This is a genomic window from Paenibacillus sp. FSL R5-0517 (assembly GCF_037974355.1).
In the GTDB taxonomy this organism is placed as follows: Bacteria; Bacillota; Bacilli; order Paenibacillales; family Paenibacillaceae; genus Paenibacillus.
On sequence record NZ_CP150235.1, the window covers coordinates 3,921,657 to 4,036,999 of the forward strand.

The 115,343-nt window shown below is 44.1% G+C and carries 111 protein-coding genes and 3 riboswitches (2 of these 114 cut by a window edge); of the genes, 24 read left to right on the forward strand and 87 right to left on the reverse strand.

Annotated elements, in window-relative coordinates:
* The 6 genes in view from MKX40_RS17210 to MKX40_RS17235 are tightly spaced (at most 59 nt apart) and all read right to left on the reverse strand, a layout consistent with a single transcriptional unit that may run on beyond the window.
* On the reverse strand, positions 1-233 hold the beginning of the coding sequence (locus MKX40_RS17210) for a GNAT family protein (RefSeq protein ID WP_339234360.1). 310 nt of this gene lie to the left of the window's left edge; only the first 233 of its 543 coding nucleotides appear in the window; the start codon lies at positions 231-233; the stop codon falls past the left edge of the window.
* A gap of 28 nt (positions 234-261) precedes the next feature.
* Positions 262-1,008, reverse strand: a complete 747-nt coding sequence (locus MKX40_RS17215) for a class I SAM-dependent methyltransferase (RefSeq protein WP_339234363.1) — start codon at positions 1,006-1,008, stop codon at positions 262-264.
* A 36-nt stretch (positions 1,009-1,044) separates the two neighbouring features.
* Positions 1,045-1,467 carry an NUDIX hydrolase gene (locus MKX40_RS17220; protein ID WP_339234365.1) on the reverse strand — a complete coding sequence of 141 codons (423 nt, stop codon included), beginning with the start codon at positions 1,465-1,467 and terminating at the stop codon, positions 1,045-1,047.
* Between the two features lie 24 nt (positions 1,468-1,491).
* Positions 1,492-1,917, reverse strand: coding sequence for an NUDIX hydrolase (locus MKX40_RS17225; RefSeq protein WP_339234368.1), 426 nt, complete (start codon positions 1,915-1,917; stop codon positions 1,492-1,494).
* Positions 1,918-1,976: 59 nt separating this feature from the next.
* Complete coding sequence (locus tag MKX40_RS17230; protein ID WP_339234371.1) at positions 1,977-2,756, reverse strand: phosphotransferase; 780 nt, start codon at positions 2,754-2,756, stop codon at positions 1,977-1,979.
* 59 nt (positions 2,757-2,815) lie between these two features.
* Positions 2,816-4,609 (reverse strand): serine hydrolase domain-containing protein, encoded by a 1,794-nt coding sequence (locus tag MKX40_RS17235; RefSeq protein ID WP_339234373.1) that lies wholly within the window; start codon positions 4,607-4,609, stop codon positions 2,816-2,818.
* A gap of 447 nt (positions 4,610-5,056) precedes the next feature.
* Here MKX40_RS17235 and MKX40_RS17240 point away from each other — a divergent pair, with 447 nt between their 5' ends.
* Positions 5,057-5,902 (forward strand): MBL fold metallo-hydrolase, encoded by an 846-nt coding sequence (locus MKX40_RS17240; protein WP_339234375.1) that lies wholly within the window; start codon positions 5,057-5,059, stop codon positions 5,900-5,902.
* 142 nt (positions 5,903-6,044) lie between these two features.
* Here the strand turns inward: MKX40_RS17240 and MKX40_RS17245 are convergent, their stop codons facing one another.
* Both MKX40_RS17245 and MKX40_RS17250 read right to left on the reverse strand, forming a co-directional pair.
* The gene (locus MKX40_RS17245; protein ID WP_339234377.1) at positions 6,045-6,254 is read right to left on the reverse strand and encodes a hypothetical protein; all 210 of its coding nucleotides are present in this window, start codon (positions 6,252-6,254) and stop codon (positions 6,045-6,047) included.
* 147 nt (positions 6,255-6,401) lie between these two features.
* A complete protein-coding gene (locus MKX40_RS17250) occupies positions 6,402-7,679 on the reverse strand; it encodes a YCF48-related protein (protein WP_339234379.1) in 1,278 nt (425 codons plus the stop codon).
* 335 nt (positions 7,680-8,014) lie between these two features.
* Here MKX40_RS17250 and MKX40_RS17255 point away from each other — a divergent pair, with 335 nt between their 5' ends.
* Entirely contained in the window at positions 8,015-8,944 is a 930-nt protein-coding gene (locus tag MKX40_RS17255; RefSeq protein WP_253437053.1) for an L-lactate dehydrogenase, read from the forward strand.
* A 292-nt stretch (positions 8,945-9,236) separates the two neighbouring features.
* On the opposite strand, the gene MKX40_RS17260 is transcribed toward MKX40_RS17255, so the two are convergent.
* From MKX40_RS17260 to MKX40_RS17280, 5 genes are all read right to left on the reverse strand, one after another.
* Positions 9,237-10,157: a tyrosine-type recombinase/integrase gene (locus MKX40_RS17260; protein WP_339234382.1), complete on the reverse strand. Its 921-nt coding sequence runs from the start codon at positions 10,155-10,157 to the stop codon at positions 9,237-9,239.
* 51 nt (positions 10,158-10,208) lie between these two features.
* Complete coding sequence (locus MKX40_RS17265) at positions 10,209-11,288, reverse strand: hypothetical protein (RefSeq protein ID WP_339234384.1); 1,080 nt, start codon at positions 11,286-11,288, stop codon at positions 10,209-10,211.
* 264 nt (positions 11,289-11,552) lie between these two features.
* Positions 11,553-12,989 (reverse strand): amino acid permease, encoded by a 1,437-nt coding sequence (locus tag MKX40_RS17270; RefSeq protein WP_339234386.1) that lies wholly within the window; start codon positions 12,987-12,989, stop codon positions 11,553-11,555.
* Positions 12,990-13,511: 522 nt separating this feature from the next.
* Positions 13,512-14,888, reverse strand: a complete 1,377-nt coding sequence (locus MKX40_RS17275; RefSeq protein ID WP_339234388.1) for an amidohydrolase family protein — start codon at positions 14,886-14,888, stop codon at positions 13,512-13,514.
* A 111-nt stretch (positions 14,889-14,999) separates the two neighbouring features.
* Entirely contained in the window at positions 15,000-15,551 is a 552-nt protein-coding gene (locus MKX40_RS17280) for a CGNR zinc finger domain-containing protein (RefSeq protein WP_339234390.1), read from the reverse strand.
* Positions 15,552-15,695: 144 nt separating this feature from the next.
* Here MKX40_RS17280 and MKX40_RS17285 point away from each other — a divergent pair, with 144 nt between their 5' ends.
* The 6 genes from MKX40_RS17285 (at position 15,696) to MKX40_RS17310 (ending at position 21,661) form a co-directional block, all read left to right on the forward strand.
* Complete coding sequence (locus MKX40_RS17285) at positions 15,696-16,196, forward strand: DinB family protein (RefSeq protein WP_339234392.1); 501 nt, start codon at positions 15,696-15,698, stop codon at positions 16,194-16,196.
* 84 nt (positions 16,197-16,280) lie between these two features.
* Positions 16,281-16,434: riboswitch (FMN riboswitch) on the forward strand.
* 144 nt (positions 16,435-16,578) lie between these two features.
* Positions 16,579-17,559, forward strand: a complete 981-nt coding sequence (locus tag MKX40_RS17290) for a DMT family transporter (RefSeq protein ID WP_339234395.1) — start codon at positions 16,579-16,581, stop codon at positions 17,557-17,559.
* Positions 17,560-17,891: 332 nt separating this feature from the next.
* A complete protein-coding gene (locus tag MKX40_RS17295; protein ID WP_339234398.1) occupies positions 17,892-19,388 on the forward strand; it encodes an amidase in 1,497 nt (498 codons plus the stop codon).
* A 54-nt stretch (positions 19,389-19,442) separates the two neighbouring features.
* Entirely contained in the window at positions 19,443-20,051 is a 609-nt protein-coding gene (locus tag MKX40_RS17300) for an urea carboxylase-associated family protein (RefSeq protein WP_339234400.1), read from the forward strand.
* A gap of 139 nt (positions 20,052-20,190) precedes the next feature.
* Positions 20,191-20,817 carry a LysE family transporter gene (locus tag MKX40_RS17305; RefSeq protein WP_339234403.1) on the forward strand — a complete coding sequence of 209 codons (627 nt, stop codon included), beginning with the start codon at positions 20,191-20,193 and terminating at the stop codon, positions 20,815-20,817.
* Positions 20,818-20,899: 82 nt separating this feature from the next.
* Positions 20,900-21,661 (forward strand): YqcI/YcgG family protein, encoded by a 762-nt coding sequence (locus MKX40_RS17310; protein WP_339234405.1) that lies wholly within the window; start codon positions 20,900-20,902, stop codon positions 21,659-21,661.
* Positions 21,662-21,714: 53 nt separating this feature from the next.
* On the opposite strand, the gene MKX40_RS17315 is transcribed toward MKX40_RS17310, so the two are convergent.
* From MKX40_RS17315 to MKX40_RS17335, 5 genes are all read right to left on the reverse strand, one after another.
* On the reverse strand, positions 21,715-23,061 hold the full coding sequence (locus MKX40_RS17315) for an amino acid permease (RefSeq protein WP_339234408.1): 1,347 nt from the start codon (positions 23,059-23,061) through the stop codon (positions 21,715-21,717).
* Between the two features lie 254 nt (positions 23,062-23,315).
* A complete protein-coding gene (locus MKX40_RS17320; protein WP_339234410.1) occupies positions 23,316-24,083 on the reverse strand; it encodes an S-layer homology domain-containing protein in 768 nt (255 codons plus the stop codon).
* Positions 24,084-24,651: 568 nt separating this feature from the next.
* Complete coding sequence (locus tag MKX40_RS17325) at positions 24,652-25,542, reverse strand: aldo/keto reductase (RefSeq protein ID WP_339234412.1); 891 nt, start codon at positions 25,540-25,542, stop codon at positions 24,652-24,654.
* 128 nt (positions 25,543-25,670) lie between these two features.
* Positions 25,671-26,444: a glucose 1-dehydrogenase gene (locus MKX40_RS17330; RefSeq protein WP_253437089.1), complete on the reverse strand. Its 774-nt coding sequence runs from the start codon at positions 26,442-26,444 to the stop codon at positions 25,671-25,673.
* Between the two features lie 70 nt (positions 26,445-26,514).
* Positions 26,515-27,003 carry a GNAT family N-acetyltransferase gene (locus MKX40_RS17335; RefSeq protein WP_017688107.1) on the reverse strand — a complete coding sequence of 163 codons (489 nt, stop codon included), beginning with the start codon at positions 27,001-27,003 and terminating at the stop codon, positions 26,515-26,517.
* Between the two features lie 177 nt (positions 27,004-27,180).
* Here MKX40_RS17335 and xerS point away from each other — a divergent pair, with 177 nt between their 5' ends.
* Entirely contained in the window at positions 27,181-28,287 is a 1,107-nt protein-coding gene (gene xerS / locus MKX40_RS17340; protein WP_339234415.1) for a tyrosine recombinase XerS, read from the forward strand.
* Between the two features lie 188 nt (positions 28,288-28,475).
* Here xerS and mobB read toward each other — a convergent pair whose 3' ends face one another.
* Both mobB and glp read right to left on the reverse strand, forming a co-directional pair.
* Positions 28,476-29,009, reverse strand: a complete 534-nt coding sequence (gene mobB / locus MKX40_RS17345) for a molybdopterin-guanine dinucleotide biosynthesis protein B (RefSeq protein WP_339234417.1) — start codon at positions 29,007-29,009, stop codon at positions 28,476-28,478.
* A gap of 7 nt (positions 29,010-29,016) precedes the next feature.
* Positions 29,017-30,285: a gephyrin-like molybdotransferase Glp gene (gene glp, locus MKX40_RS17350; protein WP_339243112.1), complete on the reverse strand. Its 1,269-nt coding sequence runs from the start codon at positions 30,283-30,285 to the stop codon at positions 29,017-29,019.
* Positions 30,286-30,510: 225 nt separating this feature from the next.
* Here glp and MKX40_RS17355 point away from each other — a divergent pair, with 225 nt between their 5' ends.
* Positions 30,511-30,801, forward strand: a complete 291-nt coding sequence (locus MKX40_RS17355) for an HNH endonuclease (RefSeq protein ID WP_339234420.1) — start codon at positions 30,511-30,513, stop codon at positions 30,799-30,801.
* A gap of 117 nt (positions 30,802-30,918) precedes the next feature.
* Here the strand turns inward: MKX40_RS17355 and MKX40_RS17360 are convergent, their stop codons facing one another.
* The 5 genes from MKX40_RS17360 to MKX40_RS17380 form a co-directional block, all read right to left on the reverse strand.
* On the reverse strand, positions 30,919-31,665 hold the full coding sequence (locus tag MKX40_RS17360; protein WP_253437105.1) for a DUF4247 domain-containing protein: 747 nt from the start codon (positions 31,663-31,665) through the stop codon (positions 30,919-30,921).
* Between the two features lie 11 nt (positions 31,666-31,676).
* Positions 31,677-32,183: a DUF4178 domain-containing protein gene (locus MKX40_RS17365; protein WP_076317633.1), complete on the reverse strand. Its 507-nt coding sequence runs from the start codon at positions 32,181-32,183 to the stop codon at positions 31,677-31,679.
* A gap of 23 nt (positions 32,184-32,206) precedes the next feature.
* The gene (locus tag MKX40_RS17370) at positions 32,207-32,608 is read right to left on the reverse strand and encodes a DUF350 domain-containing protein (protein ID WP_017688100.1); all 402 of its coding nucleotides are present in this window, start codon (positions 32,606-32,608) and stop codon (positions 32,207-32,209) included.
* Between the two features lie 95 nt (positions 32,609-32,703).
* Entirely contained in the window at positions 32,704-33,375 is a 672-nt protein-coding gene (locus MKX40_RS17375; protein ID WP_124115240.1) for a PspA/IM30 family protein, read from the reverse strand.
* Between the two features lie 112 nt (positions 33,376-33,487).
* The gene (locus tag MKX40_RS17380) at positions 33,488-33,829 is read right to left on the reverse strand and encodes a hypothetical protein (protein ID WP_339234425.1); all 342 of its coding nucleotides are present in this window, start codon (positions 33,827-33,829) and stop codon (positions 33,488-33,490) included.
* A 154-nt stretch (positions 33,830-33,983) separates the two neighbouring features.
* Here MKX40_RS17380 and MKX40_RS17385 point away from each other — a divergent pair, with 154 nt between their 5' ends.
* Positions 33,984-34,778: a polysaccharide deacetylase family protein gene (locus tag MKX40_RS17385; RefSeq protein WP_339234428.1), complete on the forward strand. Its 795-nt coding sequence runs from the start codon at positions 33,984-33,986 to the stop codon at positions 34,776-34,778.
* A 107-nt stretch (positions 34,779-34,885) separates the two neighbouring features.
* Here MKX40_RS17385 and MKX40_RS17390 read toward each other — a convergent pair whose 3' ends face one another.
* The 3 genes from MKX40_RS17390 to MKX40_RS17400 all read right to left on the reverse strand — a co-directional run bounded on the left by MKX40_RS17390 (position 34,886) and on the right by MKX40_RS17400 (position 38,150).
* Entirely contained in the window at positions 34,886-35,557 is a 672-nt protein-coding gene (locus MKX40_RS17390) for a 3D domain-containing protein (protein WP_339234429.1), read from the reverse strand.
* Between the two features lie 2 nt (positions 35,558-35,559).
* Positions 35,560-35,756, reverse strand: a riboswitch (cyclic di-AMP (ydaO/yuaA leader).
* A gap of 221 nt (positions 35,757-35,977) precedes the next feature.
* Positions 35,978-36,700, reverse strand: coding sequence for an amino acid ABC transporter ATP-binding protein (locus MKX40_RS17395; RefSeq protein ID WP_339234430.1), 723 nt, complete (start codon positions 36,698-36,700; stop codon positions 35,978-35,980).
* Positions 36,687-38,150, reverse strand: coding sequence for an ABC transporter substrate-binding protein/permease (locus tag MKX40_RS17400; protein WP_339234433.1), 1,464 nt, complete (start codon positions 38,148-38,150; stop codon positions 36,687-36,689). Before MKX40_RS17400 ends, MKX40_RS17395 begins: the two co-directional genes overlap by 14 nt.
* 180 nt (positions 38,151-38,330) lie before the next feature.
* Between MKX40_RS17400 and MKX40_RS17405 the strand changes: the two genes are divergently transcribed.
* Entirely contained in the window at positions 38,331-39,506 is a 1,176-nt protein-coding gene (locus MKX40_RS17405; RefSeq protein ID WP_339234434.1) for a M20 family metallopeptidase, read from the forward strand.
* 264 nt (positions 39,507-39,770) lie between these two features.
* The gene (locus MKX40_RS17410; RefSeq protein ID WP_339234435.1) at positions 39,771-41,537 is read left to right on the forward strand and encodes an alpha-glycosidase; all 1,767 of its coding nucleotides are present in this window, start codon (positions 39,771-39,773) and stop codon (positions 41,535-41,537) included.
* Between the two features lie 143 nt (positions 41,538-41,680).
* Here the strand turns inward: MKX40_RS17410 and glgA are convergent, their stop codons facing one another.
* Together glgA and glgB are read right to left on the reverse strand one after the other, a co-directional pair.
* Positions 41,681-43,123: a glycogen synthase GlgA gene (gene glgA, locus MKX40_RS17415; RefSeq protein WP_339234437.1), complete on the reverse strand. Its 1,443-nt coding sequence runs from the start codon at positions 43,121-43,123 to the stop codon at positions 41,681-41,683.
* Entirely contained in the window at positions 43,120-45,126 is a 2,007-nt protein-coding gene (gene glgB, locus MKX40_RS17420) for a 1,4-alpha-glucan branching protein GlgB (RefSeq protein ID WP_339234439.1), read from the reverse strand. The genes glgA and glgB overlap by 4 nt, the downstream gene beginning before the upstream one ends.
* A 193-nt stretch (positions 45,127-45,319) precedes the next feature.
* Between glgB and MKX40_RS17425 the strand changes: the two genes are divergently transcribed.
* Positions 45,320-46,546, forward strand: coding sequence for a glucose-1-phosphate adenylyltransferase (locus tag MKX40_RS17425; protein WP_339234441.1), 1,227 nt, complete (start codon positions 45,320-45,322; stop codon positions 46,544-46,546).
* A gap of 108 nt (positions 46,547-46,654) precedes the next feature.
* Here the strand turns inward: MKX40_RS17425 and MKX40_RS17430 are convergent, their stop codons facing one another.
* The 5 genes from MKX40_RS17430 to MKX40_RS17450 form a co-directional block, all read right to left on the reverse strand.
* Positions 46,655-48,154, reverse strand: a complete 1,500-nt coding sequence (locus MKX40_RS17430) for a HAMP domain-containing sensor histidine kinase (protein WP_339234443.1) — start codon at positions 48,152-48,154, stop codon at positions 46,655-46,657.
* On the reverse strand, positions 48,151-48,849 hold the full coding sequence (locus tag MKX40_RS17435) for a response regulator transcription factor (RefSeq protein ID WP_017688086.1): 699 nt from the start codon (positions 48,847-48,849) through the stop codon (positions 48,151-48,153). Before MKX40_RS17435 ends, MKX40_RS17430 begins: the two co-directional genes overlap by 4 nt.
* A complete protein-coding gene (locus tag MKX40_RS17440) occupies positions 48,842-50,044 on the reverse strand; it encodes a hypothetical protein (RefSeq protein WP_339234445.1) in 1,203 nt (400 codons plus the stop codon). The genes MKX40_RS17435 and MKX40_RS17440 overlap by 8 nt, the downstream gene beginning before the upstream one ends.
* A gap of 139 nt (positions 50,045-50,183) precedes the next feature.
* A complete protein-coding gene (locus MKX40_RS17445; RefSeq protein ID WP_339234447.1) occupies positions 50,184-50,909 on the reverse strand; it encodes an ATP-binding cassette domain-containing protein in 726 nt (241 codons plus the stop codon).
* 83 nt (positions 50,910-50,992) lie between these two features.
* The gene (locus MKX40_RS17450) at positions 50,993-52,183 is read right to left on the reverse strand and encodes an MFS transporter (protein ID WP_339234451.1); all 1,191 of its coding nucleotides are present in this window, start codon (positions 52,181-52,183) and stop codon (positions 50,993-50,995) included.
* Positions 52,184-52,391: 208 nt separating this feature from the next.
* Here MKX40_RS17450 and MKX40_RS17455 point away from each other — a divergent pair, with 208 nt between their 5' ends.
* Positions 52,392-53,312 (forward strand): helix-turn-helix domain-containing protein, encoded by a 921-nt coding sequence (locus MKX40_RS17455; protein ID WP_315935822.1) that lies wholly within the window; start codon positions 52,392-52,394, stop codon positions 53,310-53,312.
* 49 nt (positions 53,313-53,361) lie between these two features.
* Complete coding sequence (locus tag MKX40_RS17460) at positions 53,362-54,126, forward strand: HAD family hydrolase (RefSeq protein WP_339234454.1); 765 nt, start codon at positions 53,362-53,364, stop codon at positions 54,124-54,126.
* Positions 54,127-54,154: 28 nt separating this feature from the next.
* Here MKX40_RS17460 and MKX40_RS17465 read toward each other — a convergent pair whose 3' ends face one another.
* The 9 genes from MKX40_RS17465 to pdhA all read right to left on the reverse strand — a co-directional run bounded on the left by MKX40_RS17465 (position 54,155) and on the right by pdhA (position 66,301).
* Complete coding sequence (locus MKX40_RS17465; RefSeq protein WP_339234456.1) at positions 54,155-56,494, reverse strand: DNA topoisomerase 3; 2,340 nt, start codon at positions 56,492-56,494, stop codon at positions 54,155-54,157.
* A gap of 125 nt (positions 56,495-56,619) precedes the next feature.
* Positions 56,620-57,111 (reverse strand): Fur family transcriptional regulator, encoded by a 492-nt coding sequence (locus MKX40_RS17470; RefSeq protein ID WP_339234458.1) that lies wholly within the window; start codon positions 57,109-57,111, stop codon positions 56,620-56,622.
* 232 nt (positions 57,112-57,343) lie between these two features.
* Positions 57,344-58,831, reverse strand: a complete 1,488-nt coding sequence (locus MKX40_RS17475) for a glutamate synthase subunit beta (RefSeq protein WP_339234460.1) — start codon at positions 58,829-58,831, stop codon at positions 57,344-57,346.
* 614 nt (positions 58,832-59,445) lie between these two features.
* Complete coding sequence (locus tag MKX40_RS17480; RefSeq protein ID WP_339234462.1) at positions 59,446-59,934, reverse strand: dihydrofolate reductase; 489 nt, start codon at positions 59,932-59,934, stop codon at positions 59,446-59,448.
* Between the two features lie 233 nt (positions 59,935-60,167).
* The gene (gene thyA, locus MKX40_RS17485) at positions 60,168-60,962 is read right to left on the reverse strand and encodes a thymidylate synthase (protein WP_076328531.1); all 795 of its coding nucleotides are present in this window, start codon (positions 60,960-60,962) and stop codon (positions 60,168-60,170) included.
* Positions 60,963-61,236: 274 nt separating this feature from the next.
* On the reverse strand, positions 61,237-62,652 hold the full coding sequence (lpdA, locus tag MKX40_RS17490; RefSeq protein ID WP_024630356.1) for a dihydrolipoyl dehydrogenase: 1,416 nt from the start codon (positions 62,650-62,652) through the stop codon (positions 61,237-61,239).
* 3 nt (positions 62,653-62,655) lie between these two features.
* Complete coding sequence (locus MKX40_RS17495; protein WP_339234468.1) at positions 62,656-63,978, reverse strand: dihydrolipoamide acetyltransferase family protein; 1,323 nt, start codon at positions 63,976-63,978, stop codon at positions 62,656-62,658.
* A gap of 176 nt (positions 63,979-64,154) precedes the next feature.
* The gene (locus tag MKX40_RS17500) at positions 64,155-65,132 is read right to left on the reverse strand and encodes an alpha-ketoacid dehydrogenase subunit beta (protein ID WP_339234470.1); all 978 of its coding nucleotides are present in this window, start codon (positions 65,130-65,132) and stop codon (positions 64,155-64,157) included.
* Positions 65,133-65,233: 101 nt separating this feature from the next.
* Positions 65,234-66,301 carry a pyruvate dehydrogenase (acetyl-transferring) E1 component subunit alpha gene (pdhA, locus tag MKX40_RS17505; RefSeq protein WP_017688072.1) on the reverse strand — a complete coding sequence of 356 codons (1,068 nt, stop codon included), beginning with the start codon at positions 66,299-66,301 and terminating at the stop codon, positions 65,234-65,236.
* A gap of 256 nt (positions 66,302-66,557) precedes the next feature.
* Between pdhA and MKX40_RS17510 the strand changes: the two genes are divergently transcribed.
* Complete coding sequence (locus MKX40_RS17510; protein ID WP_253437164.1) at positions 66,558-67,292, forward strand: alpha/beta hydrolase-fold protein; 735 nt, start codon at positions 66,558-66,560, stop codon at positions 67,290-67,292.
* Positions 67,293-67,463: 171 nt separating this feature from the next.
* Here the strand turns inward: MKX40_RS17510 and MKX40_RS17515 are convergent, their stop codons facing one another.
* Together MKX40_RS17515 and MKX40_RS17520 are read right to left on the reverse strand one after the other, a co-directional pair.
* Positions 67,464-67,934 (reverse strand): low molecular weight protein-tyrosine-phosphatase, encoded by a 471-nt coding sequence (locus MKX40_RS17515; protein ID WP_339234473.1) that lies wholly within the window; start codon positions 67,932-67,934, stop codon positions 67,464-67,466.
* 1 nt (position 67,935) lies between these two features.
* Entirely contained in the window at positions 67,936-68,637 is a 702-nt protein-coding gene (locus tag MKX40_RS17520; RefSeq protein ID WP_339234476.1) for a trimeric intracellular cation channel family protein, read from the reverse strand.
* A gap of 182 nt (positions 68,638-68,819) precedes the next feature.
* Here MKX40_RS17520 and MKX40_RS17525 point away from each other — a divergent pair, with 182 nt between their 5' ends.
* Both MKX40_RS17525 and MKX40_RS17530 read left to right on the forward strand, forming a co-directional pair.
* Entirely contained in the window at positions 68,820-69,461 is a 642-nt protein-coding gene (locus MKX40_RS17525; protein ID WP_339234479.1) for a thiamine diphosphokinase, read from the forward strand.
* A gap of 293 nt (positions 69,462-69,754) precedes the next feature.
* Entirely contained in the window at positions 69,755-70,255 is a 501-nt protein-coding gene (locus tag MKX40_RS17530) for a C40 family peptidase (protein ID WP_339234482.1), read from the forward strand.
* A gap of 114 nt (positions 70,256-70,369) precedes the next feature.
* Here the strand turns inward: MKX40_RS17530 and MKX40_RS17535 are convergent, their stop codons facing one another.
* From MKX40_RS17535 to metH, 26 genes are all read right to left on the reverse strand, one after another.
* Complete coding sequence (locus MKX40_RS17535; protein ID WP_339234484.1) at positions 70,370-71,074, reverse strand: response regulator transcription factor; 705 nt, start codon at positions 71,072-71,074, stop codon at positions 70,370-70,372.
* A gap of 119 nt (positions 71,075-71,193) precedes the next feature.
* Positions 71,194-72,249 carry a ThiF family adenylyltransferase gene (locus MKX40_RS17540; protein ID WP_339234487.1) on the reverse strand — a complete coding sequence of 352 codons (1,056 nt, stop codon included), beginning with the start codon at positions 72,247-72,249 and terminating at the stop codon, positions 71,194-71,196.
* Complete coding sequence (locus MKX40_RS17545; protein ID WP_339243113.1) at positions 72,246-73,013, reverse strand: thiazole synthase; 768 nt, start codon at positions 73,011-73,013, stop codon at positions 72,246-72,248. The genes MKX40_RS17540 and MKX40_RS17545 overlap by 4 nt, the downstream gene beginning before the upstream one ends.
* Positions 73,014-73,015: 2 nt before the next feature.
* A complete protein-coding gene (gene thiS, locus MKX40_RS17550) occupies positions 73,016-73,219 on the reverse strand; it encodes a sulfur carrier protein ThiS (protein WP_339234489.1) in 204 nt (67 codons plus the stop codon).
* The gene (thiO, locus tag MKX40_RS17555) at positions 73,216-74,451 is read right to left on the reverse strand and encodes a glycine oxidase ThiO (RefSeq protein ID WP_339234491.1); all 1,236 of its coding nucleotides are present in this window, start codon (positions 74,449-74,451) and stop codon (positions 73,216-73,218) included. The genes thiS and thiO overlap by 4 nt, the downstream gene beginning before the upstream one ends.
* A 14-nt stretch (positions 74,452-74,465) precedes the next feature.
* A complete protein-coding gene (locus tag MKX40_RS17560; RefSeq protein WP_339234493.1) occupies positions 74,466-75,164 on the reverse strand; it encodes a thiamine phosphate synthase in 699 nt (232 codons plus the stop codon).
* Positions 75,165-75,357: 193 nt separating this feature from the next.
* Positions 75,358-75,467, reverse strand: a riboswitch (TPP riboswitch).
* A 75-nt stretch (positions 75,468-75,542) separates the two neighbouring features.
* Positions 75,543-77,093 carry an ABC-F family ATP-binding cassette domain-containing protein gene (locus MKX40_RS17565; protein ID WP_339234495.1) on the reverse strand — a complete coding sequence of 517 codons (1,551 nt, stop codon included), beginning with the start codon at positions 77,091-77,093 and terminating at the stop codon, positions 75,543-75,545.
* Positions 77,094-77,230: 137 nt separating this feature from the next.
* Positions 77,231-78,214, reverse strand: coding sequence for a hypothetical protein (locus MKX40_RS17570; protein WP_339234498.1), 984 nt, complete (start codon positions 78,212-78,214; stop codon positions 77,231-77,233).
* Positions 78,201-78,752 (reverse strand): hypothetical protein, encoded by a 552-nt coding sequence (locus MKX40_RS17575; RefSeq protein WP_339234500.1) that lies wholly within the window; start codon positions 78,750-78,752, stop codon positions 78,201-78,203. The genes MKX40_RS17570 and MKX40_RS17575 overlap by 14 nt, the downstream gene beginning before the upstream one ends.
* Positions 78,749-79,147, reverse strand: a complete 399-nt coding sequence (locus MKX40_RS17580) for a hypothetical protein (RefSeq protein WP_339234501.1) — start codon at positions 79,145-79,147, stop codon at positions 78,749-78,751. The genes MKX40_RS17575 and MKX40_RS17580 overlap by 4 nt, the downstream gene beginning before the upstream one ends.
* Positions 79,148-79,163: 16 nt before the next feature.
* Entirely contained in the window at positions 79,164-79,649 is a 486-nt protein-coding gene (locus tag MKX40_RS17585) for a hypothetical protein (RefSeq protein ID WP_062834890.1), read from the reverse strand.
* A gap of 62 nt (positions 79,650-79,711) precedes the next feature.
* Positions 79,712-81,778 (reverse strand): hypothetical protein, encoded by a 2,067-nt coding sequence (locus tag MKX40_RS17590; RefSeq protein ID WP_339234502.1) that lies wholly within the window; start codon positions 81,776-81,778, stop codon positions 79,712-79,714.
* Entirely contained in the window at positions 81,768-83,594 is a 1,827-nt protein-coding gene (locus MKX40_RS17595; protein ID WP_339234504.1) for an ATPase, T2SS/T4P/T4SS family, read from the reverse strand. Before MKX40_RS17595 ends, MKX40_RS17590 begins: the two co-directional genes overlap by 11 nt.
* Before the next feature lie 7 nt (positions 83,595-83,601).
* Positions 83,602-84,432, reverse strand: coding sequence for a hypothetical protein (locus MKX40_RS17600; protein ID WP_339234506.1), 831 nt, complete (start codon positions 84,430-84,432; stop codon positions 83,602-83,604).
* Positions 84,429-85,142, reverse strand: coding sequence for a hypothetical protein (locus tag MKX40_RS17605; RefSeq protein WP_339234509.1), 714 nt, complete (start codon positions 85,140-85,142; stop codon positions 84,429-84,431). Before MKX40_RS17605 ends, MKX40_RS17600 begins: the two co-directional genes overlap by 4 nt.
* A gap of 84 nt (positions 85,143-85,226) precedes the next feature.
* Complete coding sequence (locus MKX40_RS17610) at positions 85,227-86,246, reverse strand: SAF domain-containing protein (protein WP_339234510.1); 1,020 nt, start codon at positions 86,244-86,246, stop codon at positions 85,227-85,229.
* A gap of 26 nt (positions 86,247-86,272) precedes the next feature.
* Positions 86,273-87,751 (reverse strand): serine/threonine-protein kinase, encoded by a 1,479-nt coding sequence (locus MKX40_RS17615; RefSeq protein ID WP_339234512.1) that lies wholly within the window; start codon positions 87,749-87,751, stop codon positions 86,273-86,275.
* Between the two features lie 226 nt (positions 87,752-87,977).
* Entirely contained in the window at positions 87,978-89,027 is a 1,050-nt protein-coding gene (locus tag MKX40_RS17620) for an SAM-dependent methyltransferase (RefSeq protein WP_339234513.1), read from the reverse strand.
* A gap of 6 nt (positions 89,028-89,033) precedes the next feature.
* Positions 89,034-89,807, reverse strand: coding sequence for an ATP-binding cassette domain-containing protein (locus tag MKX40_RS17625; protein WP_338594986.1), 774 nt, complete (start codon positions 89,805-89,807; stop codon positions 89,034-89,036).
* A 2-nt stretch (positions 89,808-89,809) separates the two neighbouring features.
* Complete coding sequence (locus MKX40_RS17630) at positions 89,810-90,127, reverse strand: thioredoxin family protein (RefSeq protein ID WP_062834898.1); 318 nt, start codon at positions 90,125-90,127, stop codon at positions 89,810-89,812.
* On the reverse strand, positions 90,124-90,465 hold the full coding sequence (locus MKX40_RS17635; protein ID WP_339234516.1) for a cyclic-phosphate processing receiver domain-containing protein: 342 nt from the start codon (positions 90,463-90,465) through the stop codon (positions 90,124-90,126). Before MKX40_RS17635 ends, MKX40_RS17630 begins: the two co-directional genes overlap by 4 nt.
* Before the next feature lie 19 nt (positions 90,466-90,484).
* Entirely contained in the window at positions 90,485-91,333 is an 849-nt protein-coding gene (locus MKX40_RS17640) for a deoxyribonuclease IV (protein ID WP_339243115.1), read from the reverse strand.
* Complete coding sequence (locus tag MKX40_RS17645) at positions 91,323-92,144, reverse strand: DNA-formamidopyrimidine glycosylase family protein (protein WP_339234519.1); 822 nt, start codon at positions 92,142-92,144, stop codon at positions 91,323-91,325. Before MKX40_RS17645 ends, MKX40_RS17640 begins: the two co-directional genes overlap by 11 nt.
* 6 nt (positions 92,145-92,150) lie before the next feature.
* Positions 92,151-92,960 (reverse strand): TIGR01457 family HAD-type hydrolase, encoded by an 810-nt coding sequence (locus MKX40_RS17650; RefSeq protein ID WP_339234521.1) that lies wholly within the window; start codon positions 92,958-92,960, stop codon positions 92,151-92,153.
* A gap of 355 nt (positions 92,961-93,315) precedes the next feature.
* Entirely contained in the window at positions 93,316-94,254 is a 939-nt protein-coding gene (gene rnz / locus MKX40_RS17655) for a ribonuclease Z (protein ID WP_339234523.1), read from the reverse strand.
* A 76-nt stretch (positions 94,255-94,330) separates the two neighbouring features.
* The gene (gene metH / locus MKX40_RS17660; protein WP_339234526.1) at positions 94,331-97,771 is read right to left on the reverse strand and encodes a methionine synthase; all 3,441 of its coding nucleotides are present in this window, start codon (positions 97,769-97,771) and stop codon (positions 94,331-94,333) included.
* 180 nt (positions 97,772-97,951) lie between these two features.
* Between metH and MKX40_RS17665 the strand changes: the two genes are divergently transcribed.
* A complete protein-coding gene (locus MKX40_RS17665) occupies positions 97,952-98,497 on the forward strand; it encodes an acireductone dioxygenase (RefSeq protein WP_339234528.1) in 546 nt (181 codons plus the stop codon).
* Between the two features lie 96 nt (positions 98,498-98,593).
* On the opposite strand, the gene MKX40_RS17670 is transcribed toward MKX40_RS17665, so the two are convergent.
* The 8 genes from MKX40_RS17670 to MKX40_RS17705 all read right to left on the reverse strand — a co-directional run bounded on the left by MKX40_RS17670 (position 98,594) and on the right by MKX40_RS17705 (position 105,650).
* On the reverse strand, positions 98,594-99,268 hold the full coding sequence (locus tag MKX40_RS17670) for a GntR family transcriptional regulator (RefSeq protein WP_339234531.1): 675 nt from the start codon (positions 99,266-99,268) through the stop codon (positions 98,594-98,596).
* 102 nt (positions 99,269-99,370) lie between these two features.
* Positions 99,371-101,005: an extracellular solute-binding protein gene (locus tag MKX40_RS17675; RefSeq protein WP_339234533.1), complete on the reverse strand. Its 1,635-nt coding sequence runs from the start codon at positions 101,003-101,005 to the stop codon at positions 99,371-99,373.
* Between the two features lie 97 nt (positions 101,006-101,102).
* Positions 101,103-101,975: a carbohydrate ABC transporter permease gene (locus MKX40_RS17680; RefSeq protein ID WP_036613592.1), complete on the reverse strand. Its 873-nt coding sequence runs from the start codon at positions 101,973-101,975 to the stop codon at positions 101,103-101,105.
* 12 nt (positions 101,976-101,987) lie between these two features.
* Positions 101,988-102,950, reverse strand: coding sequence for an ABC transporter permease subunit (locus MKX40_RS17685; RefSeq protein WP_339234536.1), 963 nt, complete (start codon positions 102,948-102,950; stop codon positions 101,988-101,990).
* 563 nt (positions 102,951-103,513) lie between these two features.
* Positions 103,514-104,305 carry an HAD family hydrolase gene (locus MKX40_RS17690; RefSeq protein WP_339234538.1) on the reverse strand — a complete coding sequence of 264 codons (792 nt, stop codon included), beginning with the start codon at positions 104,303-104,305 and terminating at the stop codon, positions 103,514-103,516.
* Positions 104,306-104,333: 28 nt separating this feature from the next.
* Entirely contained in the window at positions 104,334-104,843 is a 510-nt protein-coding gene (locus MKX40_RS17695; protein ID WP_339234540.1) for a hypothetical protein, read from the reverse strand.
* Positions 104,844-104,968: 125 nt separating this feature from the next.
* Positions 104,969-105,178, reverse strand: a complete 210-nt coding sequence (locus MKX40_RS17700) for a DUF896 domain-containing protein (RefSeq protein WP_339234543.1) — start codon at positions 105,176-105,178, stop codon at positions 104,969-104,971.
* A 94-nt stretch (positions 105,179-105,272) separates the two neighbouring features.
* Positions 105,273-105,650, reverse strand: coding sequence for a LysM peptidoglycan-binding domain-containing protein (locus tag MKX40_RS17705; protein ID WP_339234545.1), 378 nt, complete (start codon positions 105,648-105,650; stop codon positions 105,273-105,275).
* Positions 105,651-105,946: 296 nt separating this feature from the next.
* Between MKX40_RS17705 and lexA the strand changes: the two genes are divergently transcribed.
* Positions 105,947-106,573, forward strand: a complete 627-nt coding sequence (lexA, locus tag MKX40_RS17710) for a transcriptional repressor LexA (RefSeq protein WP_017688034.1) — start codon at positions 105,947-105,949, stop codon at positions 106,571-106,573.
* A 107-nt stretch (positions 106,574-106,680) separates the two neighbouring features.
* Here lexA and MKX40_RS17715 read toward each other — a convergent pair whose 3' ends face one another.
* The 6 genes from MKX40_RS17715 to MKX40_RS17740 form a co-directional block, all read right to left on the reverse strand.
* Positions 106,681-107,982, reverse strand: a complete 1,302-nt coding sequence (locus MKX40_RS17715; RefSeq protein WP_339234548.1) for an aldehyde dehydrogenase — start codon at positions 107,980-107,982, stop codon at positions 106,681-106,683.
* Positions 107,983-108,933: 951 nt separating this feature from the next.
* Positions 108,934-109,254, reverse strand: a complete 321-nt coding sequence (locus MKX40_RS17720) for a YolD-like family protein (RefSeq protein ID WP_339234551.1) — start codon at positions 109,252-109,254, stop codon at positions 108,934-108,936.
* Positions 109,255-109,267: 13 nt separating this feature from the next.
* Positions 109,268-109,552 carry a hypothetical protein gene (locus MKX40_RS17725; protein ID WP_339234553.1) on the reverse strand — a complete coding sequence of 95 codons (285 nt, stop codon included), beginning with the start codon at positions 109,550-109,552 and terminating at the stop codon, positions 109,268-109,270.
* An 11-nt stretch (positions 109,553-109,563) separates the two neighbouring features.
* Positions 109,564-109,758 (reverse strand): hypothetical protein, encoded by a 195-nt coding sequence (locus tag MKX40_RS17730; protein WP_339234554.1) that lies wholly within the window; start codon positions 109,756-109,758, stop codon positions 109,564-109,566.
* Between the two features lie 176 nt (positions 109,759-109,934).
* Positions 109,935-110,492 (reverse strand): SMI1/KNR4 family protein, encoded by a 558-nt coding sequence (locus MKX40_RS17735; protein WP_339234556.1) that lies wholly within the window; start codon positions 110,490-110,492, stop codon positions 109,935-109,937.
* Positions 110,493-110,510: 18 nt separating this feature from the next.
* Positions 110,511-111,521 (reverse strand): HNH endonuclease signature motif containing protein, encoded by a 1,011-nt coding sequence (locus tag MKX40_RS17740; protein WP_339234558.1) that lies wholly within the window; start codon positions 111,519-111,521, stop codon positions 110,511-110,513.
* A gap of 438 nt (positions 111,522-111,959) precedes the next feature.
* Between MKX40_RS17740 and MKX40_RS17745 the strand changes: the two genes are divergently transcribed.
* The gene (locus MKX40_RS17745) at positions 111,960-112,808 is read left to right on the forward strand and encodes an ATP-dependent DNA ligase (RefSeq protein WP_339234560.1); all 849 of its coding nucleotides are present in this window, start codon (positions 111,960-111,962) and stop codon (positions 112,806-112,808) included.
* A 53-nt stretch (positions 112,809-112,861) separates the two neighbouring features.
* On the opposite strand, the gene MKX40_RS17750 is transcribed toward MKX40_RS17745, so the two are convergent.
* Entirely contained in the window at positions 112,862-113,896 is a 1,035-nt protein-coding gene (locus MKX40_RS17750; protein ID WP_339234562.1) for a fibronectin type III domain-containing protein, read from the reverse strand.
* Positions 113,897-114,102: 206 nt separating this feature from the next.
* On the opposite strand from MKX40_RS17750, the gene MKX40_RS17755 reads away from it, so the two are divergent.
* A complete protein-coding gene (locus MKX40_RS17755; RefSeq protein WP_339234565.1) occupies positions 114,103-114,774 on the forward strand; it encodes an SOS response-associated peptidase in 672 nt (223 codons plus the stop codon).
* Between the two features lie 146 nt (positions 114,775-114,920).
* A protein-coding gene (locus tag MKX40_RS17760; protein WP_339234567.1) for a kelch repeat-containing protein crosses the window boundary here: on the forward strand, positions 114,921-115,343 show its beginning. The gene runs 813 nt beyond the window's last position; only the first 423 of its 1,236 coding nucleotides appear in the window; it begins with the start codon at positions 114,921-114,923; its stop codon lies beyond the right edge, outside the window.

Sequence of the window (115,343 nt, forward strand, 5' to 3'; positions counted from 1 at the left end):
GCAAGCTCGTCTTCACACCAGATTCCTAGCCAATAACCATCATCTTCAGCATATCGTATACGTGTTCTCTTGATGAAGGATCTTGAATCATCTTCTGTTAATGTCATATTGGGGAACTTCAACCATGCTCCTATATGATCCCTGTTACGATCAATCAAATCATATAATTGGGGTGCATCTTTCATTGCCAAAAGCGATACATAGGTAGCTGTATCCATTTGATATTTAAACATAGTCCACTCTCCGATTCATTTCATTTAATTATCGTTTCCTCGCTTTGATCACAAAAGTTACAGGTAACACCTTCGCTCTTTTAAGGAGATTATCGCTATTATCATGTAATTGCATGATATCCTCATCGGATTCCTCGATCATGTGTTCAATGACAAATCCCGCTTTTGCCAACGCATTGATATAGGTTGATATTTGACGATCCGCTAAAGTTAGTTCACCCTGAACAAAGTCAGGAGATACCGCATTCCACGATTCATCAGAATATGGCTTATTGAAGACAAATCTATCGTTTTCTTCAACGACACATCTATGAATTGGATGAGACCAACTGAAAATAAAAATGCCATCTTTCTTTAAATAAGAAGCGATTCTGCTGAAAGTACCTTGAAGATCAGTGGTCCAACCGATGGCATAAATTGAATACACAGCGTCAAAATAATTCGTAGGAATTCCACATTCCTCTTCCATGGGTGAACATATCAATGTTGCCGAAATACCGTGTGTCCTCAAGTGTTGTTGTGTCTTTTCTATCTGTTTCTGTGATATATCCATACCCCACAGTTCACCAGCATTGTGATCCCCATGATACTGCAAGGATTGGCCATCTCCACAGCCCACCTCTAACATTTTTAATCCTGAGACATCCCCAAATAGTTGGTGTTTTTCTTCTGATATGAATGCTCCATAATGCGGAAGCACGATTGCTCTCAAATAGTCATTCCCTCTTGTATCCCAATAGAAGCTGTTTGTTTCATAAACACTGTTCTTGTTCATCTGTTAGCCTCCCATTTATACACTACATCCAGAACATCATTTGTTACCTTCGTTGAAATATGTAATCTCATGGCCATTAAGTAAGCTTTTAAAGCCGCTCTTGTAGTACGGCATGAGCTCATCTGCCTGTGTAATATCCAACCATGCCATCTCAGAGATTTCATCTGGTCTTGATATCCCTTCTCCCCCTCCGACAATTTCTGCTCTGAATGTTATAAAAATCGCATGTTCCTGTATTTTTTCAAATTTACACTCGTTGATTGCTACAATACCGTGCACGCTAACATCAAGTCCCGTTTCTTCTTGGGCTTCCCGGATTGCTGCTTGTTCCCATGATTCACCAGCTTCAACAGCTCCGCCAGGCAGCGACCAGCTTGAACGCCCTACATTCTTTACTGCAAGCACTTTAGACTTGGATGGATTGGTCAGTAGTGAGTAAACTACATCGACTCGTTTCATTGATTGACTTCCTTTCCGAAAACATTAAATATTACTCTTATCACTGAACTCAATGCAAAAAGGTTGCATCTCAGGGTTTAAACAAACCTCTATTCTTTCTCTGAAGTTTTTCCATTCGACTTTTAAAATGGCTTCTTCAATTGGAAAGAAACCAGAGTCTAAACTCTCCGATGATGTCGTTAATTCCCCACCTATTGGTTTGGCTAAAAATAATGTGTTACATATTGAATTTTCGATATTCTGAAAGATGCCGCAGAATTTGATGATTTCAATGTCGATGCCAGATTCTTCTTTCGTCTCTCTAATTGCAGCTTGACTAAGAGATTCTCCTTCCTCCACTTGACCACCCGGCATTTCCCATCCTCTTCGTGGGCCTCTAATAAGTAATAATTCATTTTTGTCGTTGATCACGATTGCAGCGGCAGATACGATATGTTTTGGAGGGCTCATTTGTTTTACTCCTTCTATAGAGATTGATATACGTTGGAATATAATAATATAAAACCAAACTAAAAGAAGTTATATATCCCGTCTTCAAAATAATAGTACTCTTCATCCGTTATTCTTAACTTTCCATAACCGTTATAAAATATTTCTTTATCTCTTTCATTATCAAACGCATTAGGTTTCGGTCTAATGGCTAATGCTACATCATATCTTGGATCGCCATATGCCGCTCCTGCCCAGTCAATAACTCCAACAATATTGCAATCATTAACTAGCACATTATCTATAGTAAAATCTCCATGAATAAAAGTATTATCTATTGGTCTTGGCCGTGCTTCTTTCAACTGTTGAAGTCGTTCTGCTGAGCCGTCTACCGCAAAATGAGTTAGATTATACTCTGCTTTGCTAAGCATTGTATCTAACCAAGGACTGTCATTGCTCAATAATTCAACAGGACAAGAACATTCATGTATTTTCTTTAAACAACGCCCAAAGTTAAAAATCGCTTTTTCTTTACTTTCAAGGTCAGGCATTGTAGAGAGAAATTCTCTTAAACTTATTCCGTCAATATAATCCATCAGAAGCCATCTCGATGTCTCCTCCGTATGAAACGAATATACCTTTGGAACAGGGAGTCCCGAATGATGAAGGTATTGAAGCACCTTATATTCATCGGATAACCATTCATTATAAAGAGCGTTTTCTGTCTTCTTGATGATGTACTTTTGGTCGAACGTATCCAGAATAGCCACAGTAGAAGTATGACCTTGCTTAGGAAAAGTGATTTTCTGAACTTTCCCTATATGTTCTTTTGTTTCAATGGGGAGATCCTGAATATTCATGGTTTCGTCCTTTCTGTTATTTCGTACCCTTTCTGATTGAGTGCACGTTGCATATCGCTCTAAAAGTACAAATCCCATCCCATAATAAAAGTAGCAAACAGGAAAGCAGATATGCCAGACATGATGTATACCGCCTTTTGCTTTTTGCTGTAACTTCTCTTCAGGAGTTTGTAGAACATCAAGACAAGGTACGCTGCTGCTAGAATCACATAAACCAGGTTTAAGATGAGATGTACGCGTAATGAAGAATAGGGGGCAAAGCCTAAGGCTCGCATGAACAATAGGGTCGTATTTAAAATCAATGCTAAACTGGCAATATTAATAGCAATATGATACTTATCAAAGCCTGTACCGGGTCTTTCCCAGTTTTTTAACTTGTATTTGGATAACCTAATAAAATAGCCAATTATCGCTCTCAAACTGAGCAGGATGGCTACTGCAAGCGCAATAAAAGATGCTTTGATCAAGTTTATCGTCAAGTTGGATACGGGCAAAAAGTCATTATAAGGAATGGAGACCTTCTCAATAGTCCCGTTACGCTCAACAACATTTGCAAAGTTACTAAGGTCAAATGTTGTATACTTCTGCAGACTTAACATTGAATATGCCTTCGTAAAACCGGAAACGACCCGTCGCGCAGGCAGATAATATCCTCCACTCTCAGATGTAACCGAATTTGTACTGAAGCTACTTCCAAACACTTTTTGGACAAGACCAACGCTATAAGCCATTTCATTTGACTGGTTTGTCATGACCACTAACCCAAATTTAGACTCCGGGTCAATAACAAATTTACTTGTAAATCCCGCCGTACTTCCAGCGTGTTCAAGTGTAGGCACCCAGTACTCCACTTCAAAGAAGCCATGTGCAATTCGAGGATTAGAAGTTCCATCATAATATAGACTTGGTGACAGCATCTCGTCTAACGTTTCCTTATTCGTGAATAATAAATTACTATGATCCACCGGCATTAAAGCTGCGAGAAATTTAGCTGCATCCTCTGCTGTGCCAATGGCGGCCCCCGCAGGGTATAAGCTTATGTATGCTCTGTTCTTAGGGATGAGTTTCAGACTCGTAGTGTACCCTTGAATCTCATTTCTCTTTTTCAAGACGTTTAGATTATCATGCTGTGACGGGTGCATCGAAGTTTCTTTCATATTCAGCGGTTTAAATATATGTTCATTTACATATTTATAAAAGGGTTGTCCGCTTTGCACTTCAACGATGTAAGCAGCCATAGCCGTACCATAGTTCGAATAAGCAACGACACTCCCAGGTTGATCAATCTGCCTTGGCTCAAATTTTTGTAAAGCTTCACCTAACTCCACAATATCACTCTCGGATGAATACCATAAATCGATCAATCTATCCTCCCACCCTGCGTTATGATGCATTAGGTTCCTTAGGGTGATGGGAGCATCGTATTCAAGCTTCTTAAGAAACCCTTCTGGTAAATATTCCTGAATATCGGTATCCAAATCAAGCTTCCCCTGCTCTACAAGTTGCATAACACTCGTCCAGACCAACAGTTTAGAGGTTGAACCCCATTCAAATACAGTAGAGGTGTCTGCCTGTCTCTTTTGCTCAAAATCTACGTAACCATAGGCCTTATTCACAATCGTCTCACCGTTTTTGATAGCTACAACCGATACGGCAGCGGTTTTCTTTTGATTCGTGGCCACATATGAATCAATCGTTTCCTCTAGTGAAGACAACGCAATTCTGGAGGGTGTTGTCTCCACCTGCTCTACCTCAGCGCGCACAGATCCCGGACATGTCATTATGATGATTACAAGTACAAGAACAGAAGTGATTGCTTTATTAACATAGGAATATTTTTGATTAATCTTCATTCGCTACCCCCTTATTATCTACTATAGTTTTTGTGCCTTTACCACAAAGGCTACAGAGAGCAGATCCCATAATACGAGCTTACTTTCGCAAAGAGTTACTGAATATCCGGATTGATAAAAGTAACATGTTTCAAAAACAAGTCTGTCATCTCTTCAGCAACACATTCAATTCCACATTTTGAGAAAATTACCTTAATTATTTCTATAATAACCCATGCTGCAATATTTGCGAAGTACTTTTAAAAGCGCATACATTTCACTCCAAATAAAAAAATTTAGTTATAGAACGTATCACTTATATCTGGTTTTATTCGCAGAGATTGTGATCTTTTATAATAAGCTTCCTCCCTGTCGTGGGCAGCGGGAGAGGGTACGGAAATCGGATAATTCAAAACTTCTGGGTATACTACAGCAAGTCAATTTAACATCGATAAGGAGGATGAGCTAATGAAAGAAGAATTGAATTACGGTACAGATTATAAGTTTATTCCTGTAACTTCAGTGGGAAGTGGTGTGGGGACTGAAATACGACCTGATTTATTTTGCTACACGATTCAAATTGTAAATATCTGTTTATTAGGTAACCCGAAATCTGACGATTTCGTTTTAGTAGATGCCGGAATGCCAAAGTCAGCAAATGAAATAATTTCTGTCATTGAGGAACGTTTCGGTGCAAACAGCCGGCCCAAAGCAGTAATTTTGACCCATGGACACTTTGATCATGTCGGAGGGGTGATCGAACTCGTAGAACACTGGGGAGTTCCGGTTTATGCACATCCATTGGAGATCCCCTTCCTCACAGGGGTTAAAAGCTACCCGGAACCAGACCCTACGGTTGAAGGTGGTTTGGTAGCAAAGATGTCGCCAGCTTTTCCTAACGAACCAATAAACCTTGGAAGTCATGTACAAACGTTACCCCCGAACGGAAGTGTACCCCATATGCCAGGATTTAGGTGGATTCATACCCCAGGACATTCTCCCGGTCATGTTTCGTTGTTTAGAGAAAGTGACGGAGCGTTAATCGCAGGTGACGCCTTTGCTACTGTAAAACAAGAGTATATGTATAAAGTATTAAATCAGGAATTGGAAATAAGTGGACCCCCTCGCTATTTAACAACAGATTGGGAAGCTGCAAAGCAATCTGTTGTCAAACTTGAGAGTTTAAAGCCATTGGTTGCTGTAACTGGCCATGGACTACCGATGTCTGGTGAATTACTAACAACAAGTCTGAGAAAACTGGTTAATGAATTTGACCGTATTGCCATACCGGATTATGGAAAGTACGTAAACTAATTTTTCCCTTCGAGCATAGTACTGTGAAGTGATATGAGTACGCTGTGGAAATGTGATTTTTTCAGTTGTTTTCAAAAAAAGAAAGCCCCCAGCAGGGGGCAAAACGTTGATATATCAGCCTTTTTTTGATCAGTTTTGATGACTAAGCGTACATCATATCCATAAACCCGCGAGTTACTTCTCCACCTTCGGCTGGTTCGGGCTGGTCTGCCTTTGCGTGTTCTGCCATGCAAGCCTTCACTGCTTCTTCTGTCGTACAACGATTGGCATCATCACATGTGTAGCATAATTGAAGCATATATCTGGTTAAATCATCCGCCTGCGTGAATTGAGTCTGACCGTTGGTTCTCATCTTCATCACTCCTTCTCTTGTTGAGTTAAATATATCACCTTCTAACAACTTTATTTGTGATTTATTTCACAAACTAAACAAAAAAGAAAAGGAACCTTTCGGCTCCTCACTTTCCCTATATTTAATCACATCGATAACACTCTACTTTTAAAGCACTTTCCAATGTACACCGCCGTCCATCGTTTGCAATAACAACGATCTTTTGGCATCTGTATTCTCAACCAATATCCAGCCAAGTTTGGAGGTAATCATCTGAATCTTCACGATCTCCGGATAGTCTTCAAGAATTTTCTCCAGTACACTGCTCGCAGGAAGAGCGCTCCATGTTTTGCCCGCATCCTTGGTGTGGTAGGTTATGCCCTTTTGCATCGCCCAACCTTCTAGAGCGTTCAGAAATACCGGTGAAAGGTTACGATTCGGACCCGTTTGTTTATTCAAAGTAAAATTGGATAGCTTCCAGCTCTTTCCACCATCTGTAGTGAAAAAACCATTAAATGTCGTGCTCTTCCCTTGAGAACAGGACATTGACATCCAGGCTGACTGTGCTTCACGTCCGAAAAATTGGGGTGAACTGACACTAAAATTACCACACCCGTTGAATTTGTTTCGATCAAAGAAAGATGGTCCTTTATCCCAGTTCTCTCCACCGTCTGACGTTACGTACAACTTCGGTGTGCCGAACTCAATCGCCGTCAGGAAACCATGCTTCGGATCGGAGAAGGTCATACCTGTTGTGTATCCACGTTGAGAAATCTCTTCTGCTTCCTTTTTGCCATCTTCATCACTGGAAGACATCCGATTCCAGGTGATTCCACCATCTTCGGTAAAGTACAGTTTCTTGTCCTGCTTACCAATAGCGGTATCCACCGTAGTGAGAATCCATCCTTTTTCAGGAGATACAAAGGAGATCGCAGTCACTTTATCCGTCTTGGACAGCGATGACAGACTCCAACTTACCCCCCCATTGTTGGTACGAAGCACCATGGTGTCTGTTCCACCCATGCCTTCGCGAACAATCCAACCGTGCGTACGATCTACAAAATAAATGCTTTGTCCATATTGAGGGTTAGCCGGAAACTGTACATTTTCCGAAGGTGAAATATTGGTCCAGGTCTTTCCTTGATCCTGTGTATAGTACAGACGCAGCGCATTACGCGTCACCCCCCATGCCAATCCTCCATTGTCATTAAGCAACTGAAAATCGGTCAAACGGGTTTGTATTTGATACTTGGCCATATCCGCAGATTCTGTACTGTTGACAGGGGGAACGACAGTTAATGTCTGCCCTGTATTCCCGGCATCCTCCTGCTGCTGTGGAGGTTCTGCTTCCGGAGGTTGATCTGAGTCGGTGCATGCAGCCAGTAAGGCTGCTATACCTATAGACAGCAATGCTGTCTGCGCGATTTTGATCCATTGCGAACGCAAGTGGGTTCCACCTCTCTCATCCAATATACAGGCGCGCATGCCTGTCCTATGGCGTTATATTTACGATTCATCAGAATCCACTGCTCCTATTCTACCACAAACCTTGCGTAAAAGGCTCATTGCCCCCTCTAGGGCTGCCCACTCCCTTTTTCCAACTGAAGATCTGGGCTAAGTGTTGCACATTAATTACCATTAATTTCATCCTAAACTGTTTTTCGACGGAATAATTGGTAAAAAGACATGTAATGTGAACTATTTTATAGACAACACTCGCTTTCTATTCTGTAATCCCTTAATATGGATGGGAGTATAACCCAAAAGGAGTGGATGTGAACATGACAAATAGTGCAGCATTGAAACCAAGTCGTGTCGTGATTGTAGGCATGGGTGCGGTGGGAACAACAACGGGATACACGCTAATGTTGAGACAGCGTTCGTCCGAGTTGGTATTTGTGGATGTGAATCATGATAAGGCAACCGGCGAAATGCTGGATATGAACCACGGTCTTCCGTTTACGGGAGGCGTGAAAGTATGGGCTGGCGATTATTCCGACTGCAAAGATGCAGATATCATTATTATTACAGCAGGTGCCTCCCAGAAACCAGGCGAAACCCGGATTGATCTGCTGAAGAAAAATGCAAGCATTTTCAAAGAAATTATTGAGCGTATTACTGAAGTGAATTCTCATGGTATTTTGTTAATTGCAACGAATCCTGTAGATATTTTGTCCTATACTTCATGGAAACAAAGCGGATGGCCTGCTTCCCGTGTCATCGGTTCAGGCACATTGCTCGATAGCGCACGTTTCCGTTACCTCATTGGTAAGAATAAAGGGATCGACCCGCGTAGTATTCACGCCCACATTATCGGTGAGCATGGTGATTCCGAAGTACCGGTATGGAGCCTGGCTAACGTTGCAGGAACAGATCTGGAATTGGATGAAGAAACACAGCAGGATATCTTCGACCGTACCAAAAATGCAGCTTATGAGATTATTAATGCCAAAGGGGCCACTTCCTATGCAATCGCCCTTGCTCTGGACCGCATTGTAGCTGCAATTCTCGGCAACGAAGGCTCCGTTCTGAACGTGTCCACGTTGCTTGAAGATTACAATGGCGTATCGGATGTATATCTGGGCGTTCCATGTGTTGTTGATCGCAACGGTGTGCGTGAGATCCTTCCTCTTCCGTTGAATGAAACCGAAAAAGTGGCTTTCCAGGCTTCTGCTAACAAATTAAAAGAACAGATCGCTGGCTTGGAATAATCCGACTGCTTATCATTCATGTCGTGAACGATTAAGCACGTTAACCGTTGTGATTTAACATATCTGTCATACCCAAAGGGACCATTGGAGTCTTCCAGAGAGAAGCTTCAGATGGTCCCCTTTGGTTTGATTTTGATTATAACTATGATTGTGAATGTGATTATAATTATGATTATTTAAATCATAAGTTAACATAATATATATTATGTTATTTATTCTCCTCTCCACATGAAAACAAATAAAAGCCTGTCCATAGGACAGACTTCTCTTCAGATTAAATAAGCGTTATTTATTAATATGTCGGAAGTTTAACGTCAAGCAGAGCCATAGCCTCTTCTTTCTCCCTACTGGTGACATGTGTATAGACAGTTGTCGTTTGAATCGATGCGTGACCGAGCAGCTCCTGCACCGTTCGCAAGTCGGCTCCGCGCCGTAACATCATGGTCGCGAAGGAGTGACGCAGCTTATGACTGGAGTAGTTTTGACGCTGATTGGCTGGTGATTCCTGCTGGAAGCGTTCAAAGGTTTCCGTAGATATGAGCTGAATGCTGCGAATCGACAGTCTCTTTCCTTTTTGCGAGACAAACAATGCTTCCTCTTTCGGTCGCCAAGGTTCCAAACGCTCTGCCATAGCTTGAGACAAGACGTTTGCCACGGTCTCCGGTACAGGTAGCGAGCGCCATTTACGACCTTTACCAAATACATCCAATGTACGCCGCTCCGCATTATAGTCTTTGCAATCCAAAGCATGCACTTCTCCAACCCGTAATCCCATATACCCCATCAGCAGAAAAACAGCCAGATTGCGTGTGCGATACTTGCCTTCTACCGACTCCAGAAAACGTGTCAGCCCACTTTCATCCAGGAAAACGGGCGCACGGTTTTTCTCAGTTTTGGATTTTTTGATCCCAAAAGCCGGATTATTCGTTAACAATTCGAGTTCAATGAGGGACTTGTAAAAGCAGTTCACCGCCGCATGTTTGCGATTTCTCGTGGCATCACTAACCCCACGCTCCCGCGCACGGGACAGAAAAGACAACACATGCAGCTTTTTGACCTGCTCCAGTGACTTTCCTTGAATGGAGACCAGGAATTCCACCACGTCACCCGTGTATGATTTTACCGTATGGCCTGTATAACCGGCGTCCTTCATCCATATGTGAAAAGCTTCTAGCTCGTCCGCATATTTCTCCTGGATCTCCTCAGTCATCATCTGTCTACGTCACCTCGATTCGGTTAAAATTGGCTCTGCTGAACACAAACCCTATGTTTCATCCACTATAACAACGTCCATCAGCGGAAGGATCGCTTCGGGTTTGCCTTGACTGCGCGTAAGTACAAACGATGGCAATGGATTCTCATGCAGCCCATTCACGGATTCACAGATCTGAGTATACAGATCCATATGCAAAGTCTCACCTTCACCTGCCACATCGATAACAGGCCAATCGTTCTGAACACATGCAGGCCAGTAAGCCAGTTCATTCGCCGGCACGATACTTAATTGCTGAATGGACGGGTCCATACAGTAGATCCCTTGCCGTTCAGGTTCATCACCCAGCTTGTCTACAGCTATCATTCGAGCGGACTGCTTGTCTGGTGCAGAATAGAGTGAATAACACCAGGGAGTCACGCCCCAAGCCATCGCCATCAGACCTTCTTCCAATAAAGTATCTGACAGATCCCCTTCCGCAAATTGTTCAATCAGATTATGGTTACCCGGTCCAATCAGTTCTTCTACACGCTTAGCGAGCCGAGGCAGGTCAGCAAGAATGAATCCTCCTCTACCGTAGGAGTCAAAAACATGATGGTTTCTGCTCCATACAGCTTGAGATGGTGAATTCAACGACGCTGCTTCTGCCGGGAAAAGCGATATATATACGGTAATCACCTGCGCGTACTTAACCATGGCAATCTGCTCAGGTTCGAGCGTGCCTTCAGCAATACGGGGTGTTTTAATATGCAGGGAGATTCGAAGTTCGTATTCCCCTTCTGTAAATGCTGACCAACCCAGATGAACAGGCTGTTCAACACCTTCAATTGAAGCAATCGAGATCGTGCTATCTGGTTTCAGGTTAACTGCATATTGTACGTATGCCAGCTCATGACCATAGATGATATGGGCGTCTTGTCGATTGACGGGTGATTCCAACGGTTGTGCAATGACAGATACTTTACGTCCATCCCTCAAAAGGCGCTGTGGATCTATATCCAACTGTAAGGTTTGTGAAGCCTCTGAATCTGAAACAAGCAACTGAGCCTCCGCCAGTACGGTTGAGTCAGCCAAGGCAAATCCAAACGCTGCATTTTGATGCTCTGAATTCGTATGTAATGGTGTGTTCATGATACATCCCCTCTCTTCTGTCTGATGGCATGTCACATCCCCAAATATATTTCATATTTGGCTTAGCCGCAACCCCGGCTCCCTAATTATGTTAATCATGCCCCTTAATACTTACCCATATATGAAGGAAATACCAACCTTCTCCGGCTGTTATCTCTCTTTTTCCTTCTATATAAAAAATCCCCATCCCGTTTCGCCTAAGCGATACAAAATGAGGAAACTAGAAGATATTTCTCGATTTAATCTGTTCTCTGCTTGTCTACTTTACTTATCCTTCGCTCTCATAGCACTGGAGATTCGGCGTGCCGGATTCAGATGACTATAATGGCGTCCATACGCAAAGTAGATAATCAACCCGATGATCAACCACGCAAAAAACGTAATCCATGTCAGAGCCGCAAGGCGTGTCATCAAATATACACAACCCAAGGCACTCAGAATCGGAATCAGCGGCACAAGTGGAACGCGGAAGCCTCGTTTGAGATTCGGGTTATTTTTACGCAACACGATAATACCCAGACTTACGACTGCAAAAGCAAACAACGTTCCGATGTTCGTAAGTTCTGCCAAGTGTCCCAGCGAGATGAACCCGGAGAACAGAGCCACGATAATGCCCGCAACCCAAGTCCCTACGGCTGGTGTCTGACTCTTACCACTAACTTTGGAGAAAACGGGAGACAGCAGTCCATCACGAGACATGGAATAGAGCAGTCGTGTCTGGCCATACATCATGACCAGCAATACCGTCGTAATGCCCGCAATCGCTCCAAGAGATACAATCCAGGATAATCCCTTTAATTGAACAAATTCAAATGCAAACGCCACCGGATCACTAACATTCAACATGTTATACGGCACGATCCCTGTGAGAATCAATGATACAACGATATAGAGAACGGTACAGATCGCCAGTGACGCAATAATTCCAATCGGCAAATCCCGTTGTGGCCGCTTAACCTCTTCTGCAGCTGTGGAGACCGCATCAAATCCGATATAAGCAAAGAATACGGTTGCTGCTCCCGCAGTTACGCCTGAGATACCAAAGGGCAAGAATGGCTGCCAGTTGGTTGGCTCTACATAGAAGACTCCCACACCAATAAAGATTAACACCACGATAATTTTAATCGCAACCATGATGCCGTTCGCACGAGCCGCCTCCTTCACCCCTCGGGTTAGCAGGAAGGTAATAATTAACGTAATGACCGCAGCCGTGATATCAAAATAAGTTCCCTTCTCCGGGCTGAACGCACTCGTCAGTGCATGTGGTAACTCCAATCCAAATCCGGACAATAACGTTTGGAAATATCCCGACCATCCGCTGGCTACCGCCGCACTCGCGAATCCATACTCCAATATCAGATCCCATCCCAGAATCCAGGCAATCACTTCACCAAAAGCCGTATAACTATACGTGTACGCACTACCCGATGCCGGTATGCTTGAGGCAAACTCCGAGTAACACAATGCAGCGAAGGCACATATGATACCTGCCAGCAAGAATGACAGTACAAGACCCGGGCCAGCATACGTTGCGGCAGCTACACCGGTCAGCACAAAAATCCCGGTACCAATAATTGCACCTACCCCAAGTGTGGTTAAGTCCAAAGGGCCGAGCGCCCGTTTTAATGCACTGCTGTTATCTCCCTCCGAAGCAATTGGTTTTTTACGAAATAATGAAGATCGATGTTCGTTCTCACGCATAGTCATGTTCCTCTCGTCATGAATCTTGAATGTGCTATGGATGCAGCAGAGATTAAATGGTTTCCCATCTGTTCTATGAAAAAGTCATTTGTTCTATCTTATCGATCACCTATAAAAACCTATCGAATTCTACACGTTATCGCGTTGCTTGGTTAAATTTATTTTTAAGGATCTCTTATTTTGTTCTTTTTTCGCGAAAATTATCATGAACTGTTGCACGGGATTGAATATGAAAATCGATTTAAAACAAAACTGCGTATAATTTATATTATGCGCAGTTTTTATGAGCCTTATTTTCTAAGTAAATAATCTATAACCCTCTGTTATATGAAGCCAAGAGAATGAGAGCTTTTTTCGTCTTTTTCCGCTGTCCCTTCCTCCGTTATCCTGTCTAATTCGACGATATGCAAGCATGTAAAAGAGCCACATCGCATGATATGGCTCTTCCTTTCCTCTTTATACAGCTAGAGGTGTATATGAAAATACGAAGTAACTATTTCTTGGCTTTTATGAAAAAGCGAATCAGGAAAAAGCAATTCTCTCCGCGTCTGACATCCGGTACTGGGATAACAAATATTCTTGGCTCTGCATCGCGGTATGACGAATGGCGTCCAAATCAACATGGAGCAGCTTACCCTCTCGCTTCACGAGTTTACCTGCTACAAAGACCGTATCCACATTGGAAGGATTGGCGAACTGAACGACAGCGCCGATTGGATCATGGACGGGGAACAGATTCAGATCCGTAGTACGAATCATGATCAGATCTGCTTCCTTTCCTGGGGTCAACGTACCGACCTTCTGCTCCAATCCCAATGCTTGTGCACCAGCCGAAGTTGCAAATCGCAGTACTTGGCTGGACTGCAAGTTCAATTCACCTGGCATCTCACCCTGCTGCAGAAGTTGTTCGTTGGCTCTGGATCGTTCTGCCTGAAGTGCAAACTTCATCTGCGAGAACATATCTCCGCCTGTGGACGTGACAACATCTACACCAAGTGTAGGGGTTCCCCCATGTTCAAGAAAATAGCCGGTGGCCGGGTATCCATGACCCATCATCATTTCAACCTCAGGTGTGACCGACAGGGAAGCACCGCTATCCGCCAACATTTTATATTCATCCATCCCCATGGTGTTACCATGAACAATATTTACTCGAGGACTTAACAACCCCGCTTCATACATGTGACTAACCGAGCGATCTACCGATCCCCAGCTGCCAAATCCGGCGTGCATGGAACAGATGGCATCCAGTTCTTGGGCCAGCTCGATCTCTTTTACCGTTGTATCCCAATGACTGAACTCCGGACCACGAATAGCAAGCCCATAAGTAAGCAATTGATCCCGTGATGAAAAATAACGTTCTTTGACTCTTCGCACATCGTTTGAATATGTCAGTTGACTATCCCGGTTCCAGTAGTTCGTCTCACCAGGAACTCCGTGAGCAAATACTGCCCGAATCCCCGCATCCTGAAGACCACGAATCAGTTCATCCGTATGGTCTGAGGAATACGGCATGCTCCAATCCAACACTGTCGTAACACCTGCATTAAGCGCTTCCAAGGAACCGAGCAGGTTAGCAATATAACTATCCTGTGGGCGGAGCTTGCTTCCCATCGCACCATAATAGAGATTCTGCAAATAAACAGGCAATGACCAATTGGTTCCCGCTGTTTTGACCAGTGATTCCCACATATGCCGATGTGTATCCACCAGCCCAGGCATAATAATCATGGATGAAGCATCGATGACCTCCACATCCGGAATATCTAGGTCGGGTTGAATCGCCATGATTAATGAATCCTGAATTAGAACGTCCGCCCTTTTATACTGTCCAATCCGTGCATCCATCGACAACACGCAGCCATTTTTCAACAGATAACTAGTCTTCACAAGACACATCTCCCATCTATTTTGGTTTGAAAGACGATTACATCCTGCATACGAACCCGTAATGCTTCTGACTATTATTTCGCTAGTATATATACATTATATAGCTGTTGTTAATATTTTTCAATTTTGGGTTTTGCGTTTGGCTCGAAATCTTCTGACCTTCATCAGGTTGCCGCACATCTTATCATCACAGTACTTCTGAGTTCTGCTTCGGGTATCATCATAGAACATCCAGCGGCAATCCGAATTATCACAGATCCGAATTCTGCCCCCTTCTCCCTCCACCAACGTTGTTGCAAAGTCAGCAGCTACCTCAGCCATAACCTGTTGCCAATGAGCTTCTACAGCTATTAGTTGGAGTTTCAGTCCCTGATCAATTGTAGTCAATGTTCTTTTTACATACCCTGCTTCCATAACATCATTCAGCCATTGTTGTTCTTCATCCGTTAATGATGCTCCAGAAGACAAGCGGGCTCCAAGAGCCATCAATTCATTCCTGAAGTCTCTCATCAATAACTCATCTTCTGGAGAAGCAGGAACAGAAGCCTGAAGTTGCCATCGATCCAGAAATTCTTGCTGCCAGTTCGCCTTCCCGAGCCTGTCCTCCGATCGATCTCCCCCACGCCAATCGTGATAATCGCTGTTTACAAAATCAGTCCAAAGTCTGTCCATTGTCTACCTCCGTTTAGTGTAACCATCTTAATTCAATAAAGGTGGTTACACTCTGTCTTTGATGTGTTATATTAAGTGTAACCTCATTAATCAGTTTTAGCTAGTTACGTCATACATCACAATAATACTCAAGGAGGAACGGCAATGACGAAAACAACAGCATTAGATGTGTTACTGATTCAAAAGGATGATACATGGGATCAATGCAATTGGATTGTACCTTTGTCGAAGTCTTTGGAAGGTCTTACAGCAGAGCAAGCAGCCTGGATTCCACCCTCAGGAGGATTAAGCATCTGGCAGTTGGTTAACCATATGTATTATTACAATCATCGCTTATTATGTCGCATGCAAGGTAAAGAACCTACCCTTCCTGCTGTAGACTCCAATGAATACACGTTTGGCAATCCTGGAGATGCAACGGACACAGCCGGATGGAATACACTGATGAAGAGTACAACTCGATTAGCCCAACAATTGCGAGATCAATTGGCTGCACTTGAAGAGTCAGACCTTGAAGCTGCGTATATGGACTCCGAAGAGAAATGGGTACACGAACTTGCCCGCTGGATACTTCATGATGCCTATCACGCAGGACAGATTGTGCTGCTTCGCAGACAGCAAGGAAGCTGGAAAATCGTTTTCTAAAAAAAATGCTTGAACTGCTAGCGCTTACAGGAATAAGATGAACTTATTAATGTTACAGCTTGTTCAACACACTATATAATTGAATAGGATCTTCGGGGTAGGGTGCAATTCCCAACCGGCGGTGATGTTCTTCGGAACCAGCCCGCGACTCGCTATTTGTTCTTAACAAAGGACATTTAGCGACTGACTTGGTGTGAATCCAAGGCCGACGGTACAGTCCGGATGAGAGAAGATCAACACATTGACATGCCGTTCACGGGAAGGCCTCTTTCCTGACGCATGTCCTTGGATGAGCCCCCGTTTATTTGGTATATACCAAAACGAGGGCTTTTGTCGATTTTGCCAACTGAAGATTCCGTGTTCTGACGAAGGAGTCCTGAATATGGAAAAGACATCAGCAGCATCACCTGTTTACCGCAAGGAACGAAGTAATACCGGATTCTGGCTTGTAGTTCTCGGCGCCGCTTTATGGGGTGTCGACCCACTCTTCCGCATTATTTTGCTAAATACGATGACATCCACGCAGATTGTACTGGTGGAACATATCATCGTCAGTTTGATTGCCATTCCTGTGCTGTGGAAATTTCGGGCTGATCTGAAAAACCTGCGTGCTCGCTACTGGATTGCCGTGATCTTTATCTCATGGGGAGGTTCAGCTCTCGCAACGGTGTTGTTCACCATGGCACTTACGCATAATGATCCAAACACGGTTCTTTTATTGCAAAAAATGCAACCACTCTTCGCTATCGTGCTGGCTAAGCTGTTATTGAAAGAGACGTTACCACGTCGCTTCGGTGGATTGTTCTTCATCGCATTAGCAGGAACGTATCTGCTCACATTCGGCTTCACATTGCCATTAGGTAACTGGGACAACTGGATTCATGCTGGAAGCTTGTTATCCCTTGGGGCTGCTGCCTTATGGGGAGGTTCAACCGTTATGGGACGATTGATGCTGGGACAGGCGCGTTACGAAACCGTCACCTCCCTTCGCTTTGTCGTTGCCCTCCCACTCCTGATTTTTATGACGTGGAACGAAGGTGCGGCATGGACGTTTCCATCCGGAACGGGTGAACAGACTGCTGTTATCCTCAATATTCTTGGTCAGGCATTGTTACCAGGTTTGCTAAGTCTTCTGCTGTATTACAAAGGTCTGTCCTCAACCAAAGCTTCTGTTGCAACACTCGCAGAGCTTAGCTTCCCGATGGCAGGTGTGTTGGTGAACTGGATTGCTTTCCGTACACTGATTACATGGGAGCAGTTGCTTGGTTTCATCTTGATCTGGGTTGCCCTCTTTGCCATTTCCAAACAGCAAGAAAGATCATCCACTGTTGCCGATGCCGCACCAAAGCTGCGGACAGAGTAAGGTAAATCCGAGGATCACATCTAAAGCAATAATTATCAAATATTAAAAGAAAGCCATTGTACATCGGATTAGATGAGCAATGGCTTTTTCATTTCCACTCCATTGATATGACTAGATCATTTTTTCAATTAGTAAGACGAGCTACTAACCCCCTGTTTTATTTCGATATCGCAACTGATATCGAAACTCCTCCCCTCTTTTCCCTTCAACCACATATTGAATATGCAAATCATTGCACTACGTCTCTTCTATGTTTTGTCTTTTGTCTAATCCGGTGGTACGATGACATATGGAATAAACAGATGAATTATATTCAGAGAGGAACGATCATCATGTCTTCATTCTCATATACCTCCTACGACGCCTTAGGTTTGGCTGAACTGATCCGATCCCGGGAAGTATCCCCGGTTGAATTGCTGGAAGCGGCGTTTGCACGCCTTGAAGAAGTGAATCCGCAACTCAATGCGGTTATTCGTACATATGAAAATCGCGCACGAGAGGAAGCCAGTTTGGTTCGCCCTGGAGAACAACCTTTTGCCGGTGTGCCCCTGCTCCTGAAAGATATCTCGCAATCCTTGGAAGGTGAATTTCTGACTTCAGGCTCCCGTCTGTTCAGCGAGCATCGGGCATTACGCAATTCCAATTTTGTCACTCGACTCCGAGATGCGGGTTTTATCGTCATAGGACATACGAATACGCCCGAGTTTGGCTTGAAAAATATTACAGAGCCCCGCCTCCATGGTCCAAGTCGCAATCCCTGGAATATCAACCACTCGCCAGGTGGATCAAGCGGTGGTTCCGCCGCGGCTGTAGCTTCGGGTATTGTTCCCCTGGCTGGAGCCAGTGACGGAGGCGGTTCGATTCGTATCCCGGCTTCCTTTAGCGGATTGTTTGGATTGAAGCCAACCCGCGGGCGCACACCTGTAGGACCGGGAGTTGGTCGTCAATGGCAAGGCGCATCGATTGATTTTGCCCTCTCTCGCTCGGTTCGGGACAGTGCTGCATTGCTGGATACTTTACAAGTCATACAGCCTGAAGCTGCGTTTCATGCGCCACTCTTTCCAGGCAGTTACTTGGCAGATATGAGCTATCCACATCAACGCAAACTGAAAATTGCATACACAACCGATTCGCCCGTAGGTACACCCGTCAGTCCAGAAGCCAAGGAGTCTGTATTCAAGCTCGTTCGCTGGTTGGAAGAACAAGGTCATCATGTTGAAGAAAAGCTGAGTCCAGTCAACGGCGTCAGATTAATGGAGAACTATTACATGATGAACAGTGGAGAGATGGCCGCGATGATCTCTTCCATGGAACGCTCCATGGGCCGTGCTCTGACCTCCGATGATATGGAGATTGAATCCTGGGTTCTGGCTGAAGCTGGCAAAAAGGTGTCGGCAGCAGAATTTGTACATAGTTTAGCTGAATGGGATGTAGCCGCAGCTCAGATGTCTATCTTGTTTGAGCGTTATGACTTCTACGTCACACCTGTTAATGCTTTTTCTGCGCCTAAGATTGGAGAATTAACACCTCACGACGAACAGATCCATAATCTGATGCGAATTAGTGAATTGGACAAGACCCAGCAGCAACAACTCATCTATGAAATGTTTGAGCCCAGTCTTACGTATACACCTTTCACCCAGCTTGCGAATCTGACCGGCCAACCTGCGATAAGTGTACCTCTGCATCTCACACCTGAAGGTTTGCCAATGGGTGTTCAAGTGATGGCAACCAAGGGACGTGAAGATTGGTTATTACATCTGGCTGCACAGCTTGAACAATCAGACCTCTGGATCGGGATGAAAGGTAATCCACTTTTTCCAGCATGAAAACTTCATCTGCTCCGCATACTGAAAACAAAAAGTAGCGGAGGAATGTGACGGATGAATACGAATCAGCGCCATAAACAGTCTTATCGTATCCCTGCCAAAACGGGATATGCTCTGAAAGTAAGCAAAGGTTCCTTACTACGCATAACGGATCTTGAGGGACAACAAGTTATTGATTTTGTGGCGTACGATGCTACAGATGCCAACCATCGCTTGGACCCCGGTGTGACCATGGACGTATTGCGTACTTACCGAATTAAACCGGGACAATATTTGTATTCCAATCAATATCAACCAATACTCAAGATTGTCCGTGACACCGTTGGGGTACATGATTTCTTCAACTCCGCTTGTCGTCCAGAGATGTATGAGGTGTTATACGATAAAAAGGATCACGCCAGTTGTTACCACAATCTGAACACGGCACTGGAACCCTTTGGGATCTTACCACCGGATCAACACTATCCCTTTAATTTGTTTATGAAGTCCGTTGTAGACAGTGAAGGCAAGATTGATGTTGTAGCTCCCGATTCTCGTGCGGGGGATTATATCGAGATGGAGGCATTAATGGATCTCACGATTGGGCTCTCCGCTTGTCCTTGTGAAGAAAGCTCTTGCAACGGCTACAACTGCACCCCAATCCAATTGGATGTGGAACTTTAACAGAATAAACAATGCCTTGATACAATACGATAAAAAGCAGCTTGTTCTAATTCACTCCTTGCGGGAATACGATGACTTGTACCCATGTTCTGTGACGACTGGTACAATTCATCGAACCCGTTAAGGAGTGAACGTGTTTATGTCTGTACTGTTCAGTTATATTATTCTGGGAATATCATTGTCCGCTCCAATCGGTCCGATTAACGCCGCCCAACTCGACCGTGGAGCCCGACATGGATTCATGCATGCATGGATTTTGGGGCTCGGTGCCATGTTTGCGGATCTGGTGTATATGCTGCTGATTTACTTTGGGGTTGCCCATTTTCTGGACACGCCGTTCATGCGCTCTTTTCTCTGGTCATTTGGTAGTTTTATTCTAATTTACACGGGAGTGGAAACGCTCTCGAAGCTGAAACAGGGGATTCAAGGTACAACTACTGCAGAGGCCACTGTTCAGAAATCTTTTATATCCGGCTTTTTGATGGCCCTGTCCAATCCACTGAATATTTTGTTTTGGCTCGGGATCTACGGCTCCATTCTTGCGACGACTGTGAAGCATACCGACACGGCCCATTTGCTGCTCTACAGTTCAGGCATATTCATCGGTATCCTGGTGTGGGATGTCATTATGGCTGGCATGGCCAGCCGATTCCACAAACATAGTAATGAGAATGTATTGCGCTGGATCTCCATCATTTCGGGAATCTGCCTGATCGGATTTGGTTTATATTTCGGGTACGAAGCTGTGCGTTCCATTTTTTTCTGACAATAAAATCAGGCTGGACAGTCACCCAACTTCCCCCACATTAATACTGTAACGGTATCATGTGGAATGGAGTTGGGTATTCATGGCGGAGCTGTATAGTGCCGACGAAATAAATAATTTATATGAGCGTCTTCCATCTTGGCAGCAGGACGCTTATTCGCAATTTGCCAAGATGATCGCCGATGAAAATAACACGTATCCGTGTGTACCTGGACGAATGGGATTTCTGTCAGGACATTTGAGATACGGCTTTACGTGTGACCCTCGTTCAGAACAGGCCGCTGTAGATATGGCCGATCTGCTCAGACAGTATGGTCCTATGTCCAGAGATACCGGTCAATACGCTTCGATGGTTGTGATCTGTGATACGCCAAATGATCTGAAAGAGCATACAACGGTAGAGCAATATCAGACGTTATTCTGGCAAATGCTTAATCGGGTAAGTTCACACGATACCGAGCCGTGGCCTGAACATATTTCAACTGATCCTCATGATTCATCATGGGAGTTTTGCTTTGGCGGAGAGCCATATTTTTGTTTCTGTGCGACTCCAGCACATGAACTCCGAGCTAGTCGGCACTTTCCTTATCTCATGTTTGCCTTTCAACCACGATGGGTATTCGAATCCATTAACGACAACACGCCTCTAGGCCGTAAAATGAAAACTTTGATTCGCAAACGTCTCGCTGCGTATGATGCTGTACCTGCTCACCCTTCACTGATGTGGTATGGTCAGCAGGATAATCTGGAATGGAAACAGTATTTCTTGCCTGATGATGAGCAGACACCTTCCAAATGTCCCTTCATGCGGATGAAGCAAGCTTTAGGCAAGTTGACGAAATAATCCTAACATCAATCCATTAATATACTGCTTAACTTAGGTGAAATTGAACTTGCCTATGGTCTGGATGGTGAAGACTGCGGCGATTTGGAGCCACGTATTTTGTGAACGATATACGTGATGATCCCAAGAATTACAACAAGTCCTACACTTGCCAGCAGACCCGTTCTGCTGGCTTTTTCCATCGCTGTTCCTGCCACAGCAGCCACAATTAATATCATGGCAATCCATACTTTGATGCGATTCCATTTCACAGGCTTCAATTTCTTAATGTATGTGATGCAGATAAGTAGCCATGTATACATCAAGACCAGACTACCTGCTGTCGTCACATATTCAAAAAGACTTTTGGGCATCCATAATGCCATCAACGTAGACAAGAGTAATCCAGCCGCTGTGCAACACAATGCCTGAAGTGGCATGTCCTTTTTCCCCCAGGTCTTCGTGAACAGCTTAGGTGCATCTCCATCTTCTGCGAGTTTCACCAACATGGACGTAATGGCATATAACGAAGCCACCATCGTCGAGAATCCGGCAATAATCAGAATTCCGTTGAGAATGTGAACTACTACGGTTAACCCAATGGTTGACATGGCTTTGACCAGAGGACTTTCATCCGGGGTCAATTGAGCAGAAGGCACAATAAATAGGATCAATGCAATGGCAATCACATAGAGTGTACTCACCGATAATAGCATTACTCGGCCTGATTTCACTGCATCTTTTGGTTCTTTCAGGTTGGCTGCCATCAAGCCCATGACCTCGATCCCGGCAAAAGCAAAGAATGCATAGATGAAACCAGTCCATACCCCTTTACCTCCATGAGGGAACCATTCATTCTTTAATTGTTCGGGCGTCACTTTTACAGGTAACCACCCCAGACAAGCTGCTCCTGCTATAACTATAAATGCAACGGTTGCAGCAATTTTAATTACAGCAAGGATATTCTCCGTTTTGGTTAATCCCTTCGCTCCCAGTGCTGCAATGAACAGACCTATAGCGGCATAGATCGCAACAAATGCCCACAGCGGAATCTTGGGAAACCAGAATTGAGAGAATAGCCCAAGTGCAGTCAATGAGCTGCCCATGATGAGCATTTCAGAAAACCAATACATCCATCCACTACCAAAACCAGCCCAACGTCCGAATGCTTCGCCCGCATAGGTTCGAAAAGCACCTTCCTTTGGATCATCTGCGGTCATCTGTGCCAGCGCACCAAATACAAAGTAAGTCCCTGCCGCCGCCAGCACCAACAATATAAGCACGGATATGCCAGCCCAATGAATCGCGAGACTGGTTCCTAGAAAAAATCCCGTTCCCAGTGTGCAACCCGCGCCAAATAAAGACAGGCTTACCCAACTTAGTTTTTCTTCGTCGTTTTTACGGTGTTGCTGACTTTTCATGAAGCTCCTCCTTCAACCTGTTCCCCTTACGATTTACAGGTCATGGAGGTTTTATGTCCGTATTGCCAAAAGAATTATTATTAGTTTACATAATATTTAATATGTATTTAAAGATGTATTGACCTGTAATTATTTGTTGTCTCCGTTATATGAAAAACTTGTTATTTATCAATTCAAAAAAAGAAAAACCTTCCACGTGTAAATATTGTGAGAGGTTTTCCATTAGGTATATCTAATCAAACTCGCATCAATCCTTATTTTTGTGTTGCTTCGTACAAGCGATGTAAAATGGTTGCTGCTTCAGCACGTGTCACAAAATCTTTCGGACGAAGGTATCCGTTATTCGCAGTAATAATGTCCATATTAGTCATTGTGTAAAACGCTTCTGCCTTAAAATCTTGAGAATCACCATCATAATAGTATTCTCCTTCATCCTGATCAATGTAAATCACCGGATAGTTAACCGAGAAATTATCATAGTAACTTGCAGGACGTACTTTAATATCCTTATAGTTTGAAGCTGCAGAAACTACATCTTCAATTTCAGGGTGAAGGGTCTGATCAGTGAAATTAGTTCTAATAGAAGAGATCATCATAATGTCCCAGCGAGTTAAAGGTTTATCAGGTTTAATAGAAAATTTATAGTCTGGGTATTGCCCATCTAAACTTTCAAAAAAACTCCACACGTAATCCCCATTAATTATAGCTGCAAAATCTTTGTTTGCCCAATGTTTACGTGCATCTACAAACTCTGAAGATTTTCCATCTGAATAATTAATTTCTGGGAAAAGCTTATGAAACATATGTACAAACTCTGCTTTGGTTATCGTCTTTCCTGGCTTGAAACTTCCATCCTTATAACCGCTAATAACGCCTTTTTTGACCATCAAATCAATAGATTCAGCAGCCCATTCATATTTTTTGCCCTGCAAATCAATAAATGTATTTGCTGCATATGAGGATTGGGCAAAAAACAATGGCACAACAATCAGTGGCATTATTAGCCACTTCTTTTTTAACATTAATGTTCACTCCCCTGTCTTATCTAGATTAATCTACTCATATTTATATCGTCCTTTAAAGAGGTCGTTATTAGAGTAAGATAAGATTATTCCTGTCTTCCATCGCACCTTGTATATTCACTTAAAAATAATCATTGACTTCTAACGCTTGGAGCGATTCTCCTTTTAAACATGTTGGAGCGTTAACGAAACTTTATGTGATATGGTAACTAAGGTGAAAAAACGATCTTACTATTATGAATTTTTCATATGTTGAAATATTATAATAAAGTTGTTGTTTCATTCGTATCGAACGCAGACTTGATATTTTTCGTTTGATCTCAACAACTCCAGCTTTTTTGAAAAATTTAGTCGTTTATCAGACGAAAGGTTCCCATCCCGTTCTTGGACTGATCTCTTTTATCCCTTTTCACCTGTTTTCTGACTAGGCTGATCTAAACATGATTGCCTGAAGTTTTCGCAGCCTCTGTTCCGAATCTATTATGAATTTTTCATATGTTGAAAATATTTTATGTAGGGTATAAAAAAAACCGCCAAAATGGCGGCTCCCTAAAATATATGCATTTTATTAAGTACGGCCCGTCCAATCTGCTCCGGCGATTTCTTTCCATCGTGCTCTAATCTCATCATATAATTCCTGTGGTAGTGGCCCTTTGGCCACAAGGTCAGCATTTTGCTGCCAGCGATTGGGCTTGGCTGTTCCAACAATCGCTGTATCTACGCCTTCCGTACTTAGTGTAAAACGCAGTGCAGTTTCTACCGCTGCCCGGGCATCTTCACCCAGAAAACCATATTTAAGCTCGCTTAAACGTTTCCAATATACATAAGGATATGCTTCTTCGGAGAGTGTTTCAAACGTCCAGGCCACATTAGCTATGGGCCTTTTGGCGATTACCCCCATATTTCTCTTTCTCGCCTCGGGCAATGTCAGTTCAATCGCTTCCTGATCTGCTATATTTAATGAAGTCTCCAGGCTATCAAATACTCCGGTCTGAATTGCATATAACGCATCTGTTGTATCGCCACTATATCCGATAAATCGGGTCTTTCCTGCTTCCTTGGCACGTTGCAGTACTTCGATTACTGCTCCTTCTCGAAGTACTTCTTCAGAACAGCTATGCAAATGAATAACATCCACATAGTCCGTTTTCAACCGCTTCAGACTACGATCAATCGTCTGCGTCAGTACTTTAGCATCCCAATCCGGACCATCAATCCCGGCAGCATGTCCACATTTGGTGAACAAATAGTAGTCACCGCGCCGATGTGACAACACCTCACCAATTAACTCCTCGCTATCACCATAACATTCAGCCGTATCAATCACATTTAATCCCGCATCCAAGGCACTATTCAGCAATTTTTCAACATCGCTTCTGGATGAATCCCGGATCTCCGACCCACCGAATCCAAGTGTGCTTACTTTCATACCTGTGTTTCCGTAATTACGCGTTTCCATGGTTATCTTCCTCCAAGTTCAGTGAATTGGGTACAGATAAATAGAAATATAGGTTAACATCCCTTATGTTATTACCCATGTGTTGGTGATGCCACCCACTTTTTCAGACTCTTACCAACTTAACTCATCTAAAATCCGTAGATCGACATCCCACCGTCAACCAACAACGTTTGACCCGTTATATATCCAGCTGCATCTGATGCTAGGAACACAACCGGTCCTACCACTTCCTCCAGTTCACCCACTCGCTGTAGCGGTGTGCGGCTCACAATTTCCTGCAAATACTGGGGATCATCCAGCAGTTTTTCGGTCAGCGGTGTTCGGAAATACCATGGTCCCACTGAATTGACACGGATGCCATATTTCCCCCATTCCAATGCGAGAACTTTGGTCATATGAATCAATGCAGCTTTGGTCGCACCATATACGACACCTGTTCGTAGAGCTGTGTGGCCGCCTACCGAAGAGATATTGATGATCTTCCCACCCTCGCGCTCCTTCATATGCTGACCCGCCAATTGCGAAGCAAAGAAAGCGGATTTTAAGTTTGTCTGCATGATGGTTTCCCACTGCTCGTCCGTAACTTCAAGTGCTGGTGTCCGTATGTTCATACCTGCGTTATTCACCAGAATGTCCAGACTCCCCATCTCCGAGATCGCCTCTTGAAACGTCTCTTCCATTTGTTCTCTTGAAGTCACGTCTGCAGTTAGAGCAAGCGCTTTACGCCCTGTCTGTTCATAAATGTAAGCGGCTGTCTCCTCAATTTCTTTCATTGTTCGGGATACAAGTACAACGTCACTGCCTGACTGGGCAAGTCCAATCGCAATTGCTTTTCCGATCCCTCTCCCTGCACCTGTCACCAGTGCTGTCTGTCCATCGAGATGGAATGTGGGTACGTTCATGTCACTCACTCCTTCATTAAATTCTTCATTTAAGCAGAATGCTTTATATGTAAGTAAATCCCGATTGGGATCAGGTTACAAAATACTGGCTTGGATTACCCAGTTCCGGATGGAATTTCTCTCGAAAACGGCCTCCCGTATAATCTCCTATAATTTTTCGCCAAAACGCCTGTGCAATGACATTGTTACGAACCTGAGTCACTTTCCACCTTCCTGGGAAACGTTTAAACAACTCATAGGCTGCCCGAGTGCCCACGCCACTGCGCCGATATTTTTGCATCACAAAAAACTCAGTCAAATAGTAGTCATTATCCTTGCTTCCAGGTTCCAATTTCTCCACCAGAGCAAACCCTGCTGGTGCCCCATCACTTGTAATCAAAAAAGGAAATTTGCGGTCTTCTTCTGTCCAGAATGCCTCTAGACCGGGATATTCAGGAAAAATGCCGTTACTGTCCACATCAATATTCAGATATTTGGTAAAATCATAGAGATAAAATTGCATTAAATGCCGAATCACCTGACTGCGTTCACGGGGAACCAGCTCTATTTTCATATTCATCCGGTTCACCTCCTCTGCTCTACGTATACTGATTACTTTAAAGGTTTACGCTCCGAAGGGCAAGGAAGCATCCCATACTTACGCTACTTTGGTGAACAAGCTGTGAGCATGTAAATTATGGTACACTAGAGAATAGAATACGATTAGATTGAATATTAATTTTATATGTTTTTTCACATGGAGGTGTCGAACTTGACCAACGTGCAAAAAGAGATTGATCGACGCAAGCTGGATGATAAACTACCTTCCATGCCTTGGTTCGTTCAGCAATTCATGGACTACAAGCTACCTGACCTGTCCCCCTCTACCCTGCTCGAATATCTGAGAGATTATGAAGCTTTCTTCGGTTGGTTGCGAGCAGAAGGGCTGTCCGAGGCAAGCTCTAATAAAGATGTAACGTTGAATGAACTGGAAGTCCTGCGCATGGATTCGGTTACCGCCTATCGGTTATTTCTCACAACCAAACGGGAAGGAACCAATTCTAGAATCACCGTCTCTCGCAAACTCTCTTCCCTTCGCTCTCTTTTTCATTACCTGAGCCAGATTGCGGAAGATGAAGACTTCTACCCTTTGCTGAAGCGGAACATTATGGCCAAAATCGAGATCAAACGAACCCATAAACCCAAAGATACCGCTGCCAAACTCAAAGGTAAAATTCTGGAGGAAGAGGAACTGCTGGAATTTATCGGATATATCCTTGAAGGTTATGCTGTCGATATGGAGAAGAACAAGCAGGCATTATATTCCCATGAGCTCAACAAAGAACGGGATGCCTGCATTGCCAGCCTGATTCTCAATTCAGGTTTACGAGTATCGGAAGTTGTGAACCTGAACGTCGATGACCTCGATCTGAACAACAAACTCTTGTATGTATATCGTAAAGGTAATAATGATGAGACGTACAAAACACCCGTTTATTTCAGGGAACAGGCCAAGGACGAACTCGCGAACTATATGAACTTGCGGCAATCACGTTACCGTACGCCCAAGCGGGAGAAAGGTCTGTTCATTGCTTTGCGTAACGGAGATTCAGAAGGAAGCCGAATGACCAAAAGAGCGATTCAGGCCATGATCATGAAATATGCCAAACGTTTTGGCAAACCCTACTTGACCGTGCACAAATTGCGACACTCATTCGCAACCGACTATTATTTGCAAAATGATATCTACAAAACCAAGGAGCAGCTTGGACATGCTTCTACGGAAACAACCGAGATCTATGCTCACCTTACTGACAAAACGATGTCCGAAGCCATCGAACGTCGTACGGACGACGGGATGTAACATCTTAAACAACATAAAGCAGCAAAGCGCTTCAAGGATGAGGATCCGAGAAAGGCCTGCTGCTTTTTTGATGAATTCTTCTTTTGCTAATATAGATGTATCTTGATTCGAAGTGACCTTATAAACGGTTTTAGTTTACATAATAAATATTACGTTATAACATTTCTCCTACCTTACCCACGAACTACTCATTCGCTCTTGACCCTCTCTAACAACGATTGGGCTATCTCCTGCGTTTCATGAACGGAGTACCAAGTCATATCTCTTCTTACGATGCTCAGCTCCATAAACTTCTCTGAAGATAACCATGAGATTATACCCACTACCCCTTCAAGCTGATCAACCAAGGTCAGATGCTTGTCTTCTCGAACCATCACGAATTTGGGATAAGAAGTATCCTTGAATCCTTCAATCACAATCCAATCATACCCGGACAGATGACTTAACATATCCTCCAACCTGGTTGCTTTCCTTTCCATAATTGCAGTACGTTTCTCTGACATGACAACCACAGCTGCGGCCCCTGCCTCATCAAATTGATATGAATCCGTTCCTTGTTGATCCATCTCAAAATGATCGTGTCCATCATGCTTAATCGCCGCTACCTTAAGTCCCATGGAAGAAAAGTGCCCGATCAATGCGGCTGCCAGGGTTGTTTTGCCCGTATTTTTGTATCCGACAATCTGTATAATATGTGGTTTTGTATTACTCATTGTCGTCATCGATCAACTACCTCACATGACCTGTGGGCAGTTTGAGAATACGTACCTGCTCACCCGCAGGAATACCTTTTTTCTCAGGTGGAACAACAATCAGGCAATCACTGTCCTTAATGGTGATCATCACACTGGACTCATCTACACGGGAAGCAGCCGGTATCGCGTACACCATTCCGTTGCGGATCTCTGTACGTCCACGTACGAACCGTGTAAAATTGTTCACTTTCGTATATTCTTCTTCCAAAATTGCAGTCCATTCTTCCAAATAAGGATGAGCATCCGCCTGCATGGAACGAATGGTTGGGCGAACAAAGAGACCAAAACCCACAAAGCAAGCCCCCGGGTTACCCGAAAGTGCAAAAAGTAATTTATCTTTATATACAGCAGCTGTGGTTACACTTCCTGGTCGCATCGTCACTTTGTTAAACAACATCTCCACATGTTCTTCCAGCACAAGTTCGCCCATAATATCATAGTCCCCGACAGAGACACCACCTGTGGTCACTACGATATCATTATCTTGAATGGCTTCTTCCAGTTTGGCTCTTGCCGTATTCACATCGTCCGCAATTGAACCATACATCACAGGCTCTCCACCAGCTTCAACAACCAGAGAGCGCAGCATGTAACTGTTACTGTTGCGAATCCGACCTGGTTGTAATGGCTCATCCACATCAAGCAACTCCGTACCTGTTGCGAATATAGCCACCTTTGGACGTTGAAAGACGGGAACTTCTGCTATGCCAAAAGTAGCTAACACGGACTGTTCTCCTGCTCTGATGATTGTTCCTGCTTCCAGCAGATGCTGTCCCTCTTGGACTTCCAGTCCGATTGGTGTGATGTTAGCACCCGACAATATGTGCCGTTTCAATGCAATCCACTGTTCCCCGTTCTCAATCTTGCTCTCCGTCATCTCCATCATAACTACCGCATCTGCACCTTCCGGAACCTGTGCACCCGTCATAATGCGAGCGGTCGTACCTGACACAATGGTGTGGTCCGAGGTGTAGCCGCAAGGAATTTCATCAATTACACGAAACCAAACTTGATGATCACTCGATGCTTCTATAGTATCTGTACTTATAATTGCGAATCCATCCATGCCTGATCTCCGGAAGAATGGATACGGATGAGGTGCCTGAATGCTCTCTGCAAGAGTACGTCCATGAGCAGACTCAAGGTGAACTTTCTCTATAGAGCCTGAATTTACGTGTGCTGCTACTTTGGCTTGAGCATCCGGGACCTGTACAGCTGTACGGTTGAACTTGGCAGTTGTCATATCATGTGAATGTGAGTTCAGTTTCAAAAGTATTCTTACCTCCTAGAGACATATCATCTTTTAAGAAAGTGTAGCCCGAATGCTGTAAGATAACAAGCACATCAGTTAATTGAATCCTGTGACAAAATCTTATTTTCATACAGGTGTAACATTCGTCGACCTTATATTTAACATGAAAGGACTCTTGTCTGCCCATAATATAATTTACAAAAGGAGGTAATCATCATGGATGACCAATGTGAATTGTGCGGAAGAGAACCTGTGGACACGACCGTTCATCATCTGACACCCAAAGAAATGGGAGGAACCTTTCTGCCTACGGCCAACTTGTGCATCCCTTGTCACAAACAGATCCATTCGCTATATACCAATCGTGATATTGTAACGCTTGGTCTTACGGATCTGCAGTCCTTGAGACAAGATGAACGAATGGTTCCATTTATCCGCTGGATTCGCAAACAACCTGCTTCAACCATTCCTCGTGTACGTAAATCCAACCATGTTCGCAAATCGTAAACCAAAAAGAACAGCTCCAAGGTAAATGTGCCGGCAGAGATAAATCCGCCTTACCTTTTCACTGTTCTTATGAATTGGACTATTTGAGGGTAGGTTACCACGCTTAGGATTAGATTATTATCTACGCCTCATAATGCGGCCGCCGCCCACTCTGGTTTTCGGTTTTTTGTAGGATTTTTTGGGTGAATCAAACAACCCGCCCAGACCACCACTGCTTTTGTTGCGATCAATGGTTCCCTTGCTCTGATCCTTGTTGCGGTTGAATAATCCTCCGCCAGATCCCACACTTGAATCTTTATCACTTCCGCGCCTTGTAATCGTACCTTTCCGATCGACAGTAATAGGTGGTGCAAGCTTCTTGTCATTACTTGTCGGCGCACGGTAAGATCCTGCACTCGGTTTATACGTATCTTTATTGGTATATCCCCTATAGTTGCCATAACCTCGCCCGCCAAACGAATCAAAAAGATTACCAATTAATGTAGCGGTCAGGTAGCCTTGTAGAAAAGATGAATCGTAGTTCTGTCGAACATATTCTTTGGAGTCCACCTCAACCAAGGTATCCTCCGGCTTGTTCGGGTCTTGTTGCAGGTGATAATACTCGTCCTGATACACGAGGAACATACGCTCTGTGTTCTCTGCCGAGATCTGATCCGGTTGCCTTTGGTCAGACAATTCCTGAGCCACTTCCGGAACGGTGCGGTCCGAAGCCCGGTACACATAAGACGTTGAGTTACCACTGCCGTTAACCGATTCAAGTGGGTATGTGTCCTGAACAGAAGGTGCTCCGCACGCGGACAACAGAGACATCACAAGGCTGAGGACCAGCATTAATTTTAATCCATGTGCCAAGCGTTTTTTCATTGGAACCTCTCCTAGCTCGAACGAATCACTTTGATATCCGCAGGAAGAATGGACTCACCCTCATACAGTGTAAATCTTCTGTCTTGCCACTCCACGCGAAGAAGCATATTATCATCGGACTGATACTGCCATACCAATTGTTCTCCAGCCTGGCCATACGGTGTTCTGCCTGCTGTTGACACCATTCCTCCATACTCTTCCTCCAGATGATATGCGCGTCCATCCAGATCCAACAATGTAGGTACTTCATCAGGTGCATCAAGCCTGCCATCAATGGGTGTATATAGGGCGTAACGTGTGAGTTCCCGTTCTTCGATATGCAAATATCGAAATGCGGTACCATCCTGCAGCGTGAGCACAACTGCATTTCGAGCGCGATTTTGTACCCGACCAACGACTTCATAAGTGACGAGAGAAACCTCACAGATATCACCAGGTGCAAGCTGAAGCATGGTTTTCTCTGCCTGCGGTGGTTCAGGTTTCGTTAGTATTCCTTTAATTCGTTTCCATACACTCATGAGAATTACTCCTGTTCCTTATCTTATAAACAAGCTGCAATAATCAGTGCGCCCACGATATGTAAAGCGCCAGAGAACAACCCGTATCCTGTCTTACCTTGCTGAATTCCTGTATCCAGATCGAGATTGGCCCATCTGCGAATCATAAAGTGAACGACACTCTCCAGAATCAATAAGATGATAAAGGATACCACGGACACCAACAACGCTTCTCCAAGATGACCAGCCGTAGAAATGGACGTAGCAAGTACATAACCTTGTGCAAATAATTTCATCACCATACGAGTGGTAACCGCCATGTTGCCAGCCTTAACTTCAGCAAAATCCTTATATTTCGTGAACAGTGAATCGACATACATCAAGACAAACAGCAAAACCGAACCAGATACCGTCCAGACCAGCATCGCCAAAATGTTCAAATCCATTTACACAGCCCCCACATCTCAACATGAACCGCATTTAAAAGCGAAGGAGAAACATTCTTCTCCTCCGCTGGTTAACCCTGCTGACAACCAAGGTATTAATTCTTGTTATCGTACTGTTTCATCAATGCTGCGAGTTCATCTTCAACAGCCTGATCTTTACCCAACTTCTCGAACTCTTCATCAAGCGATTTGCCTTTGGAAGACATCTCGTTGCTTGCTTCTGCCTGTGCTTCCATCTGCATCATTTTTTCTTCCATGCGTTTCATACCCGCACTTGCAGTATCGGAGCCAAACCCATTCAACGCTTTGTTAATTTCCGTTTGGGCTTTTGCTGCATTATAGCGCGCTACCAGTGTTTCCCGTTTGTTCTTCATTTGAGTCAGTTGCTTACGCATCTCGTCCAGCTTGCCACGCAGGTTATCTGCTGAAGCCTTGTTTTGATCATAACTGGTTTTGTACTCAGTCATCTTCTCTTCGGCTGCTTTTTTCTCTTCCAAAGCCCTGCGGGCCAGATCCAAGTTTTGAGCACGTGCCGCCGTATGCGCCTGCTCTTCACGTTTTTTCACTAGAGCTTCCTGCTCTTCGAATAGCTGCTTGAATTTCTTCTCAATGGCGATCTGTTGCGCTACTGCTTTCTCCGCATCTTCCAGATCCTCTTGCATGTCACGGATATATTGGTCCGTCATCTTGATTGGGTCTTCTGCCTTGTCAATAATAGCGTTGATGTTAGACATGGTTAGATCACGTAAACGTTTGAAAATGGACATTATGTTATTCCTCCTAGTCGATATTACATCGTATATAAACATACATACGTAACAATCTACAACTCGTTTCAATTTTAGCAAATAAAATTAAAACATGCGATTGCTCTTTATATTAGGAAGATCGTTTATCCTTGCTCAGATGATCCTCCATTAGCCTCTCTGCAGTCTGCACGATTTCATCGATCTGCATCCGTGTAATGGAATCAAAATGGATACCCATAATTACCGTAACGGTCATTTTTAATTGTTGGGCAGCCTTTCGGGCAAGCCGCTCACACAGTTCTTGTTCCTTATGTCCCGGAATATGGACTGTCGTGCCGCTGACCCGCTCATCTTCCACATAGAACGTGGCTACAGCGCCAATATGAGCTTTTCCTCCCGTAACGAGAAAAACCTTATCCTCTCCTGCTTCAATCACCTGTAAACGTATCGATTTCAAATCATATGTACTCATGGCTATTCCACCGCTCCTTTTCTATATGTTATATATGGAGGAATTATGGCTGTCATGAGTTAAATCAGCAATGAAACTTCTCACACTGCGCATATTTTCTCAAGTCCACGGGCATACCATAGAGAACGTCATTTTGGAAAAGGAGGCTGTTATTATGCGCGTACGCCTCATTATGCTGATGGTTATCGTTGTTTTTCTCGGAGGATATCAAGCACCACCAGCTTCATCACGGGATGCTTCAGACCCGCCAAGTGAATCGGTATCCAATACTGATTCCGTGGAAGAAGAACAATTAACATTGGGACAGTTACGTCAGAAATATGCCGATACGTTCAAAACTAATGGTCCTTCAACCAAACAGGTTGCGTTAACATTTGATGATGTGCCCGATCCACGGTTTACTCCGCAGGTGTTGGATCTGTTGAAAAAGTATAAAGTCAGAGCTACGTTTTTCATCGTTGGTAGTCGTGCTGAGAAGCACCCCGATTTGGTAAAAAGGATTGTTAAGGAAGGGCACATCGTTGGCAATCACAGCTACAATCATCCGGAGTTCAGTAAGCTGTCGATGAATGCCTTCCGCAAACAAATTTTACATACCGGGGATATCATTCGCCATTTGGCGGGATATACGCCCAAGATGATTCGACCTCCGTATGGAGACATTAATGAAGAACAGCTGCAATGGGCTGCCAGACAACATTATAGTATTGTGAACTGGAACGTTGACTCTCTGGACTGGAAAGGTCTTTCCAAGGAAAAGGTGAAAGATAACATCCTGTCTGCTGTAAAACCTGGCTCCATCGTTCTACAACATGCAGGAGGCGGTGTTGGATCGAATCTGAATGGCACGATTGAGGCTTTGCCTGAAATTATTGAGGAACTGCGTAACCGGGGATATGAACTGGTCACCTTGGACGAAATGCTGGGATTACCGAAGGCGAAAGAATAGAATAACCGTGTTAGGTAATCATGGAAATATTAAAAGGGTGCTGTTCAATCGCAAGTTAGCGACTGGCAGACACCCTGTTTGAATTCAGTTTAAATGAAATTTACGCTCTACTTCAGAATGTACAACTCGATATCCTGAAAACCAAATGTGCTTACCGACTGTTTGCTACCAGGGATAAAGATATCAATCCGGTGACCCTTGATTGCACCGCCCACATCACGTGCTGTAGCCACAAAAGCCTGTTTTGGCAATCCTGGATGGCTGTGACCCGTTACCAGTACTTTGGTTCCAAGAGGAATGACACTAGGATCTACTGCAATCGTACCCAGTTCAAGGTCATTTCCGAAATAATCGACCGCACCCCATCCTCCATTTTCAGACGGATCTGCAGAGTATGCTGTTGCTTTCACGTTCACAGTTTTACTATAATCAAATGTTTTACCCCACGCTTGAACCACTTTGTTATCTGTGTTAACGTCCAAGCTTGCTGTCGTAACCGTTTTGGCTTGGGTCTTGCTCTCCGTCGCCGCGGCAGCTACATTGTTTGCCTTACCGGGAATAGTAATTTTCAAACCACCATAAATGTTGTAAGGCGAAATGTCATTGTTTGCTTTAACTAACGTGTTCATTGATACTCCGTATTGTTTCGATAAGGTGTAGAAGGTATCCCCCTCTTTGGCCACATGAACTGAATCGGCGTGAGCCGGAACGGCTTGAATGAGCATTGCTGTTGTCATTAATGCTACTGCTGTTTTGGCTATACGTTTCTTGTTAATCATGGTCTTCCTCCCTCATTGTGCCTGCGAAGTTAGTTGTCGGATTCGGATGAGGAGCCCACCCTATAGGTCCATCATTACATTTGAAACGATATGTACCCCTAATTCACCCCAAGCAGTGTGCTGTAGATCTTCCCCCTGCACTATCTGCATCGTTACATCCCCCGCACTCCCTGTCCGGAAGTTTCGGCAGAGTTCAATATATCACAATTTTGTAACCTGAACTTGTAGTAATTCTTACCAAATGGATTCAACATGTATAAGCACGTGTAAGAATATTGAATAATCTAAAAGTGTTTGGGCCAGATATCCGCTATATATTTGGTAACAGAATAGTTACTTTTCGAATCCCATATGTAATTATTTTCAACAAAAAAATAGCGTTACCGACTCGAAGTCAGTAACGCTATTTAATCGATTCATTTAGAGTACTTTCGCAAGGAAGTCACGTGTACGTGAATTTTTCGGTGCTCCAAACACCTCATCAGGTGTTCCCTCTTCCACAATAACCCCGCCATCCATGAACAGGATACGGTCTCCCACTTCACGTGCAAACCCCATCTCATGCGTTACGATGACCATGGTCATCCCGCCTTCTGCAAGACGTTTCATGACATCCAGAACTTCGCCGACCATCTCGGGGTCCAGTGCCGATGTAGGCTCGTCAAACAGCATGACATGCGGCTGCATGGCCAGTGCTCTAGCAATGGCGATCCGCTGCTTCTGTCCACCGGACAGCTGATTCGGGAATACATCTTTTTTATCGTACAAGCCCACGGTGTTAAGCAGATCAGCAGCAATTTTTTCCGCTTCCAGCGTGGATTGTTTCTTTACTTTGATCGGAGCGATTGTGATGTTTTGTTCTACCGTTTTGTGTGGGAACAGGTTGAAATGTTGAAACACCATACCCATTTTCTCACGAGTTGCGTTAATGTTGTGCTTCGGATCGGTGATTGACACGCCTTCAAAATCAATCTCTCCCGAGGTAGGTTGTTCCAGCAGGTTCAGACAACGTAAGAATGTACTTTTCCCTGAACCGGAAGGACCGATGACCACGACAACCTCACCTTTGCCAATCGTCACGTTAATGCCCTTAAGCACATCGTTATTTCCATAAGATTTGTGTAATTGTCTAACGTCTATCACTTGCACTCAACTTCCTTTCCAGTCGTCCCAGCAGCTTGGACAAAATGAACGTCATTACAAAGTAGATGGCTGCTGCAATCAAAAATGGACTCAAGCCTTGGTACGTAATGTTTTTGACCACACTTGCCTGATACATAATGTCCACCATACCGATAACGGAGATAATGGAGGATTCTTTGATGATGGTTATAAATTCATTACCGATGGCCGGTAATACAGCTTTGAAGGCTTGCGGTAAAATAATATAACGCATTGCTGCCCCTCTACCCATTCCCAGGGAACGAGCTGCTTCCAACTGACCCCGATCCACACCTTGAATACCTGCACGGAAAATCTCTGCCAGATAAGCACCACTATTAATTGAAAGTGTAATGATACCTGCCTGAAGTGCAGTGAAGTTAATGCCAAAGCTTAGGGAAAAACCATAGTAAATGATCATTAATTGTACCAGCATTGGTGTACCACGGATCACTTCAACGTAAGCAGTACCGATCCACCGCAAAATTGCAGCGTCATGCAAACGGAACAAACAGATGATCAATCCAATAATTACCCCGAAGATAACCCCAAGTGCAGACAACAGAAGTGTGTAGCCTATACCTGTAGCATAGAAACTTTTGTACTGCCAGAATACTTGGAAAATATTTTGTGATTTGTTTGCTTTGTCCGCCATCAAGAGGCTGGCGTCCGTCACCATCTGATTGATTTTATCTTCGCTTTTCAATCGCTCCAGTGTTCCATTTACGGCTGCTAGCAGCTCGGTATTGCCTTTACGAATCCCGATTGCCGCTTCTGCTTGCTCTTCGTCCGGAACAGCAGCAGCAAGTCCAATGATATCGTCCAGATAACCTGCAGCCACGGTATCTTCTACGATTGCCGCGTCAATACGTTTGGTTTGCAGTTGAAGCACGATATCCGAGATTTTATCAAGCGCAGTAAGCTTCGCTCCTGGAATACTCTGTCCGATCGTTTCCTGAATGGAGCCTTTCTGAACGCCAATCTTCGCATTTTCAAGTTCGGTCATGGTTGGATATTTGTCTTTATCCACATTGCGAACCATAATCACTTGTTTTGATTTATAGTAGGTGTCGGAAAAATCGATACTTTTCTTCCGCTCATCCGTCGGCGTCATACCTGAAATCACCAGATCAACACGCCCGCTCTGCAATGAAGGCAGAAGACCGTCGAAGCCCATATCCTCAATTACAAGCTCAGCGCCAAGATCTTTGGCAATCTCTTTGGCGATCTCAATATCAAAACCAACGATTTCATCTTTACCATTAATCACTTTATGGAATTCATATGGTGCAAAATCGGCACTTGTACCGAGCACCAGCTTTTTACTGCTTGAATTATCTGTAGTTCCACTTGCCAATGCCACAGGAACGGCAGTCGTCAGCAGAATAACAAAGGTCAACAGCATCATGGTGTAACGACTTATCAATTTCAACCTTTTTCTCCCCTTACAGTACATTGTATGCTTCTCATGTTGATGACTGAGTCATTATAAAGTACAATGCATGATTATGCAATGCATTTTGAAATTACAAATCTTGACTTGTTTCTGAAAAAATAAAGCAAACATGATATAATCAATGAATTATTTTCATTACGCATAAGGAGTTTACCAATGACATCTAAAAAATCACAAATTCTTACGGTTATTGATCAATATGCTTCCCGTTTTAAAGCCATTTCATCATATATCGGTGCGAATCCCGAACTGGGAAATGAAGAGTATCTCGCTTCTGCCCGTTTGAAAGAAGAACTTCTCTATCATGGTTTCACTGTAGAGGCTCCTATTCTTGGACTGGAGACAGCCTTTATCGGAACGTATTCCGCCGCCAAACCCGGCCCTACCATTGCATTATTGTGCGAATATGACGCGCTGCCGGAGATCGGTCACGCTTGTGGTCACCATCTGATCTGCATGATGAGTCTTGGAGCTGCTGTTGGGCTTAAGGCCATTCTGGATGAAGTAGGTGGAACAATTAAAGTGTTTGGCACACCTGCTGAAGAGACTCGTGGTGCCAAAGTTCCGATGGCGGAAGCAGGCTTGTTCGATGACTGCGATGTTGCCCTTATGGCGCATCCATACTATGCCTACGAAAAGTCAGGCAGCTCGCTGGCGATTGATGCTGTTCAATTTGAATTTCATGGTCGATCTTCACATGCTGCCGCAAGTCCGCATGAAGGCATTAATGCTCTGGATGCCGTCATTCAAACGTTCAACGGAATCAATGCATTCCGGCAACAAGTGAAAAGTACCGTTCGGATTCACGGTGTGATCAATAACGGAGGTCAGGCAGCAAACATCATTCCTGACTACGCTTCTGCACAATTTTATGTGCGTGCTGCAACCCGTAAAGAACTGAATATCCTCACTGAACGTGTGATTCAGATCGCTGAAGGTTCTGCGCTGCAGACAGGTTGCAAGCTCGTGACATCCAACTATGAAACGTCCTATGACGAGATGGTCACCAATGAGGCATTCTCAGCGGCATTTAGTCAAAATCTGATGGAACTCGGTATCCCGCAAGAAGAGATTGTGAGTGGTAACGATCATGGCTCCATGGACATCGGTAACGTTTCCCTGAAATGTCCCGCAATCCACCCCTACATCCGTGTAGTGGATGAAGTTCATACCCTGCACTCCATTGCCTTCCGTGATCTTGCACTTCAGGACCGCGCGCTGGATGGCATGATTCTGGGAGCAAAAGCACTTGCTACAACAGCCTACGACGTACTCAGTCAGCCAGAACTGCTTCAAACCATCCGAACGGAATTCGAGCAAGCTATTCGCTAAGAATCTAATCAACATGTGATATAGGCACCCTAAACAGACTTGAATTCCAAGCTGTTTCAGGGTGCCTTTTTCTTAATTAGCTGTACGTATATTCAGCAAGAAGCTGGAGATGCTGTGAAAGAAACCTTTGAAAACGATGAAAATAATTCATTTTATTACAGTAAATGTGGTTCATTTGCTGGCTAACTTGGTTATTTATTGATATAAGTACGTGTTCAAAAAGACCGGTTTTCATAACTTATCCTATATTGAGGAGGTGCTGTCATGCTGCTCGAAGCCATGTATCATGTTCCTCGTGACAAGTGGGCTTATGCCTATAATTCGTCTACCATACATCTGCGTGTACGAACCAAACGAAATGATGTGCAATACGTGACTGCACTGACCGGAGATAAGTACAATTGGAACGGAACGTATAAGGAAATACAACTGGAGAAGGCTGCTGCGGATAGCATGTTTGATTATTGGGAGGCTGCCGTCAAGCCACAATTCAAACGTCTCACCTATATATTTCGAATAACCGCCGGTTCGGAAGATGTTTTTCTTGCCGATAACGGAATTCATTATGAGCTCCCCTATCCAACCGGAGGATATTATGAGTTCTCGTATATACATGAAATCGATGTGTTTAAGGTACCTGAATGGGCCAAAGAAGCCGTCTTTTATCAGATCATGACTGAACGGTTTGCTAATGGTGATCCCAAGCTGAATCCTCCAGAAACGCATGAATGGGGTGGCAAACCGGAGTTGGACAATTTTTTTGGTGGAGATCTGCCAGGTGTGCTGGATCATTTGCATGACTTGACCGAACTTGGCGTGAACGCCATTTACTTTACCCCGCTATTCCAAGCCAATTCCTATCACAAATACGACACAATAGACTATAAAAAAGTCGACCCTCATTTTGGTGACAATGCCCTGCTCAAACAATTGACAGAAGAATGCCATCGTCTGGGTATCCGAGTGATGCTTGACGCTGTGTTTAACCATTGCAGTGAAGACTTCCCTCCTTTTCAAGACGTTCTCCAGAATGGAAAAAACTCAAAGTATGCCGGCTGGTTCCACATCAATGAATATCCGATTCAGATCAAAGACGGTATCCCTACCTACGATACATTTGGTTTCTATGGCAACATGCCCAAGTTCAATACAGCCAACCCAGAGGTTAAAGCATATCTACTTGATGTAGCAGAGTACTGGATTAAGGAAATCAAGCTAGATGGCTGGCGTCTGGATGTAGCCAATGAAGTGGACAACCATTTCTGGCGTGATTTTCGCAAGGTTGTTAAGGCGGCGAATCCGGAAGCCTATATTGTTGGTGAAGTATGGAGCGACTCCTTAACCTGGCTTATGGGTGATCAATTCGATTCCGTCATGAATTACCCATTTGCCGACAAAGTGCTTCAGTTCTTCTGTGGTTCAATGGATGGTTATAACTTTGCCAATGAGATGGGTTCACTGATTATGCGCTATCCACAACAAACCAACGAAGTCATCTTCAATATGCTGTGCAGCCATGATACCCCACGACTGCTGACCCGGTTAGGAGAAGACAAACGCCGTTTAAAGTTGTCGGTTGTATTTCTTTTCACCTATATCGGTACACCCTGTATTTTCTACGGCGATGAGGTGGGAATTAGTGGTGATGCTGATCCAGATTGTCGAAAATGTATGGAATGGGCCCCCGCCAAGCAAGACAGAGAACTGTATGATTTCTATCGTCTGATGATTGATTTACGTAAAAGCAATGAAGCCCTGCGTAAAGGACGCTTCCGTTTCCTTAAGGCGGATCACCATGATCCCTGTATTGTGTACGAGCGTGTGGATGACAACCTTCACTTTACCGTATGGATGAATAATACACCTCAAGATCGAACGCTTTCTCATCCCATGGAAACGAAAGACTGGAAGGATGCATTAACCGAAGAGCCTGTATTTCCAACCGATGGAATGATGAATATTAAACTTGACCCGTATGGGTACCGCATTTTGTATAGACAGCTTGATCAGACAAACATCCAACACTATTGAAGTTTATATTCAGACATATAAAAAAAGAGAAAACACTTCCACTGTCTCAGATGCTGACTTTCATTCTGAACTTAGGAAGTGTTTTTGTTTATTAGTTTAAAAAAAGCCGCAGCATGATATGCTGCGACTCATTCAGGATTACATCAGTTTACAGGCTCATGTGTGATCCGGCGATATATGTCCATATATTCTTCAGCTGAGACGTTCCAGCTGTATTCCCCGCTCATTGCATTTTTCACAATCTTCTTCCAATGTTCTGGCTGTTTGTAGATTTCCTCGGCACGTCGAATGGTATTCATCATGTCATGTGCATTAAAGCTAGTGAATGAGAATCCATTCCCTTCTCCAGTATACTCATTGTATGCCTGCACAGTATCATTCAGCCCCCCCGTTTCCCTTACCAGAGGCACACTCCCATACCGCAGAGCCAGTAACTGACTAATACCACATGGTTCGAACCTCGATGGCATCAGGAAGATATCACTCCCTGCATAGAAGCGGCGGGATAACCCATCGTTAAACGTGATCTGGGCAGACATTTTGAGCGGATAACGATTAGCGGCTTCACGGAACCAGTGTTCATACGTTGGCTCTCCTGTTCCCAGTACAGCGAATTGAATGTCATCATAGTACAACAATTCATCCAGGATACGGCAGACCAGATCAAGCCCCTTTGAGTCCACGAGCCTTGTCACCATCACCATGAGAGGTACATCGGGACGAACTGGAAGCCCAAGTTCCTTTTGCAGCTCAATTTTGTTCTCCGTTTTCTTGGCCAGACTCGTTCTGTATTTCACTGGAATTTTGGTGTCCGTTGCCGGGTTGTAGCTCTTGGTATCAATCCCGTTCACAATCCCGCTGAAACGATCTCCAAGTGAACTTAGCAGTCCGTCCAATCCGTATCCATAATAAGAGGTTTGCACCTCCTGAGCATATGTTGGGCTCACAGTTGTCACATGGTCAGCATACACAATTCCTGCTTTCAGGAAATTGACATTACCATAATATTCGGCTCCATCTACGGTGAAATATCGATCGTCCAACTCAAGGATTTCACTGAATAACTCATGCGGGAATACCCCTTGGTACAACAAGTTATGTATGGTGAATACCGTACGAATATCACTGTAGAATGAATCATGTCTGTAATGGGCTTCAAGTACCAAAGGAATCATTCCTGCATGCCAGTCATGACTGTGCAGCACGTCAGGTTTGAACTCAATCTGTGGCAACACTTCGAGAACTGCACGGTTGAAGAAGGCGAAACGCTCGCCGTCATCCATATACCCGTACACTCCATCACGACCAAAATAATACTCATTATCCACAAAATAAACTGGAATTCCATCATAAACCAGCATTTCTATTCCACAATAAGGTCTGCGCCAACCAAGAGGCACATCAGTTGTGATGACTGGTTGCAATGCCTCTTTATATTCATCAGGAATCCCTTTGTATTTAGGCATAATCACCCGCACGTCTGCCCCGTTCTTCTTTAATGCGAAAGGGAGAGCACCGATTACGTCAGCAAGGCCACCTGTTTTGATAAATGGATGTACTTCAGCAGCAGCAAATAGAATATTCATGCCTTTGTCCTCCTCTTCGGCTTTAGCGTGTTGTTTTCTTTCTTATTTTTCGTTGTTGAACTGACGGAAGTAATACTCGCAGGCGATTCATCCGTTTTCCGACGCGTGTTCTTTTTTAGAATCACAATGCTCAGCGGAGGCAAAACTAATTCAAGACTATGCGGATGCCCATGAAAAGGAATCTTTTCGGTAGGCAGTTGCATATCATTAGTAATGCCTGAACCGCCGTAGACGGAATGGTCACTGTTCAGAACTTCGGTATACATACCGGGACGCATGACACCAATCCGGTAACGCTCCCGCTTGACCGGCTGAAAGTTTATGAGCACAAGGAGTGTATCCGCAGGTTTTTTTCCTTTGCGTACATATGAAATGACACTCTGGTCCTGATCATCCGGAGTGATCCATTCATAACCGTCCAAGGAATGATCAAGCTCCCACAAAGCTTTTTCGCTCAAGTACAGGTTAGACAGCTCACGCTCAAACTGATGTAAATTGCGGTGACTGTCATAATCCAGCAAGAACCAGTCCAGTTGATCCTCATCTTTCCATTCGATGAACTGGCCAAATTCTCCACCCATAAACAACAGCTTTTTCCCTGGGAAAGTCATAAAATAGCCCAGAAAAGCACGCATGCCAGCAAATTTCTGCTCATAGGTTCCTGGCATCTTGTCGAGGAGCGACTTTTTGCCATGAACAACCTCGTCATGAGACAGAGGAAGCACATAATTTTCAGCAAAGGAGTATACGACCGGGAAAGTCAGCAAATGATGTTTGGAAGGACGTTCATGAAAATCAGATTCCATGTAATCAAGCGTGTCATTCATCCAGCCCATGTTCCATTTGTAGTTAAAGCCCAGACCACCTTCATGTACTGGTAAAGTCACCATTGGCCATGCACTTGATTCTTCAGCCATCATCAATGCATAAGGGAAATACTTAAACACCGTCTCATTTAGCTGCTGTAAGAAAGCTACAGCCTCTTTGTTTTCAAGACCACCTTCATCATTGGTACGATATTGTCCTGGCTGCTTCTCAAAATCAAGCCGAAGCATACTCGTAACTGCATCAACACGGAGTCCGTCAAAATGATACATCTCCATCCAATATAATGCATTGGAGATCAGAAATGAACGAATTTCAGGTTTCGAGTAGTCAAAGCTGAGTGTACCCCAACCCGGCTTCTCCGCTAACATCGGATCTGCATACTCATACAAAGGCGTACCATCAAACATACGCAGCCCATGAGCGTCTTTGGCAAAATGTGCAGGAACCCAATCCAGCAATACGCCAATCCCAGCCTGATGTAATGTATCCACCAGGTACATCAGATCTTTCGGATGCCCATAACGACTGGTTGGCGCGTAAAATCCTGTGTTTTGGTATCCCCACGAAAGGTCGTATGGATGTTCACTGAGGGGCATCATTTCAACATGTGTATATTTCATTTCTAATAAGTAAGGAACAAGTAAATCAGCCATCTCGCGATAATTATAGAGGCTTCCGTCTTCTTTTCGCCTCCAGGTTCCCATATGCATTTCGTAAATATGTAGAGGTTTGTTATACATGGTACGTTGTTTGCGTCTCCAGGCTCCATCATTCCATTTATACCCTTCGATTGAACTGGTGACAGAAGCTGTCTGAGGTCGAACCTCTGCTTGAAACGCGTATGGGTCCGCTTTGAGCAATTCTGTGCCATCTTCCGTTAATATTCGGAACTTGTATAAAGTTCCTTCACTGATTTCCGGAAAAAAACGACTCCAAAATCCTGATTCGGGTATCTTATATAAAGGTTCCTTTTCGCCTTTCCATTCATTGCGGTCCAGAGCCAGTCCTACTTCTGCGGCATTTGGCGCCCATACGGTAAAGCGATACCCCTGAAGGCCATCGCAAGTCTCAGGCTGTGCGCCCAACATTCGATAACTGTGATGAAGGTTTCCTTCATGAAATAAATAAATATGCTCCGGCAATATATCCGGATGTGCTAACGGTTGAATGGCCAAGAGATCACCTTCTTCTCAAGAAAATAGATATAACAGTTACCATTACCCCATTCTAGCCAAGTTGAAAAGAAAAATGCGGTGCTTTAGAAAATGTTGTATTTTTTCTGAATTTTTACAGCAACAATAGTTTCAATTGTTCTACTTTGCGTTAATGATGTACTACAATGCACAATATTTTGGGAGGGAAACGATTATGTTTAATAAAGATTGCATCGCTATGCTGTTGGCGGGAGGAGAAGGGAAGCGATTAGCCCCTTTAACCTCGAGTATCGCAAAACCCGCTGTACCGTTTGGCGGGCACTACCGGATCATCGATTTTCCTCTCAGTAACTGCGTAAACTCAGGGATCGATACTGTAGGAGTATTGACGCAGTACCAAGCGGAATCGTTACATGATCATATTGGTGGAGGAGAACCATGGGGACATGGCAACTCAAATGAGGCAGGAATTTCCTTACTTCCATCTTATCATACAGGAAATGACGAATACTTGGGAACGGCGGATGCTATTTATAAAAATATTGACTATATTGATCAACAAAACCCCGAAAATGTTCTAATTTTGTCGGGTGACCATATTTATCATATGAATTATCGTGATATGTTGGAGGCTCATCAGGCCAATAATGCCGCAGCAACGATTTCAGTTATGGAAGTTCCTTGGGACGAAGCACATCGTTTTGGCATTATGGCTGCCGATGCTGATCTGCGTGTAACAGAATTTGCCGAGAAGCCGGCTGAACCAAAAAGTAATCTGGCTTCAATGGGCATTTACATGTTCAAATGGGAGTACTTGAAGCGCCATCTATTGGAAGATGCTGCTAACCCTGAGTCCAGCCATGACTTCGGTAAAGATGTTATTCCACAGATGTTGAACGAAAACAATCCCCTTTTTGTCTATAACTTTAATGGGTATTGGAAAGATGTCGGTACAGTTAAGAGTCTGTGGGATGCCCATATGGACCTGCTCTACAACGATGAGAACTGGAGTCTGCAAAAAGAAAACTGGCCGATGTTTACTCGCGGCTGGCGTTCCAAGCCAAGTGCTTACAAAGCCAGAAATGCGAAGATCGAACAGTTAGCTTCCATGATTCATGACTCTTGTGCCATCGAAGGTCGTGCAGAACGTTCCGTTATCTTCTGCGGCGCTGAAGTAGGTAAAGGCTCTGAGGTTAAAGACAGTGTCGTTATGCCTAACGCACGTATAGGCCGTGGGGTTCACATCGAACGCGCCATCATCGGTGAAGGTGCAATTATCAAAGACGGTGCAATTGTGAAGGGTACAGCGGATGAAATTGTTGTCGTTGGACCTAACGAGGTCGTCTCTGCCAAACCGGCTGTCCGTACGCAACCCGTTCGTATGTTGAAAGAAGTATATGAAAAAAGTGGGCGCTTGCGCGCTGGTGAACTTTCTTCATAATGAAATAAACGTTATACAAAAAAGGCGAGCCTTGGATGGCTCGCCTTTTTGATATTGATATGAATATTGTGAAGCAGACCTGGTCGGTGATCGCAAATGGATTCAAGCTTAAGACTTTTCCTGATCCAATTTTACATCACTTGCTGCTCGTTCTTCAGGCAATGCATGATCACCAGACTGCGTTACAGATTCTTCTGTACCCGTCTCATCAGCCACAGCCGGTAACGTCACCGTAACGATTGTACCCGATCCAAGTTCACTCTGCATCGTAATTGTTCCCTCATGCAGTTCAACCAGTTCTTGCGTAATCGCAAGTCCCAGTCCCGTTCCCCCATTTTGATGATTGACCTGGAAGAAGCGATCCCGTACTTTAATCAGGTGTTCTTCACTAATTCCGATACCGGTGTCTTGAACCGCTGCAATAATCTGACCATTCTCTTCTTTAACAGACAAGAAAATCCAGGAATTCTCATGTGAAAATTTGATCGCATTATCTACAATGTTTAAAAAGACTTGTTTCAGTCGATTCCCGTCTCCATGGACATTATAAGCTCGAGTCTCGTCTGTTTCCAGCTTCAGATGAACCTGTTTTTGTTCCGCTTTGGCCCAGACATTCAACATCGTTTCCTGCACAATTTCACGTATGTTGACCGTTCCTTTAACCAGCTTCATCTGATTCTGCTGCAATTTGGAGAAATCCAGCATCTCTTCGACCAGTCCAATCAATCGTTCGGTTTCTTTGGAAATGATACCCATGCCGATACGGGTTTCTTCCGGATCATAACCGCCTGAGTCCAGTGTCTCGCTCCAGCCCTTGATACTGGTCAGCGGTGTTCTTAATTCATGGGAGATCGACGAGATAAAATCATCCTTGATCTGATTGCTGCGCACAATCTCATGTGCCATGAAATTAAGTGTTGATGCCAATTCGCCCAGTTCGTGCTTGTAATTCCCCTTTACCCTGACATCCAGCCGTCCTCTGGCCATTTGGGCAGAGACTGCGGTGATGTTGTTGATTGGACGTACAATGGAATTCGCCATCCCAATACTAATGATCAAAACGATAGCAAGCACGCCAATACCGACCGCAATTGCAAGCATTCCCATATTCAGTAGTTTGGAGTTCACATTTTCAAGCGATGTAAGGTACCGAATAACATACGTATTTTCGCCGCCAAGATCAAACTTATGTGAAACGGCCATGACAGATTCTCCAGTACCTGGTTGTCTTCCAATCCAGCGCCCCATATCCCCGTTCAAAGCCTGCATAATATCACTTGTTTGCAGCACCGCACGGTCGGATTCAAAAGCAGTTGAACTTGCCAATACACGCCCGTTCAGATCCAAAATTTCCAATTCAGTATTGGACAGTGCCAAATTTACAATTAATCTGGACAGATTATTGCCATCTTCCGTGTTATTCTCACGAGCGATCGGCTCGAAAAAGTCCTTTGAATTGGAAATGTGGGTACTAATCGTATTGTAGATACTTTCATAATAATACCTTTGCACTGCTAACATAAATACGAATTCGACCAACAGCAGAGCAAGAAAAACTACAAAGAAATAATGTAGTACGATCTGCCGTGTAATGCCTTTTTTAATCATTGCTCCCGGCCCTTCCATTTGTACCCGTGACCCCATACAGTCTGCAGGTATTCGGGCTCGGAAGGATTGTTCTCAATTTTTTGACGCAAACGACGAATGTTAACATCCACAATTTTGGGATCACCCATGTACTCTTTTCCCCATACATGATCTAACAATACATCGCGGCTGAGCGGTGTATTCTCTTTTTCCAGGAAAAACTGAATCAGGGAAAACTCCGTTGGAGTCAGCTCAATGGCTTCATTTTGTTTCTTAAATTGCTTCGAAATGAGGTCCAGCGAAAATGGTCCGGACTGGAACGTAACCTTCGCCGCAGTTTCCCGATGCACGTTCACACGGCGTAATAACGACTGAATACGTGCAATCAACTCTGTTGGGCTGAAAGGCTTGCTTACGTGATCATCTGCACCAACGGAGAGTGCGTACACTTTATCCTGCTCCTGAACTTTCGCGGTCAAAAAGATGATGCCCAGACGTTCATTGGTTTCACGGATCCGTCGACACACCTCGAATCCATCAATACCTGGTACCATGACATCAAGCAGAGCCAGATCAATATCCGGTACTGTTTGCAGTATGCGAAGCGCTTCATGACCGTCACCCGCTTCAAGCACTTCGAATCCGTTTCTCTTTAAATTAATCACTATAAAACTGCGGATGGATTCTTCATCCTCAAGAATAAGTACTTTACTCATTAAGTTCTCCCTTTCTATTCAGCTGAGAAATATTGCTCAGTGCATCTTTACCCGCCTCTGATTGTGCTACTCGTGAAGCAATAACCCGATCTTTGGTACGCGTAATTTCCTTCCAGCTTTTACCCTTCTCCTGTTCCCACTTGGAAAGGGTGAAATATTTGATCTCTGCCACGGTTTCATCCGTATCAATCATTTTAAATCGAATATATTTTTCCTTTTCCGATTTGGTGTCTATAGTGATCTTACCGTACCACTCTGGCTTGAGATTTAGATGAAATAAATCAGCATCATCCCGGAATTGGAACGAGACAAATTTCTTGCCTTCTTTGCCATCCCATTGATAATAGGTATAGAACCACAACCTGGAGTCAAAAACGTAATGCTCCCAACCTTTTGGAGTCTCTTTAAGTCCAAACTCAATAATACCATCATTATCGACATCACCGCTTAAAATTTTGTCATCTCTATACGTTTGATCCGGTGATTTAAAAGCATTAATTAACTTGTTATCCTTAACATACATGATTTGCGAGAAGGAACTCCGATCATCCAGCTCAATATCCAGTACAATCCCCATTTGTCCTTTGGAGATCTCTCCACCAAGAGCACTATAAACTTCTTTAACCGTATAATCGGTCTGCACCCGATCAACTTCCTTGAAGCTGCCATCTTCATACTGATATAAAGCAGTGGTTGCAAAGCCGCTGTTGTTGAGCGAAATGATAACAAAATCGCTCTTGCCGTCCCCACTCAAATCCAGCGTGTTTCCCTGCGCATCATCAATAATATACTGGTTATATGGTACTCCGCCCAGAACCTGCTCCAGCGCCCCGCCTTTATAAGAGTAGGCAGTCAAAGCTTTCTGCTCCTGTAAACTTACACCAAGAATAATATCCGGATTCCCATCATTCGTAATATCCAATACTTTAAAGGATTGCAGCTCATTTCCCGGCACATCAAATGTAAGCTTTTTAACCCATGCGCCTCCCTGCTCTTCCAAAATCATGCCATGGATTCGCACATTCTCGTTTGGTGTCTCATAAAAGACAATTGCTTCTCGAGTTCCATCCCCATTCAGGTCTTCTACCCGAATCATACTGGTGTTATTCATATCCTTGGGACGGATCAAGGTGCTCTCTGGTGGTAATTTAAGCTGAACCACGTTGTATAGTTTTTCCTTATCTGTGGACATCATTGGTTTTCTCATCAAACCCTTGGGGTCACTTATGACTGTGCATCCGCTCAGAACAGAACCAAGCATAATTGCCATAGTTCCTGCTGCAATGAAGCGTCCCCACCGTGAATTAAACAATCTCATCACTCTTTTCAATAGTTTAAATCTGGTTTTTTTCTTGCTGCGTCAGTCTCCGTCCACGAATATCAAAAGCAATCTTGCCTTCTGCCAATCCCCAGATCCGCGTGGCATGTTTCTCAGCAAGCTCAATAGGCAGTACTGCAATGACTGTAGCACGTTCTTCTTTACATAATTTGCGCAATGTTTCCAGCACCGAATCTGCCGTGTGAGGGTCAAGACCAATCACAGGTTCGTCGGCCAGAACCACTTTGGCACCATGAGCAAGTGCTCTTGCAATGGCAACACGCTGCTTCTCGCCACCACTAAGCTTTTCTGCGATTTGATGTGCCTTATCGAGTAATCCCAATCCTTCGAGATAATCCATAGCACCCATATAATCATCGGAACGTACCATACCGGTTACCATTCTCCATACTGGAGTCTGACCCGATCGCCCGATTAATACATTTTTAAGAGCTGTACGTCTGGGGAATAACTCAGGATTTTGCTCCAAGTATGCCCATTCCCGTTTGATTTTCCGTTTTCCAGACCAGCCTTCTTTCAAGATCTCGGCACCATCCACCGTGAATCGGCCAGAATCCCATTTTTCCATCATGGCCAAACATTTAAGCAACATGCTCTTACCGCTGCCGCTTGAACCAACGACAGCAATCATCTCACCTTGTTGCATATCAAATCGAATATCCCGCAGAACGGGAACGCGGTCCACGCCAACGGATTTACTCAAGTTCTCTACTCTGATCATCGCGATGTCTCCTCTTGTCCATGTTTTTCCCTACCACTAGTGTACTCGGAAATGGACATCAATTTCCATGCGAACACCAGCTTCTATTTTAACACAGATTCGAACTCAGGTTTACGACGAAATAATATACCTGCCACACCAAAAAGAAGGTACATGATTCCAAGCAGTGTGAACATACTTCCGGGTGAGATCCAGTTGATCATCTGACCACCCAGATTCGGTCCGATAATGCTTCCAATCGTGAAATGAAAGGATGCCACCACGTTGGCTGCGGGCAGCAACACTTTAGGCAAAATGTCTGCGGCATAGGCCAAGCCCAATGAGAAAAAGGAACCGACCAGACCACCTGCGATCGTTAACAATACAAGTGTCCACCAGAAGTGCGTACCTGCAACAGGAACCAGCATGAATACAATCCCCCCACTGATGCCCGCAAACATCAATATCTTCTTACGCCCATATCGGTCACTCAACATTCCGAGGGGCAATTGAAGGAACAAACCTCCAATACCGATAAATGGAAGCAACGATGAAATCTGATTGGTATCGAATCCAATCCGAAGGCCGTACACGGGGAAGTTGCTATTCATACCGGCCTCCATATATCCGTATAAGAGTGCTGGTAAAAGTGCATACCAGGCCCATGCCAGACTGCGACGGAAGCGACGTTCCGGCAGTTGGCCATGCTCTGCTTTTTCCGGTTTCGTATCCGGAAGCTTCATTAATACTAGGATAAGTACTGCTGCAATACAGATGAACAAGACCCAGAAAGGGACAGCATCACCGAAGCCAAGCAGCTTTATTCCGAGAGGACCAATACTGAATCCGAGACCGTAGGACATGCCATATAACGATATGTAACGTCCACGCTTTTCAGGTGCAGTAACAAGCAGCACCCAGAGCTGGGCCGCATAATGTAGTGCGCTATCTCCTATTCCAACGACCAGACGTAAAATGAACCATATTTTAATATCCGGTAAATAAGGAAACAGGATCAAAGGAACCATGACCAATAACAGGCCGCCTACAATCAGCTTTTTGAACCCCAATGCACCCAGTAGTCGCTCCGCAACTAACGTCATGGCAAATGAACCAACGTACAAGGCGGCAGCGTTTAATCCGTTTAAACCTGGTGAAACCCCTTTTTGCTCCAAAAAAATCGAAAGCACAGGAAGCAAAAGCCCTTGACTTATGCCCGCCACCACAATAACCGTAATCAGAATCAGATAATTGGCTGTCGAGTGTGATCGTTTGGGACGAGTAATCGATGACACGAATTCATTCCTCCTGCAAGCACACAAAGAAAAATCGCCATCGCTGACGACTTTCGTATGTTATACATATGGTTTTAAACTGCTATTCATAGACCAGGGCTTTGCCCCGGACTTGAACATTATAGTGGACAACGCCCTGCAAAACAAGCCATAATAGTAGTTAAGTCGCTGCGTACATTTAGATGTGACGGGAGGATTCTGCAACATTATGGCTTATCATGTGAAAATTGATGTTTCACCGATATATGAAATGCTTAACAGCTTTCTGGTTTATGTCACGAAAAAATGGATTCAGCATCTGGATATTGGTCCTGAATGGATTCTGGAAGTGGAAGGCAAACTAAGTTCCAATGTACGAGCTGCGCTCGCACCTGCTGCCACTTGGCCTTTTGATGATTTTGATGTTTTGTTTGCATGGGCAGCATATCAAAATGACACATCAGAGAATCGTGATTTCCTGGACATGCTTGCCGGAATGACAGCGGAAGACTTATATGCACGTGTGTCTCCTCTTCTGCCCGCACTTACAATAGAAGAATCTACACGCATTCGGAACAGTTATGTCCCATTATTGCGACTATGGGATGAACACTACTGCCAGAATATGAGCGAAGATCAGCGTGTATGGCTGGAAGAAGATGCCGAGGAAAAACGCATTTTGCTTGATAAAATGGGCTCTGAACTGCTTATTGAATATGCTACAGCGGGCGTTCTTGTTGAACCGATGCCTGGATTGAACGAAGTTATCCTGTTTCCAACGGTGCACAATCGCCCTATTAATATGTACTGCTTCTATGAGGGAATGATGATTATGCAGTATCCGGTAGATGCACCTGAAGAAAATGAAGATCAGCCGCCAACATGCCTTTTACGATTCACCCATGCACTGGCTGATCCCGAAAGACTTCGCCTGCTTCGTTACGTATCGGATGAACCCAAGTCTCTTGCTGAGATGTGTGAAGAATTGGGCAAAGACGAAGATACGGTCAAAGATCAGGTGATGGCGCTGCGCATCGCAGGTCTGCTGCGAACTCATCTGCTCGGAAGCAACCGTAAAGAGAAATACAGTATTCGCCCAGATGGCGTATCTGAATTGAATATGTTTCTGGAATCTTACATTCGCATATAATTCATTTGACCCAATGTGGAGTTGCTGGCTACAAGGAGTGAGTTAGATCATGAAATTAATGAAACAACATATTTTGTTTGACCTTGATGATACACTCGTATACTGCAATAAATATTTCAACCTGATTTTGGGAGAATTCTTTGAGAATATGCAGGAGTGGTTTGATGGACATTCTTTGACAACGCAAGAGATCCGTGAGAAACAGCTGGAGATCGATGTAACCGGAGTGGACAAGCTTGGCTTTGCAAGTCACCATTTCCCGCAATCCCTGATTGATACCTATCGTTACTTTTCTGGGAAGTTTGCCAGATCAACTTCTCCCAGAGAAGAATCTTATCTGAGCAAGTTGGGTATGAGCGTGTACGAACAGGAAGTTGAACCCTATCCTCATATGGTTGAAACGCTTGAGAACCTCAAAGGCGCAGGACATTCCCTCTACTTATATACCGGCGGCGAAACTGTGATCCAGCAGCGTAAGATTGATCAGATGAAACTCTCGGCGTATTTTGATGATCGGATCTATATCCGACAACACAAAAACATAGAGGCACTGGAAGGCATTCTGTCTAACGGTCCGTTTGATCGTCGTGCGACATGGATGATTGGCAACTCACTGCGGACAGACATTATGCCCGCGGTAAAAGCCGGAATACACAGCATATATATCAAACAACCAAATGAATGGCAATACAACATCGTAGAACTTCAACCCAATCCGGAAACATCGATGTATACCATCACTGCACTGGAAGAGGTACCCAAAGTCATACACGAAAATATACAACAGCAGCAACAAAAAAGGACCCTTGGATAAGGGTCCTTTTACTTTATCATGACTAACATCAAGCATCCTGTTTCTCACCAGATAACTTGCCTGTTACCACGTCTTGCAAAATAATACGTGCCTTCACGGTACTCCCGTCTTTTCGTTTGAACGATAGGACCTGGGTACTCCCCTTCTCAATCAGCGATTTTAACATCGTACTGGTGATTTTCTTGCCCGCATACTCTTTCCATACCACAAACGAACAGCCTTCCTTGAAACGTGAGCATCCATAACCCTTCTTGCCCTCTATAATCTGACCTGTACAGCCGGGAGAAGGACAAGGTGCCAGTAACTCTCTCACTCCGGTTGGGCTCGCAGTGGAAGATGGCGCCTTGTTGGTGGTGCTTTTCGCACTGCCGGCTCTCGATGAAGATGCCGAAGTCTGACGGGACGTTTTTACAGTTGAACCGCCACTAGCTGTCTTGGATGATGTCCTTGTATTACCTGCCTGGGTTCTGGCTCCCTTGCCTTTCCCCCTGCCTGCACGCGAATCTTCTCCAAAAGCATCTGCCGGCGCCGGGGCTTGCACACGAACCTTCTCAATGATGGACAACGTAAATTTCTTAACGTTCTCCATGAACTTGTCCTGCCCCGCCTCACCTTTGGAAATCTGATATAACCTTCTTTCCCATTGGCCTGTCATCTCGGGTGAGGTTAACAGATCTACGCCTGCTCGGCGAATCAATTCGATAGCCGTTCTGCCTTTGAGCGTTAACTGCATTTTTTTCCCCTGCATCGTAATGTAACCTACGTTTTTGAGGCGCTCAATTGTAGCAGCACGTGTAGCCGGAGTACCCAAACCACTGTCTTTCATCGCATCTCGCAGCTCTTCATTCTCGATCTGTTTGCCTGCACTTTCCATCGCTTTTAGCAATGTTCCCTCGGTATAACTTTTGGGAGGCTGGGTCGCCTTCTCTTTGAACTCACTTTTTGTACATTGAACAGGCAATTCAGGTTGTACGCTAAATGCCTTGTCCGTCCACTCTTCAGCTTCCTCTTCTTCATTGCCGTTTTTCTTGGTCTTCTTCTTGCCTGCCCCGCCCTGTTCCTGATCTCCGGAACCGAGAACCACTTTCCATCCGAGGGACAGCAGCTCTTTGACAGATGTCTTAAACTGATGTTTCTCCACTTCGGTGAGCACGGTATGTTGCTTATACTCCGCCGGAGGATAAAAGTGAGACAAGAAACGTCTTACTATCAAATCATAGATGTTCTGCTCATCCTTGGATAAGGTACCTGGTCGCTTCAAAGTAGGTAGGATCGCATGGTGATCTTCAACCCTGCTCGGATTACATACCCCTTTATTATTCTTATGAACAAGCTCTGGTTTAGCCCCTTGCGCAAGCTCACTATAGGTACCATTTTTAAGCAGGTTTAGCGTTTTATGCATACCTTCAATATTCTGTTCCGTAACATAGTTGGAGTTCGTCCGCGGATACGAAATTACCTTGTGTTTTTCATACAAGGCCTGCGCGATATCCAGTGTTTTTTTGGCACCATATCCGAATTTGGCATTGGCTTCACGCTGTAAAAGGGTCAGGTCATACAAACGATATGGATACTCCTTCGTCTGCTTCGCTTCATATTTGGTAATCTGCCCTGTCTTGCCCTTCACACTGGTTGCAATGGCCTCTGCTGCCTCCGCATCGGTCAACTTATCTCCTTGACGCAGTCCCCGGTACTCGACACCTTCCTGCCGAAACCAGGCGGCCACTTCATAAAAGGTCTGCGACTGAAACGCTTCAATCTCTATTTCCCGATCATAGATTAGCGCGAGTACCGGCGTCTGCACACGGCCTACAGACAACAATGCATTATGACGGGTTGTAAATGCCCGTGAGGCATTCATGCCGATCAGCCAGTCGGCTTCACTTCTGGCGCGAGCAGCATGGGTCAAATTTTCAAATTCAGAGGCATCCTTCAGACCATCAAAACCACGCCTAATGCTCTCTGCTGTCAAATCCGATATCCATAAACGCTTTACAGGCTGACGCAGCTTCAATTGCTGTTGTATAAGAGCGAAGATGTACTGCCCTTCTCTCCCTGCATCGCAAGCATTAACGATCGCTGAAGCCCGTTTCGCCAGTTCTCCAATCATTTTGAGCTGATCTTTCGTTCTCGGATTGGGTACAATCTTGAACTGATCGGGTATGATCGGCAGATCCGCTATATTCCAACGCTTGTACTTCGTATCATAGGCATCCGGTTCAGCCAGTCCAAGCAAATGCCCTATCGCCCATGTGATGATGTAATGCTCACCCTCCAGATAGGTGCGATTGTTCTTGGCCTTTGGTTCTATGACGGCAGCAATGGTTCGACCCATGTCGGGTTTTTCCGCTATAACCAGTGTCTTCATCCGTCCATCTCTCCTCCTTCACCGTCCGCATGACGGCAAAAAGGGGCCTTCCGCCGACGGAAGCCCCTTGCTTCTGATACATATTATATCAGATTTTGGATTCGGGAGCACCCTCCCAGAATGAATTAAACTGCAGCCTGTTCTTTCAGTACATGTTTTAGTCTGCACTCTTTGCATACACCTTGGAAATCCAGACGATGATCCGTGACAGCAAAGCCATACTGACGCTCTATCTGTTGTTCCAAACGAAGCAGACCATCTTCCATAATCTCTTCTACTTTCCCACATTCGGTACAGATCAAGTGATGGTGATGATGAGAACCATCTGTACTTCGCAGATCGAAGCGAGCAGCACCATCGCCAAAGTTAATCTTTTCAACGACTTGAAGATCACTCAGCAGTTCGAGAGTTCGGTATACCGTAGCCAATCCGATCTCAGGGAACTGCTCTTTAACCAAGAGGAAAACTTCCTCTGCACTAAAATGATCCTTTTCATGTTCAAGCAACACACGTACAGTAACTTCCCGTTGTTGTGTTAACTTATATCCTTTTTCAACCAATTGATTTTTAATGTGAAATATCTGTTCTGAAATGGACTTGTCCCGGTTACTTGCCATAGCAGGTCGCACCTCCGGTTTATATTCATTGAAATTTACTTTTATCGTACGGATTCGTGGTTTCATTCAATCCTTATTTATAATTATTATAATATAATAATAAATCTTTATCACGTAAAAAGCAATGCTATTGCTCACACTTATATGAAATATGTAGTCAAATTGGTTAAAATAACAGCAAACAACCCTCGCTGATCGCGAAGGTTGTCATTGATATCTCGATCTATACTTTTTACACCAGAACCGAAGCACCCATCAAGTATTTGTCCACTTCACGAGCAGCCTCACGGCCTTCATTAATTGCCCATACAACCAAACTTTGGCCACGACGCATGTCACCTGCTGCGAATACTTTATCCACATTGGTGTTGTATTTGCCGTAACGTGCCTTAACGTTAGTACGACGATCTGTTGTAAGACCCAGTTGCTCTACCAACGTTTGTTCCGGTCCATCAAAACCAATGGCAATCATGGCCATCTGAGCCGGGAATACACGCTCCGTACCAGGAATCGGCTGATAAATTTTGCGACCAGTTTCATCCACAATACGCTCGATCTGTACTGTATGCAATTCTTTGAGGTTCCCCTCATCGTCTCCGACAAATTTCGTTGTCATGATGGAGAATTCACGCGGATCTTGACCAAACAATGCTTTGGCTTCCTCTTGTGCATAATCAAGTGTGTATACGTTCGGGAATTGTGGCCAAGGGTTGTTAATGCGATCACGTTCCATAGGTGCTTGGGTATGCGTACCGAATTGAGTGATCGTACGACAACCATGACGAAGCGATGTAGCTACACAGTCAGATCCTGTATCACCGCCACCAATGACGATAATATCTTTGTCCTTAGCGGACAGGTATTGACCATCTTCCAGATTGGAGTCCAGATAGCTCTTGATACTGCCATTCAGGAAATCCATGGCGTAATGAACGCCTTTCAAGTCGCTGCCTTCAATATTGAATTCACGCGGCTTCGTTGCACCACCACACAATACAACAGCGTCATATTCATCCACCAGTTGTTGTGCTGCAATATCTTTACCGATCTCGGTGTTTGTAATGAATTGGATCCCTTCTGCTTCAAGCAGATCGACACGACGTTGAACGACCTTTTTATCCAATTTCATCGTTGGGATACCGTACATCAGCAATCCGCCGACACGGTCCGAACGCTCATATACGGTTACCGAGTGTCCTGCTTTATTCAACTGAGCCGCAGTAGCTAGTCCCGCTGGACCTGAACCTACCACAGCTACACGTTTACCCGTACGTTTTTCAGGAGGCTCCGGAACGACCCATCCTTCTTCGAAACCTTTTTCAATGATTGCTTCTTCAATCGTTTTGATGGTTACAGGCTGACCGATTAAGCCAACTGTACAAGATCCTTCACAAGGAGCTGGACAGATGCGACCTGTAAATTCCGGGAAATTATTGGTTTTGTGAAGGCGCTCAAGTGCTTCTCTCCACAGTCCGCGATATACAAGATTATTCCATTCCGGAATCAGGTTATGCACGGGGCAACCTGACGTGCCGCCAGTCATATCTATACCTGTATGGCAATACGGGGTACCACAATCCATGCATCGTGCACCTTGTGTTCTGAGTTCTTCTTCAGCCATGTGTTTATGAAACTCTTCCCAATCCTTGATCCGCTCCGCTGGCTCACGATCCGCTGGCAGTTGACGTTTGTATTCCATAAATCCAGTAGGTGTAGACATCTTACGTTTTCCCCCATCCGTTCTTGTCTTAATCCCTTCATGTGCATGGTTCTATATGAAATGGATTACTCATTACTTGAGTTTTTGTCTATTGTATCACAAAATCTTCTCGAAGATATTTCAATTATAGTAGCATTTACTGTGGTGAATATTAAATGGATTATCCGCATAATTATTTGTATTTTATACATCATATCTTTGAAGTCTACCTATGGTCAATACCCTTATTTTGGCGTTAAATGTGGTCTTGAACTCCGAAATCTGGTGTTTGATAAAGAGTTAATAAGTCGAAACGTCATATAAATGTTAGATAATTTGTCATGAAATTCAACATATTCTGCTAGGAATCGTTCGTATTTCCGAATTCCAGACCTCTTTTAGGGCTTCACAACGTTAAATCCCCAAATCTTTTACACTTTTTTACTATTTAATGCTGAATCGTATGTATAATATACATACATTTCAATCATTCATGTTATATAAATGTAATATGGATTCCATTCTAAACAAATGGCTATGTTTTTATAAAGAAAAGACGCTGTTCACGAATATTTCGCAATCAGCGCCTCCCATCATACAACCACGACCGAAGTCAGGATTTTTATATGCCATATTTACTGTTTACGCTCATAAAATTCAAACGTATATGCGTGAACATTTTTTTCATCCTGTTCGCCTTCAATCTGGTCAATCAGTTCCCATTCAGACCAATCCACGTCGGGGAAAAACGTATCTCCCTCAAAATTCTCATGAATTTTGGTCACCACAAGACGATCTGCAAAGGGCAAGAACTCGCGATACACTTGGGAACCTCCAATTACGCACAGTTCCTCACCTTTGGTTACGCTCAGCCCTTCTTCAATCGTATGTACGATCTCAGCCTGGTCCACCTTGTAGTTCAGATCTCTTGTCACTACGATATTACGGCGCTGAGGAAGCGGCTTACCGCCAAAAGATTCCCACGTGTTACGTCCCATAATAATCGTTTTGTTTAACGTACGTTGTTTGAAAAAGGCCATATCTTTGGGTAACCGCCATGGAATCGTATTATTCAATCCGATCACACCGTTCTCCCCCATTGCCCATACCAATTCAATACTCAAGGGTAATACACTCCTTCAATCCAAGTCTCTTCTAGAGGTTGTTCAAAAAATCCACTTTTGATTACGAATCATGCCTAGCGGCATCATCAGCGTCGAAGTTGAAATTCAACCGAAATGTCCGTTGCTCACGTAGTTTGCCTACGCTCCGCTACTCCATTTCTAGCTTCATTCCATCTTCTTGTTACTGAAAACCAGACTTTTTGAACACGCACTTATCGAGATTGAACACATAATTAGACTGCAATTGGAGCTTTAATGCCCGGATGATGCTGATAGTTCTCAAACTCGAAATCTTCAAACTTATAATCAAAAATCGAATCGGGCTTACGCTTGATTACTAGCTTAGGTAACGCATAAGGTTCACGCTCCAGCTGAGTTTTGACCTGATCAACATGGTTGGAATAGATGTGAACATCCCCACCAGACCAGATGAAATCACCCACCTCAAGGTCACATTGCTGCGCGATCATATGAGTTAAGAGCGCATAACTCGCGATGTTAAAAGGCAGCCCGAGGAAGGTATCCACTGAACGCATCGTTAGCATACATGATAATTTACCCTCTGCAACGTAAAACTGAAACGCAAAGTGACAAGGTGGAAGCTTCATATTATTGATCTCTGCCACATTCCATGCGCTGACAAGATGACGTCGTGAATCTGGATTATTTTTAATTGAATCAATGACTGCAGAGATCTGATCGATCTTCTCCCCATTAGGTGCTTCCCAAGTACGCCATTGTGAACCATACACCGGTCCAAGATCTCCATTTTCGTCCGCCCAGTCGTCCCAGATCTTCACACCATTTTCTTTCAGATAAGATATATTGGTATCGCCACTCAAAAACCACAACAGTTCATGAATAACCGATTTGAGATGAATTCGTTTGGTTGTTACCAGCGGAAATCCTTCGGAGAGATCATAACGGAGTTGTCTGCCGAATACGGATTGTGTTCCTGTTCCCGTACGATCTCCTTTATGAACGCCATTGTTCAGAATATCCTGTAATAAATCGAGATAGTTTTTCAAGTTGATTTCCCCTCGCATCTCTATATATGTTGCCACTCAGTTCCAGATTGGTCTGAGTTACATCATGTCTGATCATCTTAACAGTTTATCACACTGTGCACGATGGAAAAAGAGTTGAAAACACATTCAATCGGACCTATGTTTTACGACACAAAGTACATGATATAACTCTACGGAAGGTTCTACACTCACAAAAAAGAGGTGAATAACGCGTTAGCGCTATTCACCTCTTGATATACGTATAATGCCGGACGGATCCGAAGCTTAGATGATCTTAACGGGAGATGATGTGGATCGGGTGACCCATAACCAATTCCGCAGCTTCCATCACAATTTCGCCCAAAGTTGGGTGAGCGTGAATTGTGAGAGCCAGATCTTCCAAAGTAGCGCCCATTTCAATTGCCAATCCAAGCTCAGCAATCAAGTTAGAAGCTTCCAGACCTACGATTTGGCAACCCAATACAAGGCCGCTTTCCTCGTCAGCTACGATTTTCACGAAGCCTTCAGCGTGGTTCAAAGATACAGCACGACCGTTACCCGCATAAGGGAATTTGCCTGCTTTAACTTTGTAACCTTTCTCTTTAGCTTCTTTCTCCGTGTAACCTACGCTGGAACACTCTGGATCTGTGAACACAACAGCCGGCATACATTTGTAGTCAACTACAGATGGTTGTCCTGCGATTGCTTCAGCAGCCACTTTACCTTCATAAGAAGCTTTGTGTGCCAGAGCCAAACCAGATACGATGTCACCGATAGCGAAGATATGAGGAATGCTAGTACGACCTTGGTGGTCAACTTTAACGAATCCACGCTCGTCAACGTCTACACCGATCAGGTCCAAACCAAGCTCACCATCTGTGTTTGGACGACGTCCAACAGTTACCAGCAGGTAATCTGCAGTTACTTCTTTGGACTCACCATTTACAGAATATTTAACAGTTACATCTTTATCCGTTTGCTCAGCACTTTCAGCTTTTGCACCCGTTACGATTTCGATGCCTGTTTTCTTCATGTTTTTAGCCACAAGGCTAGTCATGTCTTTATCGAAACCTGGCAGTACTGTATCCAATCCTTCGATGATTGTTACTTTCGCACCAAATTTGGAATACATTTGACCAAGCTCAGCACCGATATAACCGCCACCGATAACGATCATGCTTTTTGGTACTTCAGGCAAGTTCAGAGCTTCTGTTGAAGACAGAATGCGTCCGCCAAATGGGAAAGGTTTCAGTTCAATTGGACGGGAACCTGTTGCGATAATTGCATTTTTAAATTTGTAACGCGGAGACTCGTGGTCGTTGAATACACGAGCTTCGTTTTCATTGATGAACATGCACTCACCGTTGAAAACTTCAACTTTGTTGCCTTTGAGCAAACCAGCTACGCCGCCAGTCATTTTCTTAACAACGCCGTTTTTGAATTCTTGAGTTTTGCTGAAGTCCACTTTCACGTTCTCAGCAGAGATACCAAAAGCTTCACCGTGAAGTGCAGACTCATATTGGTGTGCAGCAGAGATCAGGGCTTTGGATGGAATACATCCACGGTTCAAACAAACACCGCCCAGTTCGGATTTGTCTACAATCAATACGCTTTGGCCCAGTTGAGCAGCGCGGATGGCAGCTACATAGCCGCCAGGACCCGCACCAATTACTAATGTGTCGATATTGAGAGAAGCGTCGCCTACTACCATATCTTACACCTCCATAACAAGCAGCTCAGGGTTAGCGAGCAGCTGTTTAATGTAATTCATAAAGTTTTGTGCTGTTGCGCCATCGATGATACGGTGGTCAAAGCTCAGGGAAAGAGCCATTACAGGTGCTGCAACTACTTCGCCGTTTTTGATCACTGCTTTTTCGCTGATGCGTCCTGTTCCGAGAATAGCAACTTCAGGGAAGTTGATGATTGGAGTGAAGAACATACCGCCAGCAGAACCGATGTTACTGATGGAGATTGTGCTTCCTCTCATTTCATTCGCGCTCAATTTGCCGTCACGTCCACGAGCTGCCAGATCACGGATTGAATCAGCGATCATCCAGATGGATTTGCGATCAGCATCTTTGATAACAGGAACGATCAAGCCGTTGTCTGTATCTGTTGCGATACCGATGTTGTAGTATTTTTTGTAGACAATTTCGTTAGCTTCTTCATCAATCATAGCGTTCAGAGCAGGGAATTGGCGGGAAGCCGCAACCAGTGCTTTAACGATGAATGGCAGATAAGTAACTTTTGTTCCTTTTTTCTCTGCAATAGGTTTCATACGAGTACGGAAAGCAACCAGTTCAGTTACGTCCACTTCGTCCATGATTGTAACGTGAGGTGCTGTGTAAGCCGATTTAACCATTGCGTTAGAGATCGCTTTACGGATACCTTTGAATGGTACGCGCTCTTCTTCAAGGTATTGTTCACCTGCAGCCGCTGCTGGTGCTGCGGATTTTTTCTCTTCTTGAGCCGGAGCTTCGGAAGATGCCGCTGCGGAAGAACCGCCACCGTTTTTGAAGGATTCAACATCTTCTTTGGTTACTTTACCGTTGTTGCCAGTACCGTTAACCTGAGCGATGTCTACACCTTGTTCGCGAGCAAATTTGCGCACGCTTGGCGTTGCCAGAACGTCTTTGGCAGGTACTGCCGGAACGCTGTTGTTTCCGCCTTCTTTAGCTGAATCCGAGCTGGAAGCTGCTGCAGAAGAACCGCTAGTATCAGCTCCGCCTTGAGCTGCATCTTTCTCTTGCTCGCCTTGATCGCCAGCAGGAGCGTCTTCTTGCTCAGGAATTTCACCTTCTGCATCAATGATGGCAACAACTTCACCAACGTGGCAGACTTGACCGTCTTTAGCGAATACTTCAGTCACTGTTCCGTTAACCGGACAAGGTACTTCAACTACCGCTTTGTCGTTCTGTACTTCCATGATGATATCATCGTCAGTTACTTTGTCCCCGACTTTGATGTGCATCTTGATGATTTCGCCTTCGTGAAGGCCTTCGCCTAGTTCAGGGAATTTATATTCAAATTTAGCCAACTGAAAAACCTCCTTGATTATGTGCTCAATCCTGAAAACAACCCTTAACTCCAAGAACCAACTGTTACTGCTAATGCAAATAACTGTTACTCAAGGGGCTAATGGCTGTTTACAGTGCAGCCTGCGCTGCGGTGTGAATCACCATACTGCGCCTTGCGGCATGTCAGATGATTAGATTAGAAATTCACGACTTTGTTAACCGCAGCAACGATACGTGCCGGGTTAGGCAGCCATGTATCTTCGATTTGTGCAAAAGGATATACAGTATCCGGACCAGCTACACGCAGAACCGGTGCTTCCAAGTGCAGGATTGCTTTTTCATTGATTTGGGCAATGACTTCAGCTGCAACACCTGCGCTCTTTTGAGCTTCCTGTACAACAATTGCACGGTTTGTTTTCTTAATAGAAGCAACGATGGTATCGATGTCGATCGGGCTAACCGTACGAAGGTCGATAACTTCAACGTTGATACCTTGTTTTTCGAGTTCCTCTGCTGCTTTCACAGAAGTATGAACCATCATACCGTAAGTGATGATCGTTACATCGGAACCTTCACGAACAACGTTCGCTTTACCCAATTCAACAACGTAATCTTCTTCAGGAACTTCTGCACGGAAAGCATGGTACAGGTTCAAGTGCTCCATGAAGAATACAGGGTCATTATCGCGAATAGAAGCGATCATCAGACCTTTTGCATCGTATGGGTTAGAAGGAACAACTACTTTGATACCTGGTGTTTGCGTGAGCAGACCTTCCAGGGAATCTGTATGCAATTCTGCCGCTTTTACACCGCCACCGAATGGTGTACGGAATACGATTGGAGAATTGTATTTTCCACCGGAGCGGAAACGCATACGAGCAGCTTGCACTACCATTTGGTCAAGGGCTTCGAAGATAAAACCAACGAATTGGATCTCAGCAACCGGACGGAAGCCTTGCACACCCAGACCTACAGCCAAACCGCCAATAGCGGACTCCGCCAGTGGTGTATCAAATACACGCTCTTCGCCAAACTCTTTTTGCAGACCTTCCGTTACACGGAAAACGCCGCCTACATTACCTACGTCTTCACCGAAAAGCAGAACGTTAGGATCACGTTTCAACTCCACGCGAAGCGCATCACGGATTGCTTCTTTCATGTTCATTTGTGCCATTTGCTTCATTTCCTCCTTAAACATTGACAGTTCACATTTGAATTCGTACATGTATACCGGGACATTAAAGTCGCGGATGTTTATGCTTTATCGGAAAAAACTTATTGGAAATCAGCTTTTTGCTCTTCCAAGTGCTTAGGCGTTTGTTCGAACATGCTGTCGATCAAGCCCGAAATCGTCATTTTCTCGGTTTTTTCCGCTTTTTTGATTTCTTCATTTACTTTAGCTTTTGCTTCTTCTTTCACACGTGCTGTATCTTCTTCAGTCCAAAGACCTTTTTTCTCCAGATATTTAGCGAAACGTGCGATAGGATCTTTAGCAGACCATTCAGCCTCTTCTTCTTTTGTACGATACTTGGAAGCATCATCCGAAAGGGAGTGAGGGCGGAAACGGTATGTTACTGCTTCGATCAATGTTGCGCCTTCTCCATTACGTCCGCGTTCAGCAGCTTCCTGAACAGCTTTGATAACAGCGAAGATGTCCATACCGTCAACTTTAACACCTTTGATCCCTGCTGCTACCGCTTTGTGAGCGATGGACAGAGCTGCTGTTTGTTTAGCAAAAGGAGTTGTGATGGCATAACCATTGTTTTGTACGAAGAAAATTACAGGCAGTTTGTATACACCAGCGTAGTTCAGACCTTCATAGAAGTCACCTTCAGAAGAACCGCCATCACCTGTGTACGTGATAACAACTTGTTTTTGTTTCTTCAATTTGTAACCCATAGCGATACCCATTGCATGCAGAATTTGTGCACCAATGATAATTTGTGGCATCAATACATTAACGCCATCTGGAATTTGTCCACCATGTTGGTGTCCACGGGAGTACAAGAATGCTTGATAAAGAGGAAGTCCATGCCATACGAGTTGCGGAATGTCACGATAGCCAGGACATACAAAGTCTTCTTTTTCAATTGCAAATTCACTACCAACCATTGTAGCTTCTTGACCAGATACTGGAGCATAGAAACCAAGACGACCTTGACGGCCCAGGTTTACTGCACGGTCATCCCAAGTACGGGTAAATACCATGCGGTACATAATTTCTTTTAATTGATCATCGGAAAGTGTAGGCATCATGTCTTTGTTAACAATTTCGCCGTCAGGAGACAGCACGGACAGAGCTTCTACATCCTCTGTATACACTTCATAAGGAACCTTGCTCATTTTTTTCTTCACCTCAACAAAAAATTTGAATATCAAGTTCCGCTGTTATAATATTATTATACACCTGTTTCACTCCATACGTCAAAGAAATCCGTAATTTTTTTATGTTTCCTGTCGGATTGTATGTATAACAGGGGCTTAATATTGGTATAACAGCATAATACATGATTGCGTGTTTGACCTAACCCCGCACAAGGGTAATCTTACCGTATTGCGCGGTCGAATGCAAAAAATTAACCGAGAAAGGTGACGTTTTATGACGGATTCCCGCTATTTGAAACGCACGATTGTGAAGGAAGAGATTGAAAGTCGCTATCTCGGAGAGAAGCGAACACTCCGTATTTATCTTCCTCCGGGCTATAACGAATTACTTAGCTACCCTGTCGTATATTGTCAGGATGGTGAAGAGTTTTTCAATTTCGGTCGAATTGCCACAACAGCTAACCGAATTATTTTGGACGAAGGAGCTGAACCTTTCATTATTGTAGGTGTTCAGGTCGATGTGTCTGTGAGAACGCAGGAATATGCTCCATTCGGAGATCGGTTCAAGGCATATACCGCTTGCTTCGCTGAAGAGATTATTCCCTATATAGAAGAGAAATATCCTGTGCGCCGTTCTCCGCAGGAACGTATTCTTGCCGGAGACTCACTAGGTGGCAGTGTTTCGCTTCATCTTGCTCTGTTATATCCGGATCTGTTCACACGTGTAATCAGCATGTCCGGTGCCTTCTATTCTGCTTCTCAAGAAATCTATGCTGCAGCCGAAGATCTGTCCTGGCTCTCGATCTGGATGATCGTTGGTTTGCAGGAAACTGCATTCAAGGCAGACACCGGTACATATAATTTCGTTCAATTAAACCGGGATACGCGTGATTTGCTGGAAAAACGTGGCGCTCTCGTCTCCTATCAGGAGAAAGACGGGAACCACCAATGGGGTTTTTGGCAGAATGAATTGCCAGATGCATTGTTATATTTTCTTCAGGAAAGATAAAAATAAATTGGATCACTTCAACAGGCGGCTGAAATGCCGCTTTTGTTTTGCGCCATAATGATACCGCTTACAATTGTAATCTAAAAAAGAAGCAGGATTCCCTGCCGGGTTAAATGCCCACTCCTGCTTCTTTGTCCGATTACAAGTTAAGTATCAGTTCAGGTTTAGTTGCTAGGCTATGGAATGTTCATCTTTAATTTTACTCAACAGAACGTCGCAGCCTGTGTTAACCAACTCGTACACCTCTTCAAAATTGCCAGTGTAATACGGGTCAGGTACTTCCCTGAGTTTTTCCTCCGGAAGCATGTCCATAAACTTGATGATTTCCGCCTCAGCTCCGCCTGGAACGTTCCGTACATTATCTGCATTCGAATTATCCATACACACAATATAATCAAATTGATCAAAGTCTTCGCTGGCGAATTGTCTCGCTGCCATGTTGGCATAAGAAATCTGGTATGAATCCAGCAATTTTCGAGTCCCTTCATGCGGAGGTTTACCAACGTGCCAGTTCCCCGTACCCGCTGAGTCCACACGAATCTGGTGTTCAAGCCCATTCTCCAGGACTTTGTGGCGAAGAACTGCTTCAGCCATAGGTGATCTACATATATTGCCCAGACATACAAATAAAACGTGAATCATATTAATCCCCCTTGCTTAACGTACCTTGAAGTACCGACGATGTTGGCTGTGTTACAAGGCTTTCCGGCTGAGGACCGATGTTTCCCGTCTCAGATGGCACCAACGAACGGCGTGGCAGTTTCCATTTATAATGTACAGAACACATTCGGAAAAACACAACAGCCGCGAAACATAACAATAATCCGGCATTCGTTGTTAACCATCCCATACCTATGACAAAACCGGCTGTCATTGCCCATACAGCATAGATTTCATCTCGCAATACAAGCGGCTTGCGCCCTGCAAGCACATCACGAATAACGCCCCCGCCAATCCCTGTCATTACAGCCGCTACAATAACTGCGCTAATAGGATGTCCCATGTTTGCAGCGTACAGTGCCCCTTGGATTGCAAATGCTGCAAGTCCGATTGCATCAAACAAAGCCTCTGTTCGCTTCCAGTGACTAATCCACTTAAGAGGTAATATAAACGCAATCGCTACAGATACTAAGGCCAACATAATTAGTGATCCCTGGCTCCAGAGTGTAGTTACAGGTATTCCTATAAGTACATTCCGAATAATTCCGCCTCCGAATGCCGTGACAAGTCCCAGCACAAGTACACCCAAAATGTCATACTCCTCTTCCATTGCCACGAAAGCACCGGACATTGCAAATGCGATGGTGCCTATAATACTGAATACTTCAAAAATGTGTAAGTCCAACCTGTTCAAACCTCACTTTTCAAGTCATCTCCATGTCGCTCTACCCATTGTATCCGCGAGCACTGAAATTGTGCAACCACATTTTGTGGATTATACTGGTTTGGTGAATATATTTGTACAGTTTCCTACAACATATCTGAACAACGAACTATTTTTCTTTGACCTAGGAAGGATGAAATAAAATGACGGTGAAACGGATTGTTATATTTACAGGCGGAAATCTATCTCCAGAATTACTTCAGGAAATACGTGATGATGACATGATCATTGCGGCTGATCGCGGCGCATTATTTTTAATTGAACACGGCGTTCAGCCTCATATTGCAGTTGGTGATTTCGACTCTATCTCCGAAGAGCAACGTATAATTGTTAGTAACAACAGCACAAAGTTCATTACATGCGACCCTGTTCATAAAGATCTTACCGATACGGAAATGGCTTTTGAAACAGCGTTAGATCACGAACCTTCTCACATTCTGATGTTAGGCGCTACAGGTACTCGGATGGATCATACACTCGCTAATGTACATATTATGGTTCGTGCAATGCAGCATCATATCTCATGTGTAATTCAGGACAAGCATAACTATATGACTCTGACAACTTCCAAAGCTGTAGTTGAACACCGTGACTATAAATATGTTTCTTTACTCCCCTTAACTCATGAAGTTACAGGAATAACACTGGAAGGTTTCATGTATCCGCTGAATCAAGCCACTATTCGCATGGGCCAATCCCTTGGCATAAGCAACCAACTCCTAGGCGCTTCAGGTACCGTTACTATCGATAGCGGCCTACTACTAATCATTCAAAGCAAAGATTAAATGTATCCGCATGGCATTTTAATTATTACGTTTTTGTAACCAGTGATTTCGATCATAAAATAGATTCATACACAACAAAGACCCTTGAGACTCAAGGGTCTTTTCTATTTCATCTTTATTTATTATTCGTCAATGATTAATTTTTTGACATTTTTAATTATATTTTAATAAACATACCCAAACCATTGTGGCGCAAGGGATTACACATGCCCATCCAATTTCTAGGCTGTTACAAAGCTGTTATACTCGCTCTAGCAACTTAACGAAAACGAATTTTGGAGGTACTAACTAATATGAAAACAAACATCTTTGTCCAAAAGGCCGTAACCGTCGGGTTGTGCGCTACACTAGGTTTTGGAGCTGTATTAATGACTAACGCCCCTGTCGCACAGGCAGCAACTGCATCTGTGTCCACAGGTCAACAAATTGTTAACTATGGTAAAAAATTCACTGGAACTCCATATGAATTTGGTGCTTCAACAACAACAACCAGAGTTTTTGATTGCTCTTCCTTTATGAAATATATTTTCAAAAAGTATGGTGTAGACTTGCCACGCACTTCCGTGAAACAATCTAAAGAAGGTAAAGCTGTATCCAAAGCTAATCTGCGTGTTGGTGATCTTGTATTCTTCTCCAGCGGTAGCCGTTCTACAGGCTCCAACGTTACTCATGTAGGCGTATACGCAGGTGACGGAAAGATTCTGCATACGTATGGATCTCCAGGCGTAACGATCTCGGATCTGAACTCCGGTACTTGGAAAAGAACTTACGTTAAAGCTCGTCGTGTACTCTAGAACCGTTTATAGTTCATATTTAATCAGTAAGGGCCGGATAATATGATCCGGTCTTTTCTTTTACCCTTTTTTCACCACACTTTAAACTGGAGATTCATGGAATGGTTGAAATTTCTAAATTTTATCATGAAGCATATAGCCGATCCCACGCACAGTATGAATCAGCTTCACACTTTTTCCCTTATCTACCTTAACCCTCAGATGTTTGATATACACGTCCACTACGTTCGTATCCATGGCATACTCATACCCCCACACTTCCCTTAAAATATCACTCCGGGTACATGCTTCATTCACATGCAACGCCAGAAATTCCAGCAATTCGTACTCTTTTGGCGTTAATATTAGGTACTCACCCGCACGATTTACCCGCCTTGAACGTAAATTCACTTTAAGATCATGAACTACAATCACTTCTTCACTCTCCTGCGTTGCATTCGCAAAAACACGCAATAGATTTCGTATTCTGGCTAGCATCACGGTCAAGTGAATGGGCTCCTCCATCACGTCATTAGCTCCGTAATCCAGCCATTCCACGATGACCTGAGGAGATGCATTTGAAGTAATAACCAGCAGAGGGATCACCTGTCCGCTCTCTATCCAACGTTTCAACTCTGATTTCTGATCCTGGTTAAGGTGTGCATGCTCCTCTTCCCGGTCTACCAGGATGATCAGGTTAATATGCTGCAACGAAGGCTTGACGGATTGGTTTAGTTCAGAACACTCCATTCGTTGCACCTCATACCCTTCAGCACATAAAACGTCGTAAATAAGGCTAGCCTGCTCTCCTGCTCCAATCAGCAAAATGGCTGTTTTCACTGTTTTTCACCCGGCCTGTCTCTATCCCCGCTGCGCGTAGCAGTGGTTGGTACAGTTAGCATGCCGTAAAATGAAAAAGTCCATTCCCTCAAGGGAACAGACTTTGTTTCTTTCTTGCTTTAACCAAAGTAACGATGAACGAGAGTACGCGCTTCAGCTGTATCTTTTGTTCCGTGTACGAGAACACGTCCATCCTGGAATACGACCATTCTATGAGCTCCTGTTGTAAAAGAAACCAGAAACGGATTGGATTCCACTTTTCCTTCTTCAAGTCTGTTCAAGCGATCCGCCGTTTGTTGAAGATTCAAATTCATGCGCCGTGCAGGGCGGATCTGAACGGTATCCCTTCCACACAACACATCGGTTTTTTCCAGATTGGACGCAGAAAGATATGGATACGTTGCCGAAGGACCGCATGAAGGACAGTCTTGCTTTTTCGCACCATCCACATTGATGGATATGTATTCGTTCCTCCACACGTCAAATGACAACAACTTGCGTCTCAATGCATTCTCATTGCCACTAAGCAGCTTCATCGCTTCTGCTGTCTGATTCGCCGTTACCATTTGTACCGCTTGTGGAATGATGCCAGACGTATCACAGGTATCTCCACCCAGGGGGACTTCACCCAGCAAACAATTTAAACATGGCGTCTCTCCAGGCATAAACGTATAGGTGATGCCGTAACTCCCCACGCATCCACCATAAATCCAGGGAATACGATGCTTTTGTGCCATATCATTCATGAGTAGTCGGGTATCAAAATTATCCGTTGCATCCATGATCAAGTCTGCATGCTGAATGAGTTCTTCCAGTTCATCTACTCTGACATCCAATACCTTTCCTTCCACATGAACCGTGGAATTAATGGCAGATAAACGTTTTTCCGCAGCCATCGCTTTCGGCATCCGTTCAATTGCGTCCTGCTCTACATATAATTGTTGCCGCTGCAAATTACTCCACTCCACATAATCACGATCCACGATCGTTATGTGCCCGACGCCTGAACGCACTAACGTTTCGGCAATTCCTGTTCCGAGTGCGCCAGCGCCTACAATTAAAACTCTGCTGCCCTTTAATCTGTCCTGGCCTTCCTTGCCAAGTGGCGCATACCTTTCCTGTCTGGAATACCGGTCGGCCTGCTCGGAGGAAATTGATTGTTGTTGATCTATCATGTATGAACCATTCCTTCCACCGGACTACTGGCCGCTGCATAACGCTTCACAGGAATCATGCCTGCCTCATATGCCAGTCTACCTGCCTCTACACCCATTCGCATCGCTCTAGCCATATTCACCGGATTTCCTGATCCGGATACTGCTGTATTCAACAATACACCATCTGCACCAAGTTCCATGGCATAAGCAGCATCTTTTGGAGAGCGCAACCCTGCATCCACAATCACAGGCACAACGGCCTGCTCAATGATGATCTCAAGATTATAGGGATTAATGATGCCTCTACCTGCTCCGATGGGAGAAGCGCCAGGCATTACGGCATGTACTCCAAGCAATTGCAGCCTTTTGGCCAGAATGACATCATCTGAAATATAAGGCAGCACAGTGAAGCCCTTTTCAAGCAAAATTTCGCAAGCCTTGTACGTTTCAATCGGATCTGGGAGCAATGTCTTTCCATCTCCGATGACTTCGACTTTTATCATATCACAAAGTCCCGAAGCCCGCGCAAGCTCGGCGATCCGCACCGCCTCTTCCGCAGTGGAAGCCCCAGCCGTATTCGGCAGAAGCGTATATTGATCCAGATCCAATGTATCCAGGAAATGCTTCTGGTTACGTTCCTCCAGATTCAGACGACGAACAGCAAAGGTTAAAACTTCCGTTCCAGATGCATCCACAGCCTGACTCTGCACTTCAAGATCCGAAAACTTGCCTGTTCCGAGCAATAATCTGGACTCAAACGTATATTTACCAATGTTCAACATCATCAACCGCCTCCTACAAAATGTACAATCTCGATTTGATCGCCTTCTCTTAATGCCGTTGACTCATGATACTCACGCGTTAAGATATGCCTGTTCAGCTCGACAACTACAGTCTTGACTGGCAGGTCAAACGATTGGAGCAGTTTATCCACACGATTTAATCTGTCTTCAATCTCCATCCGTTGTCCATTAACAATGATATTCACTGCACCACTCCCTTTCTGTTCAAACGCTCTGGATTCAGCGCTTCAATTCCGAGTTCTTCTGAGCTTTTGCCAGCGATTAACTCCGCGATAAGCCTGCCTGTTATCGCACTTAGCAAGATACCATTACGGTAATGCCCAAAGGCAGCGAACAGTCCAGGCATACTCTTGCATGCACCTATATAAGGCAGGCCATCTGGCGTTGCCGGTCTTACACCTGCCCACGCTCGCTTAAATTGCGCTTCTTTCATCCCGGGTACCCAGTGGGTAGCCGCTGTTAGCAGCTTCTGAACACCCTGTACAGAAACATTCAAATCCGTTCTGCCCGGCAGACTGGTTGCCCCGAGCCAAACTTCGCCATTGGCTTTGGGAACAATATAGACATCCTCTGCATAAACCGTTCTGTCAGGCCTGTACCCTGCATGTTCATCTGAGAACTGAACGGCAGCTATTTCTCCTTTTACCGACCACACAGGTAAGCTCAGATTCACATGTCTCATCAATGCTTCACTCTGTAATCCAGCCGCTATAACGACATGTTTGCACGTTATCTCACCGATCGATGTGGTAATCCCCTGCACGCCGTGTTCGTTTGCTCGCACATGTATATCCTTTATGTTCTCCATAAACCGCGCTCCCATTGCTTGAGCAGATTCCGCATATGCCCTAGTTAGATGGACAGGAAGGATTTCACTCTCGTATGGTCTGTAGTAGGCTCCGTATGTATCTCTGTTAAGCCACGATGCCTCCTGTTGCACAACCGAACGATCCCACCACACCTCATCAGCAGACAAACCGGAATTTCGATTGTTCTTATAGCGGCTTAATTCACTGTATGATCGAAAAGGGGTGAGGAATCCATGGCGTTGCAGGCCAACCTCTACCCCACTGAGGGCATCCATTAGCCCTTGTTGCTCAATAAGTAACTGTCTACTCTGCCTGGCAAGCTTAGCCATCAAAGGATGAGCAAAATCCTCACTATCCGCCGCCAGCATTCCAGCCGCTGCGCAAGAAGTGCCTCCCGCAATCGCGGAACGCTCCAGCAACAAAACATCCTGTCCACGGGAAGCAAGCTCATACGCAATGGCACAACCAACAACACCTCCGCCTACAATAATCGTTTCTGCATGAATTTTATCCGGATTATCAGTTACACTTTTGCTTCTTGATTCCGTTTCAGAGTTCAGTTGATGACTGAAATGATTCCTGTTCTGACCCGTTACGATCTCATTCATCCTCTCATCTCCTTTCACCGGCTTAGACTTCCTGTAGCAACGATAGCCTGCCTTAGTGATGCAGCTGCCCTATCCGGGGAATCGCTCGACCATACATTTGAGATCACGGCGACTCCCTGTGCCCCTGCAGAGCGAATCGCGTCGATGTTTCCCGGCTCTATGCCCCCGATCGCGATGACAGGAATGGAGACACCTCTGCATACTTCATCAAGAGCATATAATCCTCTTGGTTCTAGATCTGGCTTGCTGTTGGTCGCGAAGACATGCCCGAAGAAAAGGTAATCAGCTCCCTGTTCTTCAGCGATTTTTGCCTCATCGATGGAATGAACAGATACACCCAAACGAAGCCGCTGCTTTTTGCTTATGACAGCATTGTAGGAGTTGTACTTGCGCAATGCGTCTTGCCCCCAATGAACACCGCCATAGAGATCATTCTGTGAAGGCAGTTCTGAACCATTGATAACGATGCGACAAGATGGAACGCCAACACCACGCAGACTTTCAGCCCAACTGATCTTGTCTTGCCATGTAAGTTGTTTCTCTCGTATATGAATATAGTCCACCCATGGCCAAACGTCCTTGGCTGCTTTTACAAAAGATGCTCGATCTCCTGCACCCGTAGATACAACATGCAATTCAAATGATTCGTGAACATGCTCATGAAAAATTGCGGTCCCCTCCCTCTCCTTCCAGGCGTGAATGCTATGAAACACAAAAAAAGCCACTCCCGTAGGGGAGTGGCTGCGTATGAATTATAGGATCAGATCACTGACTGATGCATACAGTTCATTTCGTGCAGTACAGCTATAGACCTATAGCCATAACGTTATACACGCAACTGCATGTCAATTTGCTAAGCAAACGGTTGAAATCCTCTCGAGTTGCCGTTTGCTCACGTCATTCACTGAAACGCGCTCGCCACTTCCCTACGCTGGTATGATCCAGATCAGGTGCAAAGGGTCCGGAATCGCATTCATCCATCTCAGCCGCATCGTGCGGCCCCCCTAGTGTTCATATGAAGTTGTAGCCTATGTTACCATAGACGGATTTTTTTGTCACCGTCATTTATGCTAAACATGGTCTTGAATCGTCTAGTTTTTCTCAGACCACTCTTCGACATTCCATGTTTTGGTGACCCAACCCTCGTAAAAATCAGGTTCATGAGAAACCAGTAATACCGTTCCCTTGAATTCTTTCAAGGCCCGTTGCAACTCCGCTTTGGCTGTGACATCCAGATGGTTCGTTGGCTCATCGAATAAAATCCAGTTGCTTTCACGCATTAAGAGTTTGCATAAACGAACCTTGGCTTGTTCTCCACCACTCAGCATGTTGAGCGGACGGGTAATGTGCTCATTTTTCAACCCGCAGCGAGCGAGATGACCCCGCACCTCGTTCTGGGTCAAATGGGAAAACTCATTCCAGACATCCTCAATCGGCGTGATATTCCCAGCACGAACTTCCTGTTCAAAATAGGCCGTTTCGAGATAATCTCCCAAAAAGGTCTTTCCACTCAGTGGAGATATTTTCCCAAGGATGGTCTTCAGCAGTGTCGATTTACCCACACCATTACAGCCTACGATGGCAATTTTCTCACCACGTTCAATCGTCATCGTCATTTTGGGAAGCAAAGGATACGTATATCCAATTTCAAAATCAATACCCTCAAAGACCGTTTTGCTACTCGCGCGGGCATCCTTGAATTTGAACGTTGGTTTAGCCGCTTCATCTGGGCGATCAATACGTTCAATCTTATCCAGCTGTTTCTCCCGGCTCTTCGCTCGACCTGAAGTTGAAGCCCGCGCCTTGTTACGCTGAATGAAATCTTCCTGCTTCTTGATGTACTCTTGCTGCTTCTCGTACGCATCAATATGCTGGGCTTTATTCATATCAGCCATCTCCAGGAACTTGTTATAGTTCGCTGCATATCTCGTTAATTTGGCAAATTCCAAATGATAAATGACATTCACGACTTCATTCATGAATTCCGTGTCATGGGAGATTAAGAGGAACGCGTGCGGGTAGTCCTTCAGGTAACGTGACAACCACTCAATGTGCTCTACATCCAGATAGTTGGTTGGCTCATCCAGTAGCAGAGCTGTAGGTTTCTCGAGCAGAAGCTTGGCAAGCAGCACCTTGGTACGTTGTCCACCACTTAGAGCTGCAACATCTCGATCAAGACCAATTGCAGACAAACCAAGACCATTGGCCATCTCTTCGACTTTGACGTCAATCAGATAAAAGTCGCCCTGCTCCAGTTGTTCCTGAATATCGCCCATCTCTTCCAGCAACTGCTCCAGCTTATCTGGATCTGCATCTGCCATCTGGTCTGTGATATTCATCATTTCTTTTTCCAGTTCAAGCAACGGAAGGAAAGCATCCTTAAGCACATCACGAATCGTTTTGCCTGGCGTAAGCTTTGTGTGCTGATCCAGATATCCATAACGGACTTTAGGTGTCCATTCCACTTTTCCACTGTCTTTAAGCAATTTACCGGTAAGGATGTTCATTAATGTAGATTTACCTACACCATTGGCACCAACAAGTCCTACGCGCTCTCCGGCGAGTAAACGAAACGATACATTTTTAAATAACGTGCGATCTCCAAAATTGTGACTCACGTTCTCTACTGACAATAAACTCATAAGATGAGGTTGCTCCTATCTATTAGACATTACTTTTATTATGGTTCCGAAACCCTATTCTAGCACAGGTCTCATCTTTTCTGAAAGTAATGTAAACAGTTCAGGAACCTCTTCCATGATTTTTCATACAGGCTTCCCTAACGATTAGAGCAGTTATATTCGAAATAACCTTGCGCAGCTGCTTGTTTTGCATCTGTGAACACCTCTTCGGCGCGGTAACCATTACCACATGTGGAGCGATAGTAGTACTTGATACCCGTTAATGGATCTACTCCACCTACGATTGCTGTTTTCTTCACAAGCCTGCCTCCACCAATTGCGTAATTGTTGATCTTCTGGTCACCAACACCTATACCTTGGATAAAGGCCATAATTCCTGTATCGTTGATGGAGTTGTACCAATCTTCCTGTGCTATCATGGGCATCGTAAATGTATAGGATACACCGTTCTTTCTGGCAAACTCATTATGGCGATTAATCACATCAGCAAGATCATCCTGCACAGAAGTCACAATCCGGCTTCGTCGAACTTGTTCAAATACGCTGCTATCTTGAAGTAAAGGAATCTGTGTGGTTGAAACCAGTTCTTTTTGAAAGCCCTCCACCCATCTCCCTGCGCTTGCGTCGTAGGCATAGACATAGTCGTCCAATGTAAAGTTAATACTGTTACCGTATGAATCTGAATATGTATAAGGTTTCTTGGGACTCCATACTTGCCTGAAAGAATCTTCCAGGTTACCTGTCAACTCTGTTTCTGTGGACAACATATAATAGCCATCGTAATCCAGAATAACCACGGCAGGAATGTAATTAAACATGTTTCGAATAGCTGCGGCATCATCCTGAATCCCCATATTCAAAGCCATCGTCTGAGTAAACGTCAACAAGGCAAGCTCCTTATCCGCTTTAACAAACTTGGTTGAATCATAACCTGCTTCATCACTTTGTTTCTCATTTTGATGCATAACTGCACCTGCATCCATCACTGCGGTTTGAAGTGCAGATCTGTATCGATGTCCAAGAAAGTTAGCCTCTTCGGCATCTTGGGTATGGAGTGAGATGATCCAGAAGAGCGGGAAGAAGATCAGCACGAATACTATGGATAGCTCAGTAATCTTCATTGAGGACCATACCTCCGTAGGTTACAAATACCGCTGAGGCCCGAGCCGTACCACTAAGCCATTCACGAATGAGCATGGAAGGTGTACGGTTTGTATTTTGGAGCGTCACGGTAAAAAAATCTCCTGTTGTCAACGTGTATCTTCGACCAGGATCATCAGCCGGAATCACACTTGAGGTAGGGAATAGTCTCTCTCGAATCTGAGCTGCATAATATCCATCCTGTACAACCTCGTACGTCCCAGTAAAACTGTTAATGTCCAACGGGTCCGTATAATGAGGTACATATTTCTTATGTAAATGTTCCATCGACACCTCATACACATTGCCCGTCTGGGCCAGTTGCTCCTCAAACTCAGCCAACATTCGAGGTGAAATATACCCTTTCGTGCGGACTGCATCGACAAAACGTGTTACATTCTGTATAGCCGTCATACGTGCTATATCATCCTGCCGATCGGCTGTTTCAGCAGCTGGATACACATAGAGCAGAAGAACTGCGAGCAATACGGCAAGCAACTTGGATGCAGCATTAATCAATTCACACTGGCCTCCTTCCAAAAAACAATCTTGAGCAGTTCTCCAGTTTCATTTCGTATCAACTCTGGTCTGTAGGTAGCATCGAGCTGGACAGGAATAGTCGCTGTTTTGCTGACTAGTGTATCGATTACATATGAAGTCCCGTCTACCTCCACAGGCACGCCTGTGCCTGTCATCTGTCTTACGGTATGTAACACTTCCGCACCACTATACTGAGATGGTTTGGTGGTATGCAATGTTGTTGTCAGACGACCTTCCATGCCGACTGCTGTCCGCACTCTATCGTTCAATGAAGCTGATAAAATCTTAACATTCTGTTGCCCGTACAGGCAGGCTGTCACAAACAGGACAACCGCCGTACAAAACAACATAAGATGCTGGGTATTCTGGGACATGTTAAACCAACTCCTGTCAGGATTGCTGGAAGATTAGCCCTCTTACCACGTTGGAGCGGTCTTTTACAATAATGGCTTTGAATTTACCACTTGGATTGACATATTGATTGTCCTTTTCACTCATAGTCTGGTTAATAATCCCTACTTTATCGTCAGGAGCAATAACCGAGCCGTAGTCCGCGTTATTGAGATCCTGTGAAATGTTCAATTGGTTGCCATACCATTGACCCGCTTTATTTTTACCTGTAATGACTTGAATACCGAACTGATCCTTGTCCGCGTATTTACGCAGCGCATTAGTTACCTGTGAGCCACTGATCGTTGTTCCGTCATACACCGTGAATGCAGCCTGAGACAGCTCGGTTTGAATATCAGCAAAATTGTTCTGCGCTGTCTTGGTTGCTTCCTGAGCCGAAATAAATAACAGAACTACAATTGTGATCAGAGCGATTGTCAAAAATATCCCTGCTGCTACCTTTAAAGCGCTTGATGCATTGTTCATGATAAATCCTCCCAAGTTATAAATTATTAATATATTTCAGACTGTCACACAGAAGAATTGTGCTACAGTTTCTGAATTTGTTCATAATAGATGTTCATCTGCAGGAAGCTCATACCGACCAATGGTATGACCAGGTACAAAAAGATTAGGGCATACATGGGAGCAAATCCGATGGTTCTCCCCCAGGATGCTTTAACATCAATCATTTTGCTGTACTCCTGCTTGCGTTGTTCAAAATAGAATGCCATCATGCTCTCAAGATCATCAAAAGCTTCACGTATTGAGATTTTGCCAAGGGCAAGCTGCAATTTATCAATCAGTCGCTGGAATTCGGGCAAGCCCGCCTCTTCCTTTAATTGATCAAGTGCAAGCTCTGGCCCATGTTCAAAATGCAACAAACACTTTTGCAGCGGACGCTTGAAAATGACGGCAAATCGATTAAGCCATTCCAATATCTCCTCGACTGACATCCGATCCATCTCACGCAGAATGGATATCACTGTCTGAAATTGATAGATTTCATGCCGCATATCCAACTTTCGCATTTTCCGCTGAAATAACATGAGCCATATGGGCATGTAATACCCTGCTACACCGATGAGAATTGCTATAATCATTTCCCACCAGCGTACATATTGCTTGTTATACACCTCAAGTTTCTGCATGATGCGCATGATGGTCTCACTCTGGGTATCATGGTCCAACTGAACGGGAGATAACTGCTGTAACGCGTTGGAGACTTCTTCGTATGTAGCTCCTCGGTTCATCTCTACACTTTCCAGCACGGATTGATCCAATGCTGTTTTTTCCTCGGCTTTCCTGAGATCCGCTTCAGCCATTGCACCAAACATTCGATCATCCCGGATTGGATCATGCAAGATGTGGTTACGTTCAACCTGGTGCAACAGCAAGATGCAACCCAGTGTAAGGACCAAACAACCTGCGAATAACATCACTCGGCGAATGGCGAGCCATTCGTATTTCAACTCCGAGCTACTCTCCCTCATAAGCCGTATCGTTTGGCTGTACTGTACACTGCCAGGTTTCGCCGCAAACAACATCGCCAATTTCCGGATGAAGGTCTGCCTGTATAGAAACTGATCCAACCATGAATGCTTATGTCCTGAGCGGTAACGAGTTTCATCGTATTGCTGGAGCCTCTGCAGAAGCAAATAAGCAAGAATGATGATGACATAAATTGATATTTTGGTAACAAAACCAATCTTGCTGCGATAAAATTCATCCATCGTTGGAAAACTGACTCTGGCCCAGCGTTCAATTGGAGCGGTGAATAATACCGGGGCAAGCGCGATGATATTAAGTCCTTTAAGCAGGTAATCCAATTTGTCACGCCGCAAAATCTCCAGATGAATCTCCTGTGTCAGGTTCCCCAGTCCCTTAAGATAGATAGACCCTTGTTCTCGGTCCTTATCCCCGAACTCCATGACCATATAGGAAACGCCAGCGAAGCCTTTGAGAAAACGGTTGGGTGCCACTTCATAGTAACGCTCAAGTGCTTCATTCGGATCTGGAGAAGTTAGAGCTTCATAGATCAGTCTTACCTGTTCTGCTGCTTCTCCTGTACCGGCTTCAGCCGCTTCATAAAGTGCTTCCTCAACCATGCCATGCTGGTGATACCGATGTCTTACATCTGCAAAGAGATCCAGCATCTGAACCAGCAACCGTTTCTCCATACGACTGAGGCACATATCCAGCACCAAGCTGTTTAGCACCACAGCACAGAGCACGGACAATATAACAAAAGCGATACCCGGCTGCAGAAGGAACAGAATGACACTTATGCAGCCATAACCTCCGAAAATAATGAGAACCACTGTCATTGTCAGTCTCCGAAGTGAAGGCTCATCTCCCACATGCCGAAATGAAATACGCTTCTGCACTTGTAGAATATAGGCGGATAACAGTGGGACTTTCATTCCCAGGCGGTAGAACTGCAACAAGAGTGACCCCAGTCCCTTGAAACCCTTCGTTCCGGGAGTTAGAATAACCCCGGATGGACTTGTTGGACCACCTCCTCTGCGACGTAATACATTTAAAACCAGAAGTGTGATCAGCAACCCGCCCGCACAAATACCTAATACGAGGAGCAGAATCCATTTAATTGTCATGCGGATCACCCCAGTGTTGCTTCATAAAATGTCCAAATTTCTCGGCATCCTGCAATGTCATCTGTTCTCGCATATCCAACATGCATTCCGAGGAGATTGGAGCTGTTGCTACATACTCTCCATCTCTGTACTCCACTACATTACGAAATGTAAAACCTGCCCTCTCTTTCACGCTGTCACCTTGATTCGCGCGAGGAAGACATTCCGTAATACGTTCGATATATCTTCGTCCCTCAGCATCTTTCTTCATATGAACATCGAAATTGATGACACTCACAACCTGCTCCTCAGCAATATGCTCATGTTGAAACATGCCAGTCTTGAGTAAGGAATTACGAAGAGAGAAGACCAGATCACGAAACGTTTTGGCATGGTGGGTAAACAGGGTGAACAGACTGGCAACCTGAGACATTTGAATCATCCATGCGGCCACTTCATCACTCGCAACCTCACCAAGAATATTGACGGTACCATCCGTTTTTTTCTGTAAATCTAGCCCTTGTTGACCTGAAATGTGCTCAGTTTCTCGGAAACTCAAAATATTACGTCGGCTATAGATCCGTCTTAATTGAAGTTCGAACGCCATCTCCTGCACCCGAAGGGTGTACGATGCATAGATGTGTTTGACCATAGCCATAAGTAATGTCGTTTTACCAGAACCCTGTGCTCCGGTTACCGCTGTGATCCGGCTTCCTTTCATCAAATATTGAAGCAATGTAATTGGTAGATCTGCGTTGTTACCCGTAATTAATTGCTCAAGTGAAGCATTCGGAATGTCGAACTTCCGGACGAAGAACGCCCACGATTCTGCAAAAGGAGGTCTGACAACAACCACACGGGAACCGTCTTTCATCTCGTTCACTTTGTATCCACTTGCTTCTGACAACTGTCCCGGATAATTGTATTTGTATATATTCTGGCATACCCTTTTCAGTTCACGGATGCTGCCGAAGGACAGAAAAGGTAGATGAATGGATTTCCCTTTATAGAAAATCCAGACACTCTCCATGCCGCTAAGCGGTTCTTCATGAGTATCATCCTCCAGTCCTTGCTCCAACAGATCATTCCATGATGCCGGTCTCTGAAATCCAATATTATGAGCAGTATCCAACATACCGCTGACACCACCACTAACGCCGTCAATACGTTGGTCCCTTATCTCATCAACAACCGAAAATCCTTTGTAATGCTGATAGATACGCTGCACGATGATATCTGTCTTTTCTCTGAACCCAAGCTCTCGATATTCGCACTCAAAAACATAGTGAATGTCTTCCTCGGAAATATAATAACTCCCTCCGTCCTCCGTTCCTTCCTCCATTCTCAGCCTTCCCAGATCGTAGGTATCAATCATTCGGGAGAGTGCATCCACACCGAATTGCTGTCGGTACAGATAAAACACAATTTCGAATCGGTCCTGGATCGTCAATAAATCCGGTTCTGCAAACAAAATGACTTCATCTACATTTGATTTGTTCAGTCCTATGCTTCGGATCAGAAGATCCCCTATCAGATTTTTGACATACGTTTTGTCACTGATACTGCCTGAGACACAGCCCTTCAGCGCTTTTCTCATCTCTGCACGTTGATTGATTCTTCGACGATATTCTTCTTCATGCAGACCTGCATCCGCGAGCTGACTATGACTAAGCTCATGAAGTGAGTTCTTCACCTTCTCAATCAACATGTCAATCGTGAAGGATTGCTGTTCAGGAACACGAGCATTCTTTTCACGAAGAAACGCACTATACTTGAACCAGACATAAGTCAGACACAGAATCAAAATTAAACTTATCCATATGGTATTCCAGAGCATTGGAGGTTCAGGCTCCCCTTTCCAGCCTCTTCAGAACTGTGCGCATACCTGCACCGTCCATAATCAGGCGAGCGAGTTCGCTCATGCTTGCAGCAAAGCTCCCTTTACGAATATCCTTATCCTCAGACAAACTTTCCAACTGCAAGTACCTGGCGACATCTCGCCGATTCATTGCATCCAGGTAACCAGTTGTGTACGGTATCGCAGATATCGTACCTTTGTATCTAAACTGGCGCCGAATATTGGAAAGCGTTGCACGGGAGTGAGAATCGTATTTGTTAATGACAACATGCATATTCTTATTGTTCATTCGTGTTGGCAGAATCTCTTCAAAGAACAACTCCAGATTTCGCATATTTTGATCGAGATTAATGACAACATAGTCCGCTTGTTGCAGCTTGAGCTGCAAATCGACACCAGCATGATCCGCATCCAGAAGGACTAGATCATAATACTCGTTAGCTACTTTCAGCAGCTTTTTCACAGTCTCACCATGTTCCTGCGGGGAACGTTCCATCTCATCAATTCTCCCGGTCAGGAAATCAAGTCTTTCTTTCAAAAGTGGCTTAGTATAATCCCTGAGATTGTGCTTATTCAGACTTCCGCTCGAATGCAGCCGTTCAATCGCATCCCAGCCCCCCTCTTCGAAGGAGAACATAAAATCCGCTGAATCCGAATCTTTGGATGGTAGAGCAGCTTCTGTGCCAGTTCCAGCAAGGCCTGCGTTAACAAGTAACACTCTTGTCCTGTAGTGAAGTGCCATCGCATAGGCACTAATTAATGTGCTTGAAGTGCAGCCTGTTCCTGCAAAAGGGCTCCAAAAGGTAATCGTGCTCATGCTCTCATCCTCTCTGCTTCTTTCATCGCACGGCGACTACGAACACTTTCCCAACCTGTTAGCTGCTCGACCACGCGGCACAACGATTTTTTGTAATTTCGTGATAAAGGTCCAAGATGAACTCGGCGATGATGCTCATTCTCAAGCTTAACCGCCGCTGTTAACTCATCCCACGGAAGCACTAAGGATTCTCCTGTCCACACAAATGGACTGCCCTCCAGATATGCCCACAGATAACGAGCTTCAAGTTTGCAATCAACCCCGTTAATTAAGAGCCGCTGAAATGACAGCTCACCAGGCAATGACTGTTCTTCAAGCAACCGCTTCAACCAACCCTTGCCACGTTCCAGATTATAACGCTCATAATCACTCACCCAGACTCTTACATCAGCGCTTAGCCAGAGATTACGTGAAGCAAAATGTGAGGTCTCCATGTCATATAACACATAGTCATAACTGTCCAATCGTTCTCCGTTTACTTCTAGATGATTCTCTACAGCTGCTGATGTGACAAAATGACAAGCGATATCAAATCCTTCAAATTCCGTAATTCGCAAAGACTGCTGACTGTCACCTACACCGTACCCATACTTTTGTAGTAAGGTTCCATCTACGAGTAAGACCTTGTTACCTGTCGAAGCCAATATCTTGCAAAGATATAACATCAGATCATTCTTCTCACACAAACCTGCAAAGATCCATGATCGCATAGATGTTATCACTCCCTTCCATTTCTCAAAAACCTTGTTATCTGAATTTTATTCAACTGAACACGTGAACATTGCTATCGGTCTCTACTCTCCGCCTGTTAACAAACTCTGCTGTTCTGTCTGTAAAACTTCAACGGGATCATTTACACTTCCAGTATTAGTTTCTGCTCCGTTACCTGAACCATCATTCCACATCACTGCATCCGATGTTGCCGAATTATTCGCTGATGGACGACTGTTATAGGTAACTGAGGATTGTGCCACATCCTGTTCAACGCCTTTTGACGGTGCTGTCACGGAGGCAGCCAGTGAACTTTCAAGCGAACTTCGCACCTGTCTGGATAACTCCTGTTCCGCTCGTCGAACAATATTCGGATCACTCTCCAGCAGTTTTAATACTTCTGAATTGGCAGGATACGTCGCGATTGCAGGTGTCTGAAACTGTGGTTCTACATAGGTTAAGGCATAGATTGAAGCTTTATGTAAATAGGCATCTACAATTGCACTGGAGAGTGACAGAATCTCTTCCTCCGTCATCGTAATCCATAAGGTAGCTGAATTGAGTCGTTCCACTTTTTTCTTCGATAAGAGAACATAATCCTGCCCTGTTGGGAACTGAATACGAACATCAATAATATCTCCCTTAACGAGTGAGGATGGCAATAATACAACTTGCAGCTCTCGATTTCTTAAATCAGGCGGAGCCGGTGTATCCTCATACACCATCTCGGTAGTAATGGCTGTTCCTTTTTTCAACTCTATTTTGGCCACTTGACCTTCCATTTGCTTGGTACTGGACCAGAGATTTCGTGGTGCTTGTGCATCTGGAACAGCAATGAGCTTCAGATCCTCCGCTAATATCGGTTCACCTGCTTCAATATCCCGAACCGTGACCCATCCTTGTGCTCCCGAATCCCATTGTTGCTTTAATTCAGCTTCCTTTTCCTCATATGCCGATAAATAACGGGCTTCTACAGCTGACCTGACATCACCCATCGTTTTGACATTATAAATAACATATCCTCCGAACACCAACCCTACAGCGCCTGCTCCGATAAGCCCGGAATAGATCAGTTTACGGCTTTGTTTTCTTAATTTAGACAAAAGAGGCTCTCCTTTCGTAATCTCGTCTAATCATGAACTTTCCTTCTTGAAAAGAACGAACGTTTCTTGGGTTGCTGTCCCATCATATGCGTTAAAATATGAGAAAACACTTTATCCATCTGTGCGTCCTTGTCAAAAGGGTCAATATGTAACGGCAGACCATATACACTCGATGTATCCAGCGTTTTACGAATGCGCTGAACAGCTTCAGTTGCTGCGAGGGGCAGACAATATATCCATTTCTCTCGTGGATACCGATGATGTGATCGAACAAAGGCGCCAATTTCCGCCTGTCTCCATTCGGCACCTGAGCCAATAACAATCGGCAGATCTGCACGCAGAAATTCCTCCAGCCGGTTCTGGTCCTGACCACTACCGAGGTCCATCACGATGAACTGATAGCTCCCCCCAAGCAAAGACAAAATATCTGCTCGCCCGGATTGTTTCCAATAATGCACACCATCCACTGCAAATTGTCTGCCTGCCGGCACGAGTTTACCGGCTTGAGCGATTTGTTGGATTCTTGCAAAGGATTGAGAGCGAGGTGACATTTCAATAACTGCCACTTTAAAGTTTTGCCTTTCGAGATAATGACTGATAGCTATAGCGGTGTGGGTAACCCCTACACCAGATGAAGCACCAGTTATGGCAATAACTCTTGTTCCGCCATTCAGAGTCATGGTCGCATCTCCACCAGGCGTTATTCCACCAGGTATGCGGAGCAGTTCCTTCCTCACCTCATCCGCAGATTGGAATCGCTCCTCGGCATTATACCTTAACAGTCTTCTCGCCACAGGGATGTACGTCCGTGGAACATCACTCCGAATAGAGCTTTCTACACCTTGAATCCATTCCGTATACGCCCCACCAGTCATAAGATATAGCAGCAATGCTCCGAGTCCATATAGATCCGAACGGGCATCGGTCTGACCCGAGCCATATTGTTCTGGAGCGGCGAAACCAGCTGTTCCCAACTTGACGGTATCTTCTGCACTTTGCGGCTTGTAACTTCTGGCGATGCCAAAATCGATTAATCTTACTTCATGTTCCGGGGTGATCATGATATTGGATGGTTTCAGATCCCTATAGATGACAGGTGGATTCAGACTATGCAGATAACTCAACACATCCAGCAATTGAAGCACCAGCTCCGTTAACTGCTCCATCGGAATTTTCCCGCGGCACTGCTTGAAATACTCACTGAGCGTTAACCCTTCGATGTATTCCATCACCAAGTACGTGTACCCATCTTCATCCGGGACAAAAAAATCAACAATTTGCGGTAATCTTGGATGGCGGAGTGATGTCAGGAGAGCGGCCTCTGTCTCCATGCTGCCTTCATACGGCATAGCCGTTACGCTTTCTTTAATTGCCCATATCTTGCCCGGCAGCTTCAGATCCTCCGCCTCGTATACATGGCTCATTCCGCCTGTTCCCAGAATGGATACGATACGATATCTACCTCCCAGCAGGCTTCCGCGTTCCAGCCTGGCCGGATGTCTCATACCAATTCCTCCTTCAATACACAACAAAAAGGGAAAACTTCACCGAAGAAGAACAGACCGGATATCCGGTTTCGTTCGCTTCGGGATGCTTTCCCTTAGGTTTGTTATGGTTAATATTGGTATCATTATAGTACAGGCCGGAATAGATTGTAAAGCACAAAATTTAATGTGCTTAATCGAATCAATTTCATAATACATTTAGCTGCTTTAATCAAGGCTAGATCTCTTAATATTTGACCATATAGAGTGTAATCTCTTCCCGGTTATGGAACAACTGCTTGGAACGTTGAATCTGCATTCGCGAACGCTCAAACGTATCGATAACATCCTTAATGAGTGCGAGCGGTTTTTTATGCAATAACTTCACGGTAACAATCGCTGTTCCCCCAGGTTGAAGACTATATAGAAGGTCTGATACAAGTCGGCTCATCAGCTTGGGACTCCAACTCATATCACATACGAGCAGATCAAATTCTCCTTCGCGAAAGCGTACATCGCCTGCATTTTTCTTTAAGAAAGTCAGTTTTGGTGATGCCAACAGCGTCGCATCCATCTTCGCGGGATCTACCGCAGTAACTTCAAGCCCGCGTTCAAGCAGGAACGAGGTCCATCCACCTGGCGCTGCACCGATATCAAGTGCTTTACGAAATGAAGTAAAGTCAATGCCAAACGTTTGCTCGGCTTCAAGCAATTTGAACTTGGCACGCGAGATCTGTCCATCTTCTTTTTGAAAACGTACGGCGCCCCCGTTCCAGTCTGACAGGTTCTGTTCAGGTCTGGATACGCCTGCATACAACATGTCATTCGCAGCAAAAACGGAAATGACATATTCAGCATCACGTACAACCCATTCACAGCCTAGCTCATCCAGTTTTTCTGTTAGCAATTGTTTCAATGAAGCTGCATTTTCTTGCCAAAAGGCCCCGTCTGTCTTCCGTACCTGTAGTACGACAGGGGTACCCGTCAGTTCCTTATGATTCATTACAAATGCAATCAATTTCTCAATAGACTGCTCCGAATCTTCTGTATTCTCCTGAAACTGAACAGGCTGGATATGACGTAAAAACGTTGGATAATCTTCCAGCAGTTTACCTGCAACTTCTTCCTCCGCTACAGGCAGCCCCGCAAGCAAAATTTCTCCCGGTACGAGTACTGTGCTCTTCACCGCACCAAACGTACGGCGTAATTCTTCCTGTGCATAAGGGGCAAAGCCATGATTGGCTGTGCAGATAAAACGGGAGAAGTTGCCTTCTTCCCAAGACGATTGTGTACTCAAATTGTGTTACCCTCCAGAACGTACGCGTATCCACGGACGACCGTCATCCCACTGGATATCGACCGGAACATCGTACGTATGCTTAATTGTATCTTGTGTCAAAACTTCATGCTTGGGGCCAGCCGCCGCAATACGTCCATCGCGGATCAAAGCCACATGCGTAAATAATGGTACGATCTCTTCAACATGATGCGTTACATACACCACTGTAATGTTACGCTGGCGCAGACGATCAATCTCAGCCAGCATTTTCTCACGTTCATATAAGTCTAACCCGGCACAAGGCTCGTCCATAATCAGCAGTTTTGGCTCAGCCATTAATGAACGAGCTAGCATGACTTTTTTGCGCTCCCCTTGGGATAACGTTCCAAGCGGGTTGTTGGCGAGGTTGGCAAAGCCCATGTCATCTAGTAAACTCATTGCCTTTGCTTTTACTTCATCAGGAATGGTCTGATAAAAACGCAAAAAAGCATAAGCTCCTGTAGCGACTACCTCCCATACCGGATCTCTCGGTGTGAGTTTCTCAATCAACGTTTGGCTGATATAACCAATTTCCTTACGTACTTCCCTGACGTCACACTGTCCATACAGATTACCGAGTACTTCAATGCGTCCCTGACTTGGAAACATATATCCGTTCATCATTTCCAGTAACGTTGTTTTACCAGAACCATTCCGACCCAGAATAACCCAATGCTCGCCTTGTTCAATGCGCAGATGCACGTTATCCAGAATCTGATTCTCTTCTCGTCTGAGTGAGACATGTTCCATTGAGATTATACTCATTTCAGCACCGCCTTCCGGATCTCCGAGAGTAAATGCTCCACAGAGCTCATCCGATAAACCATTTTTGGAACATCTTGCTGGCCGTCAAACAGCATCACGGCTGGTACGCTTGAAATTTGAAATTGTTGTACAAGTTCAGGAATGTCATGGATGTTCATTTCGGATAAAATACCTTCTGGCAGCATGTGCTCAACAACCTCTAACATACGCCGTGCAGCCGCACATGTCCCACATAAAGGGGTGTATATAAACACAGCCTGTGGCATGCCTTCCCATACGCCGCGCATTAACATTTTGGATGTAATTGGCTTCATGAACTTTCTTCTCCCGCAGCAACACGCAGCATAACCTCACCCGTCATAGGACCATTATGAATGGTAACCGTATCGGGTTTATTGCTATATAACATCTCGTACATCTGGCGTTTCCCAAACATACTGGACGTATGCAAATAGATTTCACGCGGAAATAAACCTTCTCGTACAATGGATGCCGCAACCTCACCGCCATTCGGCGAATCCGGCCCAAGCTCATAATCCAGAGACAAAATGTCCACGTCACCTTCTCTTAGCAGCATCAGGCACTCTTCTGCATTCGTTGCCAGAACAAATCCTTTTGGACATGCCCGATAGTCGTCCAAAAAAACATGCATACAATCGCTCCTCTCCCCATTATAACCAGGAACGCATGAGCGCTATATCATCACGGTGCGTTCCATCTTCGCCCGTTTCTGTCTCGAGCACAACAACCGCCTTTTGGAACTCAGGCGCATTGATCAATGTTTTCAGTGATTCATTTCCGATATATCCCTGTCCGATCCTCGCATGTCTATCCTTACACGAACCAGACGCATATTTGGAATCATTAAAATGTACAGCAGCAACATCATCCCAGTATCCGAGCACCCTGCCTTGATCAAGCATCTCTGATTCGTTGCCTGACGACCACATACCAGAAGCAAAAGCATGACATGTGTCAAAACAAAATGCAATATGCTCTGGATATCGAGACAATTTGCGAATCTGTATCATTTCTTCCATTGTCGTGCCCATGGGGCCATGATCACCTGCCTGATTCTCAAGCAGCACCTTCGAATGACCATTCCAATTCTCCAAGGCGGTATCCAGACAATGAATGAGATTCTGATAACCCTCCAGCGGATCATTTGTTTTGATATGTCCAAAATGGACCACCGTCCCAACGGAACCGCAAGCATTCGAAATTTCAAGATCATTGCGAATAGAAGCTATTGTAGCATGAAACCCCGCCTCTCCACGGGTTATACCCAACGCCGGATTCGTAGGATAGGGTGAATGGGCAATTGAAGCCAGTCCATGCTGTTCACACCAATCCCTGCACTGCTCAGCATCCTTGAGATCCAGACTTTTCAGACCAAGACTACGCGGGTTCTTCGGAAAATACTGAAACGCCGTTGCTCCCATCGCATGTGCTCTTTTGGCTGCCTGTAGAAATCCACCTCTCGTGCTGACATGTGCCCCGATTCCGTTGTTAGGCTTCATGCTGGCATTTCGGACAGAAGAATGCCTTCTTGCCCGTAATTTCCACTCGTTCAATCGTTCCCCCGCAGCGCGGACAAGTCTCGCCTTCCCGATCGTACACCCGACATTGCTCGTCAAAGCTTCCTGTCTTCGTATCCCCTTGCATCAGTGGCATTTCCATATATCCACCTTCAGATGCTGCTTCGCGCAACACGGACTGCATCGAATGGAACAAACGCTCCGTCAGTTCAGGTGAAGTTGCGATGTTCTGCGTTTTGGAGCTTGGTCTCAGACCTGCAGCGAAAGCAATTTCATCCGAATAACAGTTGCCAATCCCTGCAATGATATGCTGGTTAACCAACGTTGTCTTGAGTGTCCCCCGACGACCTTTCAACAGAGAAGCAAAACGTTCCACGTTCATCCGTCGATCCAAAGGTTCCGGTCCAAGATCGGACATTGCCGCTTCTGTCTCTTTTGAAGTAAGTAGATGTAAATACCCCAAGCGCAGGCCAATAAAGAATAAAATGTGATCTCCAAACTGGATTTCCACTTGTGTAGAACGATCAGGGCGTTCCTCTTCCGTGCCCCAGAAAATCATACCGCCCAACATGAGGTGCAGCACCAGACGTTTGCCATTAGCCAGGTGGAAAATCAAATGCTTCGCTCGGCGCTCAACAAATATGATGCGATTGCCTGTAAGTTCATTGATGAACAGATCAGGCTCCGTATTTATCGTTTTATCCCGGTTAATTACAACACCTGTAATCGGTAGATCAAGTATTTTCTCGGACAACAAGGTCCGGTAATTTTCCATTTCCGGCAGTTCCGGCATCGTACATTACCCCTTTTTGGAAGTTTGGTCTGTCTCTTGCGACAGCCACTCCATCAATTTATGCAAATCTTCAAACACATGATCAGGTCGAGCCTTGGCTGCTTGAATGTGTCCATCCATATTTTCCCGTGTTGTCACACCAGTAAGTACCAGCAGCGTCTCACATCCTGCTGCGACTCCAGCTGCGATATCGGTTCGCATATTGTCTCCGATCACTGCCACTTCATGAGATGCCAGGTTCAGCCGGCTAATGGCTGACTTCATTATAACACTGGATGGCTTGCCTATGACTGTAGGACGAACTCCGGTTGCGGCTTCAATTGCTGCTCCAATCGTTCCAGCACCAGGCGTCAGTCCATCATCGGAAGGAAGCTGCAGATCCGGGTTGGTCATGATGAACTTTGATCCCGCATTAATCCACCTTAGCGCCTTGGTCAGTTTAGAATAGGAAAATTCACGATCAATCCCCTGTATCACGTAATCAGGTGCATCTTCTGTCAACTGTAGTCCTGCTTCTTCTATGGCTTGCAGCAGTCCTGCTTCACCAATACATGCCACTTTTGCACCCGGGGACTCTTCGGCAACATATTCAGCAGCAGCCACAGCAGAAGTACACACTTGAGACGCATCGGCAGGTATGCCCATCCCGTTCAGATGATCTGCCACACCTTGTGGTGTACGAGAAGAATTATTGGTTACGAATAAATACGGCTTGCCTAGCTCTTGCAGTGTTCGAATAAGCTGATCGGCTCCTTCGATACGATGTCTGCCATGATAGAGCGTACCATCCAAGTCAATCAGATAGGCCTTAATCACACACAGCACTTCCTTTCTTTATTCCATTAACGTTTCATGTCCTTAATCATTTACCTTGAACTTGACCGCGAACCTATGTATTCAGGCAAAAATAATGGCTTGCTGACATGTGCACGCAACAAGTCGAACCAAATCGAACACCGACGGTTTAACTCGCGCGTCTTCTGTACAAGCTTGTCATTTCCTGCGCTTTCCCGGAAAATAATTTGAATCATTTCCCTCTTCATATTGCCCATCCTACACGCTTTCTGACCAGATTGCAAAAGGGACCGCGGGAGTTCCTCTCCCTCAGTCCCGTGCAATTACCCGGTTCATTATATGACGTGTTTAGCCGTGCAATGGATCGCAATCATGGTTAAGATTCTTGCTTGCGATGCACGACAGGAATAAGCTGGTGTTCGTTTGCGAGTCTCGTATTCGGAAATACGGACTGTGCTTCTTCCAAAAGTGGCTGCAGTTGATCCTCGTCCTTATAACGTGAGCTAAAGTGAGTCATGATCAATTGGCTTACATTGGCTGCTCTAGCCGCTTCCGCCGCTTGTTTTGAAGTACTATGATAGTACTCATGCGCTGTATCGGCCAGATCATGCATAAATGTAGCTTCATGGACAAGCACATCTGCATTTACGGATAGAGGCAGTACATTGTCGCATGGACGTGTATCACCCAATATGGTGATTACCATGCCGCGTTTTGGCGCGCCCAATACATCTTCTGGACGAAGCGAATCACCGTTATCCAGCGTAATGGTTTCTCCACGTTTCAGCCGGCCGAACAATGGGCCTGGTTTCAAACCGTATTCCGCCAGTTTGGCCGGGTCAAGGCTTCCTGGACGATCTTTTTCCGTAATTCGGTATCCGTAGCTATCAATCCGATGCTCAAGCAAAGCGGCTTCCACGATAAAACTGTCATCCTCGAACAGGACGCCGCCCGTATGTTCCACGATATTCAAATCGTAGTTGACCCGTGATTGGCTAAGCTCCATGGTTGTACTGATCATTCGTTCCGTACCTGGCGGACCATATACCGTTAATGGTGTAGTGCCACCTTGATAGGCTCTGCTCGAAAGCAGTCCTGGAAGTCCAAATACATGATCACCATGCAGGTGAGTAATAAATATTTTCTCCAATTTGCTTAGTTTAAGCGGAGAACTTAAAATCTGATGCTGCGTTCCTTCCCCGCAGTCAAACAACCACAAAGCTCTGCGCTCATCCAACATGCGTAGCCCAATGGAAGTTACATTCCGTTGAAGCGTAGGTACACCAGCATTAGTTCCCAGGAAATATAGTTCCATTCTGGATCGCACCTCTTTCTGTTGCCAGCAAAAAACCTCCGACAATGCGGAGGGCTTTGCCTGACACTCAACTGATTTATGCCTTTTCTACGTTAAAATACTTGGCTTGCGGATGGCTGAATACCATCGCTGATACGGATGCTTCAGGTTCCATCATGAAACCTTCCGTCAATTCCACACCGATATCCTCAGGCTGTAACAACTTGAACAGCGGTCCTTGGTCTTCCAAATCCGGACAAGCCGGATATCCAAAGGATACCCTGATCCCCTGATAACGCGCACCGTGTCGTTGCTTCATCGTCATCTGCGCAGAATCTGGGAATCCCCAGATATCTCTCATCATATGATGCACACGCTCAGCTAATCCCTCTGCTACTTCGAGCGCTACGGATTGAAGAGCATGCGAGCGAAGATAATCCCCTTGATCTTTCCACGCCGTGGATAGTTCACGCACACCGTGTCCGGCAGTAACAACCATAAAGCCAACGTAATCCATTTGACCGGATTCAACAGGTTTCAGGAAGTCGGACAGGCACAGGAATGGCTCGACCTTTTGACGTGGGAATGTAAATGTATGCAAAATATTGCTCGTGTCCTTTGGATCATAGATAATGATGCTGTTACCACTGGACTGAGCCGGGAAGAAACGATACATGGCATGCGCCTGTATAATCCCGTCACGAACAGCCTCTTGCATGATATCATCCACCACTGCTTTCAGGTCGGTAGCCTTTTTGTCACCTGAAGCAAGCAGTTGTTCAACTGAACCGCGCAACCCTAAATGGTGTCCAAGCAGCATCTGCATGTTCACGTATGGCAGAATATGTGATAACGGATAGTTGCGCATCGTATGTCGCTCCAGATCCGGCGGTACAAGAACCGGATGATCTACAGCAATATCCGAACGCTCCACTCGTGTAAGCTCTGGAAGGGCCTGAGCAGCTACAGCACCTGAAGCATCCGCTTCTTTCTCCGCATCCATCTCCAATTGCATGGCTTCACGTGTAACGGGATTCATCAATTTGTTCGCCAGATCCAGACCATCCATCGCGTCTTTGGCATATACAACCATTCCATCATACTCAGGTCGGATACGGTTTTTAGTGAATTTACGAGTTAGCGCCGCTCCGCCAACCATAATAGGTACATCAATCCCTGCTGTTCGCAAATCCTGAGCGGTAAGAATCATCTGCTGGGCCGATTTTACCAATAACCCCGAGAGGCCGATTGCATCGACTTTCTCTTCTCGGTAAGCCTCGATAATACGTTCTGGTGGTACTTTTATACCCAAATTAATGATCTGGTAACCGTTGTTGGACAGGATGATCTCTACCAGGTTCTTCCCGATGTCATGCACATCACCCTTAACCGTGGCCAGAATGATCTTACCTTTAACCGAAGTCTCGTTCTTCTCCATGAATTGCTCCAGATATGCTACAGAAGCCTTCATAACCTCCGCACTCTGCAACACCTCGGCTACAATCAACTCATTGTTGTTAAAGAGACGACCTACTTCCTCCATCCCCCGCATAAGTGGACCATTAATCACTTGAAGTGCTGTGTATTTGGCAAGTGCCTGTTCGAGATCTGGCAGTAATCCTTCTTTGCTTCCTTCAACAACATATGAAGCGAGACGCTCTTCTAATGAAAGGTTCGAGATTTTTTCCTTCTTCTCCACCTTCTTGTTACGGAATGCCGCTACGAATGCCGCCAGTGTATCATCATTCGTGTTATATAAAAGCTCTTCCGAGAGCCTGCGTTCTTCTTCAGGAATGGATGCATAACGCTCCAGTTTCTCTGTGTTCACGATGGCATAATCGAGACCTGCTTTGGTACATTCATACAAAAATACAGAGTTCAGCACTTCACGGCCTGCCTCAGGCAGTCCGAATGAAATGTTACTGATCCCAAGTATCGTATGACATTCAGGCATCGCTTCTTTGATCACTCTTATACCTTCAATGGTTTCTTTGGCTGAACCGATGTACTGTTCATCTCCCGTACCTACCGGGAACACCAATGTATCGAAAATAAGGTCTTCTGGTTTGAGTCCATATTTGTTCACCAGCAGATCATAAGAACGCTTGGCTACGTCGAGCTTGTCTTCCCGACTAATCGCCTGACCCCGCTCATCAATCGTTCCGACAACAACCGCACCACCATATTTATGAAGCAACGGCGTGATCAGCTCAAATTTCTCTTCGCCATCCTCAAGGTTAATGGAGTTAATTATCGCTTTACCTTGCGAGTACTGAAGAGCCAAATCAATGACTGAAGCATCTGTCGTATCGATCATGAGAGGAACCTTTACTTTTTTCACAACCAATTCAAGGAACTTCACCATATCTTCTGACTCTTCACGGTCTGGATCTTGTACACACACATCGACAATGTGCGCTCCATTTTTCACTTGAGCACGGGCAATTTCCGAAGCTTCTTCATATTTTCCTTCGACAATGAGTCGTTTGAATTTCCGTGATCCCAGCACATTCGTACGTTCACCGACCATGTAGGGACGATTGTCCTGTTCGATATAGATTGGTTCTATACCAGACAATGCCGGTGGATGTGTTCCGTTCATTTCTCTTGGGGGGTACTGGGCAAGCGTATCACGCATAGCCCGAATATGTGCAGGGGTTGTCCCGCAACATCCACCAGCGATATTCAACCAGCCCTGTTCCGCAAATGCACCTATCTTCTGAGCGAGTGAGTCTGGTGACTCATGATAATTACCGTTCTCATCCGGGAGACCCGCGTTCGGGTAACAACTAACCGCAACCGATGCCATTCCGGAAAGCGAACGAATGTGATCACGCATGAATTCCGGACCCGTAGCGCAGTTTAGTCCTACCGAAATTGGGTTAAGGTGTTCTAAGGATATATAAAAGGATTCGATGTTCTGGCCCGCAAGGGTCGTTCCCATCGGTTCGATCGTTCCTGAGATCATCAGGGGCAGTGTAACACCGCTCTGTTCGAAGGCCTGCTGAATTCCGATGCTACCTGCTTTTACATTGAGGGTATCCTGTGAGGTTTCAAGCAGTAGCGCATCAACGCCTCCCTCTATTAAAGCAAGCGCTTGCTCCAAATAACTGTCGATAAGTTCTTGGAACGTTACTCCCCCAGTTACAGACAGTGTTTTGGTTGTTGGTCCCATCGCACCTACCACATAACGTGGAGATTCCGGTGTAGAGAAACGATCAACCGCAGCTTTCGCAATTCTGGCTGCTTCCAGGTTGATTTCGCGTGCCCGATCCTGAATATCGTATTCAGCAAGCACGACCGATGTCGCACCAAATGTATTGGTTTCAATTAAATCGGCGCCAGCCTCCAGATATTCTTCATGAATGCGCTGGATCAGCTCTGGACGAGTAAGCACTAACATTTCATTACATCCATCCAGATCTTCGCCGCCAAAATCTTCGCCAGTCAGATCAACTTGTTGAATCATGGTCCCCATCGCACCGTCGAGGATTAATATTCGTTGTTTTAATGCATCGTGTAGACTAATCTTATCCAATATCTTCACCCCCGCAAAACGTTAAATCTTAGTTTAACAGAAACTAACTTAATGTGAAAGATCGGGTTTTCTCGCGAAAGATGGCGGGTTTACACGAATTATGAACGGAATTTGAGAATCGACAAAAACAGAGGTATCCGATATAATTCAATTAAACCAAGTGGAAAAGAGGGAAAGAACATGGCTGAAATTGTTATCCGAAATACGAACGAACGCATCACTGGTGACGAAAATGTTCGAAATTTCTTAAACAAATACGAAGTATTATATGAGAAGTGGGACGCATCCAAACTGAACACTGATCTGCAAAATAACTTTGGATTAACGGATGAACAGAAAACCGAAGTTTTGGAAACTTACGACTATGAGATCAGAGATTTGGCTGCACGTCGCGGGTACCAAATCTGGGATGTGATCACACTGTCCGAGCAAACACCAGATATCGAAGAAAAGCTGGCCAATTTCGAAGAGATCCACACCCACGCTGAAGATGAGATCCGTGCGATTGTCGCTGGTAAAGGAATCTTTGTTATCAAAGCTACTGATGATGTAGGTTACTTTAATGTAGAACTGTCTCCTGGAGACGTCATTTCTGTACCCGAGAATACACCGCACTTCTTCACCTTAATGGAGAACAAACAAATTATCGCTGTACGTCTGTTCATCGAAAAAGATGGCTGGATTGCAGATCCATACCCTGATCCTACATTTATCAAGAACGCCTGACACTCTCGTGTTATAACTTGCTTAACCAAAACCCCTGTTCAATTGAACAGGGGTTTTCGCATATGCATATGGAGAGTATTATACATCATCCGTGCATTATATAAAATAATGCGGGTATTTCGCTTTTATCGATTCTTGTTCAATCACAACCAGTCTGAGATGAGCTTCCATCACCTGAACAGCCTGTTCTGTTTTACGCTCTGTGATAAGCCGATATATATCTTTGTGTTGGGAGATAATAACCTCCAGGTTGGAGTCCTCCGCTAGACGTAACAAACGCAACCGATTAAACGGAATATTCAGTTGTTGCAACATTTTCCATGTTCTTAGCTTACCCGTGCCCTGGAACAAAATCTGATGAAACTCTTCATCCAGCTCAAAAAGACGATAGAAATTGTTTTTTCCTATACAAACTTCCTGCATCGCAATGTTGGTTTCAAGTCGAAATCGGAATTCTTCAGGAAAAGAAACACATGCCAAAGTCACGATTTCCTTCTCCATCTTTTCCCTCGTAAACCTGCCTTCTTCCACATGCTCCAGATTAATATGAGAGACGATCGTTCCACTCTGGGGAATAATGTCCAGCAGTTCTTCTTCTGCAAGCTTCATGAATGCTTCTCGCACGGGGGTTCTGCTCACTTGCAATTCATCTGCAATCTCTTTCTCTGAAATCTTGGTACCCGGCTTAAGTTCCAGATGCAGAATTCGTTCCTTTAACAAATTATATGAATATGCCCGGGTCGAGCCTCTGATTTTTTGATTAATTGACATGCCTTGACCTCTTTCTCTCAGCCGTATTCATTCATATTAGCACAAATTACCGTTCCACTTAAATATCGGTGTGAAACGGTAATTTGGCCAACATCAACTATGTTATTGCTTATTTTCTTTGTAGGCTTTGTACGTGTCATTTGCCAGCTTCAGATAATTGGATAGACCCTGACTGTCAAGTTCTTTAACAAAAGTGTCGAATTCAGACAAGTTTCGCTCACCCAAGATAAATTTAAGTGTATTTTGGTCTGAGTAATCTTTCAGTGGAGTACTCAGAAGTGTCACCCGTTCACGGTCCTCAGAAGAGTATGGAATCGGTGGTTCAGCCGGGATCACTTCTTTGGTATCCTTCATGTCTTGCTGGAATTTCAACTCTTCTTCACTAAACATCGATTGCAGCAGATCTGTTGTACCTCCGTAGGCAAATACACCACCCGAGAAGCCAAAGTCAATACGCAGATCCTTCGTTCCTTTTGGATTCAAACCATTATAGTTAACGTCTTCAACCAATTTACGTGTTCCGCCCTCTTTGGTAAATGTTTCGCCTTCAACACCCCATTTGGCAAACTCTTGACCCTCATCACTGTAGTATAACCAATCAATAAATTGCATAATGGCTTTGAAATTTTCGCTTTTTTGAATTTTCCCAGAGATCATGACACCGTTTTCAAGTCTGGAGCCTGACATTAATTGGCCTTTTGGTCCACCAGGAACTGTAATCTTCTCAACTGAGAATTTGCCCTCTCCCAACGTTTTGTTCATATCATTTCGGTGCAGCACCAGCGTTTGGGAATTGCCGTTAATCATAAAAGATTTGCCGGATACAAATTTCTGTATTGCCTGATCGTCATCCTGTGTAAAACTTTCTTTGTCCAGCAATCCTTCAGATACCAACTTGTTAAAGTAGGTCAACAGCTCTTTGTATTCTGGTGTTGTAGCCGAGTATACGAATTCATCCTGATCTTCTTTATATGTCAATCCATTACCAAAACCCCATCCAGCCTTGGTACCAAAACCGGTAGCAGCGATGTTCAATGTACTATTGAATTTAAATCCATCCGAAAATGGAATGGAATCCGGGTAGATTTCTTTCAGCTTTTTGGCTGCATCATACAATTCGTCCCATGTCGTCGGGATGGCGATGTTATTTTCTTCAAAAACATCTGTTCTTACCAGTAATGTATAATCCGGCCATACTTCTTCATGCAGACCCGGGAGCACATAGTACTTTCCATCTTCTTGCCGAAGTCCTTCCAGTTCATCCTCCAAACCCCATTTTTCCACTTTATCCTTGAAGTTCGGCATCAAATCAATGTAATCACTAATGGGCAAGACCGCACCGGAAGATACAAATGCAGATTCTTCACCAGGATAGGTTTTGGGAATAATCAGCGGTGCATCGCCTGAACTAATTAGAAGGGATCTCTTCTGAGAGTAGTCACTCATGGGAACAATCGTTGGCTCAAGCGTAACACCCGTCAGTTCGGTAATTTTATCGAAAAGTAACCAGTCTTTTTTATAAGGATAAATAGGATGATCACTGTATAGTATGGATAGATTAAATGGCTCGGTCGCCTTGAATGTATCCCCAACATTGTACGTTTCCATCGCTGCCTTGGTTTGAACTTCCGTGACGTCGCCTCCAGCTCCAGTATCGCTGCTACATGCTGCCAGAACGAAGGTCATCATTGTTGCCAACACCATTTTACCAACAAACTTACGTGGCTTTTGATTCATTTAGGTTATCCCCCTGAATTTGGTTTAGGTTGACTTTGCCTTTAACTTTAAACAACATCTAAAAATTAATCATGTGAATTACTCTAGCTGCTGCTTTTTACTGTTTGACAGACCCTAACATGATTCCGGTTACAAAGTATCTTTGGACAAATGGATAGATGGTGAGTATCGGCAGAATGGTTAATACCATCGTTACTGATTTAATATTGGCAGCAATCTGTGTCAGGTTATCCGCTGAGGTTGCACCGGCAGACGCCCCACTTGTCGCTCCTGCAATCATATTGCGCAGATAAATGGTGACCGGGAACAGTTCTTTTTTGTCCAAATACAGAAAGGCTGGGAACCAGGAATTCCAATGGCCCACTGCGTAGAACAGCACCATGGTTGCCATAACTGCTTTACTTAGTGGCAAAATAATGCGTAACAAGATTCCGTAAGTGTTCAAACCGTCAATCGAGGCAGCTTCCTCCAGTTCTTCAGGCATATTTTCAAAAAATGATTTCATGATCAGCATGTTGTATATGCTAATTGCGCCAGGAACAACAAGTGCCCACATGGTGTTGTTGAACCCAAGGGAATTAATCAACACATAGTTTGGAATCAATCCACCACTGAAGAACATGGTGAATACGGCGAACATGGTCAGAAACTTGCGACCCATTAATCTCTTTTTGGACAGGGCATATGCGAAAATAGTCGTCATGAACATGGAGATTAATGTACCTACCACGGTGTAGATAATCGTATTTTTATAATTCGTCCAGAACATGCTGTCACGTGAGATCGTCTTGTACGTCTCCACATTGAACCCTCTTGGGAATAGACTAACTTTTCCCGAATTAATATACGACTCACTACTGAAGGATTGAGCCACGACATTTAAGAATGGATAGAGCGTTATAAATACCACGAACAGCAGAAAGATAACATTGAATACTTTAAATACCTTGTAAGATCTGGATTCCTGCATGATGCTCCTCCTTTACCATAAGCTTCTTTGTGTCAGTCTGCGTGAGATCGCATTTACGGAGAACACCAGAATCAGACCGATCAGCGATTCGAACAAGCCAATTGCGGTAGCATAACTGAAGTTACTGGATTCCAGTCCGACCCGATACAGGTAAGTCGAGATGACATCAGATGTCTCGTAGATTAGCGGATTGTACAAGAGTAAGATTTTTTCGAATCCAACAGCAAGGAAATTACCCATGTTCAAAATCAATAATGTCACAATCGTTGGCAAGATCCCTGGTATCGTTACATGAATCGTTTGCTTCCACCGATTGGCACCATCGATACGTGCAGCTTCATACAGAGAATCATCTATGGTTGTCAGTGCAGCCAGATACAGAATTGCTCCCCAACCCATACCCTGCCATACCTCAGAAGTGATATAGATTGTTCGAAACCACTCCGCCCGCTGCATAAAAGGAATATTGTCTCCAGTGAAGAAAGCTACCAGTCCATTAATGGAACCATTCACTGCTGTCAGTTGCAGGATCATACCCGCCACGATAACGATGGACAGAAAATGAGGCAGATATGACGCGGTTTGAACAAACTTTTTGAATCGTTTACTCTTCACTTCGTTAAGCATCAAGGCAAAAATGATTGGAACCGGGAATGTAAAGAGCAAACCGAGTCCGCCCAACATCAGCGTGTTACCAAATACTCTCCAGAAGGTAGGGTCCTCAATGAACATTTTGAAGTATCTTAACCCAACCCACGTTTCTCCAAATATACTTCCTCCGGGAACAAAGCGTCTGAACGCAATTACATTTCCGATCATCGGCCCATATTTAAAAATAAGGAGATAGATGATGGGAAGGATTAATAGTGAATACAACTGCCAGTCTTTGCGGAACAAAGTTGCTGCCGTTCGTAATCTGCTTTCTTTACGTAAAGATGTCATGGTTAACGTTGTTTTAGCGGTTTCCGACTCCATGTGTTTTCACTCCAATCCAGGACTTGATAGATATAAACTATTTCATGAGCAATTCCCATCGCTTCTTTGGTAGAAAACAACCAATCCTTCAATTTCACCCCCACCACGAAATAGAGTACAGCCCAATGTAAGCGATATCATTTTGATATTTTATGTAAAATCACTCAATCCAAGGTGCTTCACATCATGCATTAGCACTTAATAATTGGTGTGATCTCCAAATCGAAAGAAGGTCTTCGAAGTGTATAAAGCGCTTACAACAAATAAGAAATAATTAGCAACAACCCTCGCTTCCATTCAAATGAATTCAAATGAATTAAGTCAAAAGAAATTGCTCAGAATAATCTAAATACTAGTCATACTAGTATGTTAGTTATATTTTAATCCAGCTCCCCCCTAATTTCAATAACTTTTAGCAAAATAAATGGAAATCTCATTTAACAAGGCAACTTAGTTAATTTACTCAAATTAAAAAAACATTGGTAACTTCAAGAACGATATCATCGTTCATTGAAGCTTCCAATGTTTCATAGTGCTGAGGAAAGATGTTATGGCTGATTTGCTCAGAACTTAGCAATAAGTTGATCTAATTCGGATAAATGCGTAATTTCATGGTCAGGCGCATACGTTTCATTGTTGGTCTTATGCTCACGGTTAATCCATACGGCTTGGATGCCTGCTGATAGAGCACCACGAATATCCGTCGTCAACTTGTCCCCAACCATCATGCTCTCTTCGGGTTTAACACCCAGTTTACTCAAAGCATGCTCGAATATGGACGGATCTGGTTTTCCTTTTCCAAAGTTACCCGAGATAACAATCTCATCAAAGAAAGGAGTCAATTCAGGTACACCATCCAACTTCTCTTGTTGCAAAGCAGGACAACCGTTCGTTAACAGCAAAAGTTTGTATTTCCCTTGTAATTGACGCAAAGTATCCATCGTTTCTTCGTACACATGAGGTCTGGATCTACGTTCTACTCCAAACTGCACGGCCAGTTGTTCAGCAAGATCTTCCCGATCTATACCCAACTTCAACAAGCCACGACGCCAGGATTCTTTACGATAAGCTGGAGCAAGTTGTTCCAACTGACGGAACTCAGCTTGATCCCCACCAGTAAAGTTGGCCCAAAGGCCTTCAAACGGATTGATTCCAATCATTTTGGTAAAAGGAAAGGTCTCATAAGATTCATACAGTGCACGTGCCTCGTTACGAACAGCTTCTTCAAGTTCCTCCGGTTTGACCCCAGTCTCTTGTGCTGCAATTAGACAAGTCTCATGAAATGCTTCTCGAACACTGCGCTCATCCCACAATAAAGTATCATCCAGGTCGAACAAAATCGCTTTTAACGCCATTCCGATCATCTACCCCTTTATGCAATAATTACTTATCGATCGTTTCCACGGTGATCTGGTGTGCTTTTGCAAACTTCAGCAAACGTTCTGCAATCGCATCTGTATCGTAACGATTCAATAACTTGGTGAACACCCATCTTTTCCCGCGACTTTTATGTTCGATAACAACTGTGCCTGGTTCAATTCTGAATTTGACAATATCTTCAACCCCGATTGAACGTTCACGATTACCCTTTGTCGTTATAATCCGATTACTGCTGATCTTGATGTATGGACGACGAAGCATGAAGATGACTGCCAAAAATACGTAAAGCAGCATCGTCACCCAGTCCCAGGTTGTCATCGGAGCTTGCACAAGGAACGTGCTCATAAACAGATACAAAAAGGCGAGACCGATCAAAAATATAGGGAACAAAAGGCTACGTCCCTTAAAGACTTCTTCACCTGGTGTACCTGTGATGGGCTGACCACTTTTTTTGCGTTGCTGATTTAACTGCTTGGAATTTTTCTTAACCGTTCTCTCGAACGAACGCGACATGAGAATCCCCCTTATGTGTCTTTGTATCGGCTTACATAACTGTAAACCAACATTTCCCCCTATAAATTGCATACTCAGAATAACAGGAAGAAACCTAAATATCATAATGATATCATTAGGTTTCGTTAGTGTTTGAGTTTGCCTTGGTGGCCTTTGTCATTCTCATCATCAACAATCTCAATGGTATCCAGTTGTTGTCTGAAATTGCTGCGAATATTACTCAAATAAATCTCTCTTAGCTCGGCACGTTCAGCAAGTTCTTCCGCCGACAATCCAGTGGACTTTTGCTTACGAGCCAATTCGTTAATACGTGCTACCAGACTATCTATATCCAAGCTTGTCCCCTCCAAAAATACAAAGTCATATTAACTTTGCCATGATAAAGGCTGCTTGTCAAGCTGACACGCGTTAACTCTCATTGATGTGCTTTTATTCTGCGAATTGCGGTAGAGTTAGTACTTGTCCCACTTGGATCGAAGTCGCTTGAAGTTGATTCACTTTCTTAATTGCTTCTATATATATACGTGTATCCATATTAGTCGGTTTATGTTCCAAAGAAATACTCCATAATGTTTCCCCTTGTGAAACGGCTATCTTTCCTCCAGGCAGAACATCATTCTCATTGCCAGCAAATACCGTTAATACAGTGCTACATCCAATAAATATAATCAAAGAAGTGATGGCTACCTTTAATATCCATGAAGAAATCTTGAAACGCGCTAAAACCTTCTTGTAGTTCCCTATGTTAGACTTCACCAGTTCCGAATTCATCGGTTCATAAATACTTTGATAAGTTGAATATCTCATTAAATACCCGCCTCCAAACGTTTGTTCCTATCTATTGAAATCAATATAACACGAACACTTGTTTTGTTCAATAGATTTTTAGAACAATTGTTCGCTTATTTTTTGAAGGAGAAATATCTTAATTCAAACCCTTCTGCGAAGCATTTGCAGTATTTTGCTCTCACTTTTGAACAAATTCTGTTTTATAAGTTAAAAAACACTGATTATATGCCATTTTATTTAGAACTTATGTTTGTACGAACGGAGGTTCTATGTTATAATTTTCCCAAACGTTACTAAAATGGGGTTGATACGGTATGTCGAAGATATCCAGCAGGCAGCAGGCAATTCTGGAATTTATACGAAATGAAGTCCGGTTGAAGGGGTATCCTCCTTCCGTACGGGAAATTGGTGAAGCTGTTGGACTGGCTTCCAGCTCAACAGTACATGGACATTTGGATCGCCTGGAGAAAAAAGGTTTGATCCGACGCGACCCTACCAAGCCAAGAGCCATTGAGCTTTTGAGCCAGGAAGAATCTGAGCATTCTCATCAATTTGCTCATAGCGTTGCACGTATTCCTGTCGTTGGTAAGGTTACAGCCGGAGTTCCAATTACTGCAACCGAGAACATTGAAGACTACTTCCCTCTTCCTACACATTATGTAGGTGAACAGAAAGTGTTTATGCTTTCGGTAGTCGGAGATAGTATGGTGGAAGCAGGAATCGTTAACGGAGATTACGTTATTGTCCGTCAACAGCAAACTGCTGATAACGGTGATATCGTAGTGGCAATGACTGAAGACGATGAAGCTACAGTGAAAACGTTCTATAAAGAGAAAGATCATATTCGCCTTCAACCGGAGAATGCGACCTTCGAGCCTTTACGTTTGAAACACGTTAGTATTCTGGGTAAAGTCATTGGCCTTTTCCGAGATATTCATTAATAACTAACCTGAGTAACAAAACTAGATGCAATACACTGAATACAAAAAGAGGTTGCCCTGATGAACAGGACAACCTCTTTTTATGTTTATATTGTTTTATCTGCTAATTATTCACTGCGTTTCAGAACACTCTTGTGATGCGAGAACACATCAAAGCTCTGTTGTCCGTGATATGAGCCCATACCACTCTCTCCTACACCACCAAACGGAAGATAATGCGAAGTCATATGAGAAAGCGTGTCATTAATACATCCCCCACCGAAGGAAACTTGATTCAGCACCTGATCCTGTAGTTGCTCATCCTGTGTGAAGAGATATAGTGCCAATGGTTTTGGCCGGCGAACAATCTCATCCAGCACGGGATTCAGGTCGCTGTACGTAAATATGGGAAGAATCGGACCAAAGATCTCTTCTTGCATGACAGGTGAATCCCAGTTCACATCTCCAAGTACAGTCGGCTCAATCAGCAACTGCTCACGCACAGACCGTCCACCTATCAGCGTTTTGCCATCTGTAAGAAATTTCGACAACCGATCAAAGTTACGCGCGTTGACAATATGCGGGAAATCAGCATTCTGTAACACATCATCCCCAAATTTATCTTTGACCTCTGCGCCAATCAGATTAATCAATTCATCATGAACTTGTTCATGCACAAGCAAGTAATCCGGAGCAACACATGTTTGCCCTGCATTCAGGAACTTACCACGAACAATACGCTGAGCTACCAGCTTCAGATCTGCGTCACTATGGACAATAGCAGGACTCTTACCGCCTAATTCAAGAGTTACAGGAGTCAGGTGCTCCGCAGCTGCCCTCATAACAATGCGACCAACACCCGTACTGCCTGTGAAGAAAATATAATCAAACTTCTCTTTCAACAATGCTGTGCTGGCTTCGACTTCCCCTTCCATAACGGCAATATACTTTTGAGGAAAGATCTCCTGAATAAGATCATACGTCAGACGAGATACGGCTGGTGTTAATTCAGAAGGCTTGATAACTGCACAGTTACCGGCTGCAATTGCTCCAATCAGTGGACCAAACGCCAGTTGGAAAGGATAGTTCCAAGGTGCAATAATAAGAGCCACTCCGTATGGTTCAGGGTAAATGGTGCTCACCCCATCCGGCATAGCTGAATTGGTTGGGACTTGTTTTGGCGCAGCCCATTCCTCCAGATGTTCTAATGCAAAATCCAATTCACCCAGAACAATGCGAATCTCGGAACCGTAAGCTTCGGCCTCGGATTTGTTCAGATCCGCCCGAAGTGCATCTTGAATCCGTTGCTGATACTTTTCGATTCCTTTTCTAAGCTGTTGAAGTGCATTAATCCGATACTCAATATTTTTAGTTTGTCCTGTATAAAAAAATGTACGTTGTTCTGTCACCAATTGTTTTGCCTGATCCATATTAACATCTCCAATTAATTATTTAAAATTAAATTGCTCAAAATTCAATTAAAGTATACCTCTTCTATATGAAACTATCAACATAATATTGAAACTTTAATTTGAAACTTTCTGAAATTTGGCAGGAATTTAATAGAACAGAGTTAAAAGTCCCTTTTGTTTCATGACTATCAGAATTTACAGGAAGCTTGATTTAAACTTTTGCTGCCCACAATTTAATGCACTTTAGAAAGAGTCCTAATTTCAGTTTTTTTTCATAGATTACTAGATAAATAATAATGGTTTTTCGCTACAACAATTATGAAGTGATACAATTCATTAAATTGAGAGGTTTATTAACCATATATAAAAAACTCTCCTTTCATTAATGATAAGAGAGTTTTTAGGATTATCTATCGGTGAAAGTATGTATTTTGTTAGTTATATGTAAGCCTTGGTTACAGACAAACACAGAAATGCTATGTGGATGACCAAGAATGCTTTAGGGGACAATTGGGGGCATTTTGGGGGCACTTTGATTTTTCTTTAAATGTTTAGGGATTTGCCCACAAAAAGAAAAACCCCTCAGCGCTAGAGCGCCAAGGGATTGAGCTATTAGTACAAAGTGATATATTGATCGCGTTCCCATTGGTGGACTTGTGTTCTATTTATGTTCCATGCTTTCAAAGTGAATCATCCACCATCGGAAATCGGCTTAAAACAAGTATTATCAGTGATCAGCTTTTCAAAACTAATCATAATTATTCAGACTTTTGTGGGCATTTTGTGGGCGCTTTTGTGGGCGCCCTTTTTTTCTTATTATAATGAAGAAACACGTTTCAAATATCCACTTTGATTGTATTACTACTCTGACATATGACGCTGGTTAATCAAAAATCTCCTAATTAAAATAATATGCTTATACAGATATTATAAAGTATAAGCTCGCAATTCTAAAGCGATACAATCTCATTAATTAACAGAGACAATTTCGGCTAAAGAAACCCAATCCTCCAACATCATCTTTATTTCACACCGTGCTGAGTTTAATCCCACAGCTACTCCTGATATCGGCTCTTCGAAGAAAGGGTTAAATAATATCAATTCAACATTACTACTTCTATTATAAGAGTCAACAAGTACTTCACTGATCCGTTGCATTTCCTGATCGTCCAGTTCCGGCTTACCACGTCTCTTCTGTTGCTCACACTGAGCCAACCATGCCTCTCTATGTCCAGGCATAATCATTCTGGATGTATCATACAACCCGTTATACTTCAGTCTGCTACGCATGACAAGCTCCCCCTTAATATTGAGTCCAATAGTCAATGTTCCCAGAAGGTGGTGTGTGGTCTACCTTAGGACGTTCTCCCTCACGTTCCCACCCTTCCAGTATCACTATGTTGGCCGTGTCAGACTTATCTTCCCAATGTATGTATTCCGCAACCACAAGAGCGTCCAGAGCAGCCATTACGTCTGGCTTATACTTACCCGTTTTGACAGTCAGTTCGTGGATCGTGGGAAATCTCCGCCGTCCACCTTTGTAGTTGTACAAGATCCTCAGTACCTTGCGTTGAAAATCCGTCAACATTTTAAGTCCCCTTAAGCTGTTGTTATTATTGGACGGCATGCCAGTAAACCAGATTCCCTAAACGTACGTGGCTGTCCCGACAATAGATCATCAGCTTTAATCATTCCCGACCGTATGCTCTTGACTTGGATACGTCGTTTGGTAATCTTTCCACTTTGATCCTCATAGATAATTTCAACCAACCAACCCAAGTATTTCACTGGCATGTTCATCCCCCCCCCAATTTAATAGAACATTTGTTTGTATTTTTATTATATGCGAATGTATGTTCGTTATTCAACAGAAAAAAATACCCAGTCCAGAGACCGGGCTCCTTTATACCAAATTCACAAAATACAAATAAAAAGGTTCACTAGCAAATAAATGCTGGTGAACCTTTTTGTTATAATTCAAGCCAATCTTTAAACTTAACTTCTTCTTCATCAAGAGTCCTACATGCGAGCAAAGGAGTCCACTCCCAAAAATAATTCCCATTGCTTCGTATAAAGTATTCTAATAATTCAGCAAAGGTGAGACCCAAATAATCAAAATCTGATCCAGATGATCCTAAGAACAAATTTCTTTTATCCTTCTGAGAAGCAAAAAATATCGTGCCTCCCGCATATTTAATCAAGGGGAATAATCCTGGAGCAATATCTGGAGAATAAAAATCGGCTTCTTCATCCATTTCCTTTACGCTATATACAACCAGCGATTCACCATCGCCAGTATCAAACAATGAAGCACCATTACTTATTTTAAGAAACTCAATAATATCTTGTGGCAGCTTTATTTGATGTTTGTTTTCAAGCGCATGGATATCATTTTGAAGAGCAGGCTTATGAAAAACAAATTTCGCCTTATAGAGCTCTCCATCTCCTCGAAGCACATTTAAAGAATTTTCATTTTCCACTTGTGAAATCAGAATCTTAAGAAACTGACTGACTCCAGAATTAGTCATATTCATACTCTCCTTTTATTACTTATATCCAGCAAAGAAAGATGTATAAAGTTTATGGACATTTTTGCTTAACGGGATTAAGTTACTATTATCATTGGTGCCACCAAACTCTTTAGGTCTGATATGATGTATATCAACTAAATCCCAATTATAATTGGGTACGTTGTACGTTGTTTGGTACCACTGTCTAAATGGTTTGCGTTCTTTATCAGTCCAATTTACAGGAGTAGAGGTTTTTGCCCAAGTCAAACTAACTGGGTCTGTAATTCTTTTTCCTGATACAGGGTCAACATAGTCCCCAGGCCAAGGGCGAGCCGTTTTACTAAGTAGTAGCGTTGAAGACGAAGATACCAAAGGAACTATTTCTTTTGGGTAGTGCACACTTACTTCAAAAGTAACCGAGTAATAACCTACACCTGATAAAGCGATGTTTTTCTGAGTCGACGATCCAAGCCCTGGGAATGTGATGTTATCAGAGGTTCTAGATATGACTTGTGGCGTACCTCCTTTAGTCATAGCTTTTTTTAGAACGTAGTTTACACCTACTAAGACAGGTTTGGAACCGACTACCTTTGTAACGCCCAACCCAGCAGTAATCTTGCTTGTGCCTCCCTGTGGGTTCAAAACAGGTTGAATACCAATTGAATTTACTCCCACTGCAGCAGGAGAAACTTTTGATGTTGCAGGTACTTCTGCTAAATTTGCTTCTGTTGAAATTAACGGCTGTTGCATATCAGGCGAGGAATAAATATAAATACTCTCACCTGGTTGAATTGTTTCTCCATTTACTTCAAATGTATAAGTAGTTTCTGGAGTTGTACCGTAAATGTCAGGAACATCACTATTTTCCTTGAAATCATCAACGAGATCACGATCAACAACAGGATCAAGGTCTATTTCAGATGAAATAGCATTCTCGTTGATATTTGGATTACTATCTTCTTCTGCACTAATTGAATTAGGGAAAAGTCCCAGCATGAGTGCTAAAGCTAATAACAAGGCGAAGTTCTTTCTTAATAGTTGTTTCATGAATTATCTTACCTCCAAAGGATTAGTATATTTATGCCCTTCTACCCTCCATTCAAGCTTCTGATCATACAAATATTATTATCTATTAAATTACCATAATAAACCATGGGCATTATTAACTAATATACAACTGATTCCTAATACCCTTATGTATTTCATATAAAAGAAATAAGCCCCACTAACAATATGCCAACAGTACCTTTCATTCCTAACTCAGACACATGGAGATATATCTGGAAGTGGAGCTGGGATATTGTTGCGTTTTTACCGGAGTCTGATCGGTGAAGATTCGTGCAGCAGGAAATTTAATATTTGGTTTTTCAATTTAACTTTAGATGCGATCATCGCAAAAACGACATAGAATTTAAATTAAATATCCCATAACTTACCGACTCAATCCTTTATGGCAAAACGCTATAATTGGGTTGAGGTGTTTTTATGTTTATCAGTCCTATGTTATTAGCAACAGCACCGGGCCCCTTCTCACATTCAGAATTCATTTTTGAACCTAAAGTTGACGGTCACCGGTTGATATATTCTCAACAAGCCGGAGAAGTCCGGCTATTCACTCGCCACAACAACGACTGTACCCGTCAGTACCCGGAATTACTTCTGCCGTTTGACTCTGATATTATCTTGGACGGCGAGGTCGCTTGCACTGATCCAGAGACAGGGCTTAACGACTTTGAAGCAGTCATGAGTAGATTCAGCACAAAGCAGGCCAGCAAGATAACGCAGCTCACTCATAAACTGCCTGCCACATTTGATATTCTTTTCTTCCAAGGACGAGATCTACGTAAGCTACCTCTTATGGAACGCAAGATGATCCTACACAATCTATCTCTTCCTTCCTCTAACTTTGGAGCTGTGCCTCATATAGAAGGCGCTGGAGAGGAGTTATACACTCAGATAGAGACTATCGGTATGGAAGGCGTAGTTGGAAAGCGCAAAGACAGCCAGTACATTAGCAGGCGGTCCAAGGATTGGTTGAAGGTTATTAACTGGTCATATGCTGACGTGTACATTACCGGATACAAAAAATTCGAATTCGGGTGGCTTGCTGCTGTTCCAGATCCAACTGAAAGGATGCGCCCAGTAGGGATCATTGAGCATGGTCCAAGTCCCAAACATAAGCAGGCTTTCCGCGGAGTGTGCCAGCAGCTTATGACTGGAGAGGACAAGAATCACGTTTACCTGGAACCACGTATACAAGCCAGGGTCAAAATGCGGAGCTGGACCAAATCGGGCTTACTGCGTATACCTGTATTTGATCAATTTATTGTCTGAGATAATGCAAAAAAGGCTTCGCAACTTAATGCGGAGCCTTTTTTATTGACTTCTTAGTATTCGCTCACTTCAAACGTTAGGACTCGATCAAACAGGATGTAGTCTTTACGGCTCTTGAACGGACCTCTGTTATTGTCATGCTTATCAATCGCGTATGATGCTTTTCCGCTTCCTGCTTGTTTTGTTTCATACCAATCAATGAAACTATTTACTTCTTTCATGCTCAAGTCAAACTCTTTCTCAAGACCGGTAGTCATAGTCACGACAAGGATTGCACGATCACCTTTAGGCTGTTCCGGTGTTGGTGTCTCGGTATTATCATTATTTATAGTTAATGCTACTTCATTCGAAATAACTGTTTCTACTCCATTGAAAATAGCTACGATTTGGAAGTAGTAAGTTTTACCGAATTCCAAATTTGGTACTTTATAAGTTGAGCTATTTTTACCTTCTACTGTAATCGAATCTGTGTATTTTCCTGACTCAGTACCATATTGAATTTTATATCCTGTAGCATCGTTAATTGTATTCCAATTTAAGGTAGCTGTAGTTCCTGTGATAGAACCATTTAGTTTGATATATTCAAAACTGCCTAATGTAATTTCATCGATTGCCAACCAAGAAGAACCACCATCCCCCTCAATCTTTATGCCCTCATATACTCCTTGCGTAACTTTAACCGGGGGAGGTGTATTAAATCTTTCTGAAAGTGCTTGGGTTTCTTTAGGGCTTATAGCAGTCCAGGTGCCATCTTTTAATCCATAGATTTGATATGTAACGGACCTTATCGGTTGTGCTGCAGTGCTAATATGAACAAAGTTAAATTCAACTGCTTCGGGAAATTTTAGTTCAACGGTACCTCTATATGTACCTGCATTCCATTCGTTTTTCAGCTTACCATCAATCACATTTTTCGCAATGTATGTAGAATACTCGCTACTTGCCTTTACTTCAGTTCCAGTGGGTGGAGAAAATCCAAGCATTCCATCTACCTTATTACTTAATGGAGAGTCCGCTCCTGTTGTTGATTGAGAAAACAACAGAATTATAAGCAGAACAGTCAAAAATGCCAAACAATTTTTTTTCATCGTTAATCTCCTTATTCTTTATTATAGAACTAACTATAACGACCTACAGGATTAACGTCTAAACATAAACTTGCTGATCTATAAATATCATCTAATTTATTGCATTTTTATTTTATATTGGATGCGCATCTCCACAAATTACCCGTTTCTATTCTTAAATATTTGAGTATTATTACATAGTATAGAGTCTCAAAGGAGGCATTATCATGTGCGGAAGATTTACAATTATTGATCCCATAGACGCTATAATGGACAGGTACTATGCATCTATAGCTGATGGCTTTGAGTACAAACCTAATTACAATGCAGCACCCATGCAGTTCATTCCTACGATCATCGGCAGCAAAGACGGTAATCGATTGGGTTCTCTCCGATGGGGACTTGTACCCGTTTGGGCCAAGGATGACAAGATCGGGAATAAGATGATCAACGCCCGGGCCGAGACGATTGCGGAAAAGCCAGCCTTTAAACGTCTGATCAGTTCTAAGAGGTGCATCATACCAACGAACGGGTTTTATGAGTGGCGTAAGGAAGGAACGGCAAAGCAGCCAATGCGCATCTTGATGAAGGATGACCGTATATTCTCGCTTGCCGGCCTGTACGATACTTGGACAGATCCGGATGGAAACAAACTGAGCACATGCACTATAATTACAACTGAACCAAATAGCCTGATGGAAGACATCCACAACCGCATGCCGGTTATCCTGCGTCCTGAGGATGAGGCTGAGTGGCTTGGAAGAGATAATGATAATATTCAATCACTACTTGGCTTGCTCAAGCCGTATCAAGCTTCTGAGATGAGAGCATATGAGGTGCCAAAGGAAGTTGGAAATGTGCGGAATAACTCAGTGGAATTATTGGAAGAATTAAACTAGTAATTGTGCTTTATCGACTAATGTACGTCGATAGAGCTTTTTTCATTTATTTAACACTTAATTGAATAAATAGACTTTATTGTTTAGACATGGAATTAAGGAAATTGTAATATCAACTCTGCCAATACATTTGAAGGAGAATACATATGAAGAAAATTGTTTTACCTGTTTTATTGTCATTGTTATTAGTGTTTAGTCTTGGATCAAGTGCGTTTGCCTCTGAAAGTTTAGAAAAATGGGAAGAGAAAAACAATCTTCCTATTTCAAGAGGTTATCCACACGTAGCTATAGCTAATCAAACCATTTATTTAATTGGAGGTACTTCGTCCGGATATACTCAAGTTAAAAATGTATATGAATATAATCAAAATGATGACTCATGGACTGAAAAGGCTCCTATGCCTACTGCAAGATTCGGAGCAGCAACGGCTGTAGTAGATGATGTGATTTATGTGATCGGCGGTAAAAGTGGATCTTCATATTTGAACATAGTTGAAGCATATAATTCAAAAACTAATACATGGACAAGCAAGGCAAAATTACCTGAGACAAGAAGTTACACTTCTGGA

Excerpts from the sequence above, each read along its gene's own strand:
- MKX40_RS17630 (WP_062834898.1), bottom strand. The coding sequence starts at position 90,127 with ATGAAGCCAATTACATCCAAAATGTTAATGCGCGGCGTATGGGAAGGC.
- MKX40_RS17750 (WP_339234562.1), bottom strand. The coding sequence starts at position 113,896 with ATGAAAAAAAATTGTTTGGCATTTTTGACTGTTCTGCTTATAATTCTG.
- MKX40_RS17725 (WP_339234553.1), bottom strand. The coding sequence starts at position 109,552 with ATGTTGACGGATTTTCAACGCAAGGTACTGAGGATCTTGTACAACTAC.
- MKX40_RS17265 (WP_339234384.1), bottom strand. The coding sequence starts at position 11,288 with ATGAACACACCATTACATACGAATTCAGAGCATCAAAATGCAGCGTTT.
- MKX40_RS17325 (WP_339234412.1), bottom strand. The coding sequence starts at position 25,542 with ATGGAAACGCGTAATTACGGAAACACAGGTATGAAAGTAAGCACACTT.
- MKX40_RS17375 (WP_124115240.1), bottom strand. The coding sequence starts at position 33,375 with ATGTCCATTTTCAAACGTTTACGTGATCTAACCATGTCTAACATCAAC.
- MKX40_RS17365 (WP_076317633.1), bottom strand. The coding sequence starts at position 32,183 with ATGAGTGTATGGAAACGAATTAAAGGAATACTAACGAAACCTGAACCA.
- MKX40_RS17705 (WP_339234545.1), bottom strand. The coding sequence starts at position 105,650 with ATGAGATATTCAACTTATCAAAGTATTTATGAACCGATGAATTCGGAA.
- MKX40_RS17390 (WP_339234429.1), bottom strand. The coding sequence starts at position 35,557 with ATGATTAACAAGAAACGTATAGCCAAAACAGCAGTAGCATTAATGACA.
- MKX40_RS17510 (WP_253437164.1), top strand. The coding sequence starts at position 66,558 with ATGACGGATTCCCGCTATTTGAAACGCACGATTGTGAAGGAAGAGATT.
- MKX40_RS17600 (WP_339234506.1), bottom strand. The coding sequence starts at position 84,432 with ATGAGCACGATTACCTTTTGGAGCCCTTTTGCAGGAACAGGCTGCACT.
- MKX40_RS17730 (WP_339234554.1), bottom strand. The coding sequence starts at position 109,758 with ATGCCAGTGAAATACTTGGGTTGGTTGGTTGAAATTATCTATGAGGAT.
- MKX40_RS17585 (WP_062834890.1), bottom strand. The coding sequence starts at position 79,649 with ATGAACAATGCATCAAGCGCTTTAAAGGTAGCAGCAGGGATATTTTTG.
- MKX40_RS17460 (WP_339234454.1), top strand. The coding sequence starts at position 53,362 with ATGAAATTAATGAAACAACATATTTTGTTTGACCTTGATGATACACTC.
- glp (WP_339243112.1), bottom strand. The coding sequence starts at position 30,285 with ATGACAACTGCCAAGTTCAACCGTACAGCTGTACAGGTCCCGGATGCT.
- MKX40_RS17640 (WP_339243115.1), bottom strand. The coding sequence starts at position 91,333 with ATGAAGCCTAACAACGGAATCGGGGCACATGTCAGCACGAGAGGTGGA.
- MKX40_RS17530 (WP_339234482.1), top strand. The coding sequence starts at position 69,755 with ATGAAAACAAACATCTTTGTCCAAAAGGCCGTAACCGTCGGGTTGTGC.
- lpdA (WP_024630356.1), bottom strand. The coding sequence starts at position 62,652 with ATGGTAGTAGGCGACGCTTCTCTCAATATCGACACATTAGTAATTGGT.
- pdhA (WP_017688072.1), bottom strand. The coding sequence starts at position 66,301 with ATGAGCAAGGTTCCTTATGAAGTGTATACAGAGGATGTAGAAGCTCTG.
- MKX40_RS17675 (WP_339234533.1), bottom strand. The coding sequence starts at position 101,005 with ATGAATCAAAAGCCACGTAAGTTTGTTGGTAAAATGGTGTTGGCAACA.
- MKX40_RS17645 (WP_339234519.1), bottom strand. The coding sequence starts at position 92,144 with ATGCCGGAACTGCCGGAAATGGAAAATTACCGGACCTTGTTGTCCGAG.
- MKX40_RS17290 (WP_339234395.1), top strand. The coding sequence starts at position 16,579 with ATGGAAAAGACATCAGCAGCATCACCTGTTTACCGCAAGGAACGAAGT.
- MKX40_RS17580 (WP_339234501.1), bottom strand. The coding sequence starts at position 79,147 with ATGTCCCAGAATACCCAGCATCTTATGTTGTTTTGTACGGCGGTTGTC.
- MKX40_RS17680 (WP_036613592.1), bottom strand. The coding sequence starts at position 101,975 with ATGCAGGAATCCAGATCTTACAAGGTATTTAAAGTATTCAATGTTATC.
- MKX40_RS17740 (WP_339234558.1), bottom strand. The coding sequence starts at position 111,521 with ATGAAACAACTATTAAGAAAGAACTTCGCCTTGTTATTAGCTTTAGCA.
- MKX40_RS17385 (WP_339234428.1), top strand. The coding sequence starts at position 33,984 with ATGCGCGTACGCCTCATTATGCTGATGGTTATCGTTGTTTTTCTCGGA.
- xerS (WP_339234415.1), top strand. The coding sequence starts at position 27,181 with ATGGAGGTGTCGAACTTGACCAACGTGCAAAAAGAGATTGATCGACGC.
- MKX40_RS17720 (WP_339234551.1), bottom strand. The coding sequence starts at position 109,254 with ATGCGTAGCAGACTGAAGTATAACGGGTTGTATGATACATCCAGAATG.
- MKX40_RS17745 (WP_339234560.1), top strand. The coding sequence starts at position 111,960 with ATGTTTATCAGTCCTATGTTATTAGCAACAGCACCGGGCCCCTTCTCA.
- MKX40_RS17690 (WP_339234538.1), bottom strand. The coding sequence starts at position 104,305 with ATGGCGTTAAAAGCGATTTTGTTCGACCTGGATGATACTTTATTGTGG.
- MKX40_RS17515 (WP_339234473.1), bottom strand. The coding sequence starts at position 67,934 with ATGATTCACGTTTTATTTGTATGTCTGGGCAATATATGTAGATCACCT.
- MKX40_RS17755 (WP_339234565.1), top strand. The coding sequence starts at position 114,103 with ATGTGCGGAAGATTTACAATTATTGATCCCATAGACGCTATAATGGAC.
- MKX40_RS17260 (WP_339234382.1), bottom strand. The coding sequence starts at position 10,157 with ATGATGACTGAGGAGATCCAGGAGAAATATGCGGACGAGCTAGAAGCT.
- mobB (WP_339234417.1), bottom strand. The coding sequence starts at position 29,009 with ATGACGACAATGAGTAATACAAAACCACATATTATACAGATTGTCGGA.
- MKX40_RS17470 (WP_339234458.1), bottom strand. The coding sequence starts at position 57,111 with ATGGCAAGTAACCGGGACAAGTCCATTTCAGAACAGATATTTCACATT.
- MKX40_RS17275 (WP_339234388.1), bottom strand. The coding sequence starts at position 14,888 with ATGTGTCTTGTGAAGACTAGTTATCTGTTGAAAAATGGCTGCGTGTTG.
- MKX40_RS17635 (WP_339234516.1), bottom strand. The coding sequence starts at position 90,465 with ATGCATGTTTTTTTGGACGACTATCGGGCATGTCCAAAAGGATTTGTT.
- MKX40_RS17380 (WP_339234425.1), bottom strand. The coding sequence starts at position 33,829 with ATGAGTACATATGATTTGAAATCGATACGTTTACAGGTGATTGAAGCA.
- MKX40_RS17320 (WP_339234410.1), bottom strand. The coding sequence starts at position 24,083 with ATGTTAAAAAAGAAGTGGCTAATAATGCCACTGATTGTTGTGCCATTG.
- MKX40_RS17570 (WP_339234498.1), bottom strand. The coding sequence starts at position 78,214 with ATGAAGATTACTGAGCTATCCATAGTATTCGTGCTGATCTTCTTCCCG.
- MKX40_RS17595 (WP_339234504.1), bottom strand. The coding sequence starts at position 83,594 with ATGCTCTGGAATACCATATGGATAAGTTTAATTTTGATTCTGTGTCTG.
- MKX40_RS17410 (WP_339234435.1), top strand. The coding sequence starts at position 39,771 with ATGCTGCTCGAAGCCATGTATCATGTTCCTCGTGACAAGTGGGCTTAT.
- MKX40_RS17230 (WP_339234371.1), bottom strand. The coding sequence starts at position 2,756 with ATGAATATTCAGGATCTCCCCATTGAAACAAAAGAACATATAGGGAAA.
- MKX40_RS17685 (WP_339234536.1), bottom strand. The coding sequence starts at position 102,950 with ATGGAGTCGGAAACCGCTAAAACAACGTTAACCATGACATCTTTACGT.
- MKX40_RS17615 (WP_339234512.1), bottom strand. The coding sequence starts at position 87,751 with ATGAGACATCCGGCCAGGCTGGAACGCGGAAGCCTGCTGGGAGGTAGA.
- MKX40_RS17285 (WP_339234392.1), top strand. The coding sequence starts at position 15,696 with ATGACGAAAACAACAGCATTAGATGTGTTACTGATTCAAAAGGATGAT.
- MKX40_RS17360 (WP_253437105.1), bottom strand. The coding sequence starts at position 31,665 with ATGAAAAAACGCTTGGCACATGGATTAAAATTAATGCTGGTCCTCAGC.
- MKX40_RS17500 (WP_339234470.1), bottom strand. The coding sequence starts at position 65,132 with ATGGCACAAATGAACATGAAAGAAGCAATCCGTGATGCGCTTCGCGTG.
- MKX40_RS17430 (WP_339234443.1), bottom strand. The coding sequence starts at position 48,154 with ATGATTAAAAAAGGCATTACACGGCAGATCGTACTACATTATTTCTTT.
- MKX40_RS17425 (WP_339234441.1), top strand. The coding sequence starts at position 45,320 with ATGTTTAATAAAGATTGCATCGCTATGCTGTTGGCGGGAGGAGAAGGG.
- rnz (WP_339234523.1), bottom strand. The coding sequence starts at position 94,254 with ATGGAACTATATTTCCTGGGAACTAATGCTGGTGTACCTACGCTTCAA.
- MKX40_RS17565 (WP_339234495.1), bottom strand. The coding sequence starts at position 77,093 with ATGAGTTTATTGTCAGTAGAGAACGTGAGTCACAATTTTGGAGATCGC.
- lexA (WP_017688034.1), top strand. The coding sequence starts at position 105,947 with ATGTCGAAGATATCCAGCAGGCAGCAGGCAATTCTGGAATTTATACGA.
- MKX40_RS17475 (WP_339234460.1), bottom strand. The coding sequence starts at position 58,831 with ATGTCTACACCTACTGGATTTATGGAATACAAACGTCAACTGCCAGCG.
- MKX40_RS17225 (WP_339234368.1), bottom strand. The coding sequence starts at position 1,917 with ATGAGCCCTCCAAAACATATCGTATCTGCCGCTGCAATCGTGATCAAC.
- MKX40_RS17455 (WP_315935822.1), top strand. The coding sequence starts at position 52,392 with ATGGCTTATCATGTGAAAATTGATGTTTCACCGATATATGAAATGCTT.
- MKX40_RS17330 (WP_253437089.1), bottom strand. The coding sequence starts at position 26,444 with ATGAACGTACCCACATTCCATCTCGATGGACAGACAGCACTGGTGACA.
- MKX40_RS17240 (WP_339234375.1), top strand. The coding sequence starts at position 5,057 with ATGAAAGAAGAATTGAATTACGGTACAGATTATAAGTTTATTCCTGTA.
- MKX40_RS17605 (WP_339234509.1), bottom strand. The coding sequence starts at position 85,142 with ATGCGATCATGGATCTTTGCAGGTTTGTGTGAGAAGAATGATCTGATG.
- MKX40_RS17300 (WP_339234400.1), top strand. The coding sequence starts at position 19,443 with ATGAATACGAATCAGCGCCATAAACAGTCTTATCGTATCCCTGCCAAA.
- MKX40_RS17295 (WP_339234398.1), top strand. The coding sequence starts at position 17,892 with ATGTCTTCATTCTCATATACCTCCTACGACGCCTTAGGTTTGGCTGAA.
- MKX40_RS17215 (WP_339234363.1), bottom strand. The coding sequence starts at position 1,008 with ATGAACAAGAACAGTGTTTATGAAACAAACAGCTTCTATTGGGATACA.
- MKX40_RS17590 (WP_339234502.1), bottom strand. The coding sequence starts at position 81,778 with ATGACAATTAAATGGATTCTGCTCCTCGTATTAGGTATTTGTGCGGGC.
- MKX40_RS17235 (WP_339234373.1), bottom strand. The coding sequence starts at position 4,609 with ATGAAGATTAATCAAAAATATTCCTATGTTAATAAAGCAATCACTTCT.
- MKX40_RS17245 (WP_339234377.1), bottom strand. The coding sequence starts at position 6,254 with ATGAGAACCAACGGTCAGACTCAATTCACGCAGGCGGATGATTTAACC.
- thiO (WP_339234491.1), bottom strand. The coding sequence starts at position 74,451 with ATGAATGAGATCGTAACGGGTCAGAACAGGAATCATTTCAGTCATCAA.
- MKX40_RS17335 (WP_017688107.1), bottom strand. The coding sequence starts at position 27,003 with ATGAATATGAAAATAGAGCTGGTTCCCCGTGAACGCAGTCAGGTGATT.
- MKX40_RS17465 (WP_339234456.1), bottom strand. The coding sequence starts at position 56,494 with ATGAAGACACTGGTTATAGCGGAAAAACCCGACATGGGTCGAACCATT.
- MKX40_RS17545 (WP_339243113.1), bottom strand. The coding sequence starts at position 73,013 with ATGTTGAACATTGGTAAATATACGTTTGAGTCCAGATTATTGCTCGGA.
- MKX40_RS17670 (WP_339234531.1), bottom strand. The coding sequence starts at position 99,268 with ATGTCAATTAATCAAAAAATCAGAGGCTCGACCCGGGCATATTCATAT.
- MKX40_RS17310 (WP_339234405.1), top strand. The coding sequence starts at position 20,900 with ATGGCGGAGCTGTATAGTGCCGACGAAATAAATAATTTATATGAGCGT.
- MKX40_RS17735 (WP_339234556.1), bottom strand. The coding sequence starts at position 110,492 with ATGACTAATTCTGGAGTCAGTCAGTTTCTTAAGATTCTGATTTCACAA.
- MKX40_RS17665 (WP_339234528.1), top strand. The coding sequence starts at position 97,952 with ATGGCTGAAATTGTTATCCGAAATACGAACGAACGCATCACTGGTGAC.
- MKX40_RS17405 (WP_339234434.1), top strand. The coding sequence starts at position 38,331 with ATGACATCTAAAAAATCACAAATTCTTACGGTTATTGATCAATATGCT.
- MKX40_RS17280 (WP_339234390.1), bottom strand. The coding sequence starts at position 15,551 with ATGGACAGACTTTGGACTGATTTTGTAAACAGCGATTATCACGATTGG.
- glgA (WP_339234437.1), bottom strand. The coding sequence starts at position 43,123 with ATGAATATTCTATTTGCTGCTGCTGAAGTACATCCATTTATCAAAACA.
- MKX40_RS17435 (WP_017688086.1), bottom strand. The coding sequence starts at position 48,849 with ATGAGTAAAGTACTTATTCTTGAGGATGAAGAATCCATCCGCAGTTTT.
- MKX40_RS17445 (WP_339234447.1), bottom strand. The coding sequence starts at position 50,909 with ATGATCAGAGTAGAGAACTTGAGTAAATCCGTTGGCGTGGACCGCGTT.
- MKX40_RS17370 (WP_017688100.1), bottom strand. The coding sequence starts at position 32,608 with ATGGATTTGAACATTTTGGCGATGCTGGTCTGGACGGTATCTGGTTCG.
- MKX40_RS17525 (WP_339234479.1), top strand. The coding sequence starts at position 68,820 with ATGACGGTGAAACGGATTGTTATATTTACAGGCGGAAATCTATCTCCA.
- MKX40_RS17305 (WP_339234403.1), top strand. The coding sequence starts at position 20,191 with ATGTCTGTACTGTTCAGTTATATTATTCTGGGAATATCATTGTCCGCT.
- MKX40_RS17220 (WP_339234365.1), bottom strand. The coding sequence starts at position 1,467 with ATGAAACGAGTCGATGTAGTTTACTCACTACTGACCAATCCATCCAAG.
- MKX40_RS17695 (WP_339234540.1), bottom strand. The coding sequence starts at position 104,843 with ATGTCGCGTTCGTTCGAGAGAACGGTTAAGAAAAATTCCAAGCAGTTA.
- MKX40_RS17255 (WP_253437053.1), top strand. The coding sequence starts at position 8,015 with ATGACAAATAGTGCAGCATTGAAACCAAGTCGTGTCGTGATTGTAGGC.
- MKX40_RS17315 (WP_339234408.1), bottom strand. The coding sequence starts at position 23,061 with ATGAAAAGTCAGCAACACCGTAAAAACGACGAAGAAAAACTAAGTTGG.
- MKX40_RS17355 (WP_339234420.1), top strand. The coding sequence starts at position 30,511 with ATGGATGACCAATGTGAATTGTGCGGAAGAGAACCTGTGGACACGACC.
- MKX40_RS17715 (WP_339234548.1), bottom strand. The coding sequence starts at position 107,982 with ATGGATCAGGCAAAACAATTGGTGACAGAACAACGTACATTTTTTTAT.
- MKX40_RS17270 (WP_339234386.1), bottom strand. The coding sequence starts at position 12,989 with ATGCGTGAGAACGAACATCGATCTTCATTATTTCGTAAAAAACCAATT.
- MKX40_RS17440 (WP_339234445.1), bottom strand. The coding sequence starts at position 50,044 with ATGATGTCCACAGATAAGGAAAAACTATACAACGTGGTTCAGCTTAAA.
- MKX40_RS17540 (WP_339234487.1), bottom strand. The coding sequence starts at position 72,249 with ATGATAGATCAACAACAATCAATTTCCTCCGAGCAGGCCGACCGGTAT.